108 protein-coding genes, 1 tRNA gene and 1 riboswitch (2 of these 110 cut by a window edge) are annotated in these 109,936 nt (G+C 70.1%); of the genes, 53 read left to right on the top strand and 56 right to left on the bottom strand.

The window, feature by feature from the left end:
* Positions 1-1,097, bottom strand: partial view of a flagellin gene (locus WAE60_RS05110; RefSeq protein WP_029909187.1) — the 5' portion only. Its footprint begins 4 nt before the window's first position; only the first 1,097 of its 1,101 coding nucleotides appear in the window; it begins with the start codon at positions 1,095-1,097; the stop codon falls past the left edge of the window.
* Positions 1,098-1,417: 320 nt separating this feature from the next.
* Between WAE60_RS05110 and WAE60_RS05115 the strand changes: the two genes are divergently transcribed.
* The 5 genes from WAE60_RS05115 to WAE60_RS05135 are packed head-to-tail and all read left to right on the top strand — an operon-like array spanning position 1,418 to position 5,921.
* Entirely contained in the window at positions 1,418-1,702 is a 285-nt protein-coding gene (locus WAE60_RS05115; RefSeq protein ID WP_337685291.1) for a flagellar hook capping FlgD N-terminal domain-containing protein, read from the top strand.
* 9 nt (positions 1,703-1,711) lie between these two features.
* The gene (gene flgE / locus WAE60_RS05120; RefSeq protein WP_029909191.1) at positions 1,712-2,989 is read left to right on the top strand and encodes a flagellar hook protein FlgE; all 1,278 of its coding nucleotides are present in this window, start codon (positions 1,712-1,714) and stop codon (positions 2,987-2,989) included.
* A complete protein-coding gene (locus WAE60_RS05125; RefSeq protein WP_337685292.1) occupies positions 2,989-3,315 on the top strand; it encodes a hypothetical protein in 327 nt (108 codons plus the stop codon). Before flgE ends, WAE60_RS05125 begins: the two co-directional genes overlap by 1 nt.
* Before the next feature lie 5 nt (positions 3,316-3,320).
* Positions 3,321-5,024, top strand: a complete 1,704-nt coding sequence (gene flgK, locus WAE60_RS05130; protein WP_337685293.1) for a flagellar hook-associated protein FlgK — start codon at positions 3,321-3,323, stop codon at positions 5,022-5,024.
* Positions 5,025-5,921 (top strand): flagellin, encoded by an 897-nt coding sequence (locus tag WAE60_RS05135; RefSeq protein ID WP_337685294.1) that lies wholly within the window; start codon positions 5,025-5,027, stop codon positions 5,919-5,921.
* Between the two features lie 51 nt (positions 5,922-5,972).
* On the opposite strand, the gene WAE60_RS05140 is transcribed toward WAE60_RS05135, so the two are convergent.
* The 4 genes from WAE60_RS05140 to WAE60_RS05155 form a co-directional block, all read right to left on the bottom strand.
* Positions 5,973-6,049 (bottom strand) — tRNA-Arg (locus tag WAE60_RS05140).
* 60 nt (positions 6,050-6,109) lie between these two features.
* The gene (locus WAE60_RS05145; RefSeq protein WP_337685295.1) at positions 6,110-7,426 is read right to left on the bottom strand and encodes an NCS2 family permease; all 1,317 of its coding nucleotides are present in this window, start codon (positions 7,424-7,426) and stop codon (positions 6,110-6,112) included.
* A 3-nt stretch (positions 7,427-7,429) separates the two neighbouring features.
* Positions 7,430-8,482 carry a purine nucleoside permease gene (locus WAE60_RS05150; RefSeq protein ID WP_337685296.1) on the bottom strand — a complete coding sequence of 351 codons (1,053 nt, stop codon included), beginning with the start codon at positions 8,480-8,482 and terminating at the stop codon, positions 7,430-7,432.
* A gap of 242 nt (positions 8,483-8,724) precedes the next feature.
* On the bottom strand, positions 8,725-9,687 hold the full coding sequence (locus WAE60_RS05155; protein WP_029909243.1) for an ABC transporter ATP-binding protein: 963 nt from the start codon (positions 9,685-9,687) through the stop codon (positions 8,725-8,727).
* A gap of 154 nt (positions 9,688-9,841) precedes the next feature.
* Between WAE60_RS05155 and WAE60_RS05160 the strand changes: the two genes are divergently transcribed.
* From WAE60_RS05160 to WAE60_RS05170, 3 genes are all read left to right on the top strand, one after another.
* Positions 9,842-10,126, top strand: a complete 285-nt coding sequence (locus tag WAE60_RS05160) for a zinc-finger domain-containing protein (protein WP_337685297.1) — start codon at positions 9,842-9,844, stop codon at positions 10,124-10,126.
* The gene (locus tag WAE60_RS05165; RefSeq protein WP_337685298.1) at positions 10,126-10,557 is read left to right on the top strand and encodes an acyl-CoA thioesterase; all 432 of its coding nucleotides are present in this window, start codon (positions 10,126-10,128) and stop codon (positions 10,555-10,557) included. Before WAE60_RS05160 ends, WAE60_RS05165 begins: the two co-directional genes overlap by 1 nt.
* A gap of 263 nt (positions 10,558-10,820) precedes the next feature.
* Positions 10,821-12,071, top strand: a complete 1,251-nt coding sequence (locus tag WAE60_RS05170; protein WP_337685299.1) for a UbiH/UbiF/VisC/COQ6 family ubiquinone biosynthesis hydroxylase — start codon at positions 10,821-10,823, stop codon at positions 12,069-12,071.
* Between the two features lie 46 nt (positions 12,072-12,117).
* Here WAE60_RS05170 and WAE60_RS05175 read toward each other — a convergent pair whose 3' ends face one another.
* The 4 genes from WAE60_RS05175 to WAE60_RS05190 form a co-directional block, all read right to left on the bottom strand.
* Positions 12,118-13,224 (bottom strand): heparan-alpha-glucosaminide N-acetyltransferase domain-containing protein, encoded by a 1,107-nt coding sequence (locus WAE60_RS05175; RefSeq protein WP_337685300.1) that lies wholly within the window; start codon positions 13,222-13,224, stop codon positions 12,118-12,120.
* Between the two features lie 3 nt (positions 13,225-13,227).
* The gene (locus WAE60_RS05180; RefSeq protein ID WP_029909253.1) at positions 13,228-13,428 is read right to left on the bottom strand and encodes a Trm112 family protein; all 201 of its coding nucleotides are present in this window, start codon (positions 13,426-13,428) and stop codon (positions 13,228-13,230) included.
* A gap of 148 nt (positions 13,429-13,576) precedes the next feature.
* The gene (locus WAE60_RS05185; protein WP_029909255.1) at positions 13,577-14,239 is read right to left on the bottom strand and encodes an LON peptidase substrate-binding domain-containing protein; all 663 of its coding nucleotides are present in this window, start codon (positions 14,237-14,239) and stop codon (positions 13,577-13,579) included.
* A gap of 10 nt (positions 14,240-14,249) precedes the next feature.
* On the bottom strand, positions 14,250-15,164 hold the full coding sequence (locus WAE60_RS05190; protein ID WP_337685301.1) for a co-chaperone YbbN: 915 nt from the start codon (positions 15,162-15,164) through the stop codon (positions 14,250-14,252).
* 170 nt (positions 15,165-15,334) lie between these two features.
* On the opposite strand from WAE60_RS05190, the gene WAE60_RS05195 reads away from it, so the two are divergent.
* On the top strand, positions 15,335-15,727 hold the full coding sequence (locus tag WAE60_RS05195; RefSeq protein WP_029909258.1) for a hypothetical protein: 393 nt from the start codon (positions 15,335-15,337) through the stop codon (positions 15,725-15,727).
* A gap of 3 nt (positions 15,728-15,730) precedes the next feature.
* On the opposite strand, the gene WAE60_RS05200 is transcribed toward WAE60_RS05195, so the two are convergent.
* Positions 15,731-16,237, bottom strand: coding sequence for a prolyl-tRNA synthetase associated domain-containing protein (locus tag WAE60_RS05200; protein WP_029909260.1), 507 nt, complete (start codon positions 16,235-16,237; stop codon positions 15,731-15,733).
* Between the two features lie 70 nt (positions 16,238-16,307).
* On the opposite strand from WAE60_RS05200, the gene WAE60_RS05205 reads away from it, so the two are divergent.
* Together WAE60_RS05205 and WAE60_RS05210 are read left to right on the top strand one after the other, a co-directional pair.
* A complete protein-coding gene (locus tag WAE60_RS05205) occupies positions 16,308-17,051 on the top strand; it encodes a DUF6065 family protein (protein ID WP_029909262.1) in 744 nt (247 codons plus the stop codon).
* Positions 17,051-17,461: a hypothetical protein gene (locus WAE60_RS05210; protein ID WP_337685302.1), complete on the top strand. Its 411-nt coding sequence runs from the start codon at positions 17,051-17,053 to the stop codon at positions 17,459-17,461. Before WAE60_RS05205 ends, WAE60_RS05210 begins: the two co-directional genes overlap by 1 nt.
* Here the strand turns inward: WAE60_RS05210 and WAE60_RS05215 are convergent.
* Together WAE60_RS05215 and WAE60_RS05220 are read right to left on the bottom strand one after the other, a co-directional pair.
* Positions 17,458-18,807, bottom strand: coding sequence for a voltage-gated chloride channel family protein (locus WAE60_RS05215; RefSeq protein WP_337685303.1), 1,350 nt, complete (start codon positions 18,805-18,807; stop codon positions 17,458-17,460). The genes WAE60_RS05210 and WAE60_RS05215 overlap by 4 nt on opposite strands.
* 26 nt (positions 18,808-18,833) lie before the next feature.
* Positions 18,834-18,912, bottom strand: a riboswitch (Fluoride riboswitch).
* Positions 18,913-18,946: 34 nt separating this feature from the next.
* Positions 18,947-21,358, bottom strand: a complete 2,412-nt coding sequence (locus tag WAE60_RS05220; RefSeq protein ID WP_337685304.1) for a membrane-bound PQQ-dependent dehydrogenase, glucose/quinate/shikimate family — start codon at positions 21,356-21,358, stop codon at positions 18,947-18,949.
* Positions 21,359-21,547: 189 nt separating this feature from the next.
* On the opposite strand from WAE60_RS05220, the gene WAE60_RS05225 reads away from it, so the two are divergent.
* The 3 genes from WAE60_RS05225 to WAE60_RS05235 all read left to right on the top strand — a co-directional run bounded on the left by WAE60_RS05225 (position 21,548) and on the right by WAE60_RS05235 (position 23,299).
* Positions 21,548-22,102 carry a hypothetical protein gene (locus tag WAE60_RS05225; protein WP_029909267.1) on the top strand — a complete coding sequence of 185 codons (555 nt, stop codon included), beginning with the start codon at positions 21,548-21,550 and terminating at the stop codon, positions 22,100-22,102.
* 2 nt (positions 22,103-22,104) lie between these two features.
* Complete coding sequence (locus WAE60_RS05230) at positions 22,105-22,407, top strand: transcriptional regulator (RefSeq protein WP_029909268.1); 303 nt, start codon at positions 22,105-22,107, stop codon at positions 22,405-22,407.
* Between the two features lie 202 nt (positions 22,408-22,609).
* A complete protein-coding gene (locus WAE60_RS05235) occupies positions 22,610-23,299 on the top strand; it encodes an alternative oxidase (RefSeq protein ID WP_337685305.1) in 690 nt (229 codons plus the stop codon).
* Positions 23,300-23,510: 211 nt separating this feature from the next.
* On the opposite strand, the gene glmM is transcribed toward WAE60_RS05235, so the two are convergent.
* Entirely contained in the window at positions 23,511-24,857 is a 1,347-nt protein-coding gene (glmM, locus tag WAE60_RS05240) for a phosphoglucosamine mutase (protein WP_029909277.1), read from the bottom strand.
* A 162-nt stretch (positions 24,858-25,019) separates the two neighbouring features.
* On the opposite strand from glmM, the gene glmS reads away from it, so the two are divergent.
* Positions 25,020-26,840 (top strand): glutamine--fructose-6-phosphate transaminase (isomerizing), encoded by a 1,821-nt coding sequence (gene glmS / locus WAE60_RS05245; RefSeq protein WP_337685306.1) that lies wholly within the window; start codon positions 25,020-25,022, stop codon positions 26,838-26,840.
* A gap of 78 nt (positions 26,841-26,918) precedes the next feature.
* The gene (locus WAE60_RS05250) at positions 26,919-27,410 is read left to right on the top strand and encodes a hypothetical protein (RefSeq protein WP_337685307.1); all 492 of its coding nucleotides are present in this window, start codon (positions 26,919-26,921) and stop codon (positions 27,408-27,410) included.
* Between the two features lie 22 nt (positions 27,411-27,432).
* Here the strand turns inward: WAE60_RS05250 and WAE60_RS05255 are convergent, their stop codons facing one another.
* Positions 27,433-28,848 carry an amino acid permease gene (locus WAE60_RS05255; RefSeq protein WP_337685308.1) on the bottom strand — a complete coding sequence of 472 codons (1,416 nt, stop codon included), beginning with the start codon at positions 28,846-28,848 and terminating at the stop codon, positions 27,433-27,435.
* 122 nt (positions 28,849-28,970) lie between these two features.
* On the opposite strand from WAE60_RS05255, the gene WAE60_RS05260 reads away from it, so the two are divergent.
* Complete coding sequence (locus WAE60_RS05260; RefSeq protein ID WP_337685309.1) at positions 28,971-29,432, top strand: SAM-dependent methyltransferase; 462 nt, start codon at positions 28,971-28,973, stop codon at positions 29,430-29,432.
* A 7-nt stretch (positions 29,433-29,439) separates the two neighbouring features.
* Here WAE60_RS05260 and WAE60_RS05265 read toward each other — a convergent pair whose 3' ends face one another.
* The 3 genes from WAE60_RS05265 to WAE60_RS05275 form a co-directional block, all read right to left on the bottom strand.
* Positions 29,440-30,489 carry an alpha/beta hydrolase-fold protein gene (locus WAE60_RS05265; protein ID WP_029909284.1) on the bottom strand — a complete coding sequence of 350 codons (1,050 nt, stop codon included), beginning with the start codon at positions 30,487-30,489 and terminating at the stop codon, positions 29,440-29,442.
* Between the two features lie 85 nt (positions 30,490-30,574).
* Entirely contained in the window at positions 30,575-31,762 is a 1,188-nt protein-coding gene (locus tag WAE60_RS05270) for a cyclopropane-fatty-acyl-phospholipid synthase family protein (RefSeq protein WP_337685310.1), read from the bottom strand.
* A gap of 101 nt (positions 31,763-31,863) precedes the next feature.
* Positions 31,864-32,859, bottom strand: coding sequence for an aldo/keto reductase (locus tag WAE60_RS05275; protein ID WP_337685311.1), 996 nt, complete (start codon positions 32,857-32,859; stop codon positions 31,864-31,866).
* Positions 32,860-32,964: 105 nt separating this feature from the next.
* On the opposite strand from WAE60_RS05275, the gene WAE60_RS05280 reads away from it, so the two are divergent.
* From WAE60_RS05280 to WAE60_RS05300, 5 genes are all read left to right on the top strand, one after another.
* Entirely contained in the window at positions 32,965-33,858 is an 894-nt protein-coding gene (locus WAE60_RS05280; RefSeq protein ID WP_029909290.1) for a LysR family transcriptional regulator, read from the top strand.
* A gap of 157 nt (positions 33,859-34,015) precedes the next feature.
* Entirely contained in the window at positions 34,016-35,044 is a 1,029-nt protein-coding gene (locus tag WAE60_RS05285) for an aspartate-semialdehyde dehydrogenase (protein ID WP_029909292.1), read from the top strand.
* 105 nt (positions 35,045-35,149) lie between these two features.
* Complete coding sequence (rarD, locus tag WAE60_RS05290; protein ID WP_029909294.1) at positions 35,150-36,070, top strand: EamA family transporter RarD; 921 nt, start codon at positions 35,150-35,152, stop codon at positions 36,068-36,070.
* 68 nt (positions 36,071-36,138) lie between these two features.
* The gene (locus WAE60_RS05295; protein ID WP_337685312.1) at positions 36,139-37,443 is read left to right on the top strand and encodes a serine hydrolase domain-containing protein; all 1,305 of its coding nucleotides are present in this window, start codon (positions 36,139-36,141) and stop codon (positions 37,441-37,443) included.
* A gap of 92 nt (positions 37,444-37,535) precedes the next feature.
* Entirely contained in the window at positions 37,536-38,915 is a 1,380-nt protein-coding gene (locus tag WAE60_RS05300) for an MFS transporter (protein WP_337685313.1), read from the top strand.
* Here the strand turns inward: WAE60_RS05300 and WAE60_RS05305 are convergent.
* The 3 genes from WAE60_RS05305 to WAE60_RS05315 form a co-directional block, all read right to left on the bottom strand.
* Positions 38,912-39,724, bottom strand: a complete 813-nt coding sequence (locus WAE60_RS05305; protein WP_337685314.1) for a transporter — start codon at positions 39,722-39,724, stop codon at positions 38,912-38,914. The two genes, WAE60_RS05300 and WAE60_RS05305, sit on opposite strands and share 4 nt — an antisense overlap.
* 10 nt (positions 39,725-39,734) lie before the next feature.
* A complete protein-coding gene (locus WAE60_RS05310) occupies positions 39,735-40,862 on the bottom strand; it encodes a serine hydrolase domain-containing protein (RefSeq protein WP_337685315.1) in 1,128 nt (375 codons plus the stop codon).
* Between the two features lie 203 nt (positions 40,863-41,065).
* Positions 41,066-41,926 carry a bifunctional hydroxymethylpyrimidine kinase/phosphomethylpyrimidine kinase gene (locus WAE60_RS05315; protein ID WP_029909314.1) on the bottom strand — a complete coding sequence of 287 codons (861 nt, stop codon included), beginning with the start codon at positions 41,924-41,926 and terminating at the stop codon, positions 41,066-41,068.
* Between the two features lie 200 nt (positions 41,927-42,126).
* Between WAE60_RS05315 and WAE60_RS05320 the strand changes: the two genes are divergently transcribed.
* The gene (locus tag WAE60_RS05320; RefSeq protein ID WP_337685316.1) at positions 42,127-43,449 is read left to right on the top strand and encodes a site-2 protease family protein; all 1,323 of its coding nucleotides are present in this window, start codon (positions 42,127-42,129) and stop codon (positions 43,447-43,449) included.
* Positions 43,450-43,508: 59 nt separating this feature from the next.
* Here the strand turns inward: WAE60_RS05320 and ahcY are convergent, their stop codons facing one another.
* The 3 genes from ahcY to WAE60_RS05335 all read right to left on the bottom strand — a co-directional run bounded on the left by ahcY (position 43,509) and on the right by WAE60_RS05335 (position 47,611).
* Positions 43,509-44,900, bottom strand: coding sequence for an adenosylhomocysteinase (gene ahcY, locus WAE60_RS05325; protein ID WP_029909318.1), 1,392 nt, complete (start codon positions 44,898-44,900; stop codon positions 43,509-43,511).
* Between the two features lie 114 nt (positions 44,901-45,014).
* Positions 45,015-46,052 carry a DUF1176 domain-containing protein gene (locus WAE60_RS05330; protein ID WP_337685317.1) on the bottom strand — a complete coding sequence of 346 codons (1,038 nt, stop codon included), beginning with the start codon at positions 46,050-46,052 and terminating at the stop codon, positions 45,015-45,017.
* Between the two features lie 26 nt (positions 46,053-46,078).
* Positions 46,079-47,611: a CHAD domain-containing protein gene (locus tag WAE60_RS05335; RefSeq protein ID WP_337685318.1), complete on the bottom strand. Its 1,533-nt coding sequence runs from the start codon at positions 47,609-47,611 to the stop codon at positions 46,079-46,081.
* Between the two features lie 108 nt (positions 47,612-47,719).
* Here WAE60_RS05335 and bioB point away from each other — a divergent pair, with 108 nt between their 5' ends.
* Positions 47,720-48,730 carry a biotin synthase BioB gene (gene bioB / locus WAE60_RS05340; protein ID WP_337685319.1) on the top strand — a complete coding sequence of 337 codons (1,011 nt, stop codon included), beginning with the start codon at positions 47,720-47,722 and terminating at the stop codon, positions 48,728-48,730.
* Between the two features lie 140 nt (positions 48,731-48,870).
* Here bioB and WAE60_RS05345 read toward each other — a convergent pair whose 3' ends face one another.
* From WAE60_RS05345 to WAE60_RS05365, 5 genes are all read right to left on the bottom strand, one after another.
* Positions 48,871-49,149: an HPr family phosphocarrier protein gene (locus WAE60_RS05345; protein ID WP_029909325.1), complete on the bottom strand. Its 279-nt coding sequence runs from the start codon at positions 49,147-49,149 to the stop codon at positions 48,871-48,873.
* On the bottom strand, positions 49,146-49,553 hold the full coding sequence (locus WAE60_RS05350) for a PTS sugar transporter subunit IIA (RefSeq protein ID WP_029909326.1): 408 nt from the start codon (positions 49,551-49,553) through the stop codon (positions 49,146-49,148). Before WAE60_RS05350 ends, WAE60_RS05345 begins: the two co-directional genes overlap by 4 nt.
* 75 nt (positions 49,554-49,628) lie before the next feature.
* Positions 49,629-50,063 carry a serine kinase gene (locus tag WAE60_RS05355; RefSeq protein WP_029909329.1) on the bottom strand — a complete coding sequence of 145 codons (435 nt, stop codon included), beginning with the start codon at positions 50,061-50,063 and terminating at the stop codon, positions 49,629-49,631.
* A complete protein-coding gene (locus tag WAE60_RS05360) occupies positions 50,060-51,724 on the bottom strand; it encodes an ATP-binding protein (protein ID WP_337685320.1) in 1,665 nt (554 codons plus the stop codon). The genes WAE60_RS05355 and WAE60_RS05360 overlap by 4 nt, the downstream gene beginning before the upstream one ends.
* 7 nt (positions 51,725-51,731) lie before the next feature.
* Positions 51,732-52,442 carry a response regulator transcription factor gene (locus WAE60_RS05365; protein ID WP_029909332.1) on the bottom strand — a complete coding sequence of 237 codons (711 nt, stop codon included), beginning with the start codon at positions 52,440-52,442 and terminating at the stop codon, positions 51,732-51,734.
* Between the two features lie 203 nt (positions 52,443-52,645).
* On the opposite strand from WAE60_RS05365, the gene WAE60_RS05370 reads away from it, so the two are divergent.
* A complete protein-coding gene (locus tag WAE60_RS05370) occupies positions 52,646-54,367 on the top strand; it encodes a hypothetical protein (protein WP_337685321.1) in 1,722 nt (573 codons plus the stop codon).
* Between the two features lie 216 nt (positions 54,368-54,583).
* On the opposite strand, the gene pseC is transcribed toward WAE60_RS05370, so the two are convergent.
* Both pseC and pseB read right to left on the bottom strand, forming a co-directional pair.
* Complete coding sequence (gene pseC / locus WAE60_RS05375; RefSeq protein WP_337685322.1) at positions 54,584-55,765, bottom strand: UDP-4-amino-4,6-dideoxy-N-acetyl-beta-L-altrosamine transaminase; 1,182 nt, start codon at positions 55,763-55,765, stop codon at positions 54,584-54,586.
* Positions 55,765-56,799 (bottom strand): UDP-N-acetylglucosamine 4,6-dehydratase (inverting), encoded by a 1,035-nt coding sequence (pseB, locus tag WAE60_RS05380; protein WP_337685323.1) that lies wholly within the window; start codon positions 56,797-56,799, stop codon positions 55,765-55,767. The genes pseC and pseB overlap by 1 nt, the downstream gene beginning before the upstream one ends.
* Before the next feature lie 128 nt (positions 56,800-56,927).
* Here pseB and WAE60_RS05385 point away from each other — a divergent pair, with 128 nt between their 5' ends.
* Positions 56,928-57,335, top strand: a complete 408-nt coding sequence (locus WAE60_RS05385) for a hypothetical protein (RefSeq protein ID WP_029909341.1) — start codon at positions 56,928-56,930, stop codon at positions 57,333-57,335.
* On the opposite strand, the gene WAE60_RS05390 is transcribed toward WAE60_RS05385, so the two are convergent.
* On the bottom strand, positions 57,332-57,829 hold the full coding sequence (locus WAE60_RS05390) for a nucleoside deaminase (RefSeq protein ID WP_337685324.1): 498 nt from the start codon (positions 57,827-57,829) through the stop codon (positions 57,332-57,334). The genes WAE60_RS05385 and WAE60_RS05390 overlap by 4 nt on opposite strands.
* Positions 57,830-57,878: 49 nt before the next feature.
* On the opposite strand from WAE60_RS05390, the gene WAE60_RS05395 reads away from it, so the two are divergent.
* On the top strand, positions 57,879-59,270 hold the full coding sequence (locus WAE60_RS05395) for a pseudouridine synthase (RefSeq protein WP_337685325.1): 1,392 nt from the start codon (positions 57,879-57,881) through the stop codon (positions 59,268-59,270).
* A gap of 30 nt (positions 59,271-59,300) precedes the next feature.
* Here WAE60_RS05395 and WAE60_RS05400 read toward each other — a convergent pair whose 3' ends face one another.
* Positions 59,301-60,239: a type II CAAX endopeptidase family protein gene (locus WAE60_RS05400; RefSeq protein ID WP_029909348.1), complete on the bottom strand. Its 939-nt coding sequence runs from the start codon at positions 60,237-60,239 to the stop codon at positions 59,301-59,303.
* A gap of 141 nt (positions 60,240-60,380) precedes the next feature.
* Here WAE60_RS05400 and WAE60_RS05405 point away from each other — a divergent pair, with 141 nt between their 5' ends.
* Both WAE60_RS05405 and rsmD read left to right on the top strand, forming a co-directional pair.
* Positions 60,381-61,019, top strand: coding sequence for a TMEM175 family protein (locus tag WAE60_RS05405; RefSeq protein WP_029909349.1), 639 nt, complete (start codon positions 60,381-60,383; stop codon positions 61,017-61,019).
* A 3-nt stretch (positions 61,020-61,022) separates the two neighbouring features.
* Positions 61,023-61,586: a 16S rRNA (guanine(966)-N(2))-methyltransferase RsmD gene (rsmD, locus tag WAE60_RS05410; RefSeq protein ID WP_029909350.1), complete on the top strand. Its 564-nt coding sequence runs from the start codon at positions 61,023-61,025 to the stop codon at positions 61,584-61,586.
* A 136-nt stretch (positions 61,587-61,722) separates the two neighbouring features.
* On the opposite strand, the gene WAE60_RS05415 is transcribed toward rsmD, so the two are convergent.
* The 3 genes from WAE60_RS05415 to WAE60_RS05425 form a co-directional block, all read right to left on the bottom strand.
* Positions 61,723-63,717, bottom strand: coding sequence for an AsmA family protein (locus WAE60_RS05415; protein WP_337685326.1), 1,995 nt, complete (start codon positions 63,715-63,717; stop codon positions 61,723-61,725).
* A 176-nt stretch (positions 63,718-63,893) separates the two neighbouring features.
* Complete coding sequence (locus WAE60_RS05420) at positions 63,894-63,998, bottom strand: hypothetical protein (protein WP_231499410.1); 105 nt, start codon at positions 63,996-63,998, stop codon at positions 63,894-63,896.
* 75 nt (positions 63,999-64,073) lie between these two features.
* Complete coding sequence (locus WAE60_RS05425; RefSeq protein ID WP_337685327.1) at positions 64,074-64,436, bottom strand: hypothetical protein; 363 nt, start codon at positions 64,434-64,436, stop codon at positions 64,074-64,076.
* A gap of 153 nt (positions 64,437-64,589) precedes the next feature.
* On the opposite strand from WAE60_RS05425, the gene WAE60_RS05430 reads away from it, so the two are divergent.
* From WAE60_RS05430 to WAE60_RS05440, 3 genes are all read left to right on the top strand, one after another.
* Entirely contained in the window at positions 64,590-65,231 is a 642-nt protein-coding gene (locus WAE60_RS05430) for an HAD-IA family hydrolase (RefSeq protein ID WP_337685328.1), read from the top strand.
* Positions 65,232-65,263: 32 nt separating this feature from the next.
* Positions 65,264-65,551: a 4a-hydroxytetrahydrobiopterin dehydratase gene (locus tag WAE60_RS05435; protein ID WP_029909354.1), complete on the top strand. Its 288-nt coding sequence runs from the start codon at positions 65,264-65,266 to the stop codon at positions 65,549-65,551.
* A gap of 212 nt (positions 65,552-65,763) precedes the next feature.
* Positions 65,764-66,549 (top strand): SDR family oxidoreductase, encoded by a 786-nt coding sequence (locus tag WAE60_RS05440; protein ID WP_337685329.1) that lies wholly within the window; start codon positions 65,764-65,766, stop codon positions 66,547-66,549.
* Between the two features lie 92 nt (positions 66,550-66,641).
* Here WAE60_RS05440 and WAE60_RS05445 read toward each other — a convergent pair whose 3' ends face one another.
* Both WAE60_RS05445 and WAE60_RS05450 read right to left on the bottom strand, forming a co-directional pair.
* Positions 66,642-67,199 carry an ActR/PrrA/RegA family redox response regulator transcription factor gene (locus WAE60_RS05445; protein ID WP_029909359.1) on the bottom strand — a complete coding sequence of 186 codons (558 nt, stop codon included), beginning with the start codon at positions 67,197-67,199 and terminating at the stop codon, positions 66,642-66,644.
* 88 nt (positions 67,200-67,287) lie between these two features.
* Positions 67,288-68,697: an ActS/PrrB/RegB family redox-sensitive histidine kinase gene (locus WAE60_RS05450; protein WP_029909361.1), complete on the bottom strand. Its 1,410-nt coding sequence runs from the start codon at positions 68,695-68,697 to the stop codon at positions 67,288-67,290.
* 55 nt (positions 68,698-68,752) lie between these two features.
* Between WAE60_RS05450 and WAE60_RS05455 the strand changes: the two genes are divergently transcribed.
* The 4 genes from WAE60_RS05455 to WAE60_RS05470 all read left to right on the top strand — a co-directional run bounded on the left by WAE60_RS05455 (position 68,753) and on the right by WAE60_RS05470 (position 71,856).
* Positions 68,753-69,346 carry an SCO family protein gene (locus WAE60_RS05455; RefSeq protein WP_337685330.1) on the top strand — a complete coding sequence of 198 codons (594 nt, stop codon included), beginning with the start codon at positions 68,753-68,755 and terminating at the stop codon, positions 69,344-69,346.
* Positions 69,347-69,436: 90 nt separating this feature from the next.
* Positions 69,437-70,693 (top strand): polyhydroxyalkanoate depolymerase, encoded by a 1,257-nt coding sequence (phaZ, locus tag WAE60_RS05460; RefSeq protein ID WP_029909365.1) that lies wholly within the window; start codon positions 69,437-69,439, stop codon positions 70,691-70,693.
* Between the two features lie 37 nt (positions 70,694-70,730).
* Positions 70,731-71,090 carry a hypothetical protein gene (locus WAE60_RS05465; protein ID WP_337685331.1) on the top strand — a complete coding sequence of 120 codons (360 nt, stop codon included), beginning with the start codon at positions 70,731-70,733 and terminating at the stop codon, positions 71,088-71,090.
* Positions 71,091-71,136: 46 nt separating this feature from the next.
* Positions 71,137-71,856 carry a SprT family zinc-dependent metalloprotease gene (locus WAE60_RS05470; RefSeq protein ID WP_337685332.1) on the top strand — a complete coding sequence of 240 codons (720 nt, stop codon included), beginning with the start codon at positions 71,137-71,139 and terminating at the stop codon, positions 71,854-71,856.
* Between the two features lie 144 nt (positions 71,857-72,000).
* Here WAE60_RS05470 and WAE60_RS05475 read toward each other — a convergent pair whose 3' ends face one another.
* Entirely contained in the window at positions 72,001-73,965 is a 1,965-nt protein-coding gene (locus WAE60_RS05475; RefSeq protein ID WP_337685333.1) for a penicillin-binding protein 1A, read from the bottom strand.
* 322 nt (positions 73,966-74,287) lie between these two features.
* On the opposite strand from WAE60_RS05475, the gene recQ reads away from it, so the two are divergent.
* Positions 74,288-76,126 carry a DNA helicase RecQ gene (gene recQ, locus WAE60_RS05480; RefSeq protein ID WP_337685360.1) on the top strand — a complete coding sequence of 613 codons (1,839 nt, stop codon included), beginning with the start codon at positions 74,288-74,290 and terminating at the stop codon, positions 76,124-76,126.
* Between the two features lie 100 nt (positions 76,127-76,226).
* Positions 76,227-76,535, top strand: coding sequence for a hypothetical protein (locus WAE60_RS05485; protein WP_029909376.1), 309 nt, complete (start codon positions 76,227-76,229; stop codon positions 76,533-76,535).
* A gap of 8 nt (positions 76,536-76,543) precedes the next feature.
* Here the strand turns inward: WAE60_RS05485 and mmcB are convergent, their stop codons facing one another.
* Positions 76,544-76,999, bottom strand: coding sequence for a DNA repair putative endonuclease MmcB (gene mmcB, locus WAE60_RS05490; RefSeq protein ID WP_337685334.1), 456 nt, complete (start codon positions 76,997-76,999; stop codon positions 76,544-76,546).
* 89 nt (positions 77,000-77,088) lie between these two features.
* Between mmcB and WAE60_RS05495 the strand changes: the two genes are divergently transcribed.
* The gene (locus WAE60_RS05495) at positions 77,089-77,295 is read left to right on the top strand and encodes a hypothetical protein (protein ID WP_337685335.1); all 207 of its coding nucleotides are present in this window, start codon (positions 77,089-77,091) and stop codon (positions 77,293-77,295) included.
* Here the strand turns inward: WAE60_RS05495 and WAE60_RS05500 are convergent.
* The 3 genes from WAE60_RS05500 to WAE60_RS05510 all read right to left on the bottom strand — a co-directional run bounded on the left by WAE60_RS05500 (position 77,292) and on the right by WAE60_RS05510 (position 79,617).
* Entirely contained in the window at positions 77,292-77,846 is a 555-nt protein-coding gene (locus tag WAE60_RS05500; RefSeq protein WP_029909386.1) for a lipocalin family protein, read from the bottom strand. The genes WAE60_RS05495 and WAE60_RS05500 overlap by 4 nt on opposite strands.
* Before the next feature lies 1 nt (position 77,847).
* A complete protein-coding gene (locus WAE60_RS05505; RefSeq protein ID WP_337685336.1) occupies positions 77,848-78,381 on the bottom strand; it encodes a lipocalin family protein in 534 nt (177 codons plus the stop codon).
* 102 nt (positions 78,382-78,483) lie between these two features.
* The gene (locus tag WAE60_RS05510) at positions 78,484-79,617 is read right to left on the bottom strand and encodes a ferritin-like domain-containing protein (RefSeq protein WP_337685337.1); all 1,134 of its coding nucleotides are present in this window, start codon (positions 79,615-79,617) and stop codon (positions 78,484-78,486) included.
* A 163-nt stretch (positions 79,618-79,780) separates the two neighbouring features.
* Between WAE60_RS05510 and WAE60_RS05515 the strand changes: the two genes are divergently transcribed.
* A complete protein-coding gene (locus WAE60_RS05515) occupies positions 79,781-80,488 on the top strand; it encodes an NAD-dependent deacylase (protein WP_337685338.1) in 708 nt (235 codons plus the stop codon).
* 9 nt (positions 80,489-80,497) lie between these two features.
* On the opposite strand, the gene WAE60_RS05520 is transcribed toward WAE60_RS05515, so the two are convergent.
* From WAE60_RS05520 to WAE60_RS05530, 3 genes are read right to left on the bottom strand one after another with little or no spacing between them, the layout of a single operon-like run.
* Positions 80,498-80,965 carry a hypothetical protein gene (locus WAE60_RS05520; protein ID WP_337685339.1) on the bottom strand — a complete coding sequence of 156 codons (468 nt, stop codon included), beginning with the start codon at positions 80,963-80,965 and terminating at the stop codon, positions 80,498-80,500.
* A 51-nt stretch (positions 80,966-81,016) separates the two neighbouring features.
* Positions 81,017-81,439 (bottom strand): SWIM zinc finger family protein, encoded by a 423-nt coding sequence (locus tag WAE60_RS05525; protein ID WP_337685340.1) that lies wholly within the window; start codon positions 81,437-81,439, stop codon positions 81,017-81,019.
* Positions 81,436-81,837 (bottom strand): metallopeptidase family protein, encoded by a 402-nt coding sequence (locus WAE60_RS05530; RefSeq protein WP_337685341.1) that lies wholly within the window; start codon positions 81,835-81,837, stop codon positions 81,436-81,438. The genes WAE60_RS05525 and WAE60_RS05530 overlap by 4 nt, the downstream gene beginning before the upstream one ends.
* A 138-nt stretch (positions 81,838-81,975) precedes the next feature.
* Here WAE60_RS05530 and WAE60_RS05535 point away from each other — a divergent pair, with 138 nt between their 5' ends.
* Entirely contained in the window at positions 81,976-84,288 is a 2,313-nt protein-coding gene (locus WAE60_RS05535) for a PAS domain-containing sensor histidine kinase (RefSeq protein WP_029909406.1), read from the top strand.
* Positions 84,289-84,453: 165 nt separating this feature from the next.
* On the opposite strand, the gene WAE60_RS05540 is transcribed toward WAE60_RS05535, so the two are convergent.
* From WAE60_RS05540 to sdhC, 6 genes are all read right to left on the bottom strand, one after another.
* Complete coding sequence (locus WAE60_RS05540) at positions 84,454-84,774, bottom strand: 2Fe-2S iron-sulfur cluster-binding protein (protein WP_029909408.1); 321 nt, start codon at positions 84,772-84,774, stop codon at positions 84,454-84,456.
* 32 nt (positions 84,775-84,806) lie between these two features.
* Positions 84,807-86,027 (bottom strand): FAD-dependent oxidoreductase, encoded by a 1,221-nt coding sequence (locus tag WAE60_RS05545; RefSeq protein WP_337685361.1) that lies wholly within the window; start codon positions 86,025-86,027, stop codon positions 84,807-84,809.
* A 194-nt stretch (positions 86,028-86,221) separates the two neighbouring features.
* Positions 86,222-87,004: a succinate dehydrogenase iron-sulfur subunit gene (locus WAE60_RS05550; protein WP_029909412.1), complete on the bottom strand. Its 783-nt coding sequence runs from the start codon at positions 87,002-87,004 to the stop codon at positions 86,222-86,224.
* An 11-nt stretch (positions 87,005-87,015) separates the two neighbouring features.
* Complete coding sequence (gene sdhA / locus WAE60_RS05555; protein WP_337685342.1) at positions 87,016-88,803, bottom strand: succinate dehydrogenase flavoprotein subunit; 1,788 nt, start codon at positions 88,801-88,803, stop codon at positions 87,016-87,018.
* Positions 88,803-89,207, bottom strand: a complete 405-nt coding sequence (gene sdhD / locus WAE60_RS05560) for a succinate dehydrogenase, hydrophobic membrane anchor protein (RefSeq protein ID WP_029909416.1) — start codon at positions 89,205-89,207, stop codon at positions 88,803-88,805. Before sdhD ends, sdhA begins: the two co-directional genes overlap by 1 nt.
* Before the next feature lie 2 nt (positions 89,208-89,209).
* Positions 89,210-89,617: a succinate dehydrogenase, cytochrome b556 subunit gene (gene sdhC, locus WAE60_RS05565; protein ID WP_029909418.1), complete on the bottom strand. Its 408-nt coding sequence runs from the start codon at positions 89,615-89,617 to the stop codon at positions 89,210-89,212.
* Between the two features lie 244 nt (positions 89,618-89,861).
* On the opposite strand from sdhC, the gene WAE60_RS05570 reads away from it, so the two are divergent.
* Positions 89,862-92,042 (top strand): ATP-binding protein, encoded by a 2,181-nt coding sequence (locus WAE60_RS05570; RefSeq protein WP_337685343.1) that lies wholly within the window; start codon positions 89,862-89,864, stop codon positions 92,040-92,042.
* A gap of 152 nt (positions 92,043-92,194) precedes the next feature.
* On the opposite strand, the gene WAE60_RS05575 is transcribed toward WAE60_RS05570, so the two are convergent.
* The 3 genes from WAE60_RS05575 to WAE60_RS05585 all read right to left on the bottom strand — a co-directional run bounded on the left by WAE60_RS05575 (position 92,195) and on the right by WAE60_RS05585 (position 95,242).
* Positions 92,195-92,779, bottom strand: coding sequence for an NUDIX domain-containing protein (locus WAE60_RS05575; protein ID WP_337685344.1), 585 nt, complete (start codon positions 92,777-92,779; stop codon positions 92,195-92,197).
* A gap of 217 nt (positions 92,780-92,996) precedes the next feature.
* Entirely contained in the window at positions 92,997-94,115 is a 1,119-nt protein-coding gene (gene zapE / locus WAE60_RS05580) for a cell division protein ZapE (protein WP_029909424.1), read from the bottom strand.
* A 215-nt stretch (positions 94,116-94,330) separates the two neighbouring features.
* Complete coding sequence (locus tag WAE60_RS05585) at positions 94,331-95,242, bottom strand: LysR family transcriptional regulator (RefSeq protein WP_029909426.1); 912 nt, start codon at positions 95,240-95,242, stop codon at positions 94,331-94,333.
* A 126-nt stretch (positions 95,243-95,368) separates the two neighbouring features.
* Between WAE60_RS05585 and WAE60_RS05590 the strand changes: the two genes are divergently transcribed.
* Together WAE60_RS05590 and WAE60_RS05595 are read left to right on the top strand one after the other, a co-directional pair.
* On the top strand, positions 95,369-96,112 hold the full coding sequence (locus WAE60_RS05590) for an SDR family oxidoreductase (protein WP_337685345.1): 744 nt from the start codon (positions 95,369-95,371) through the stop codon (positions 96,110-96,112).
* A gap of 90 nt (positions 96,113-96,202) precedes the next feature.
* Entirely contained in the window at positions 96,203-96,391 is a 189-nt protein-coding gene (locus WAE60_RS05595) for a hypothetical protein (protein WP_029909430.1), read from the top strand.
* Here the strand turns inward: WAE60_RS05595 and WAE60_RS05600 are convergent.
* Positions 96,388-96,924, bottom strand: coding sequence for a DUF3916 domain-containing protein (locus tag WAE60_RS05600; RefSeq protein WP_337685346.1), 537 nt, complete (start codon positions 96,922-96,924; stop codon positions 96,388-96,390). The genes WAE60_RS05595 and WAE60_RS05600 overlap by 4 nt on opposite strands.
* Positions 96,924-97,559, bottom strand: coding sequence for a hypothetical protein (locus WAE60_RS05605; RefSeq protein ID WP_337685347.1), 636 nt, complete (start codon positions 97,557-97,559; stop codon positions 96,924-96,926). The genes WAE60_RS05600 and WAE60_RS05605 overlap by 1 nt, the downstream gene beginning before the upstream one ends.
* Positions 97,560-97,663: 104 nt before the next feature.
* Here WAE60_RS05605 and WAE60_RS05610 point away from each other — a divergent pair, with 104 nt between their 5' ends.
* From WAE60_RS05610 to WAE60_RS05650, 9 genes are all read left to right on the top strand, one after another.
* A complete protein-coding gene (locus tag WAE60_RS05610; RefSeq protein WP_337685348.1) occupies positions 97,664-98,518 on the top strand; it encodes a 1-acyl-sn-glycerol-3-phosphate acyltransferase in 855 nt (284 codons plus the stop codon).
* On the top strand, positions 98,515-98,970 hold the full coding sequence (gene tsaE, locus WAE60_RS05615; RefSeq protein WP_337685349.1) for a tRNA (adenosine(37)-N6)-threonylcarbamoyltransferase complex ATPase subunit type 1 TsaE: 456 nt from the start codon (positions 98,515-98,517) through the stop codon (positions 98,968-98,970). Before WAE60_RS05610 ends, tsaE begins: the two co-directional genes overlap by 4 nt.
* On the top strand, positions 98,960-100,051 hold the full coding sequence (amgK, locus tag WAE60_RS05620; protein ID WP_337685350.1) for an N-acetylmuramate/N-acetylglucosamine kinase AmgK: 1,092 nt from the start codon (positions 98,960-98,962) through the stop codon (positions 100,049-100,051). The genes tsaE and amgK overlap by 11 nt, the downstream gene beginning before the upstream one ends.
* Positions 100,048-100,812 (top strand): N-acetylmuramate alpha-1-phosphate uridylyltransferase MurU, encoded by a 765-nt coding sequence (murU, locus tag WAE60_RS05625; RefSeq protein WP_337685351.1) that lies wholly within the window; start codon positions 100,048-100,050, stop codon positions 100,810-100,812. Before amgK ends, murU begins: the two co-directional genes overlap by 4 nt.
* Before the next feature lie 2 nt (positions 100,813-100,814).
* Positions 100,815-103,799, top strand: coding sequence for a double-strand break repair protein AddB (gene addB / locus WAE60_RS05630; RefSeq protein WP_337685352.1), 2,985 nt, complete (start codon positions 100,815-100,817; stop codon positions 103,797-103,799).
* Between the two features lie 142 nt (positions 103,800-103,941).
* On the top strand, positions 103,942-107,394 hold the full coding sequence (gene addA, locus WAE60_RS05635; protein WP_337685362.1) for a double-strand break repair helicase AddA: 3,453 nt from the start codon (positions 103,942-103,944) through the stop codon (positions 107,392-107,394).
* Positions 107,395-107,510: 116 nt separating this feature from the next.
* The gene (gene trxA / locus WAE60_RS05640) at positions 107,511-107,846 is read left to right on the top strand and encodes a thioredoxin (RefSeq protein ID WP_029909446.1); all 336 of its coding nucleotides are present in this window, start codon (positions 107,511-107,513) and stop codon (positions 107,844-107,846) included.
* Positions 107,847-108,019: 173 nt separating this feature from the next.
* Positions 108,020-108,928 carry an alpha/beta hydrolase gene (locus WAE60_RS05645; RefSeq protein WP_337685353.1) on the top strand — a complete coding sequence of 303 codons (909 nt, stop codon included), beginning with the start codon at positions 108,020-108,022 and terminating at the stop codon, positions 108,926-108,928.
* A 29-nt stretch (positions 108,929-108,957) separates the two neighbouring features.
* Positions 108,958-109,936, top strand: the 5' portion of a protein-coding gene (locus WAE60_RS05650; protein ID WP_029909449.1) for a Gfo/Idh/MocA family oxidoreductase. Its footprint extends 119 nt past the window's final position; the window shows 979 of its 1,098 coding nt (coding positions 1-979); its start codon is at positions 108,958-108,960; the stop codon falls past the right edge of the window.

Below are 109,936 nucleotides of genomic sequence, written 5' to 3' on the forward strand. Positions count from 1 at the left end.
TGCAGCAACTTCAGCAGCGACTGGCTCATCTCGTTGGCCTTGCCGAGAGCGGCGATGGCGGCCGAGGTGAGGGTCGAGGCGTTGGTGTAGTTGGTCTGCTCCGAGGCGATATCGACGTCCGAGATCGCCGATTTCGCCGACTGCAGGTTCTCCAGCGAGGTGGAGATCACGTCGCCGCGGTAGTCGAAGCGCGACAGGGTGGCGCCGACATTGGCCCGGGCCTCGGAGACCTGGGTGATGGCGGTGTCGATCGCGTCCATCGCCGTGGCCGCCGAGGCGGCGCTGGTGATCGACGTCGCGTCGATGCCCAGGGACGCCGTGTCGGCGGCCTCGAGCTTGACGCTGATCGTGTCGCTGCTGCTGGTGCCGACCAGGAAGTCGACGCCCGTACCGTTGGTGTAGGCGCTGGTTCCCGTGCCGGCCGTGGCCGTCCAGGTGACCGTGTTGACGGAGTCCGCCAGCAGGTCGTCGGCGGTGGCCTTGGCCGTGCCGGCGGCGTTCAGCAGGAGCGCGCCGGTGTCGTCGACATAGTCGCCCACCTCGACGGTGGTCGCGGTGCCGTCGGCCAGATAGCTGACGGCGCCCAGGCTGGTGTTGCCCGTGGCCACCTTGAAGTAGTCGGTGTCCAGCGTGCCCGCGGAGCCGGCGGTCCCCAGCGTGGTCGTCACCGAGGTCCCGCTGGAAGACAGCAGGGCCACCCCGTTGAAGTTGGTCGTCGACGCGATGTCGTCGATTTCGTCCTTCAGCTGGGTGTATTCGGCGTTGATGTAGCTGAGGTCGTCGGTGCTGGAGCTGCCCGACTGCGCCTGGGCCGTCAGCGACTTCATCCGTTGCAGGATGTCGGCGATGTTGGACAGGGCGCCGTCGGCCGTGTTGAGCACCGAAGTGCCGCTGGTGACGTTGGTGGCGGCTTGGTTCAGCACGGTGATGTCAGCGTTCATGGACGTCGCGATGGCGAGACCCGAGGCGTCGTCCTTGGCGCTCACGATCCGCGAGCCGCTCGACAGCTTGGCCAGGGATTCGCTCTGCGCGGCGCTGTTGGTGTTCAGGTAGCGCAGGGCGGTGTTGGCCGCTGTGTTGGTGGAGATGACAGGCATTTTCTAATCCGGCTCTCTAGCTAGAGGCCGCGCCGGACGACCCGGCGCGGGAAGCCTCCCGCCGTTCTGCGCGGCCAGGCTTCACCGGGTTGAACGAGACCCCCTCGCCGGATGGGGCGGACTATTTTCGCCTGCGCCAGAAGGTGGGGACACACACTCACCCCGAAGCCTCCGCCAGGGTCGCTCAGGCCTTGCCGTGAGTGTGTGTCCCTCTCTTCGACCCGGCCTTTCGAGGCGATCAAAAAAACACCGCCCCATCCGGCGCCCCCGCTCCGTTGAACCCTGCGAACGACGCCGCCCGGCGTCATTGGAGGGTTCCCATGACCGCCATCACCTCGACCACCAGCGCCGCGACCACGGCCGCCACCAGTTCGTCGTCCAGCACGACGGCCCTGGGCACCACCGACTTCCTGAAGCTGCTGATGACTCAGCTGACCAACCAGAACCCGCTCGATCCGCAGGACCCCACCGAGTTCACCAGCCAACTGGCGACCTATTCGGGCCTCGAGCAGCAGATCAACATGAACACGACGCTGTCGACGATGTCCGACAACATGTCGTCGCTGCTGACCCAGGTTCAGCTGCTCGCCTCCGGCCAGAGCTAGGCGCGCGCGATGAGCCTTTCCTCCGCCCTCTCGACCGCGGTGTCGGGCCTGTCGGCCCAGAGCATGGCCCTGGCCGCCATCTCCGAGAACATCGCCAACTCGTCGACCACCGCCTACAAGACCAAGGAAGTCGACTTCCAGTCGCTGGTCACCGGCGCCATGGGCTCGGCCAAGTCGACCAGCTCGGTGGTCGCCAAGGCCAGCCAGGCCCTGAACGTCGGCGGGGTGATCTCCTCGACCGCCACCTCGACCAACGTCGCCATCGACGGCGCGGGCTTCTTCGTGGTCTCGGCCCATCCGGGGGACACCTCGTCGGACCTGGTCTACAGCCGCAACGGCAGCTTCTCGACCGACGCCGACGGCTACCTGGTCAACAGCGAGGGCTATTACCTCCAGGGCCTGCCCACCGACGCCGACGGCAACGTCCTGGCCAGCAACGCCAGCGACCTGTCCAGCCTGCAGGCGATCAACTTCAACTCGATCGGCGGCACGGCCAAGGCCACCGAGAACGTGACGATGTCGGCCAACCTGCCGGCCGACGCCACGACGGGCCAGTCCTTCACCACCAGCATGGAGGTGATCGACTCCCTCGGCGTCAGCCACACGGTCGGCCAGACCTGGACCAAGACCGCCGACAACACCTGGTCGCTGGCCCTGGCCAATCCGACCCTGACCTCGGACGGGACCACCACCTCCGGCGTGATCAGCCCGTCCACGGTGTCGGTGACCTTCAACACCGACGGGAGTCTCGCCTCGACCAACCCCTCGCCGGTGGCGATCAGCATCACCGGCTTTTCGACCGGAGCGGCGACCAGCGGCATCACCCTGAACCTGGGCACGTCCGGCGGCACCGACGGCCTGACCCAGTTCGCCTCGACCTCCTCGACCCTGTCGATCACCCCGACTATCGAGCAGGACGGCGCCAACTACGGCGAGCTGTCGGGCGTGACCATCGACGCCAACGGCCTGGTCACCGCCAATTTCGACAATGGGGTCAGCCTGGCGATCTACCAGATCCCGGTCGCCACCTTCAGCAATCCCAACGGCCTGACCCACGTCTCGGGCACGGTCTATGACGAGAACACCAACGCCGGCCAGGTGCACGTCAACCTGCCGGGCGACGGCAGTTCGGGCACGCTGGTGGCCAGCGCCCTGGAGGGCTCGACCACCGACATCGCCACCGAGTTCAACAAGATGATCATCGCCCAGCAGGCCTATTCGGCCGCCTCGCAGGTGATCACCACCACCAAGGGGATGTTCGACACCCTGATCCAGGCCGTGCGCTGATGGGGACGATCGAACGCCTGAGGCTGCGCGCCGAACGCTCCCGCCGGGTCGGCGGCGAGGCCCCGCTGGTCGCCACGGTCGAGGAGGCCCGGGCCCTGGCGCGCGGCGTGGCCGAGGGCCTGGCCGCCGCCCCCGAGGCCGACCGCCTGCTGCTGCTGGCCAGCCTGCACGAGGTGCAGGCGGCGCTGGGCGCGCGGCTGGCGCGGCTGGACGCCGAGATGGGCGAGGGCCGCGAGCGGATCGGCGCGGTCAACCGCGGCCTGTCGGCCCACACCCGCTACTCCAGTCGTTTGTCGCCTCGCGGCGACGGGCCTCGCAAGGGCTGACCGCCATGTCGCTGTCCTCGATCATCGGCGCGGCGGGCTCGGCCCTGACGGCCTCGCAGTCCCGGATCGCGGTGGCCAACCTCAACGTCGCCAACGCCGACGACGCGACCTACACCCGCAAGACCGTCACCAGCGCGGTCAGCACCACGACCCAGTCCCTGTCGAACGCCACGATCCTGCGGGTCGCCGACGCCTATCTGAGCAAGACGGTGCTGAAGACGGCCGCCGCCGCCGGGGGCGACGCGGTGACCGACAATTACTTGCAGTCCTACGACGCGGCCCTGGGCTCGACCGCCACCGGCGACGACGTCTCCAGCCTGGTCTCGGCCTTCCAGACCGCCCTGACGGCCCTGTCGTCCAGCGTCGACGCCACCAGCAAGGCCCAGCTGGTCTCCGACGCCTCCGACCTGGCCCAGGGGATCAAGAGCCTGTCGGGCGAGGTCCAGGCCCTGCGCACCCAGGCCAACACCCAGATCGAGACTACGGTCGGCACGATCAACCAGACGCTCAAGAGCCTGGCCTCGCTGAACGACCAGATCGCCACCGTCACCGCCCAGGGCGGCGACACCACCAGCCTGGAGGACCAGCGCGACGCGGCCCTGACCACCCTGTCGGGCCTGATGGGCGTCAGCAGCTACGTCACGGCCGACAACCAGCTGCGGGTCTACACCACCGGCGGCGACGCCCTGCTGGGAACCACCGCCGCCACACTCAGCTACACCGCCTCCAGCCAGCTGGGCGCGGGCGCGACCTATCCCGGCTCGATTTCCGGCATCCTGCTGAACGGCAAGGACATCACCGCCAGCCAGACCGCCGGCGAGCTCGGGGCCCTGGTCACGCTGCGCGACCAGAGCCTGCCGGCCCAGCAGGACCAGCTGGACCAGCTGGCCGGGGCCCTGATCGCCCAGGTCAACGCCGTGACCAACACCGGAACCTCGGTCCCCGCCCCCGCCAACCTGACGAGCTCCGGGACGGTCTCGGCGTCCGACGCGCTGTCGGCGACCGGGACCCTGCGGGTGGCGGTGACGGACTCCGCCGGCAAGGTGGTCTCGACCCAGGATCTGGACCTTTCCAGCTACGCCGCCGTCGGCGACCTGGTGACCGCCCTGAACGGCGTCTCGGGCCTGACCGCCGCCATCGGCTCGGACGGCAAGCTGACCATCGCCACCACCGACAGCGCCAACGGCGTGGCCCTGGCCGACGACGGCGCCGCGATCTCGGCGAGGTTCGGCTTCAACGACCTCTTCACCGGCTCGACCGCGTCGGACATCGGCGTGTCGGCCAGGCTGGCCGGCGACGCCAGCGGCCTGCCGACAGCGGCCCTCTCCACCACCGCGACCCTGGCGACCGGCGACCTGGCCCTAGCCTCGGGCGACAGCACGGTGGCCGACGCGCTCTCCAGCCTGCTGACCACCGCCGTGTCGTTCGCCGCCACGGGAAGCCAGGACGCCAAGACGGTGAGCCTGGCGTCCTACGCGTCGGGCTTCGTCTCCCAGGCCGCGACCCTGATCTCGACCGCCTCCACCACCAGCGCCGCCTCGACCGCCGCCAACGACGCGGCCGTCTCGCGGCTGCAGAACCTGACGGCGGTGAACGTCGACGAGGAGTTGGCCAACATCACCCAGTACCAGACCCAGTACGAAGCCAACGCCCAGCTGATCTCGATCGCCAAGGAGCTGTTCGAGACGCTGGTGAACATGGTGAGCTGAATGCTGAACCGCGTCGCCAGCTTCGCCCATACCAGCGCCATGACCGCGGCCAGCCTGAAGGTCCAGGCCAAGCTGGCCGACCAGCAGACCCAGACGGCCTCGGGCCTGAAGTCCCAGACCTATGGCGGGATCGCCCAGAGCACGGCCAGCATCCTGACCCTGGGCAACCAGAGCGCCCGCCTGACCGCCGACAACACCGCCGCGTCGTCCGCCGCCGCCTATGTCCAGGCGGCCTATTCGGCCGTGGGCGAGATCGCCGACCTCGCCACCACCATCAAGACCCAGCTGGCCTCGATGATGAGCAGCTCGACCCTGGACGCCGGCACGGCGGGCCAGTACGCGGCCGACTGGCTGACCGACCTGCAGGCCCTGCTCAACAGCCAGCAGGGCGGGACCTACCTGTTCTCGGGCCAGGCGACCGACGCCGCCCCGGTCGACTTCACCGCCGCCGGCTACGACCCGACGGCGGGGGCGGACGCCACCTATTACGGCGGCTCGGCCACGGGGCGGACCTTCTCCGGCTCGGACGGCCAGACGGTGTCGCTGTCGGTCTCGGCCGGTTCGTCGGCCTTCGAGCATCTGGCCCGGGCCATCGCCACGGTCGCCGCCGACCCGACGGACACCGACGCCATCGCCAGCGCCTACGCCCTGACGGGAACCGCCCTGACCGGCGTGGGCACGCTGCAGGAGACCATCGCCATCCAGGCCTCGTCCCTGCAGACGATCACCGACCGCAACACCGCCAAGATCGACGCCATCGACGCCCTGGTCACCGACCTGAAGGGCGCGGACCTGACGCAGGCGGCGGTGCTGACCACCCAGTACCAGACCCAGCTGGAGGCCCTCTACTCGATGATCAGCACGCTCTCGTCGCTGAGCCTGAGCAAGTACCTCTAGGGCGCCCGCACGCGTGCGCGAGCGGTCAGCCTGTCGATTTCATTGGGGAAATGGCGCACCCGACACGATTCGAACGTGTGACCTTTGCCTTCGGAGGGCAACGCTCTATCCAGCTGAGCTACGGGTGCTTCCGCCTTGCGGAAGCGCGGTCTTAGCCGAAAGGCCGCGCCTGCGCAAACGGGTCTTTGCTAGCCTTTGGCGAGATAGACGAAGCGGACCACGAACAGCGCCGCCAGGATCAGCAGCAGCCAGTCGCCCTTGCCGATCTTGCCGGTCAGCAGGCGCAGCGCCGCGTAGCTGGTGATGCCGAAGGCCAGGCCGTTGGCGATCGAGAAGGTCAGCGGGATGGTGATCAGGGTCAGGAAGGCGGGGATGGCCACGGTCGGGTCGGCCCAGTCGACGTCGACCAGCGACCCCACCATCAGGGCGCCCACCAGGATCAGGGCCGGGGCGGTGGCGGCGGCCGGGATGGCCTGGACCAGGGGCGCGAAGAACAGGGTCAGCAGGAACAGCACGCCCACCACCACCGCCGTCAGGCCGGTGCGGCCGCCGGCGGTCACGCCCGAGGCGCTCTCGATGTAGCTGACCACGGTGGAGGTGCCGGCGACCGCCCCGACCATGGTCGCCGCCGAGTCGGCCAGCAGGATGCGGTTCAGGCGCGGGATCGAGCCGTCGGGGGCCTGGAGGCCCGCCTTCTTGGTCACGGCCACCAGGGTGCCGACATTGTCGAACAGGTCGACGAACAGGAAGACGAAGACGATCTCCAGCATGGCCAGGGCCATGCCGCCCTGCAGGTGGAAGGCGCCGCCGATGTCCATCTTGAAGGCCGTGGCGGTCAGATCGGCCAGGCTGGACGCGCCCGGCGCGATCTTGGCCAGACCCAAGGCCCAGCCGGCGGCGGAGGCCAGCAGGATGCCGATCAGGATCGCGCCCTTGACCCGCCAGGCCTGCAACACCGCGATCAAGACGAGCCCCAGGATCGCCACGGCGGCGGTCGGGGTGGTCAGGTCGCCCAGGGCCACGGTGGTGGCCGGGTGGGGGACGATGATCCCCGCCTCCTTCAGGCCGATGAAGGCGATGAACAGGCCCACCCCGGCGGCGACGGCCGAGAACAGGGGCTTGGGGATGGCGGCCACGATCATCTGGCGCACGCCCACCAGGGTCAGGACCAGGAAGGCCACGCCCGACAGGAAGACGCAGCCCAGGGCCGTCTCCCACGGCACGCCCATGCCCTTGACCACGGTGTAGGTGAAATAGGCGTTCAGCCCCATGCCCGGCGCCAGGGCCAGGGGATAGTTGGCGACCAGACCCATCAGGATCGAGCCGAAGCCGGCGGCCAGGCAGGTGGCGGCGGCCACGGCGGCCACCGGCATGCCGGCCTCGCCCAGGATCGCCGGATTGACCACCACGATATAGGCCATGGTCATGAAGGTGGTGACGCCGGCCAGCACCTCGGTGCGGACGTTGGTTCCCTGGGCCTTGAGGCCGAAGAGGCGTTCGAGCATGGCTTAGCGGCTCCCGGCCGTGGGGATTTCGGACGCGTAGCGGTCCCAATGGGCGGTCAGCTCGCGGACCACCGGCCCGCCGACCGCGAAGGTCGCCAGGAACGAGGCCTTCAGGCTCTCCTCGTGGAACACGTGCGGCAAGCTGGTCTGGCCCAGCGGGGCCCGCGAATAGTTGCTGCCCGTGCGCAGCACCAGGACGCGCCGGCGGTCGATCTTTCCGGACGCGGCGTGGGCGTCGAGCACGTCGAGGATCCCCTGGTCTTCGCAGTCGGTCATGGTGAAGGTTCCGGCCCCGTCGGTCCAGAGCTTGACCCAGTCCTGCGCCCACTGGGTGCGGCGATGGCCGTGCCAGAAGCGCACCGTGCCCAGGGCGTCGCCCTGCAGCACGAACGGCGGCCGCTGGCCCTGGGGCGCGTCCTTGTACGGCGCGCGCACGGCCTGCAGGGCGGCGTTGTCCGGCAGCTTGACGTCCTTGGTCAGGGCGTAGGCCCAGTCGACCAGGCCCCGGTCCAGGGTCCAGACCATGGCGCTGGAGCCCTCGGCCTTGCCCTTCACGTTCGGCTTCTCGGCGTCGTTGGAATAGAGGCCGTAGGGCCAGCCGGCGGGGATGTCGCGGTCGTCCACCTCGTAGATCGGGTCGGCGTCGACCACGTAGCGGGCCCAGGCGGCGCTGCCGACCGAGGCGGCCTGGGGGTCGACCCCGGCGATGCCGGCGACGATCCAGTAGGCTTTGGAAAGGTCGAACTGGTCCGACAGGATCAGGGCCGCCACGCTGTCGCGCGCCCGGCCGCGCATGTCGCTGACGATGGCCAGCACCCCGTCGTCGGAATAGCGGGCCACGTGGCGCACGCCCGGGATGGCGATCTCGTGCTTCAGCGGCCAGCCCTCGACCCAGGGCTGGAACTCGCCCGCGAAGTCGCCGGTGTCGGCCCCGATCTCGAAGGTGGTGACGACCACGACCTTGACCGGGATGCGGTCAGCGGCCTGGGCCTGAGCCAGGCCGAAAGCGAAGACGACGCTCAGCGCCAGGACGATCCGAAACCACAAACCACGCATGAAAGGCCCCGCCAGAAATCCGCGGGCAACCTCCACCGATGCGGCCGGGGATGCAATCGGGGATCGACGGGAGAGGACGGGATGGACCTGTCGGCGCCCAGGCGGCGAACACTTGCCCCCACCTGACCGCTTCGCGGTCTGTCCGCCCCCCATAGGGGGCGGAGCCTTCGCGCCGGAGCGCTCTTCCCCCTCCGGGGGAAGACGACCGCGAAGCGGTCCGTAGGGGGCAAGTGGGTAAGCTGCTACGTGCTCAGCGGATCCTTGGCGTTCGGATCGCCATAGGTCAGCGACACGAACACGTCCTCCAGGTCCGGGTCTTCCGTCGCGATGTCCTTGATCTTCAGGCCCTCGGCGCGGACGGCGGCCAGCACCTGCTCCACGCTGGACTGGCCGGTGCGGTACGAGACGCTGAACGCCCCGGCCCCGCGCAGCTTGGTCTCGAAGCCCGGCAGCAGCGGGGCGGCGGACACCGGCTCCTCCGGGGTGACCACCACGTTGCGGATGTCCATGCGGCCCAGCAGCTTCGGCGTCGGCTCGCAGACCACCACCTCGCCGCGGTTGACGATGGCGATCTGGTCGCACAGCTCCTGGGCCTCTTCCAGGTAGTGGGTGGTGAGCACGATGGTCACGCCCAGCTCGTTCAGGCCCGTCACGTACTGCCACAGCTGGCGGCGCAGCTCGACGTCGACCCCGGCGGTGGGCTCGTCCAGGATCAGCACCGGCGGCTGGTGGACCATGGCCTTGGCCACCATCAGGCGGCGCTTCATGCCGCCCGACAGCTGACGGACATAGGCGTTGGCCTTGTCGCCCAGGCCCAGGGCGTTCAGCAGCTCGTCGGTGCGGCGCTCGTTCTTGGGCACGCCGTAGAAGCCGGCCTGCACCTCCAGCGACTCGCGCGGGGTGAAGAAGACGTCGGCGGCCAGCTCCTGAGGCACCACCCCGATGGCGGCGCGGGCGTCGCGCGGGCGCTCGTCGATGTCGCGACCCCAAATCCGCACCGTGCCGCTGGTCTTGCGGGTCAGGCCGGCCAGGATGTTGATGAAGGTCGACTTGCCCGCCCCGTTCGGACCCAGCAGGCCGAAGATCGAGCCGCGCGGCACCTTCAGGTCGATGCCGTTCAGGGCGCGCTTCTCCGGAGCGGTCTTGCTGGCGGGATAGGTCTTGAACAGGCCTTCGGCTTCGATCGCGTACGCGGGCAGGTCCATGGAACGTCCAGATGCGGCCCGCCGACCCAAGAAGGCGGACGATAGGGAAGGGAACGGGCCCCGTACGAATTGACGACGGCGCGACTGGTCGCATAGGTATGCCTCCATCGCCGCCACGCCAAGGCCGCGTCTGGATTTCAAGGGTTTTCGAAACATGGCGCGCAAGGCCAAGTCCACCGCTCCCACCGCCATGGAGCCGGCTGTCGTCGATATCGGCGCCGGTCCCGCGCCGGAAACCATCATCGTCCGCTCGCATCGCATCGCCTGCGACGGCGTCGGCGGAGCCTTGGGCCATCCGCGCGTCTGGCTGGAGATGGGCGCGGCCGGCTTCGTCGACTGCTCCTATTGCGACCGCCGCTTCGTGGCCTCGACGGCCGCCGGCCACGACGAGGACGAGCAGCTGGCCCCGGGGGTCTACGAAGGCTCCGGCGGCCACTAGTGACGGACTCCATCCCGACGGCCCAGCGCGCCGAATCCCTGGCCAAGGCCTGGGAAGCCGCCGAGTGGCCGCACGAGGCCCCTGTGCTGCGGGCCATCGCCATGCCGTCCGACACCAACCCCGAAGGCGACATCTTCGGCGGCTGGCTGCTGTCGCAGATGGACCTGGCGGCGGCTTCGGTCGCCTTCCACCGCGCGGCGGGCCGCTGCGCCACCATCGCCATCGACGGCATGACCTTCATCAGCCCGGTGTTCGTCGGCGACGAGGTCAGCCTGTTCGCCAAGACCGTCCATGTGGGCCGCACCTCGATCAAGGTGCAGGTCGAGGCCTGGCGCCGCCGCCGCGACGGCGAGCAGGCCCACAAGGTGACCGAGGGCGTCTTCACCTTCGTGGCCATCGACGAGAACCGGAAGCCCCGGCCCCTGCCTTAGGGCGACGAAGTCTTTTCACCCACTGCTTTTCAGCCGTCATTCCGGGCCTTGTGCCCGGAACCCCTTTGTCCGCCGCAGGTGCGGGAGGGGCGGCCGCTGGCGGTCCGCTTGCGCTTCACTTGCGAGCTGTACGAGGGGTTCCGGGCACAAGGCCCGGAATGACGGCCGTTGATATGGAAACGTGATGGACGAATGGAGGGATGGCCCATGTCATCTGGATCAATCGTCTAGACACCGCCTCCCCCCGCGCGCCATATCCGCCCATGCGCGACCACGACGCCGACGTCATCATCGCCGGAGCCGGCATGGCCGGAACCACCCTGGCGCTCGCCCTGGCCTCGGCGGGGGTGAAACCCCTGCTGGTCGATCCCCAGCCGTTCGACGACCAGCTGGCGCCGACCTTCGACGGCCGCTCGTCGGCCATCGCCTATTCCTCGTTCCGCCAGTGGCGGGCGATCGGGGCCGGCGAGGCCCTGGCGCCGCACGCCCAGCGGATCGAGCAGATCCTGGTCACCGACGGCAAGGCCCCGGGCCCGGCCACGGGCGGACCATCGCCGTTCTTCCTGCGCTTCGATTCCAGCGAGATCGCCGACCGCTCCGAGGGCGAGCCCCTGGGCTATCTGATCGAGAACCGCCAAATCCGCGCCGCCCTGTCCAGGACGGTGGTCGACAAGAAGATCACGGTGCTGGCCCCGGCCGCCGCCAAGGGGCTGGAGGTCACGCCGGCCGGCGCGACCGTGACCCTGACGGACGGGCGCGTGCTGTCCGCGCCCCTGGTGGTCAGCGCCGAGGGCCGCAACAGCGCCCTGCGCAAGGCCGCCGGCATTGGCGACATCGGCTGGAGCTACGGCCAGAGCGGGGTGGTGGCCACCGTCCGCATGCAGCATCCGCACCAGGGCGTGGCCCACGAATACTTCCTGCCCAGCGGTCCGTTCGCCATTCTTCCGCTCACGGAGAATCGCGCCAGCCTGGTCTGGACCGAGAGCACCGACCGGGCCGAGGCCCTGCGCAACGCCTCGCCCGAGGCGTTCCACGCCCACCTGATGCGGCGGTTCGGCGAGTTCCTGGGGACGGTCGAGATGGCCGGCCCGACCTTCGTCTATCCGCTGTCGCTGTCGCTGGCCGAGCGGCTGGTCGCCCCGCGCCTGGCGCTGATCGGCGACGCCGCCCACGGCGTGCACCCGATCGCCGGCCAGGGGCTGAACCTGGGCCTGAAGGACGCCGCGTCCCTGGCCGAGGTGGTGGCCGAGGCCCTGCGCAACGGCGAGGACATCGGGGCCGAGGCGACGCTGGAGCGCTACGCCCGCTGGCGGCGGTTCGACAATGTCAGCAACGCCCTGGCCTTCGACGGCTTCGTTCGCCTGTTCTCGAACGACAACCCGCTGCTGCGCCTGGCGCGCGGCGTGGGCATGGCGGCGGTCAACCGCATCGCCCCGGCCCGGCGGTTCTTCATGCACGAGGCCGGCGGCGGGGTGGGCGACCTGCCCAAGCTCTTGCGGGGCGTGGCGCTGTAAAAAGAGAGACCTTCCCTCCCCCTTGTGGGGAGGGAAAGACGACGCGCTAGACCTTCACGATCCAGCCCCTGCGCCGCATGTAGGCCAGCACCATCCAGATCAGGCCGACGAAGATGGCCACCGGGATCAGGGCCGCCGTCCGGTCGCCGACGACCGGCGTCGCCCAGCGGTACGGGATCTTCAGCATGTGGGCGGTCAGCATGATCGAGGCCAGCATGTGCAGGCTGTAGGCGAAGACGGCGTTGATCCCGAAGTCGGTCAGGAAGGTCGTCCCCGGCGGCCGCAGGGCCTTCACGTCGAGGACCTGATGCAGGCCGGCCAGCAGGACCAGGGCGATCCCGGTCGACAGCAGCACGAAGCTGGAGGTCCACAGCTCCTTGGAGATCGGGAACACCACGCCCCAGACGAGGCCGGCGGCGATCGCGGCGACGCCCGCGACCAGCAGGCCCGACGACCCACGCTCCTTGCTCGATTTGGGCGCCAGCAGCCACTCCCCGGCCGCCACGCCCAGCAGGGCCTGGGCGATGGCCGGCAAGGTCGAGAGCAGGCCCTCGGGGTCGTAGCCCAGCGGGCCGGGCACGTAGACGTGGGCGCCCAGCACCCACCGGTCGAACCAGCCGACGAAGTTGGCGCCGGGCTTGAGCAGGTCGGTCGCGCCGTCCGGGAACGGCGCCAGGGTCAGGGGCCAGTAGAGCAGCAGGATCGCGGCGGCCAGGACCAGCCGGGCGCGCGGCCCCACGGTCTTGTAGAGGACCCCGGCGGCCAGGAAGGCCAGGGCCAGGCGCTGCAGCACGCCCATCGGCCGGAACAGCACGCTCTCGGGCGTGGCCATCCAGTAGAGGTTGGACAGGATCAGGCCCAGCAGGAACAGCCGTCCGGAGCGGACCAGCAGACGGCGCAGCGTGGCGCCGTCCAGGCCGTTTCCTCGGCCGGCCAGGGCCAGGGGGATAGACACCCCGGTCATGAACACGAAGGCCGGGAACACCGCGTCGGCGACGGTGAAGCCGCGCCAGGCGGCGTGCTCCAGGGCGGCGAACTGGGCGTAGCCGCTGACATAGTGCAGGTAGGACGCCGAATTGACGACGATCATGCCCACGATCGTCAGCCCACGGAGCACATCCAGGGAAGCCAGACGAGGCGGACGCCCTTCCACCGGCTAGTCGTCCAGGCTGCGGGCTTCCTCGGGCAGCATGATCGGCACGCCGTCGCGGATCGGATAGGCCAGCTTGGCGGCGTTGCTGATCAGCTCGCCCCGGGCGCGGTCGTAGAACAGCGGCGCGCGGGTGACGGGACAGACCAGCACCTCCAGCAGGCGCGGGTCGAGATCGGCGGGCGGCGGAGGCGGTTGGGCGGTCATGGACGTGGTTGTAAGGGGTTTTTGAGCGCCGCACACCCCCTCAGTCGCTCCGCGACAGCTCCCCCAGAGGGGGAGCATCTGGGGGCGATAGATCCTCCCCCTCTGGGGGAGGTGGCCCGAAGGGCCGGAGGGGGTTCTTCGGCCGCGGCTACTGGATCATCGTCGGGTCTTCGTCGTCGCCCGCGGCGTCGATCTCCAGCAGGGCCACCAGGGTCTCGCGGCGCTCGGCCAGGGTCGGGGCCTCCAGCAGGGCCTGCTTCTCGACCGGCTCGAACGGCAGGGCCATGGCCAGGCTGTTGATCAGGGCGTCCGACGGGGCGGCCTCGGCGCTGGACCAGTCGATGGCCAGGCCGCGATGGTCCAGATAGCGGCGCAGGGCCTCCAGCAGGGGCGAGGGGTCGCCGGCGCTCGCCGCCTGGGGCGAGCCTTCGCGCAGGTCGGCCTCGAAGGCCGCGAAGTCGGCGCGCACCTGGCGATAGGGCGAGCGGGCCGGCAGCTCGTCGCCCACCCGGAACCGGCAGACGCCCGTCAGGGTGACCAGATAGCGGCCGTCGCTGGTCTCGGCGAAGCTGGTCACCCGCCCCGCGCAGCCCACCGGGGCCAGGTTGGGCCGCTCGACGTCGCCGCCAGGACGGGTCTGGACCATGCCGATGATCCGCTCGCCCGACATGGCGTCGTCGAACATGTTGAGGTAGCGCGGCTCGAAGATGTTCAGCGGCAGCTGGCCGCCGGGCAACAGCAGGGCGCCGTCCAGCGGGAACACCGGGATCACCAGCGGCAGGTCGTCCGCCCTTCGATAGGATCCCGGCATGGTACGCTCCCTAACTGAAGAGGATGGAGGAGAGGCGCTTGCGGCCGGCCTTGGCCACCTCGGACGCGTAGCCGGCGGCCTCGAACACGGTCAGCAGCTGCTTGCGGGCCGCCTCGTCGTTCCAGGCACGGTCGCGTTCGATGATGGTCAGAAGATGGTCCGAAGCGGCCTGAAGATGGCCGGCGCCGGCCAGGGCCTTGGCCAGCTCGAAGCGGGCCTCGTGGTCGTCGGCGTCGGCGGCCAGGCGCTTTTCGAACGGCGCGGTCTCGGACGGGGCGTCTTCCGCCAGCGCCAGGGCGGCGCGGACGCTTTCCAGGTCCGGGTCCTTGGCGCCGGCCGGGGCGGTGGCCGCGACTTCCGCCGCGCCTTCCAGGTCGCCGCCGGTCAGGTAGCATTTGGCCAGGCCGCCGATGGCCTTGACGTTGGCCGGGTCCATCTGCAGCACCTGGGCGAAGGCCTGGGCCGCGCCGCCGACGTCGCCCAGCTCGACCGACTCCTTGGCCATGGCCAGCAGGGCGTCGACGTCGCTCTCGGCGGGCGGGCCGGCCAGGCGGTCGACGAACGACTTGACCTGGCTCTCGGGCAGGGCGCCCTGGAAGCCGTCCACCGGCTGACCGTTGACGAAGGCGTAGACGGTCGGGATCGACTGCACGCGCAGCTGGCCCGAATAGCCGGGGTTCTTGTCGACGTCGATCTTGACCAGCTTGACCGCCCCGCCGGCGGCGTTGACCGCCTTTTCCAGGGCCGGGGTCAGCTGGCGGCACGGGCCGCACCACGTGGCCCAGAAGTCGACGATCACCGGCTGGGTTTTCGACGCCTCGATCACGTCCGCCATGAAGCTGGCGTCCGTGCCGTCCTTGATGTGCGCGCTCTTTGGCGCGCCGCCGGCCTGGATGGGAGGAGGGGTGTCGCCGATCAAGGCCATAGGTCTCTCGTAACTTGGGTAGGGGAACGCTCGAGCCGCCAAGATGGTCCTTCGCATGGCGCGGTGCAATCGGCGCCACGTGAAACGGCCTTGAGCGCCGCAAGCTTAAGTGGTGAGGTCCCACCGAACCTCGCGGGGCTGAGATGAAACGACGGGCGGCGATCTTGGGAATGGGACTCACCCTGGCCGCCGGAGCGGCGTTCGCCCAGGAGACGACCCCATCGCCGCTGAACCGCCCGAACTTCTGCAAGGCGCTGAATAGGTTCGCCTCGGCGTCGCCTCATGATCGTTCGGCGCTGTTCTTTTGGCCGCTCCCGAGCGACGACACGATCGTCATGCGCGCGGCGATGGGGGCCAAGCCCATGGATGCGGCCGCGCACGGGCTCTACGCCGCCTACAGCCAGGAGACCCACTACATCCCCCTGGCCGAGCTCAAGACCCGCCTGGACCAGTGCTCGAGCGTCAAACTCGGCCGGGTGCGCCTCGAGGTGTCGGAGGCGGCCTGCGACGGCTACGGGTCGGACCAGCCTTGCCTGAGCATCCGCAGGGCCGCGCCGCGCTGAATCCTAGGCGACCACCGCCATCGCCGCGAAATCGACGATCATCGGCTCGATCCCCAAGGCCGCCAGGAACCGGCGGAAGCCGTCCTGCGAAACGGCCGTTGTGGCGTCGTTGGCCATCGGATGGAAGTTGACCGGATCGGCCCGGGCCAAGGCGGCGTCCAGCACGAAGCGCACGCGATGCCCGGTATCGTTGATCAGGCCGAAGGCGGTGACCGAGCCGGGCGTCACGCCCAGGGTCTCGACCATCAGTTCCGGGCTGCCGAACGACAGCCGGGCCGAGCCGATCACCGTGTGCAGGCGCTTGAGGTCGATCGCCGTCTCGCCCAGGGCCGAGATCAGCCACAGCTGGCCCTTGGCGTCCTTGAGGAACAGGTTCTTGGTGTGGCCGCCGGGCAGGGCCGCCTTGATCTCCAACCCCTCCTCGACGCGGAACACCGGCGGGTGGTCGAGCGTGGAATGGGCGACGCCGTGGGCGTCCAGGAAGGCGAACAGGTCTGCGCGGGTCTTCATACGGGACTTCCTAGCCGAGCCCGAGCCCGCTAGACCAGACTCAAGCTAGGCCCAGGAAGAAGAGACCGGCATGGAACTGGAGTGCTACCCCACCGAGGCCCGTCCGCCCGAGATCGTGCCGGGACGGCCCCAGCGGGCCTGGATGGACCATTTCGCCGACCGCCATCCCTATCGCTGCCTGCCCCTGACCATGGCCAACACCACCGGCTGGGAGATCCTGTGCCCGGTCGGCTTCACGGCCACCTGGGACGGCGGGGCGCACCAGAACTGCATCACCTTCCGCGCCGACCACCCGCATCCGGGCTTCGACGACTTCGTGAAGTCGCACTTCTCGCGCGGGACCATCACCTTCCACACCGGCTACCTGTTCCGCACGCCGCCGGGCTGGTCGATCTGGACCATGGGCCCGCCCAACCACGTCAAGGACGGCGTCCAGCCGCTGGCGGGGCTGGTCGAGACCGACTGGCTGCCCTTCCCCTTCACGATGAACTGGATCTTCACCCGCCCGGGCACGATCCGCTTCGAGAAGGGCGAGCCGTTCTGCTTCTTCATGATGATCCAGGACAAGCCGCTGGAGCAGGTGCAGCCGGTGATCCGGTCGATGAACTCCAACCCCGACCTGCGCGGCCAGTACGACGCCTGGGCCGCCAAGCGCGGCGAGTTCAACGCCCGCATCTTCAAGCGCGAGCCCGAGGCGATGAAGGAGGCGTGGCAGCGCTTCTACTTCAAGGGCGAGTTCCCCGAGGAGATCGAGGCCCCGGCCCCGCAGACCCACGTCAACAAGCGCCGGCTGAAGCCGCCGAAGGTCGGGTGATGAAGACGCGCGAGCACCGCACGCCGCTGTCGATCTGGATCATCGTCGCGATCTGGTCGCTCATCGGGCTGGCGCCGATCGCGCGCCTTGTCAGCAGCGGAGCCGTAGCCGTCGTGAGCTTCACCGTGCTCATGCCGGTCGTCTGGCTGGCGTATCACGCCCTGGCCTTGACCCGGTTGAGCCGATGGCCCGTCGTGCTGGTCGCCGGCATGGCCGGGACGTCGATCCTGGGGCGGTACCTGACGCACTATGACTGGCGCGCCCATTATCCGATGCTGGGCGTCTTCATCATCCTGATCCCCTCGGCCCTCTACCTGGGCTGCACCCTGCCCCATTGGCGCAAGATGAACTGGTCGATCTTCGGTCGGCCGTATCGGCCGGCCGCCGAGATCGAGGAAGTCTTCGCCTAGGTCGACCGCCGTTCCCGGACCTCGCGGAGCGGCCGGCCGGCCGGAACCTCCCCGCCCCGCACCTTGGCCACGCCCAGCCGCTGGGCCAGGTAGATGCCCGAATGGCCGCTGCACAGGTAGGCGGTGAAGCAGGCCACGGCGAGATAGGCGGTCTGGCCGCCGCCGAACAGCTCCACCCCCATGATCGTGCAGGCCAGGGGCGTGTTGGCCGCGCCGGCGAACACCGCCACGAAGCCCAGGGCGGCGAACAGGTCGGTCGGCGCGCCCAGCGCCCACGACAGGGCGTTGCCCAGGGCCGCGCCGATGAAGAACAGCGGCGTCACCTCCCCGCCCTTGAAACCCGAGCTCAAGGTCACGACCGTGAAGACGATCTTCAGCAGCCAGCTCCAGTGGTCGATCCGACCCGCCTCGAAGAAGCCGGCGATGGTCGGGTCGGCCGGGTTGTTGGAGAAGACGCCCAGGCCCAGATAGGCGCGCGTGCCCAGGGCGTAGACCAGGGCGATGACCATCAGGCCCCCGACCACCGGCCGCAGCGGGGCATACGGGATCAGGCGCTTGAACAGCGCGCCCAGCCGGTGCTGGGCCTCGGCGAACAGCAGACCCGTCAGGCCGAAGGCGACGCCGGCCGCCGCGACCTTGGCCAGCAGCAGCGGGTCCAGCTCGGCGACGACCGTGTGGACGGCGTTGGGCGCGTGATGGACGCCCCAGGCCCGGCAGGCCCAGTCGCCGACCAGGGCGGCGAACAGGCAAGGGATCAGCGCCTCGTAGCGGACCTGGCCCAGGGTCAGGACTTCCAGCGCGAAGACCGCGCCGGCCACCGGCGTGCCGAACACCGCGCCGAAGCCGGCCGCGATCCCGGCCATCAGCAGGACACGGACGCCGGCCGCATCGAGCCGGAACAGCCGCCCGAAGGCGGCGGCCAGGCTTCCGCCGATCTGGACCGCCGTGCCCTCGCGTCCCGCCGAACCGCCGAACAGGTGGGTGACCACGGTGGCGACCAGGACGAACGGCGCCATGCGCAGCGGCACGCCGCCGCCGGGCTGGTGGATCTGCTCGACGATCAGGTTGTTGCCGCCCTCGGCCAGCCCGCCCTTCCAGCGATAGGCCAGGCCCACCACGAGCCCCGCCAGCGGCAGGCCGAACAGCAGCCAGGGATGGGCCAGGCGCGTCCGGGTCGCCAGGTCCAGGCTCCACAGGAACAGGGCGCACAGCGAACCGACCGCCGCCGCCATCGGCGCGAGGATCGCGGCCCAGGCCAGCACGGCCTTGAGGTGACGCCAGCGCAGGCCGGCGAAGGCCTTCAGGGCGGCGCGGTCGAAACGGGGAGAAGCAGGCAGTTCAGACACGATTCCTCTTTCTCGCGGCGTACCGCGGTCGGGTAGGAATCATCGGCTCCTTCCTGAGGAGCGGTTCGGCATGACGCCCGGCGGAAATCCATCACCGTGGCCGGCTTCTAGGCGACCACGGTGAGGCCTGTCAAATCCGCTATTTCAGCGCATAGGCGATGACCTGGTCGCCGATCGGGGTCTCCATGAAGTGGTGGCCGCCGGTCATGATGACCACGTACTGCTTGCCGCCGACGTCGTAGGTCATGGGCGTGGCCTGGCCGCCGGCCGGCAGCTTGTCCTGCCAGATGGTCTTGCCGGTCTTCAGGTCGATGGCGCGGATCAGGTTGTCGGTGGCGGCGGCCACGAACACCAGCCCGCCGGCCGTGACCACCGCCCCGCCGTTGTTGGGCGTGCCGATGTCCAGCGGCAGGTGCGAGGGGACGCCGAACGGACCGTTGGTGCGCGCCGAGCCGAACGGGCGGTCCCACAGGGTCTTGCCGGTGCGCAGGTCGATGGCGCGGAGGCCGCCGTACGGCGGTTCCTTGCACAGCAGGCCGGTCAGGGGCAGGCGCCAGCCGGCGTTGACGTCGATGGCGTAGGGCGTGCCGACCTGCGGGTCGCCCGCGCCTTCCGCGCCCTTCTTCATCGAGCCGCCGCGGGCGTCGCCGCGCGGGGTCCAGCCCTTGGCGTCGGCCACGGCGCGCGGCACCAGGCGGTTGTAGTTGGGCATGTCGTTGTAGTTGGCGACGATCACGCCGCGGCTGGAGTCGACGGCCACGCCGCCCCAGTCCGACCCGCCGTTGTAGCCGGGATACTCGACATAGCGGCGGTCGGCGACCGGCGGGGTGAAGAAGCCGTCGTACTTGGCCCGCTTGAACTGGATGCGGCAGATCATCTGGTCGATCGGCGACATGCCCCACATCTGCTTCTCGGTCAGGTCGGCCTTGCGCAGGCTGTGGTACAGCGAGAACGGCTGGGTGGCCGAGCGCTGCTCGGGTTCGAGCCCGCCCTGCGGCACGGCGCGTTCCTCCACGCCCGTCAGCGGCCGGCCGGTGCGGCGGTCCAGCACGAAGATGTCGCCGCGCTTGCTGGGCAGCACCACGGCCGGGACCGGACCGCCGGCGGCGGGGAAGTCGACCAGCGTCCCCTGCGAGCCCAGGTCGTAGTCCCAGACGTCGTTGTGCACGGTCTGGAAGCTCCAGCGCGGCTTGCCGGTGGTCACGTCCAGGGCGACCAGCGAGGTCGAGTACTGCTTCTCCAGCGCCGAGCGGCTGGAGCTCCAGTAGTCGGCGGCGCTGACGCCCAGCGGCAGATAGACCAGGCCCAGGGCCTCGTCGCCGGTGGCGGTGGTCCACATGTTGGGCGTGCCCTTGGTGTAGGTCTGGCCCTCGGGCGGCAGGGTCGTGATGTCGGGACGGGTCATGTCCCAGGCCCAGCGCAGGGCGCCGGTGACCGCGTCATAGCCCTGGATCACGCCCGACGGGGCGTCGCGCCGCTGGCCGTCCAGCACCTGGTGGCCGGTGACGACCACGCCGCGCACGATGGTCGGGGCCGAGGTGATCGACAGCATGCCGGCCGCCGAGGGGCCCATGCCGACATTGGTCGAGACCTGGCCGTTGGTCCCGAAGTCGGCGCACGGCACGCCGGTCCGGGCGTCCACCGCGATCAGCCGGGCGTCCAGCGTGCCCTCGATGATCCGGGTGGAGCAGGCCTTGGCCGGATCGGCGCCGGGCACGGCGTAGTACGACACGCCCCGGCAGGCGGCGGTGTAAGGGATGGCCTCGTCCGGCACCTTGGGGTCGTAGCGCCAGCGGGTCTGGCCGGTGGCCGGGTCGATGGCGATCATGATGTTCTTGGGCGTGCAGACATAGAGCATGTTCCCCACCTTCAGCGGGGTGTTCTCGGCGCCGTACTTCCCTTGCGCCGCCGCGCTGGGCATGTCGCCGGTGCGGATCATCCAGACCCGGGCCAGGTTGCGGACGTTGTCCGGGTTCAGCTGGTTCAGGGGCGAATAGCGCTGGCCGGCGTAGGTGCCGCCATAGGCCGGCCAGTCGGCGCCCACCCGCATCAGGGAGGGATCGTTGTCGGTCATGGCCGCGACGGCGGGCAGCGGCCCGTCGACCTTGGCCTTGTTGGCGCCGGCCACCACCACGCCGCCCACGATCAGGAAGACCGCCAGGCCCGCGAAGCCGATCAGCGATTTCCTGCGACCCTCCGGCCCCGGATCGACGGTCGGCAGGACGGCCAGCACCAGGACCAGCAGCACGGTCGGGGCGATCACGCGCGGGACCAGGGCCCAGCCGTTCAGCCCGACCTCCCACAGCGCCCACAGCACCGTGGCGACGAACACGCCGACATAGATCCAGGCCCCCAGGGCGCGCCTCTGGATCAACAGGACGCCCGACACCAGCAGGCCTAGGCCGGCCAGCACGTAGTAGGGAGAACCGCCCAGCACGGCCAGCCAGGCGCCGCCGATCGCCAGGACCAGGCCGATCAGGGCCAGGACGACGCCCAGGACCACGGCGACCCAGGCGCCCGCGCCCTTTCGAGAAGATGCCAGGGACGCCATCGCCATGCTCCGAAACCGAACTGTCGTGTACTGGACCGAACATGTTCAGCGAGGCTTCGGTTCCCCCGTCGCGAGACCGATCGCGGCGCATCGCGAATAGATCATAGAGGACTCTGCTTGACAGAGCATTTGGACATGATAACTCTGCATCACAGAGCGCTCTGGGCGCGAAGTTCAACGGAGGGTGCGATGGGCATTTCCAAATCCGAGGCGGCGTCGGCCCTGACCGACATCGAGACCGCTGCCGGCCGCAGCCGGCTGATGAAGGGCTATCATCACGCGGCCCCGATCCTGATGGTGTGGGGCGTCGTCTGGGCGGCCGGCTACACCGCCATGGGCCTGCTGGCGCCCGAGCGCTGGGGCGTGCTGTGGCTGGTCCTGGACGTGATCGGCGTGGGCTCGACCATGCTGCTGGCCCGGCGCGGCAAGGGGACGGCGGCGCCCGGCCAGGGCTGGAAGATCGCGGCCGGCGTCCTGGTGATCCTGGTCTTCTTCGCCGGCACCTTCGCCCTGTTCCGCCCCGAGTCGACCGACGCCGCCATCGCCTATCCGGGCCTGGTCACCGGCCTGGTCTATGCCGGGATCGGCATCGCCTTCGCCCCCCGCTACCTGTGGATCGGCGCGGCGCTGTTCGCGGCCAGCCTGGTCGGCTTCTTCTTCTTCCAGCCCTGGCTGACCTTCTGGATGGCCGCGGCCGGCGGCGGGTCGCTGTTCGTCTCGGGCCTGTGGATGCGGGGAGCGTGAGCGTGGCCGAGTTGGACGAGCTTATCCACCAGCCCCTGCGGCTGAAGATCATGGCCGCGCTGCACGCCGAGCGCGACGCCGAGCCGGTGGAGTTCTCGCGCCTCAAGGCCGCCACCCAGGCGACCGACGGCAATCTGGGCAGCCACCTGACCACCCTGGAGAAGGCCGGCTATGTCGAGATCACCAAGGACTTCGTCGGCAAGCGGCCCCGCACCCGCGCGGCCCTGACCCAGACCGGCCGCAAGGCTTTCCGCCGTCACGTCGACTACCTGCGCGCCGTGGTCGAGGGCGTGGACGGCGACTAGGGGCCTCTCCTCCCCCCGCGCAGCGAGGCGTGGGGGGTCTTTTTGCGCGCCGCCCCGTGCAATGGGCGCGCCAAACGGCGTTACGTAGCCCCCCTTAGGGGGCGTCCGTTAGGGGGCGGCCCCGAATTTCGCCTGTCCTCGGCCGGGCGTACCAAGGCGTCATGACCGGCCCGAAGCGGACCGGCCCTTTCGGGGAACCATCATGACCAGCCCAGCCATCGACCTGACCGTCCACCACAAGCCCGCCGGCGTTTCGGACCGCGTCGCCTATGGCTTCGTCAAGCTGCTGCGCTTCTGCGCCGACACCTTCTTCGCCAAGCGCTACGGCCACCGGGCCGTGGTCCTGGAAACCGTAGCGGCGGTGCCCGGCATGGTCGGCGCGACGCTGACCCACCTGAAGTGCCTGCGCCGCATGGAAGGCGACAAGGGTTGGATCAAGACCCTGATGGACGAGGCCGAGAACGAGCGGATGCACCTGATGACCTTCATCGAGGTCGCCAAGCCCACCCTGTTCGAACGCTTCGTCGTCGTGGCCGCCCAGTGGGTGTTCTACCTGTTCTTCTTCGGCCTCTACCTGGTCAGCTCCAAGACCGCCCACCGCGTGGTCGGCTATTTCGAGGAAGAGGCTGTGATCAGCTACACCCACTACCTGGCCGAGATCGACGAGGGGCGCAGCGCCAATGTGCCGGCGCCGCAGATCGCGCTGGACTACTGGAACCTGCCCGCCGGCTCCACCCTGCGGGACGTGGTCGAGGTGGTCCGCGCCGACGAGGCCCACCACCGCGACGTCAACCACGGCTTCGCCAACGAACTCCGCGGCCTGCCGCAGGGCGAGATCGCCCCCTGCCCGCCGCACGTGGTGCTGGAGCCGAACTGGAAAGCGGCGGCCTGACGCCAGCCTCCCAGCTCAGGCCCCGCGCGCGCCCCGAGGAGTCCCCCTCGGGGCGTTGCGCTGTCTCCAAATGTTGTCATCCCGGAAAGCGCGCAGCGCTTATCCGGGACCCAGGTGAACCGCAAAGCCTCAGCCCAGCCCCCTGGGTCCCGGACAGCCTCTGCGAGGCTTCCGGGATGACAACGGTTTTGGTGTTGATTGGGCGAGCGCCCTAGACCGCCTTCACCGCCGAGACGATCGACTTGACCACCTTCCTGACCAGGGCCGGGTCGTCGCCCTCGGCCATGATGCGGATCAGGGGCTCGGTGCCGGACGGGCGGACCACGATGCGGCCCGAGCCGTTCAGCTGGCTCTCGCCGTCGGCGATGGCCTCCTTGACGCTCTTGTGCTCCAGCGGCTTGCCGCCGGCGAAGCGGACGTTCTCCAGCAGCTGCGGCACCGGCTCGAACTGGCGGCCCAGGGCGCTCATCGGCTTGCCGCTCTCGATCAGCACCGCCAGCACCTGCAGGGCCGCGATCAGGCCGTCGCCCGTGGTCGAGAAGTCCGACAGGATCACGTGGCCCGACTGCTCGCCGCCGATGTTGAAGCCGCCCTCGCGCATGCGGGCCATCACATAGCGGTCGCCGACGCTGGTGCGCTCCAGCTTCAGCCCGTTGTCGGCCATCAGGCGCTCGAGGCCGAGGTTGGACATGACGGTGGCCACCACCCCGCCGGCCTTCAGCTTGTCGGCCTTGGCCAGGGCCAGGGCGATGATCGCCATGATCTGGTCGCCGTCGACCACCACGCCCTTCTCGTCGCAGATCACCAGCCGGTCGGCGTCGCCGTCCAGGGCGATGCCGATGTCGGCGCGGTACTCGCGCACCAGCCGGGCCATGGTCTCGGGATGGGTCGAACCGCACTCGGCGTTGATGTTCGTGCCGTTGGGGGCGACGCCGACCGGGAACACCTCGGCGCCCAGCTCGTAGAGGGCCTCGGGCGCGACCTTGTAGGCCGCGCCGTGGGCGCAGTCGATGACGATGCGCAGGCCCGCCAGGCTCAGGTGACGCGGGAAGGTCGCCTTGACGATCTCGATGTAGCGGGCCTGGGCGTCGTCGACGCGCTTGACGCGGCCCAGGTCGCGCGGCGAGGCCAGGCCTTCCTGCAGGCCCTCGTCCATCAGGGCCTCGATCTTCAGCTCCTGCTCGTCCGACAGCTTGTAGCCGTCCGGACCGAACAGCTTGATGCCGTTGTCGGCGAAGTCGTTGTGCGAGGCGCTGATCATCACGCCCAGGTCGGCGCGCATCGAGCGGGTCATCATGGCGACGGCCGGGGTGGGCAGCGGGCCGAACAGCCGCACGTCCATGCCGACGCTGGCGAAGCCGGCCACCAGGGCGGGCTCGATCATGTAGCCCGACAGGCGGGTGTCCTTGCCGATCACCACCAGGTGGCGGCGGTCGTCCTGGGATCGGAACAGCTTGCCCGCCGCCAGGCCGACGCGCAGGGCGACCTCGGCGGTCATCGGGTGCTTGTTGGCCTGACCGCGGATGCCGTCGGTCCCGAAATACGCGCGCTTGCTCATGTTCTCGACTTTGTCTTGATCCGGTCTCGATCGGGCCGCGAAACGATCCGAAATGCAGATTTATGAGGGCCGCCGATAAGCGAATGCTAAAGGCGGCGCTCGAAATATCCCGCGACGGTAGCAATAGTCCTCACCGCTGCGTTCTACAAAGGATCATGGCCCATGTGCGGCATCATCGGCATCGTCGGCAAAGCCCCCGTCACGGAACGCCTGGTCGACAGCCTCAAGCGGCTCGAGTACCGCGGCTATGACTCCGCCGGCGTCGCGGCGGTCGTGAAGGGGAAGGTCGAGCGCCGCCGGGCCCAGGGCAAGATCAAGAACCTGGAAGCGGTGCTGGCCGAGCAGCCGCTGGTCGCCCAGAACGGCATCGGCCACGTCCGCTGGGCCACCCACGGCGCGCCCAATGTCAAGAACGCCCACCCCCACACCGCCGGCCGCGTCACCCTGGTGCACAACGGCATCATCGAGAACTTCGCCGAGCTGAAGGCCGAGCTGGCCGCCACCGGCCGCACGTTCGAGAGCGACACCGACACCGAGGTCATCGCCCAGCTGATCGACGCCGAGCTGGCCACGGGCCTGCCCCCGCTGGAGGCCTTCAAGGCCACGCTGGACCGCCTGACCGGCGCCTACGCCCTGGCCGTGCTGATCGAGGGCGCCGACGACCTGATCCTGGGCGCGCGGCGCGGCAGCCCGCTGGTGGTGGGCGAGGGCCAGGGCGAGATGTTCCTGGGCTCGGACGCCCTGGCCGTGGGCCCGTTCACCAACCGGGTGATCTATCTGGAGGAAGGCGACTACGTGGCCATCGACCACGACAGCGCCCGCATCTTCGACGCCTCGGGCGCGCCGGTGACCCGCCCGGTGAAGGTCGTCCCCGCCTCGGCCGTGATGATGGAGAAGGGCAACTATCGGCACTTCATGGAAAAGGAGATCCACGACCAGCCGGAGGGCTGCCAGCGCACGATCTCGGCCTATGTCGACGCCCTGACGGCCCGCGCGGCCATGCCCGGCGACATCGATTTCAAGGCGCTGGAGCGCATCCAGATCGTCGCCTGCGGCACCTCCTACATCGCCGGGGTGATCGGCAAGTACCTGATCGAGCAGCTGGCCGACCTGCCGGTGGACGTCGAGATCGCCTCGGAATTCCGCTACCGCCAGCCGGCCCTGCGGCCCGGCTCGCTGGTCATCGCCATGTCACAGTCGGGCGAGACCGCCGACACCCTGGCCGCCCTGCGCTACTGCAAGGCCAAGGGCATGAAGAGCGCCGTGGTGGTCAACGCCCAGGAATCGACCATGGCCCGCGAGGTCGACGTGGTCTGGCCGATCCACTGCGGCCCCGAGGTCGGCGTGGCCTCGACCAAGGCCTTCACCGCCCAGGTCAGCGTGATGATCGCCCTGGCGGTCGCCGCCGCCAAGGCGCGCGGGACGATCGACGCGGCCGAGGAGCAGCGGATGGTCCGGCTGATGCTGGAGGCCCCGCGCCTGATCGCCGAGGCCATCGGCCTGGAGGACGCCCTCAAGGAGATCGCCGTCGACATCGCCAAGGCCCGCGACGTGCTGTTCCTGGGCCGCGGTCCGATGTCGGCCCTGGCCCTGGAAGGCGCGCTGAAGCTGAAGGAGATCAGCTACATCCACGCCGAGGGCTACGCCGCCGGCGAGCTGAAGCACGGCCCGATCGCACTGGTCGACGACAAGACCCCGATCATCATCCTGGCCCCCTTCGACAGCTATTTCGAGAAGTCGGCCTCGAACATGAGCGAGGTCATGGCGCGCGGCGGCCAGGTGGTGTTCATCACCGACCCCGAGGGCGCCAAGCACGCCCCGGCCGGCGCCCGCGTCGTCGTCACCGCCCCGGCCAGCGACCCGCTGGTCTCGACCCTGGTGATGTCGGCCCCGATCCAGCTGCTGGCCTACCACGTGGCCGTGGTGAAGGGGGCGGATGTGGATCAGCCGCGGAACCTGGCGAAGTCGGTGACGGTGGAGTAGGGTTCTTCCAGTCATCCTGAGGCGGGCCAGGACTGGCTTGCGCTTGATGGTGACGATCTGCCTTTGGGGGATGGCCACATGAGCTTGCGGGCAGGGCGCGTCGTGGGGGCGTGGGTTATCCTGCCCTTGGTTCTGGCGTCGTTCTTGAGTTTCCAACCGGCCTATTCCGGCGATCGTCCCGGCGTGTCTGAGATAACGCTAGCCTTGCGGCGCATAGAGGCTCAGGAGCCCGGTCGGTCCCGGTCCGACAGTCTGGTCCAGTTGGCGATGAGCTTGCACTCGACGGGAAACGCCGGCGTCACCCAGGACGATATCGAGTCGTTGGCCCGCATGATGCGCGACGATGACGATTCCCTGCGGTTTTGGGCCGCCGCCATGCTGGGCAATATCGGCGCTCCCGCGCAGAGCGCCACGCCGGCGCTCAAGGCGGCCCTGGCTGACAGGCCATGCGAGAACAAGACCCTGACCTCGGCTGTCGCCATCCGTCTCGCGCTTGAAAAACTTGGCGAGCAGACGAGCCGGATGGCGTGCCCATCGCCGGGTGATGTACCCGCCGGCGCACGGCCGTGATGACTTTGGATCTCAACCGGTTCTATCCGGCCGCAAGCTTCGACTTGCGCACCGAATAGCCGAAATAGACGACGCACGCCGCCGCCGCCCAGGCCGCGAACAGCAGCCAGGTGTCCAGCGGCAGGCCGACGATCAAGTAGGCGCAGAAGGCGACGCTGGCGACCGGCACGAGCGGATAGAACGGCACGCGATAGCCGCGCGGCAGGTTCGGCTGGGTGCGGCGCAGGATGATCACCCCCAGCGAGACGATGGCGAAGGCGATCAGGGTGCCCATGCTGGTCAGGTTCACCAGGGTGTCCAGCGGCACGAACGCGGCCAGCAGGGCGATGAAGGCCGCGACGATCCAGGTGTTGAGGTCGGGGCTCTGGGTCTTGCGGTTCACCCGCTGGAACACGGATGGCAGCAGGCCGTCGCGGCTCATGGCGTAGAGGATACGGGTCTGGCCGTACATGACCACCAGGGTGATCGAGAAGATCGAGACGATGGCCCCCACGCAGAGGATCAGCGAGGTCCAGGCCTGGCCGGTCAGGTTGCGCAGGATCACCGCCAATCCGGCTTCCTGCCCCGCGAACGCGGTCCAGGGCTGGGCCCCGACGGCGGCCAGGGCCACCAGGATGTAAACGCCGGTGACGATCAGCAGCGACAGGATGATGCCCAGCGGCAGGGTGCGGCGCGGGTCCTTGACCTCGTCGCCGGCGGTCGAGACCGCGTCGATGCCGATATAGGAGAAGAAGATCGACGAGGCCGCCGCCCCGATCCCGGCCACGCCCATCGGGGCGAACGGCGTCAGGTTGCCGGCGTGGAAGCCGCTGAAGGCGATGACCACGAAGAACAGCAGCACCAGCAGCTTCAGCACCACCAGGATCGCGTTGACGGTCACCGACTCCTTCACGCCGCGCAGCAGCAGGACCAGGCAGGCGCCGACCAGGACCACGGCCGGCAGGTTGAACACCCCGCCCGCGCCGGGCGCCTTGGCGATGGCGTCGGGCATGCGCCAGCCGATCAGGTCGGAGAACATCTCGTTCAGGTACTGCCCCCAGCCCACGGCGATGGCCGAGGCCGAGACGGCGTACTCCAGCAGCAGGCACGCCCCGACCAGGAAGGCGGTGAACTCGCCCAGGGTGGCGTAGGCGTAGCTGTAGGACGAGCCCGACACTGGGATGGTCGAGGCCAGCTCGGCGTAGCACAGGGCCGTCAGGGCCGCGGTGATCCCGGCGATCACGAACGAGACGATCACGGCGGGACCGGCGGCCGGCACGGCCGTGGTCAGGGCCACGAAGATGCCGGTGCCGATCGTGGCCCCCACGCCCAGCATGGTCAGCTGGAACAGGCCGATCGAGCGGTCCAGGCTCTCCTCGGGCAGGTGCTCGCCGCCTTCGGCGATGACCCGGCCCACGGGCTTGCGGCGAAGAAGGTCGGCCGCGCGAAACTGGCCCATGGAGTCCCTCGAAGTCTTTGGGGGGTCTGGAAAACGGCGGCAAACTAGCCTCGCCGGGCCCGCGACATCAACTTGCCTTCGCGGGATTCGCCGCCGAAGCTGGGCCGAAGGCGGAGGAAGCCATGTCCATCACCATGACGCCGATCGGCGTGGTCCACGGCGGTCGCGACGTTCCCGAGGACGACGACTGGGGCCAGAGCCGGGCGCGCATCGACCTGGACCCGGCCCGCTTCGACGCCGAGGCCCTGGCCGGGCTGGACGCCTTCAGCCATGTCGAGGTGGTCTATGTGTTCGACCGCGTGACCGACGACCAGATCGTCACCGGCGCCCGCCATCCGCGCGGCAACACCGCCTGGCCCAAGGTCGGCATCTTCGCCCAGCGCGGCAAGAACCGGCCCAATCGCATCGGGGTGACGGTCTGCGACATCGTTTCGGTGGACGGCCTGTCGCTGGAGGTGCGGGGCCTGGACGCCATCGACGGCACGCCGGTCCTGGACCTCAAGCCGGTGATGGCCGGCTTCGCCCCGCGCGGCGAGCACCGCGAGCCCGATTGGGCACGGGAGATCATGAAGGACTACTGGTAGGCCAGCTTCATTCGTACACGAGGTTTTGGGCGAAGAACGGCAGCATGTCGGTATAGACCCGCCCCGTCGGGCCCCAGGTGCGATCGCCCCAGCCGCCCACATACTCCTCGGCCTCGTGCGGCACGCCGAACTCGACCAGGGCCCGCGAGAAAGCCTGGTTGGAAACCACGTGGTCGGGATTGGGGTCGTTGCGGCCCCAGTCGAACTTGAAGCCGCGCAGGGTCTTCAGGTTGTCGGCGTAGCGCGACAGGTTCTGGCCCAGCAGGAAGCTGTTTTGAAGCTTGGCGGTCAGGGCCATGTCGACCGCGATGCGCCCGTCCGGACCCTTGCGCGCCGGCAGGTCGGCATAGAGCGGCGGCTTGTCGGGATTGGGCAGGTGGGCCTGGTAGATCGCCACGAACAGCTGCGAGAAGCCGTCGGCCTTCAGATCGTCCAGCGACTTGGCGTTCTGGATCAGGTCCCAGTTGGGCCGCGAGGACATGGTCTGCAGGCCCAGGCCCGTGCCCACCGGGTGGAGGGCGTAAACCGAACCGAACACGTCGGCGTGGCGCATGCCGAAGGCGATCGCGCCGTAGCCGCCCATGCGGTCGCCGGCCAGGCCGCGCGAGTCCCGGGTCGCCAGGGTCCTGAACTGCTTGTCCGTCCACGGAACAAGGTCACGGACCATGAAGTCGTCCCAGCGGCCGGTCACCGGCGAGCTGGTGTAGATCGAGCTGCCCAGCGAGGTGCTGAAGTCGGCGGCGACCACGATCACCGGCGGGATCGCCCTGGCGGCGATCGCCTTGTCGAGCAGGGCGGCGAAGCCGTCGCGGTCGAAGGCCGCGCGCTCGTCCTCGAACAGGTTGTGCAGGTAGTAGACGACCGGATAGCGCCGGCCCGAGGCGTCGTAGCCGTCGGGCAGATAGACCCGCACCCGCCGCTGCGGACTGACGCCGATCTTGTTGCCGTCGAAGGCCTTGGACGCGACGACGAAGTCGCGCACCTGGCTCTGGGCCAGGGCCGGCGGTGCCGCCAGCAGGGTCATGAAGGCCGCCAGCAGCAGGCCGAGCCGGATCATCGGGACTCTCCGTGTCACACCCAGGGAGAACGCCACTCAACTGAAGGTCATCAGCGCCTCGCAATCAGGCGCATTTGCGGCGCCGCTAGCGCCGCTCGCCCTCGAACATGTAGTCGCGGGTGATCGGCAGGGCGCCGACCTTCTTGGCCACCTGGATCTGGAAGACCATGTGGCCGCCGTAGCGGAAGCCCAGCTCGGCCCCGCACAGGTAGAATTCCCACATCCGCCGGAACCGCTCGTCGAACATGGCGGGGATGTCCGGATCGGCCAGGAAGCGCATCCGCCAGTGCTTGCAGGTCTCGGCATAGTGCAGGCGCAGGATCTCGATGTCGGTGATCCACAGGCCCGCCGCCTCGACGGCTTTGACGATCTCCGACAGGCCCGGGATGTAGCCGCCGGGGAAGATGTACTTGGCCGTGAAGGCGTTGGTCGCGCCGGGACCGGACATGCGGCCGATGGCGTGGATCACCGCGCTGCCGTCGTCGGCCAGCAGGCGTTTCACGGTCTCGAAATAGGTCAGGAAGTTGGGCGCGCCGACGTGCTCCAGCATGCCCACCGAGACGATGCGGTCGAAGGTCTCATTGAGGTCGCGATAGTCGGTCAGGCGGAACTCGACCTGGTCCGACAGCCCCGCCTTCTCGGCCCGCTCCTTGGCCAGGGCCAGCTGCTCGGTCGACAGGGTGACGCCGGTCATCCGGGCCCCGTGGTCGGCCGCCAGGGTCAGGGACATGCCGCCCCAGCCCGAGCCGATGTCCAGCACCTTCATGCCGGGGGTGATGTTCAGCTTGGCGCCGATATGGGCCTTCTTGGCGGCCTGGGCCTCCTCCAGCGTCATGTCGGGCCGCGCGAAATAGGCGCAGCTGTACTGCATGTCGGTGTCGAGGAAGCGCTTATAGAGCTCGTTGCCCACGTCGTAGTGGTGGGCGACGTTGCGGCGCGAGGCGATGCGGTCGTTGACCGACTGCACGGTGCGCTTGATCGCCTTGCGGGCCCGGGTGACCGGCGTGCCGCGCTTGGGCGTGCGCCCGCCGCTCCTGCCGACGATCTCCAAGAGGTCCCACAGGGTCCCCTGCTCGATCTTCAGGTCGCCTTCCATATAGGCCTCGCCCAAGCCCAGGCTGGGATTGGCGACCAGACGGCGCAGGCCGCGGGCGTTGACCCGCATCGTCACGGGCGGGCCCGAGCCGTCGCCGGCCTTGGTGGTCGAACCGTTCGGAAGGTGGATGGTCAGGTCGCCGACCTTGACCATCTTTTTCAGCAGAGCTTCGATCATGGCCGCGAAGCTAAACCCAGCTTCGCGGCCGAGAACAGGCCGAAATTTTCATCCGCCCACCCTTGAAAATCGAGCCCCGAGGACCACGGAGGCGACCCCGGTCAGCGCTCGCTGTCCAGGTGCGCCATCTGGGCTTCGGCGTAGCGCGTGCCCGCCGCGGCGTCGCGGGGCACCGCCCGCTCGATGGCGGCCAGCTCGTCGGCCGACAGGGTCACATCCAGCGCGCCCAGCGACTCGGCGAGACGCGCGCGGGTGCGGGCCCCGACCAGCGGCACGATGTCGTCGCCTTGCGCCGCCACCCAAGCGATGGCGATCTGGGCGACGCTGACGCCCTTGGCCGCCGCGATGGCGCGCAGGGCCTCCACCAGGGCCAGGTTCTTGTCGACATTGTCGCCCTGGAAGCGCGGGGAATAGGCGCGGAAGTCGCCCTGGGCCTTGCCCTGGCCCTTGTCCCAGTGGCCGCTGATCAGGCCGCGCGACAGCACGCCGTAGGCGGTCATGCCGATGCCTAGCTCGCGCAGGACCGGCAGGATCTTGTCCTCCACGCCTCGGGTGATCAGGGCGTACTCGATCTGCAGGTCGACGATGGGGTGGACGGCGTGGGCCTTGCGGATGGTCTCGACGCCCACCTCCGACAGGCCGATGTGACGCACGAAGCCCGCCTGGACCATCTCGGCGATGGCCCCGACCGTGTCCTCGATCGGCACGTTCGGGTCCAGGCGCGCGGGGCGGTAGATGTCGATGTGGTCGACGCCCAGGCGCTGCAGCGTATAGGCCAACGAGGTCTTCACCGCCGCCGGGCGGCCGTCGAAACCGATCCAGCCGGCCCCGGGGTCGCGCTGGGCGCCGAACTTGACGCTGAGGATCGCCTTGTCGCGCTTGCCGCCCTTCAGCGCCTCGCCGATCAGCATCTCGTTGTGGCCCATGCCGTAGAAGTCGCCGGTGTCGATCAGGGTGATCCCGGCCTCCAGGGCGGCGTCCAGGGTGGCCAGGCTCTCGGCGCGGTCGGACGGGCCGTACATGCCCGACATGCCCATGGCCCCCAGGCCCAGGGTCGAGACGACGGGACCGGTCTTGCCGAGTTGACGCGTTTGCATGGGGAAGTCTCCGAAGGGGGCGTGTTCGATGGCGGGGACTATGCGCCGCCGCCTCGCGTGCGATAATCCGTTCATCACCGCACGAGCCGTTCGGAAAATCGTACAATGGCCAAGCCCGACCTCGCCGATCTCGACGCCTTCACCGCCGTGGCCCGGGCCCGCGGCTTCCGGGGCGCGGCCGCCCAGCGCGGGGTCTCGGCCTCGTCGCTGTCGGAGGCCCTGCGGCGGCTGGAGGCGGACCTGGGCGTGCGCCTCCTGAACCGCACCACCCGCAGCGTCACCCCCACCGAGGCGGGCGAGCGGCTGCTGGCCCGGCTGACCCCCGCCCTGGCCGACGTCTCCCTGGCCCTGGACGAGGTCAACGCCTTCCGCGACAGCCCGACCGGCGTGCTGAAGCTGAACGTGCCGGGCGCGGTGTCGCGGATCGTCTTCCCCGACCTGATCCCGCGCTTCCTGGCGGCCCATCCCGGGGTGCGGCTGGAGATCACCGCCGAGGACGCCTTCGTCGACGTGCTGGCGGCCGGCTACGACGCCGGCGTCCGCTACGACGAGCGGCTGGAGAAGGACATGATCGCCGTGCCCCTGGCCGGGCCGCAGCGGTTCGTCGTGGTCGGCTCGCCGGCCTATTTCGCCGCGCGCGGCCGGCCGAGCCATCCGCGCGAGGTGCTCAACCACCCCTGCATCCGCCACCGCTTCCCCAGCGGAGCCAGCTACGCCTGGGAGTTCGAGAAGGACGGCGAGGTCATCCGCGTCCAGCCCGAGGGCCCGCTGGTCACCAACAGCGGCGAGCTGGAACTGGCCGCCTGCGAGGCGGGCGTGGGCCTGCTGGCCACCTTCGAGGGCTTCGTCGCCCACGCCATCGCCGCCGGACGGCTGGAGACCGTGCTCGACGACTGGCTGCCGCCGTTCAGCGGGCCCTATCTCTACTATCCCAGCCGCCGCCACATGCCCGCGCCGCTGCGGGCGTTCGTGGACTTCGTGAAGGCCGAGCGGAAATAGGGCGTGCAGAACCCGTCCACGCCGGGTGAAATCTTCCCCGAACGTGCCGCGCTAAGCGTCGCATTAGAAAGCCTGTCCTTGCTTATGCGCCTTCCCGGGCGTAACGGGTCCGCTCCCGCCGCCGACGGCGGGATCAAGTTTGAAATTGGAGGCTGCGATGGGTTACCGGGTCGCCGTGGTCGGCGCCACGGGCAATGTGGGCCGTGAGATGTTCAACATCCTCGAGGAAGTGAAATTCCCCGTGGACAAGATGCATGCGATCGCGAGCCGCAAATCCATCGGCGTGGAAGTCTCGTTCGGCAGCCAGATCATCCGCTGCGAGGACCTGGAGACCTTCGACTTCTCGACCGTCGACATCGTGCTGATGAGCGCGGGCGGGGCGATCTCGAAGGCCTGGGGCGAGAAGATCGGCGCGGCCGGCGCCATCGTCATCGACAATTCCAGCCACTTCCGGATGGATCCGGACGTGCCGCTGGTGGTGCCGGAAGTGAACCCGGACGCCGTCAACAGCCTGCCCAAGAACATCATCGCCAACCCCAACTGCTCGACCGCGCAGCTGGTGGTGGTGCTGGCTCCCCTGCACGCCGAAGCCAAGATCAAGCGGGTGGTCGTCTCGACCTACCAGTCGGTCTCGGGCGCGGGCAAGGAAGGCATGGACGAGCTGTGGGAGCAGACCAAGGGCGTCTACGTCCTCGGCGCGCCGCCGCCCAAGAAGTTCACCAAGCAGATCGCCTTCAACGTCATCCCCCACATCGACGTCTTCATGGAAGACGGCTTCACCAAGGAAGAGTGGAAGATGATGATGGAGACCAAGAAGATCCTGGATCCGTCGATCAAGCTGACCGCCACCGCCGTGCGCGTGCCGGTCATGGTGGGCCACGCCGAGTCGGTGAACATCGAGTTCGAGACCCCGCTGGACGAGGACGACGTCCGCGAGATCCTGCGCGACGCCGACGGCGTCCAGGTGGTCGATAAGCGCGAGGACGGCGGCTACATGACGCCCAAGGAAGCGGCCGGCGAGTTCCCGGTCTATGTCTCGCGCATCCGCACCGACCCGACGGTCGAGAACGGCATCGCGCTCTGGTGCGTGGCCGACAACCTCCGCAAGGGGGCGGCCCTGAACGCCGTGCAGATCGCCCAGCTGCTGCACGAAAAGGGCCTGATCAAGCAGAAACTCCCGGCCTAAGCCGCCGTCCGCAACAAGCGGGTGGACGATTTCAGGGGCTCCCGGGACATCAGGTCCCGGGAGCCCTTTTCATTTGCGATCTACGATTCGAGGGGACACGAAGCGATGTCGGCGGACCTGACCAAGAGCCCAGCCACGAACCAGGACGAGGCCCGGACGGCGTTGATCGCCGGGGTGGGCTGCTACCTCCTGTGGGGCTTCCTTCCGCTCTATTTCCACCTGCTGTCGAACCTGGGCGTGGGCCCGTGGGAGATGGTAGCGCACCGCACGCTGTGGGCCGCGCCCTGGGCCTTCCTCGCCGTGCTGCTGGCCCGCCAGGGCGGCCAGGTGGCGGCCGTGCTGCGCCAGCCCCGCACCCTGGGGATCCTGGCCCTGAGCACGGCGGCGATCTTCATCAACTGGTCGATCTACGTGTTCGCGGTCACCGCCGGCCACGTGATCGAGGCCAGCCTGGGCTATTACATCAACCCGCTGATGAACATGGCGGCCGGCGCCGTGCTGTTCCGCGAGCGGATCAGCCGCGAGGGGGCGATCGCCATCGGCCTGGCGGTGATCGGGGTGGCGATCCAGACGGCGGCCCTGGGCCACCTGCCGATCATTTCGCTGGGCGTGGCCCTGAGCTTCTGCGTCTACGGCATCCTGCGCAAGCAGGTGAAGGCCGACGCCCAGACCGGCCTGTTCATCGAGTGCGCCTATCTGGCGATCCCGGGTCTGATCTATGTCCTGCACCTGCAGGCGACGGGCGCCGGCCACTTCGCCACGGGCGCGGGCGTCACCACCCTGCTGGCCCTGGCCGGTCCGGCCACCGTCGTGCCCCTGGCCCTGTTCGCCTGGTCGGCCCGCCGCATGCCGCTCAGCGCCATGGGCTTCCTGCAGTTCATCGCCCCGACCCTCCAGTTCCTGATCGGCGTGGCGCTGGGCGAGGCCTTCACCCCGCTGCGGGCCCTGTCGTTCGGCTTCATCTGGGCGGGCGTGGCGGTGTTCGCCTACGGGGCGTGGAAGCGGACGCGAGCGGTGGCGGCCTGAATCGGCGGGCCGGGGATGACGGGGCCGGGAAGTCGGCTAGGCTGACGGGCTCCAGGAGAGTCCGCCGCATGCCCACCCGACGTTCCGTGCTCGCCGCCGGCGGCGGCTTGGTCCTCACCGGCGCCCTGACCGGCGCGGCGCGCGACCCGCTGGACGACCTGCTGGCCGGGGCCGGCGATCCGGGTGCCGCCGTTCCGGGCCTGGCGGGCGCGGCGTTCAGGGACGCGTCCAGGCCCGGCGCGACGACCGTGGCGCGCGGCCTGGCCGACGTCGCGACCGGTCGCTCGATGACGGCGGACTCCCCGGCCCGCATCGCCTCGATCTCCAAGCTGGTCACGGCCCTGGGCTTCATGACCCTGGTCGAGGCCGGCAAGGTCGGGCTCGACGACGACGTCTCCGACATCCTGGGCTGGACCCTGCGCCATCCGCGCTTCCCCAAGGCGGCGATCACCCCGCGCCGGCTGATGTCGCACGCCAGCGGCCTGCGCAACGGCCCCAGCTATCCCGTCGCCTTCGGCCGCCCGCTGAGCGCGGCCCTGGCGCCCGGCGGCGCCCAGTGGGACGACGGGGCCTGGTTCGGACCGGCCGGCGAGGCCCCGGGCGACTGGTTCGCCTATGCCGACGTCAACTTCGCCGTGGTCGCCCAGCTGATCGAGCGGCTGTCGGGCCAGCGCTTCGACCGTTTCATGACCGCGCGGGTGCTGGACCCGCTGGGCGTCCAGGCCGGCTTCAACTGGAGCGGCGTCGCCCAGGCGGTCCGCGACCGGCGCGCGGTGCTCTACCGCAAGGCCCCGTCCGACGACGGTCCCTGGGACGCGGCCGGCCCCTGGGTCGCCCAGCTCGACCAGACCCTGCCGCCCGCCCCCGAGCTCGCCGTCCGTGTGGCGCCCGAGGCGGCCGGACGCGCGCTGGACAGCTACCAGCCCGGCGAGAACGGCTTCGTCTTCGGACCGCAGGGCGGCCTGCGGGCCTCGGTCGTCGACTTGGCGGCGATCGGACGGCTGCTGGCCCGGCGGGGCGCCCCGATCCTTAGGCCCGAGACCTTCGCCGCCATGACCACGCCGACCTGGCGCTTCGATCCGGCCCGCCCGAACGGCGAAGGCTATGGCGGCCTGATCCGCGCCTACGGCCTCGGCGTCCAGACCCTGACCGGGACGACGGGAAGCGACGATCCGTTCGACGGCTGCGAGGGCTGGATCGGCCACGCCGGCGACGCCTACGGCCTGACCTCGGGCCTGTGGGTCCATCCGACGAAGGGTCGGGGGATGGCCTATCTGCTGACCGGCCAGGCCGCGCCGCTGGCGCGCAACAAGGGCCGCTCGAAGCTGACCCGCCAGGAAGAGGCCCTGGCCGGCCGGCTGGCGCGGGCCTGACGACGCCGTCGGACGGGGCATGGCGCCGGGCGCGCGCCTGGGCCATGCTCACGGCCATGGCCGGCCCGCATCATCCCCCCTGTGACGAAGGCGTGATCCGCGCCGCCCGCCCCGAAGCCTCCGCGCCGCGCAAGCGCCTGGCCCTGGCGGCCACGGTGCTGGGCTCGAGCATGGCCTTCATCGACGGCTCGGTGGTCAATGTCGCCCTGCCGGCCATGCGCGCGGCGCTGAAGGCCGACCCCGCCCAGGTGCAGTGGATCGTCAACGCCTACCTCCTGCTGCTGGGCGCCCTGGTGCTGATCGGCGGCTCGGCCGGCGATCGCTACGGTCGGCGGCGGGTGTTCGTGATCGGGGTCGGCCTGTTCGCCGCCGCCTCGCTGGGCTGCGCCCTGGCCCCGGACGCCGGCTGGCTGATCGCCGCCCGCGCCGTCCAGGGGATCGCCGCGGCCCTGCTGGTCCCGGCCAGCCTGGCGATCCTGGGCTCCACCTTCGACGACCAGGAGCGCGGCGGGGCGATCGGGGCCTGGGCCGGATTCGGGGCGGTGACCACCGCGATCGGGCCGGTGCTGGGCGGCTGGCTGGTCGACCATGTCTCGTGGCGCGCCATCTTCCTGATCAACATCCCCCTGGCGGTCGCCACGGTCTGGCTGGCCCTGGCCGCGGTGCGCGAGAGTCGCGACCCCGAGGTCGAGCGCCTTGACTGGCGCGGCGCGGTCCTGGCCGCCGCCGGCCTGGGCGCGGTGACCTGGGGCCTGACCGCCGCCGGCGAGCGGGGCTGGACCAGCCCGGCGGTCTGGGGCGCCCTGGCGGTCGGCGCGGCCCTGCTGGCCGGCTTCGTCGTCAGCCAGGCCCGCGAGGCCCATCCGATGATGCCGCTGGCGCTCTACCGCTCGCGGACCTTCAGCGGCGCCAACCTGCTGACCCTGGCGCTCTATTTCGGCCTGACCGGGGCCCTGTTCTTCCTGCCCTACGAACTGATCGCCCGGCACGGCTACGCGGCCGCCGCCGCGGGGGCGACCCTGCTGCCGTTCTCGCTGGTCATGGGAACCCTGTCGGGGCTGGCGGGCCGACTGGCCGACCGGTTCGGGGCGCGGCCGATGCTGACGGTGGGTCCGATCCTGGCGGGGATCGGCTTCGCCCTGCTGGGCGGACCGTGGATCGGCGCGGGCTTCTGGACCGGCGTGCTGCCCGGCCTGCTGACCGTGGCCCTGGGCATGACCATCGCGGTCGCGCCCCTGACCAACACGGTGATGAGCGCCGTGGCCGCCAGCCATGCCGGCGTCGCCTCGGGGATCAACAACGCCGTGGCCCGGATCGCCGGCCTGCTGGCGGTGGCCATACTGGGCCTGATCTATTTCGCGCCGGGCCCGTCCGGCTATCCGTGGGTGATGGGGATCAGCGCGGCGACGGCGATCCTCGCGGGGATCGTCGGGGCGCTGACCATCGAGGGAAAGCCTAGCCGAAAGGCCTAGAACCGCTTGGCCACGCCCACCGCCAGCTCCAGATCCGGCGTGTCGTGGTTCAGCCCCACATAGGCCGAGGCGTCCAGCTGGACGTCCTTCAGCGCGGGCGGGGTCCACGCGGCCGTCAGGTCGAAGCTGGCCGAGGTGACGTGGCCGGACGGGTCCTCATCGCGATCGGCCCACAGCTCCACGCCCAGGGCCACCGGCCCGAACGACCGCCCGATCCCGACCGCCCCGCCGAAGCCGGCGTGACGGCCCGAGCCGTCGGCGTCGGCGCGGACGTCGACCTCGGGCGACAGGGCCAGCGACCAGTCGGCGTTCAGCGGCAGGGAGACGGGCAGGATCAGACCGCCCAGCCAGGTCCCGTCGCCGATCTGGTCCGATCCGACCGGCGCGGTGACGAAGGGCTGCAGGGCGACCGAGACGCCGTCGCCGCCCGGGTTCTTCAGCGACCAGCGCAAGGCCACCCCCAGGTCGCCGACGCCGTCGGCGGTGGCGCTGGCGCCGCTGGCGCGGTCCTTGTCGTGGATCCGCTCGTAGGCGTTCCAGCTGAGCTGACCCTCGACGCGGTCGGACAGGCCCAGCCGCAGCTCCAGCGTCCCGAAGGAGGTGTCGTCGCTCGACGTCCCGCCGCCTCGGGTCCAGGCGCGGTCGGCCAGGCCCAGCTCGGCCTGGAAGCGGCCGGCGTCCAGCACGCAGGGCGGCGAGCCCTTGCCCGGCCGGTCGGCGCAGAAGTCGCGTCCGGTGTCTTGAGCGTGGGCGGTCGAGGCCAGGAGCCAGACGAGACCGGCGACGCTGACGATTCCGGCCTTGGCCATGTCCGCCTCCCTAGAGCGCCGTGTACGCCGCCTGGATCAAACGCACGGCGCGCGGATCCCCGATCAGCTCCGTGCCCTGCTTGTTCATCACATAGGCCCCGGACACGCCGCGCGAGGGGTCGGCGAAGGCGCACGAGCCGCCCCAACCGCTGTGGCCGAACGCCTCGGCCGTCGGGCCGTAGAAGAAGTTGGGCGTGTTGCGCATGAAGCCCGCGCCCCAGCTGATCACATAGGGCAGGACCAGGTCCTGGCCGACGATCCGCTCGGCGCTGGCCAGGGCGATCACCGCCGGCGACAGCACCGGGACGCCGTCCAGCTCGCCGCCCGAGGCCAGGGCGCCCATCAGCCGGGCCAGGGCCGGGGCGGTGGCGTGGCCGTTGGCCGAGGGGATCTCGGCCCGGCGCCAGTCGGCGGTGCCTCGGCCGCCGGGGGCGGCCCACTTGGTCATGAAGGCGGCCTTCACCGCCTCGTTCATCGCCCCGAACTTGGGCAGGGCGGTGGGGCGCATCAGCTCGGCGCAGCGGGCGTGCTCGCTGTCGGGCAAGCCGATCCAGATATCGAGGTCCAGCGGCCGGGCAAGGTCCTCGCGCAGGGCCGTCCCCATGGTCCGGCCGTCGACGCGGCGGAAGATCTCGCCGGCCGTGAAGCCGAAGGTCACCGGGTGGTAGCCGCTGGCCGAACCGACCGGCCACAGCGGGGCCATGGCGGCCAGCTTGGCGGTCGTGGCCTGCCAGTCGAACCAGATGGCCGGGTCGGTCTCGTCGGGGAAGCCCGACAGGCCGTCCTGGTGCGACATCACCTGGCCGACCGTGACGTCCTGCTTGCCGGCTTGGGCGAACTCCGGCCAGACCGAGGCGACGGTCTGGTCGTAGGACAACCGGCCCTGGTCCACGAGGCGGGCGATCAGCAGGGCGGCGACGGCCTTGGTGGTCGAGAACAGCGGCGTCAGGGTGTCGGGCCCGAAGGCGACCTCGCCCTTGCGGTCGGCGAAGCCGCCCATCAGGTCGACGACGACCTCGCCGTGGATGGCCAGGCTGAAGCGCGCGCCCAGCTCGCCTCCATCCTCGAAGTTCGCCGCGAAGGCGTCGCGGACGGCGGAGAAGCGGTCGGGGCAGAAGCCGGTGATGTCGACGGTCATGGGTGTGCTCTACTCCACCGCCGTTCAGCTTGTCACCCGCCACCACAACACCGTCATCCCGGGCCTTGTGCCCGGGATCCCTGGTTCAGCCCGCACGTGAAGCGCTTTGGCGCGCTGGCGCGCCACACCTCCGCCCTTGCGGCGGACAGAGGGGTCCCGGGCACAAGGCCCGGGATGACGGGCTGAATTTGTGGTCGCTGCCGCTAGGCCAGCCGCTCGATCCGCACGGTGGGCGAGGTCTGCTTGATCCGCGCGGCCATGGCCACGATCGGCAGTTCGGGCGCGTTCCAGATATTGGCCGCCGTCACGGTCTCGGCCACGCCGCCCACGGCGCGGGCTAGGCCGTACGAGATGGTCTGGCCCTCCAGGATCGAGGCGGCGTAGAGGGCGGTCAGCAGGTCGCCGGTGCCGCTGGGCGAGCGCTCGGCCTTGGCGTGGGCGGCCAGCCAGGCCTCCTTGCGGTCGACATAGACCACGCCGATCTCGTTTCCTCTGTGCACGGACGACACCAGGGTCGGCTTGCCCAGCAGCCGGCCGGCGCGCACCGCCGCGTGGGGGTCGCGCGAGTCCGTGCCGGTCAGGCGCTGCAGCTCCCAGGCGTTGCAGGCCACGATGTCGGCGCGCGGGATCAGGTCGCTGGCGATGGCCTCGGCCACCTCGGCGGGGACATAGAGGCCCTTGCCTGCGTCGCCCATGGTGGGATCGACGATCACGGTCGGCTTGCGGGCCGTCGCGCCCTGCGGCGGGTTCTCGCGCGGCGTGGCGCGGACGGCGTCGATGGTCCGGGCGGCGGCGCGCACCTGGGCGGCGCTGGCGAAATAGCCGGTGATGACCATGTCGGTCAGGCCGAACAGGCCGTTGGCCTCGATGCCGTCCAGCATGCCCTCCATCACCTCGATGGGCGCGGGCGCGCCGCCGGGGATGCCCCAGCCGGGATGGCGGCCGAACAGCACGGTCGGCACGACCATCGAGTCGATGCGGAACTGCACGAGGGCGGCGGCCTGGGCCGACGCGCCGACCCGGCTGCCGGCGACATGGCTGGAGATGATCAGAGCGAGCGGCATGACTAGCGGCTTAGCCGAGCATTGGGGACTTGAATAGGGCAAGCTGGGCCATGATCGGCGACTGACCGCATAACATCGGTATGTCTTTGCCCGAGCATCCCAGACCTTGTTCAACCGCCCAACGAAGAGCCCGCCGCGAAGCGGCGCCCGGCGGGCGGCGGCGTTGACTCGCCAAGCCTGACCATGGACAGGCTAAGGCCATGCTTGGTTTCATTTCGGACGGCCCTCTCCGTGCGGGCGCGACGCGCCGCTGCCGCCAATGCGGTTTCCGATCCGCCGTCGCCTCGTCGTTCCGCGTCGAGCGCGGCGGCATGTTCGGCCGTCGGGGTCACGTCTGCTTCGGGTGCAAGCCCTATCAGGCCGGCCCCGATCGCGCCTACTGGCATAGCTGGTTCTTCCAGCTGTTCACCTCGGCCGCGATCGCCTGGTGGTGCAGCCTGGACGGCGGCTTCGCTTTCGGCGTCCTGCTCTGGCTGACCCTGGTCCTCGCCCGCCCGCTGGCCATCCTGGTCCACGAATCCGGACACGTCCTGGCCGCCAAGGCGGTCGGCTTCGACGTGGTCGACGCGCAGGTTGGCCGCGGCCCTGTGGCCTTGGCGCGCCGCGCCTGGGGCGTCCGGTGGTCGATCCATCGCTACGCGGCGCTGGGCGGGATGACCCTGTTCATCCCGCCCGAGGGGGCCAGCCGTTGGCGCAGCGGCGTGAGCTACGTCGGCGGCGCCCTGGCCAACCTGGCGGCGGCGGTCGTGGCGGCGGCGCTCTTTCCGTTCGCGGACGGCGCCGCGGGGGGCCTGGCGGGGGCGGTCGTCGTCGGCTGGCTGTTCCTGAATCTGCTGATGGCGCTCAACGCGCTGTGGCCGAGCAAGGGCGTCGACCACCCCTCGGACGGCGCCCTGATCCTGGCGCTGCTGCGCAAGCCCGCGCCCGACGCCAACGAGCGGTTCCCCCTGCTCCGCCAGACCCAGCGCCTGACCTTGGCCGGCCGCTTTTCAGAGGCCGCCGACGCCTTCGAGGCCCAGCTGAAGGTCTGGCCGAACGATCCGTACGCCCTGGGCATGGTCGTCCACTGCATCTCCCTGGCGAAGGACGATCGCGCGGCGCTCGCCCGCTATCGCGCCCTGGCCGCCGAAGCGCCGGCCGGACCGCCCAGGCCGTTCGACTGGCATGCGTACATGGCCGGCTGGATGGCCGGCAATATCGCCTGGGCGGCGATCAACGCCGGACCCGACGCCGATCTCGACCTCGCCGAACGGCAGCTCCAGGTCGCCCTGTCGCTGCTGCCCGACGTCCCGGCCATCAAGGGGACCCATGGTGCTTGGCTGGCCGCCCGGGGGCAGGCCGACATCGGCGAGGGCCTGCTGGCTCAGGCGCTTCCCGAGCTGGAGACGCCCAGCGACAAGGCCGCCTTCGCCCGGCGGCTGGCCGAGGCCCGGCGGGCGCGCGCGGACGCCGCCGGCGCGGCCGAGGCCGAGCGGCTGGGCGATCACATCCTGAGCCGTGCGCTGGAGCGCCCGGCCGTCTAGCAAAAAAGGCCCGCCGCGTTTCCGCGGCGGGCCCTTCCGGCTTGGCGGTGAGGCCAGGCTTAGTAGCGGTAGTGACCCGGCTTGAACGGACCCTTCACTGGCACGTCGATGTAGTCGGCCTGTTCCTTGCTCAGCACCGACAGCTTGGCGCCCAGCTTCTCCAGGTGGAGGAAGGCGACCTTTTCGTCGAGGTGCTTGGGCAGGGTGTAGACGTCGTTCTTGTAGGCCGACTTGTTGGTCCACAGTTCGATCTGGGCCAGGGTCTGGTTGGTGAACGAGGCCGACATCACGAACGAGGGGTGGCCCGTGGCGTTGCCCAGGTTCACCAGGCGGCCTTCCGACAGCAGGATGATCTTCTTGCCGTCCGGGAATTCCACGTGGTGGACCTGCGGCTTGATCTCGTCCCACTTGAAGTTCTTCAGGCCGGCGACCTGAATTTCCGAGTCGAAGTGGCCGATGTTGCAGACGATGGCGTTGTTCTTCATCCGGCGCATGTGGTCGACGGTGATGACGTCCTTGTTGCCGGTCGCCGTCACGTAGATGTCGGCCTTGTCGGCGACGTCGTCCAGGGTCTGGACCTCGTAGCCTTCCATCGCCGCCTGCAGGGCGCAGATCGGGTCGATTTCGGTGACGATCACGCGGGCGCCGCCCTGGCGCAGCGAAGCGGCCGAGCCCTTGCCCACGTCGCCGTAGCCGCAGACCACCGCGACCTTGCCCGACAGCATGACGTCGGTGCCGCGACGGATGGCGTCGACCAGCGATTCACGGCAGCCGTACAGGTTGTCGAACTTCGACTTGGTGACGCTGTCGTTGACGTTGATGGCCGGGAACGGCAGCTCGCCCTTAGCGGCCATCTGGTACAGGCGGTGCACACCCGTGGTGGTTTCTTCCGACACGCCGCCGATGGCATCGCGGATCGCCGAGTAGAAGCCCGGCTTTTCGGCCAGGTAGCGCTTCATCACGGTGTAGAGCGCTTCTTCTTCCTCGTTCTGCGGGTTGTTCAGGATCGAGGGATCCTTCTCGGCCTTCGGGCCCAGGACGCACAGCAGGGTGGCGTCGCCGCCGTCGTCGAGGATCAGGTTCGGATAGCCGCCGTCATGCCATTCGAAGATCTTGTGGGCGTATTCCCAGTACTCGACCAGGTTCTCGCCCTTGAAGGCGAAGACCGGGACGCCGGCGGCGGCGATGGCGGCCGCGGCGTGGTCCTGGGTCGAGAAGATGTTGCACGAGGCCCAGCGGACCTCGGCGCCCAGCGCCGTCAGGGTCTCGATCAGCACGCCGGTCTGGATGGTCATGTGCAGGCTGCCGGCGATGCGGGCGCCCTTCAGGACCTGGGCCGGGCCGTATTCGGCGCGGGTGGCCATCAGGCCGGGCATTTCGGTCTCGGCGATGGCGAGTTCCTTGCGGCCGAAATCGGCGAGCGAGATGTCCTTGACGATGTAGTCGGCCACGGTCGGCTCCTGCGGTCGGGGGATGGTCTTGGGCGGTCTATACCGCGCCCGGGCCCTTCTCGCAATTAAGGCATAAGGATTTCTTTATATGCCGGGCCGACAGACCGTCCGCCGCTAGCGCACCTCGGCGTGGAACGCGGTCGGCCAGTCGTAGCCGTAGCCCCGGCAGACCGGCATGACCGTCGCCTCGGACAAGGCGAAGACCTCGCCGCTCCAGACCCAGGCGGTGGAGTTGCCGCAGTCGCCGACCCCGCGCCCCTTGCTGTAGGACGACAGGACGCGGGTCTTGGGATCGTAGTCGGCGTTGGTGGCCAGCCCGTCGTCGACGCCCTCCAGCGGCGCCAGGACCGCCTTCCCCGCCTTGTCGACCACCACGAACAACGAGTCGAAATTGTAGGCCCCGCCGCTGCACGGGACCTGCCACAGCACCTGGTCGGCCGACAGGCGATAGGCCTGGGGCTTCTGGCTTTCCCAGTCGGGCCCGACGTCGCATTCGGCCTTGCGCAGCAGGGCCTGGACCGGCGCGGGCGGCTTGGACGGCAAGCCGGTCTGGGCGGCGGCCGGGGCGGCGCGCAGCACCGGAACGGGCGGCGGGGCGGGGACGCCGGAAGCCGGGGTCGCGCCCTTGGCGACTATGGCCGTCACCGTGCCGACCCGCTTCTGCTGGTCGTCGGCGTAGCGTAGGGCCGCGACCATGCCGGCCAGCGACACCTGGCCCACCGTCTTGTCGCCGGCCCGGATCGTCAGCACCGCGCCGTTGCGCGCCGCGCCCAGCAGCGGTCCCACCTGGGCGTCGTCGAGCACGACGGTGAAGCCGCCGGCCTCGCTCAGGGGCTTGGACCGCGCGGTCAGCACCACCTTGCCGTCGACCGCCAGGACGGGCGGCTTGCCGCCGAGGCCGGCCTCGCTGTCGGCCTGATCGATCTCGACCTTGGCCGGAGCGCCGGCGGCGGCGGCGCGGGTCAGGCGCAGGACGGCCGGCAGCTCGCCCTCCTCGGACCCGAAGCCGACGACCGTGCAGGCCCGCAGGTTGTCGCAGACCACCGTCCAGTCCTTGAAGCTCTCGACGCCGTCGGCGCGGGCCGCGACGGGGGCCGCGACGGGAACCAGGGCCAGGGCGGCCAAGGCCAGGGCCGGGATTTCGATCTTCATGCGACGCCTCCGATAAAGAGGAACGATCACCAGAACCGTTTGGCCTCGACGAAGCTGACATAGGCGCCCTGGGCGTCGGCCAGCAGCTCGGCTTCGTGCTCGGCGCCGCCCGCCGTCAGCCGCCCGGCGGCGAAGGCGGCCTCGGGATCGTCGCACGACAGGGCCACCTCGCGGGCCAGGGCCTCGCGCCCGGCCAGGTCGTTCAGCAGGCCCAGGGCGTCCTGCAGATCCTTGGTCGCCTCGACGAAGCCGGCCAGGCGCTTGGGATGGTCGGGGAACAGCCCGCCCAGGTCCTCGACGGCGTAGCGCAGCTTCTTGCCTCGGATGCGCAGGTGGTGGCGGTCCTCGGGGCTGAGGGAGATCAGGTCGCGGCCGTCCTTGCGGATGCGGCGGCGGCGCTTGTCCAGCGCCTTGGCGGCGAAGGCGGCGGCGGGCTTCTCGCGACGCTTCTTCAGCCGGGCGTCGGTGGTCCAGGCGCCGGCCTCCAGCCAGGCGGCGGCGTCGATGGCCAGGGCGCGGAAGCGGGCGCTGTCCACGGCCGAGTCGGCCTTGGCGTAGGCCTCCGTCTGGGCGGCCAGCAGCGCCTTGCCGAACGCCGCCAGGGCCCGGGCCTCGTCCTGGACGGCCTCGCCCGGGTCCTCGCTCGGCTCCTGGGCCGTCTGGCGCTCGACGGCGGGGCGCCAGACGTCGGCGATGAACACGTCCAGGCCGCGCGCCGCGCCCAGGGCGTCGGCCAGCCATTTCAGCTCGGCCTTGACGTGGAGGGCGGCCGGATCGCCGGCCAGGGCCTTGAAGGTGGACAGCAGGGCGCGGAACCGCCGGGCCGCCACGCGCAGCCGATGCACGCGCTCGGGACCGGGACGGGCGCGCAGGGCCTCGGCGGCGGCGCACAGCCGGTCCAGGGCCGCGCGGCCCAGGGCCTGCAGCGCCTCGCCCGTGGTCGCGTCGGGCTTCAGGGACGCCTCGGCGCGCGGGCCTTCCGGCTCGCCCAGGGCGAGGGCGTAGCCGCGCTCGGCCTTGCTGACCAGGGACAGGCGCAGCGGCGCGTGGGCGGCCAGGTCGCGGGCCAGGTCGAACAGCACGCGCGGCGCGCCGGCCTTCAGCTCCAGCTCCAGCTCGCTGACCGCCGCGCGGCGGTCGTCGGCCAGCAGCTCGCCCTGGTCCAGGGCCGCCTCGATGGTCGCCCCGTCGCGCTCGACCAGCCGGGTCACGCGCCGGACGTTGGTGGCGAACACCGGGGCCAGGGCGTCGCCGTTGATGACCTGGGCGGCCGGGGTCTTGGCCAGCAGCTCGCGGTCGGGCTCGGGCCCGGCCACCGCGTTCTCCCACTCGCCCCGGGCGAACACCCCGCCGGACGAGGCCGATTTCAGGGTCTGCTTGCGGCCGTTCTCGCCGTCGCGGATGCGCAGGCCGAAGCCCGCCTTGCGCAGGGCGTGGTCGACGGTGTCGAAATAGGTGGCGTCGAGCTGTCGAACCGCCTCCCGCCCCTCAAGCCGGGCCAGGATCGCGTTCGAAGACTCCGGGGCGATCAGGAACTTCAGCTCGATTTCGTGATCCATGCGACAATTATAACTTGGCCGACGGCGTTTGGCTGCATCGGGCCGTGACGGGGTGCGCACGTTGGACGTGCTTGCCATTCCCTTTGACCGAGTCCAAACCTGCGCGCCATGAGCCAGATCAACGCCGCCCAGCCCCGTTACGATTGGACCCTCGACCAGGTCGAGGCCCTGTTCGACCTGCCGTTCATGGAGCTGGTGTTCCAGGCCGCGACCGTGCACCGGGCCTGGTTCGACCCGTCGGAAGTGCAGCTGTCGCAGCTGCTGTCGGTCAAGACCGGCGGCTGCGCCGAGAACTGCGGCTATTGCAGCCAGTCGGCCCACTTCAAGACCGGCCTGAAGGCCGAGAAGCTGATGGACGCCGACGTCGTGATCGCCAAGGCCCGCGAGGCCCGCGAGGGCGGGGCCCAGCGCTTCTGCATGGGCGCGGCCTGGCGCGAGCTGAAGGACCGCGACCTGCCCAAGCTGGCGGCCATGATCCGCGGGGTGAAGGCCCTGGGCCTGGAGACCTGCGCGACCCTGGGCATGCTGACGCCGGAACAGGCGAAACAGCTGAAGGACGCCGGCCTCGACTACTACAACCACAACCTCGACACCGGCCCGGAATATTACGGCGACGTGGTGTCGACCCGCACCTACCAGGAACGCCTGGACACCCTGGCCTATGTCCGCGACGCGGGCATGAGCACCTGCTGCGGCGGCATCGTCGGCATGGGCGAGACGCGCCGCGACCGGGCCAGCCTGCTGCACCAGCTGGCCACCCTGCCCAGCCATCCCGACAGCCTGCCGATCAACGGCCTGGTGCCGGTCAGCGGCACGCCGCTGGGCGACGCCATCCTGAAGGACGGCGCCAAGGCCATCGATTCGATCGAGTTCGTGCGGACCATCGCCGTGGCCCGGATCGTCTGCCCGAAATCGATGGTCCGCCTGTCGGCCGGCCGCGACGACATGGGCCGCGAGCTGCAGGCCCTCTGCTTCCTGGCCGGCGCCAACTCGATCTTCGTCGGCGGCAAGCTGCTGACCACCCCGCTGCCGAACATGGACGACGACAGCAAGCTGTTCCACGACCTGGACCTGCGCCCGATGGGCGCGAAGGCCCCGGAAGCGGTGGCGGCGGAGTAGATTCAGATTTCCCTCCCCCTTGTGGGGAGGGTGGCCCCGAAGGGGTCGGGTGGGGTCTGATGACTCAGGGGTGGCGGCGAAGCCCCACCCACCAGCTTCGCTGGTCCCCCCTCCCCACGAGGGGGAGGGAAAAGCGACTTCTATCTTTCCTCGTCGAACCGGTTCGAGACCAGTTCCGTCAGCGCGTCGAGCGCCGCTTCGGCCTCGGGGCCCTCGGCGGCGATGTCGATGGTGGAGCCGATGCCGGCGGCCAGCATCATGAGGCCCATGATCGAGCGGGCGTCGACGCTGGTGCCGTCGCGGGCGACCGTCACCTCGGCGTCGAAGCCGGAGGCCAGCTTGACGAACTTGGCCGAAGCGCGGGCGTGGAGCCCCCGCTCGTTGACGATCTCGACCGTGCGCGCCGCCATGCGACTCATTTTTCTCCCGCCAGCACGTAGGAGGCCACGGAGATATATTTCCGTCCAGCCTCCTGGGCGTGGGCGACGCAGGCCTGCAGGTTCTCGCGCTGGCGCACGCTGGCCAGCTTGATCAGCATCGGCAGGTTCAGACCGGCGATGACCTCGGCCTTGGTCTGCTCCATCACCGAGATAGCCAGGTTCGAGGGCGTGCCGCCGAACATGTCGGTGAGCAGAATCACGCCGTCTCCGTCCTGATCGACGGCGGCGCACGCCTTCAGAATGTCCGACCGGCGACGCTCCATGTCGTCTTCCGGGCCGATGCAGATGGCCTTCACCGCGCTCTGCGGTCCGACCACATGCTCCATGGCGGAGACGAACTCCTCCGCCAGCCGCCCGTGCGTGACTATCACGAGCCCGATCATGCCTGATCTCTCAAACGGGATCCCCATAACCCGTGGCGGCAGGGAGGCGCCGCGCGGGCCGTCTTGATACGCTTGTTAGTCGGCGACTCCAAGATGCTCGAACATCCGTCTGATTTTCCCGGGGGCGCCGGGTTCCAGAGGCCACAGGTCCAGAACGCGCGTGGAGACGCCTTCGATGACTTCGAACATGGGGGCCGGCAGCCGTTCTACCGCCTGCGGCCGATCCACGCACCGCACCAGGAGGTCGATTCGGCAGAAGGGCCGGCTGGCCTGGGGCAGCACGCCCAGGCCCCGCGCCTCGATCAGGCCGACCAGCGCCTCCGGCGCGCGGCCGTAGAGCCCGCCGCCCGAAACGAACACCTGGGTGCGGTCATCGGCGACCAGCACGAAGCCCTGATCCAGGGCCCGCAGCGCCAGATCGCTCTTGCCGACGCCCGACGGACCTTCGATCAGCGCGCCGCGCCAGGTTCCCGCCATCCGGCGGGCGATCAGGCCGGCATGGCGGATCATTCGCGCGGGCCGCCGTGATGGTGGGGGCCGTGGGCGCCGGCCTCGGGCAGGTCGACCCGGAACCGGGCCCCGATCACCTTGCCCTCGGCGTCCTTGCGGTTCTCGGCCCGCATGGTCCCGCCGTGCGCCTCGACGATCTGGCGGGCGATCGACAGGCCCAGGCCCGAATTGCCGCCGAACGCCTTGCCCTTCGGCCGCGAGGTGTAGAAGCGCTCGAAGATGGTCTCCAGATTGTCGGGCGGAATCCCCGGGCCGTCGTCGTCGACCGTGACGATCAGCCGGTTGTGCTGGTCGCGCAGGCCGGGATCGCGGCTGAGCGTGACCCGCACCTCGCCGTCGGCGGCGCTGAACGAGCGGGCGTTGTCGATCAGGTTGCGGAACACCTGGCCCATCGGGGTCTCGCGCGCCACGATCCGGGCGTGCTGCGGCGCGCGCTTGGCGTCGAAGGTCACCCGCACGCTGCCCGGCGCCTCGCCCGGACGCAGCTGGGCCTCGTAGAGATGGATCACCTCGGCCAGCAGCAGGTTCAGCTCAAAGGCCCGCGGCGCCTCGCGCGACAGTTCCGCGTCCAGCCGGGAGGCGTTGGAGATGTCGGTGACCAGGCGGTCCAGGCGGGTGACGTCCTGCTGCAGGATGGCCAGCAGCCGGGCCCGGGCGGCCGGGTCGGTCACCAGGTCCAGGGTCTCGATCGCCGAGCGGATCGAGGTCAGCGGATTCTTGATCTCGTGGGCGACGTCGGCGGCGAAGCGCTCGATGGCGTCCATCCGCTCCGACATCGAATCGGTCATCTCCTCCAGGGCCCGCGACAGGTCGCCCAGCTCGTCCTTGCGGTCGGAGATGTCGGGCAGGGAGATGGCCCGGGCCCCGTCCAGCCGCACGCGGTCGGCGGCGCTGGCCATGCGCAGCACCGGCTGGGCGATCAGGCGGTTGAGCAGGAACGACGAGATCAGGGTGGTGGCGATGGCGATCAGGGCGAAGGGCAGCAGGGCCTTGCGCTCGGCGGCGATGATCTGGTCGATGTCGCCGGCTTCCAGGGTCAGCACGCCCAGCACCGCGCGCACGTGCTGGATGGGGATCGAGACCGACACCACCCGCTCGCCCATCTCGTCGATGCGGGTGCCGGCCACGGGCTCGCCCAGCTTGGCCTGGGCGATCTCGGCGGCCAAGGCCTCGCGGGCGGCCTTGGCGACCTCGGGCTTGGTGTCGGTATCCCGGGTCGGCAGGCCGAAGGCCGGCTGGCCGGGCTTGCGGGCCGGCGGCAGGACCTTGGACTCCACCCGGTCGGCGACGACGTAGCTGTCGGCCAGCTGGTTGCCCTGGGCGTCGAACAGCCGCGCCCGCTGCGAGCGGGGGATGAACAGGCTCTGCAGGATGTCGCTGGCCTGGTCGGGGGCCAGGCGCGGCTCGGGGTCTCCGACCGTGGCGGCCAGGTCGATGACGTTGGCGATCAGCTCGCCCTGGGTGGTCAGGCTGTCGATGCGCGTGTTGATCAGGCCGCTGCGCAGCTCGTTGAGCACCAGCGCCCCGCCCAGCAGCACCGCCAGGGCCAGCAGGTTCAGGCCGATGATCAGCCGGCCCAGGCGCGACCCCCTGGGCCAGGCGAATTTCGGCCACGTCACGCGCCGTTTCGGCTTGCCCTCAGGCCCGCTGTCCGAGGCCATCTTGCGATCAGGATTCGCGATATCGGTAGCCGACGCCATACAGGGTTTCGATGGAATCGAACTCCGGATCGACCTGGCGGAACTTCTTGCGCATGCGCTTGATGTGGCTGTCGATGGTGCGGTCGTCGACATAGACCTGATCGTCGTAGGCGGCGTCCATCAGGTTGTCGCGGCTCTTCACGAAGCCCGGGCGCTGGGCCAGCGACTGCAGCAGCAGGAACTCGGTGACCGTCAGGCGCACCGGCTTGCCGTCCCACAGGCTGTCGTGGCGCGCGGAATCGAGCGTCAGCTTGCCGCGCTTCATGATCTTGGAATTGGCCGCGCCCGGGGCGGCGCCGGCGGCGTCCTCCTCGTCCGGACGGGCCCGGCGCAGCACGGCCTTGACCCGCTCCAGCAGCAGGCGCTGGCTGAACGGCTTGTGGATGTAGTCGTCGGCCCCGAGGTTGAAGCCGAGGATCTCGTCGATCTCGTCGTCCTTGGAGGTCAGCATGATCACCGGGATCTCGGTGGTCTGGCGCAGGCGCCGCAGCACTTCCATGCCGTCCATGCGCGGCATCTTGACGTCCAGGATCACCAGGTCGGGGGCCTGGCTCTCGACCGCGTCGAGACCGGACGCGCCGTCGTAGTAGGCCTTCACGACATGGCCATGGCTTTCCAGCGCCAGCGAAACCGAGGCGACGATGTTCTCGTCGTCGTCGATGAGAGTAATATCGGCCATCGAGCCCTATGGGTCCTTTCGCGGATTTCCTGTCGATACTATCGACCGGCGTCGCCCGCTACAACGCGCGGGGCGGCTAAGCTTTCCCGTTCTTTTGCGGCTCCAGCGTGGCGCGAATGCGGCGCGCCCCGACAACCCGCGCGGCGGCAACCTCACCTTAAGGTCTTGTATCCCATAACGGAGTCTCGGGGAGCCCTTTGCCTATGAGCGACCAAGTCCATTACGAGCTGTTCGTGCGCCGCAAGCCCGGCGCGCAATGGACGCTCGACATGGCGACCGAGATCCGGACCCACGCCCTTCAGACCGCCGAGGAGGCTCTGGAGCAGGGCCGTGCGGTGGCCGTGCGCGTCAGCAAGGAAACCCTCGACCCCGAGACGCGCGAATACAAGTCGATCGCCATCTTCACCAAGGGCCAGGTCGACGGCGGCAAGCCCAAGAAGCAGCAGGAGGACCTGGATCCCCTCTGCGTCCAGCCGTCCGACCTCTACACCGCCCACGCCCGCGACCGCATCGGCCGGCTGCTGGAAGGCTGGCTGGACCGCCACAACGCCACGCCGTTCGAGCTGCTGCACCGTCCCGACCTGGTCGAGAAGCTGGAAGCCTCCGGCACCGACCTGCAGCACGCCCTGCAGAAGATCGCCATCCCCGAGGCCGAAGCCCGGGGCATGTCGGTCCACGAACTGATCCGCACCTTCCAGGGCCTGGTCGAGCGCACCGTCGCCAACCTGATGAAGGCGTTCAAGAAGGGCGACCTGCCGGACCTGGACAAGGAAGGCTTCGCCCGCGCCGCCGAGCGCCTGGCCATCGATCCCGACCGCGCCTTCCTGCTGGGCGCCGGCGTCGCCGCCTCGATCGCGCCCGGCAAGAACTGGTCCGAGAAGATCGCCCGCCTGCTGGACCTGGCCGACGCCGCGCCCAGCGAGCCCAAGGCCCGCGCCGGCGCCCTGGCCGCCATCGAGACGCCCCTGGCCGAGATCATCGGCTCCAAGGCCGGCATGGCCGACCTCCTGGGTGGCCAGAAGGAGGGCGGCGAGGCCGACCTCGGGACCACACTGGCCGCCATGACCCGCCTGGCGGGCGGGGCGCAGGTCGAGGCCCTGATCCGCGTCGAGACCGGCGTGCGCAACTGCATGCCCGAGCTGTCGGGCACGGCCCGGCGCCTGTGCGAATGGCTGAGCGGCGAGGAATTCCCCGCCGTGCGCATGTCGATCGCCCAGCGGGTGCTCAAGGAACTGAACGGCGTGCGCCGCCTGAAGCCGGCCGACGCCGAGCAGGAGATCGAATATCTCCGCGCCCTGGCCATGAGCCTGACGGCCGCCGCCGGCCGCATCCTGCCGCCGGAAGACATCACCAGCGCCTTCACCACCCGGTCCAAGACCCTGCTGAACGGCGAGTTCATCGAATCCCTGCTCGGCCGCGACCGCTCGTCGCGCGAGGAGGTGCAGATGCTGATCCGCCTGGCCGAGAACGTCATGGGCGCGGTCAACAAGCGCACGGCGGCCCGCTGGCTGTCGGCCAACGTCCTGGCCCTGCGCTTCGAGCGCGAGCTGCGCCAGGGTCCGGACTCGGCGGCCGCCAAGCTGGCCGCCCTGGCCGCCCTGCAGAAGGCCCTGGTCCGCTCGGGCCTGGTGGTCGAGGACTACGAGCCCCTGTGCGCCCGCCTGGGCGAGGTGGGCGGCATGATCGAGGCCGACGCGCGCCTGGTCGCCATGCTGGTCCGCGCCCCGGCCCCGCTGCCCCAGAAGATGTCGGTGCTGATCAAGCTGGCCATGGGCGAGGCCGGCCCCACGGGTCCCGTCGCCGACCGGGCCAAGACCGAAGTGATGAAGCTCGCCCGGGCCCCGGAAGCCCGTGAGGAGCTGGCCAATTCGCCGGAGACGATGGACCTGCTCAAGGGCATGGTTCAGCAGAAGGCGGCGGCTTAGCAATCTCGCCCTCTCTCTTTGAGAGAGGGAGGGGCCCATGGCGAAGCCATGGGAGGGTGAGAGGTTACACCCTTTCAGAATCAGGTTCCGACGAAGACAGACTAGGGCAGCGGAGGCCTGATCTCCGTACGAACGCGCTCAACGGCCCTGGATTTGCCGGCCGGCGGTGAAACCTCTCACCCTCCCACCGCCTGCGGCGGCGGGCCCCTCCCTCTCTCATAGAGAGAGGGATTTGGCTAAGGCCTCGACCACCCGATCCACGTCCCCGTCCGCCATCGTCGGATAGAGCGGCAGGGTCAGGCAGCGCGCGTACCAGGCGTCGGCGCCGGGCAGGTCCAGGGCGCCGTAGCGGCTCTGGTAGTAGGGCTGGCGGTGCACCGGGATGTAGTGGACCTGGCTGCCGACGCCGCGCGCCTTCAGGGCCTCGACCACCGCCAGCCGGGTCGTGCCCAGGGCTTCGAAATCGATCAGCACGGTCAGCAGGTGCAGGGCCGGGTCGGACCACGCTGGGCTCTCCGCCAGGCGCACGGTCGGAGCCAGGGCGGCCAGCTTGTCGGCGTAGAGCGCGGTCAGGGTCCGACGCCGGGCGACGAAGCGGTCGAGCTTGGCCAGCTGCGAGATCCCCAGGGCGCACAGCACGTCGGGAATGCGGTAGTTGAAGCCCAGCTCGGGCATCTCGTACCACCAGGGCTCGGCGCCGGCCGGCCGTTGCATGCCGTGGCCGCGCAGGCTGCGGGCCCGGGCCGCCAGGGCCGCGTCGTTGGTGGTCAGCATGCCGCCCTCGCCCGTGGCCAGGGTCTTGACCGGATGGAACGAGAAGCTGGCGAAGCTGGAATAGGCGCCGTCGCCGACCGGATGGGCCGCGCCGTCGAAGGTCCCGACCGAGCCCAGGGCGTGGGGCGCGTCCTCGACCAGGGTCGCGCCAGCCGAGGCGGCCAGGTCGCGCAGGGCCGGCAGGTCGCAGACGTCGCCGCGCAGGTGCACCGGAAGCACGGCGCGGACCCGGCGACCTTCGGCGCGCTTCAGGGCCTCGGCCAGGGTGTCGGGCGTCATCAGGCCGCTGTCGGGATCGACGTCGGCGAACACCACCTCGGCCCCCACGTAGCGGGCGCAGTTGGCGGTGGCCAGGAAGGTGACCGACGGCGCGATGCAGACGTCGCCCCCCTTTCCTTCATTGGCGCCGACCCCCAGGGCCATCATCGCCAGGTGCAGGGTCGCTGTGCCGTTCGCGACGGCGATGGCGTGCTCGGCCCCGACCTTGGCCTTGAAGGCCGTCTCGAAGGCCTCGACGGTCGGGCCGGTGGTCAGGAAGTCGGCGCGCAGGGCCGCCGCGACCGCCGCCACGTCATCGTCCTCGATGGTCTGACGGCCGTACGGCAGGAACGGCGGGCTGCTCATCAGGCCTTCTCGGCCAGCATGGCGTTCAGGCCGTCCTCGCTGAGCCAGTCGTCGTTGCTGTCGCTGCTGTAGCTGAAGCCCTCGGCGACGTCCTTGGCCCCCGCCTCGCCCCGGAAGGCCTTGCGCGGATATTCCACGAAGGTCGGCTCGATCACGTAGCGGTCGGCCAGCTCGACGGTGGCGCGGGCGTCGTCGGCGCTGATCATCATCTCGTGCAGCTTCTCGCCGGGGCGGATGCCGATGATCTTCACGCCGGCGGCCGGCGACATGGCCTTGACCAGGTCGGGCATGGTCATGGACGGGATCTTGGGCACGAAGATCTCGCCGCCGCGCATGATCTCCAGCGACGACAGCACGAACTCCACGCCCTCGTTCAGGGTGATCCAGAAGCGGGTCATGCGCGCGTCGGTGACTGGCAGCTCGGTCGCGCCCTGGCTCAGCAGGCGCTTGTAGAGCGGCACCACGCTGCCGCGCGAGCCGACGACGTTGCCGTAGCGGACCACCGCGAAGCGGGTGCCGATATCGCCCGACAGGTTGTTGGCCGCCACGAAGGTCTTGTCCGAGGCCAGCTTGGTCGCGCCGTACAGGTTGATCGGGTTGCAGGCCTTGTCGGTCGACAGGGCGACCACCTGCTTGACGCCGTTGTTGAGGCTGGCCCAGACCACGTTCTCGGCGCCCAGCACGTTGGTGTGGATGCATTCCGAGGGGTTGTATTCGGCGGCCGGCACCTGCTTGAGGGCCGCGGCGTGGATGACGATGTCGACGCCGCGCAGGGCCAGGGTCAGGCGCTCACGGTCGCGCACGTCGCCCAGGAAGAAGCGCATCTTGCCGTAGGTCGCCTCGTCGAACTGCTCGCGCAGCTCCAGCTGCATGTCGCTCTGCTTCAATTCGTCGCGGGAATAGACGATCACCTTCCGCGGGTTCGCCCGCTTGAGCACGGTTTCGATGAAGCGGCGGCCGAACGACCCGGTGCCGCCGGTCACCAGGATGACCTTGCCGTCCAGATCGAGCTTTTTCGGTGAAAAGCGCCCCAATTTCAGTCTCCTACGCCCCCGCCGCGAGCTATACGCGATGACCGCGCTCGGGACGATTCATGGTTAACGACCCTTTGTGCCCCGCCAGACGTAAAGAGGACGTCAACCACGTCGTGTCACAAGGGGCCATGCGCCGCGCCCTCCTCATTCCCGTCCTGTCGCTGCTGGCGACCGCCAGCCTGGCCGCCCCGCCCGCCTTCGCCGGTCACGGCAAGGAGGAGAAGAAGGCGCCGCCGACCTATTTCGCCCTCCAGCCGCTGACGGCCACGACCATCCGCCGCGACGGCCGCCGGGGCGTCATGACCCTTGAGGCCGGGATCGAGGCCAAGGACGCGACCCTGATGGAGCGCGCCCAGCAGTCCGAGCCCCGCCTGCGCGCCGCCTTCGCCCAGGTGCTGATGACCTATACCGCCGGCATGCCGCGCGGCGCGGCGCCGGACCTGAACTATCTGGGCGACAAGATGCAGGACGCCGCCGACAAGGTGCTGGGCCGCAAGGGCAGCAAGGTGCTGCTCGGTTCGGCGATGGTGAACTAGGGCGCCGACTTCTTTCGCCGCGCCTTGAAGAACCCCCGCAGCAGGTCCGCGCTCTCCTGGGCCATCACCCCGCCGGTCACGTCCGGCCGCCAGTGGCAGGTGGGCTGGGCGAAGAATTTCGGGCCGTGGACCACCGCCCCGCCCTTGGGGTCCTCGGCCCCGAACACCACCCGGCCGATGCGGGCGTGGCTGATCGCCCCGGCGCACATGGCGCAAGGCTCCAGCGTCACCACCAGGGTCAGGTCGGTCAGGCGGTAGTTGCCCAGCTTGGCCGCCGCGATCCGCATCGCCGCGATCTCGGCGTGGGCCGTGGGGTCATGGGCGCCGATCGGACCGTTGCCGGCCCGGGCGATCACCTCGCCGGTCGTCGGATCGAGGATCACCGCCCCCACCGGCGTCTCGCCCGCGGCGGCGGCGGCGCGGGCCTCCTGGAGCGCGAGAGCCATGGCCCCCAAATCCCCGGCGTCTTGATCCTGGGGGGGATCGGTGCGCATTAGAAAACCGCCCATCGTGAGATGCGCCCTGCCCTTGAAGGACGACGCCATGACCGAGAAATACCAGCCCCACCTGCATGACAACGCCCTTCTGGGTCAAGACGACCACGAGTTCGGTCTCGACGGCGAAGGCGGCGAGGGCGAGCGCGTCGCCAAGATGCTGGCCCGCTCGGGCGTGGCCTCGCGGCGCGAGGTGGAGCGGCTGATCGAGGCCGGCAAGGTGGCCCTGAACGGGACCGTGCTGAACACCCCCGCCGTCAAGGTCCGCCCCGGCGACATCCTGACCGTCAACGGCAAGATGATCGACGAGCCCGAGCCGACGCGCATCTTCCGCTATCACAAGCCCACCGGCCTGCTGACCTCGCACAACGATCCCAAGAACCGGCCGACGGTGTTCCAGGCCCTGCCGCGCGACCTGCCGCGCGTCATCTCGGTGGGGCGCCTGGACCTCAATTCCGAAGGCCTGCTGCTGCTGACCAACGACGGCGAGCTGTCGCGCGCCCTGGAGATGCCGCAGAACGCCTGGCAGCGCCGCTACCGGGTGCGCGCGTTCGGCGTGACCACCCAGGAGAAGCTGGACCGGCTGAAGGACGGCATCACCATCGAAGGCGTGCGCTACGGCGCCATCGAGGCGCGGCTGGACAAGGCCCAGGACAAGGCCGGCGGCCGGAACCTCTGGATCACCGTCTCGCTCAGCGAAGGCAAGAACCGCGAGGTCCGCAAGGTGCTCGAGGCCATCGGCCTGAAGGTCAACCGCCTGATCCGCCTGTCCTACGGCCCGTTCGCCCTGGGCACGCTGCTGCCGGGCCAGGTCGAGGAGGTCGGCCCCCGGGTGATCCGCGAGCTGCTGGAAGGCATCATCCCGCCCGAGAACATGCCGCAGGGCGACAAGCCCCGGTTCGTCGGCGTGGCCGACCCGCTGAAGGCCCCGGGCCAGGCGGGCGGCGGCGACGTCCAGCGGCGCGGCGTGCCCCGGGTGGGCAAGATGACCCAGGTCTCCATCCTGCAGCCCGAGGAGAAGGCCGAGAACGAGAAGTTCGTCCGCAAGCCGGGCTGGGCCAAGCCGAAGAAGAAGCCCGTGATCGCCCACAAGGCCGGCGCGGCCAAGCCGGGCGCCGGGAAGACGGCTGCGGGAAAGACGGCTCCGGGGAAGCCGGGCGCGCGTCCGGGCAAGAAGTCGATCGAGACCAAGATCGTCGGCCCCCGCGCCCTGTCGCCGCGCGAGGCCGCCGACAAGCGCATCCGCGAGAAGGCCCTGGCCGAAAAGGCCGCCGACAAGCGCGGCGCGGCGCAGGGCAAGGACGCCCGTCCCGCCTCGGCCAAGCCCAAGCCCGGCGCGCTTCGGGCCGAGGGCTACAAACCGCAGGGCGCGGGTCGCGGCGGAAAGCCGGGTGGGGCGCGTCCGGCCGGCAAGCCCGGCGCGCCGCGCGGCAAGCGCTGATCGGTCAGATCGCCGCCCTAGGTGGCCGCCCTAGGTGGCCGCGAAGCGCGTCCAGCGGCGCAGCGGGGCCCACCGCGCGGCGATCTCGGCCAGGGCGACATAGCCGGCCAGCATCAGCGGGGCGATGACCAGGGTCTCGGGCGGGAAGCCGTGCGGCGGGTCGGGCTTCAGCGCCATCGGCTGGACGAACAGCAGGATGACGATGTTGTTGGCCGCATGGGCCCCGATGGCGAACTCGATCCCGCCCAGCCGCAGGGTCATCCAGGCCAGGCCCACCCCCATCGCCAACCGCACCAGGAAGGCGTCGAGATTGGGATCGAAGTGGATGGCCGAGAACAGCAGGCCGCTCAGCACCAGCACGGCGCGGGGGTCGGGGAACCAGGCTCCGACGATCTTGATCAGCCAGCCCCGGAAGACCAGCTCCTCGGCGGCCGCGGCGATCAGCAGCAGGACGACGACCAGGGCCAGATAGGTCAGCCGGACGCCCAGGTCCGGGCCGATCGCCAGGATCGGCGCGCCCGGGGCCTTGGGGTCCAGGGCCGCCGAGGCCAGCAGCAGCGGCCCGATCGTCACCGCGAACAGGCCCAGGCCCAGCAGCAGCAGCCGCCAGCGGAAGCGGGGGGCGGCGGTGAAGTACGTCCGCAGCCGGCGGCGATGCAGCAGGGCCGCCGCGCCCACGAAGGCCAGGGCCATGGCGCCGTTCACGACGGCCAGCAGGCCCAGCACGAAGGCCACCTCGGTCAGGCCGGTCGGCGCCTCGCCGCGCCCGATCATCTCCATCAGGCGCTCGACCGACTCCACGCCCCCGCCGACGATCGCGAAGGCGACGAACACGACGAGGCCCGCGATCACCGCCGCCAGCAGGGCCGCGATCACGCCGATGGGCACGGTCAGCAGGAGCGGAACGACGCGCCGGTCGGCGGGCGTCAGATCGTCCAGGAACGGCGACTGTCGAAGCTCTGCTAGCACCACGGTCCTTGGATCCGGTTGTGGATCATCGCTAGGCGTTCGCCGCCCGCGACGCAAGCGGCGCGACACGCGACTTGCCCCGCCAGCCGGCGCGCGGCACACAACGCAGGCAACATGGGGCGACGACAGGGCGGGGCGAGCATGACCGACATCACCGACAAGGAAGCGCAGCACCTTCATCGCCTGATCCTGTTCTCGGACGCGGTGTTCGCGATCGCCATCACCCTGCTGGCCATCGAGATCCATCCGCCCGAGCACTGGAGCAGCGTCGGCGACCTGCTGAGCCAGATGCGGCACAAGCTGATGGCCTACGCCGTCAGCTTCGCCGTCGTGGGCGTCAACTGGATCGCCCATCGCCGCACCTTCTCGCGCCTGCGCCGGGCCGACGGCGTGCTGGACGTGCTGAACCTCCTGATGCTGGGCCTGCTGGCCCTGCTGCCCCTGGGCACCGAGATGCTGTGGGAGAACGGCACGGCCTCGTCGGTGGTCGTCTATGTGGCGCTGGTGACTGCCATCGGCCTGGCCCACGCCCTGGCCTGGGGTTACGCCGCCATGTTCGCCGGACTGTCCGAACCGATGCCGACCGGCGAGAAGGTCTATGTGCTGCTGCGCGTGGCCCTGCTGCCCGGCCTGATGTGCGGCCTGACCTTCCTCAGCATCATCACCCAGACCTGGTGGGGCTGGCTGGGCATCGCCGTGGTCGTGGCCGGACTGTCGATGACCAACCGCCTGATGGCCCGGAGCGGCGCGCTCCCCGCCGTCCCGGCCGCCGAGGACTGAGTCTTGCGCATCGTCTCGGGCCAGTATCGCGGCAAGGCCATCGTCACCCCGCCGGGGGCCAACACCCGCCCCACCTCCGACCGGGCCCGCCAGGCCGTGTTCAACATCCTCGAGCACGCCGCCTGGGCGCCGGAGCTGCACGGGGCGCGGGTGATCGACGTGTTCGCCGGCTCCGGGGCCCTGGGCCTGGAGGCGATGTCGCGCGGGGCCGCCTTCTGCCTGTTCGTCGAGACCGACGACAACGCGCGCGGCGCGATCCGCGAGAACATGGAAGCCTTCGGCCTGTTCGGCCAGGCCCGGGTGCACCGGCGCGACGCCACCGATCCGGGCCCGCGCCCGGGCAGCGTCGGCGCGCCGTTCGACATCGCCTTCCTCGACCCGCCCTACGCCAAGGGCCTGGGCGAGAAGGCCCTGGCCGCCCTGGCCGCCGGCGACTGGCTGTCCCCCGGCGCCGTCGTGGTGTTCGAGCGCGGCCGCGACGAGCCCGATCCGGCGCCGGAAGGCTTCGAGCGGTTGGACGCCCGGGAGTACGGGGCGGCGAAGGTGTTCTTCTTCCGGCTGGCGTGATCAAAAATCCGCTCATCCCGGCGGATGCCGGGACCCAGATGGAATGACTCCCGAGCTGACGCCATGAGCTCGGCGTTCTTCCAATCCGCCACACCGATATGGGATCTGGGTCCCGGCGTTCGCCGGGATGAGCGGGCTATTTTTTGACCTTCGCCGGGGTGGTCTGGGCCACCTTGACCGGGGCGCCGTCGCTGCGGGCCTCGGCGACCAGGCTGGCGCAGTCGGCGTCCTTGGCCTCGCCGCCGGTGACGAAGGGCAGGATGGCGGCCAGGGGCGAGACAAAGGCGCCCAGCGCCGCGGCGATCCCGCCCTGGGCCACCGCCCCGCCGGTCTCCAGCCCGACCTTGGGCGACATGAACGGTCCCTTGATGGTGATCGGGATGAACAGCCGGACCAGGCGCGGCTTCTTGCTGTCGCCGTCGATCCTCAGGTCCATGCGTTCGTTCTGCAGGTTGATCGTGCCCTTGCCGCGCGCCAGCACCACGCCGGTGTCAGCGACGATCTGGTTGGAGGTCATGACGCCGTCCTTGACGTTGAAGTCGGCCACCGCGCAGCGGACGCTGGTCTCCTTGTCGCTCTTGCTGAGCAGCAGGAGCAGGCCCTTGGAGGCGTTGACGCCCAGGAGCTCGGCGAAGGCCTGGCGGATCTGGCCCTTGGGCGAGACCAGGGTCACCTGGCCATTCGCGGTCGAGGCGGCGCGGTGCACCGAATTGCCGTAGCCGGTCAGCTTGGCCCGGGCCATCACCCCACCCTCGACGGCCGGCTTGCCGTCGTTCTTGATGGTGATGAAGTCTTCCAGCTTGGCGTTGGTCAGGCGCAGGTCCAGATCGGTGCGCGGCACCTTGGGATTGGCGTCCAGCCGCACCTTGCCGGCCAGGTCGCCGCGCGAGAAGGTGAAGGCGATGGGGTCCATGGTCAGCACGCCCTTCTCAAGCGTCAGGTCCAGCCGGACCTTCTGAAGGGGCAGGTTCGGCGCGTTGACCGCCAGGGCCCGGTACTTGACCTTGGCGTCCATGGCCTTGACGCGCTCGACCTGCAGGGTGGCGTCGGGCAGCAGGCGCTGGGTGGCGTCGCGCTGGGCGGCCTCGACCTTCTGGCCGGCCGAGGCGGTCTCGCCCCTGCCGGTGGCCGGCGCCGCGCCGACCAGGCTGCCCAGGTCGTCGAAGTCCAGGCGCCGGGACTGCAGGTCGGCCTCCAGATAGGGCCGCTGGCGGCCCGTCAGCACGAACAGGTCGCCCGAGACGTCGCTGTCGCCGATCCGCCCGTTCAGCTTCTTGAAGTCGAACCGCTGGCCGTTGCGGGTCAGATGACCGCTGATCTTGTAGGGCGGGGTGTTGGGCAGGGTCAGGCCGGTCAGGGCGTAGAGGCGGTTCAGGTCCGTGCCCGAAACGCTCAGCTGGGTCTCGAACAGACCCAGGTTGAACGGCTTGGTGATGTCGCCCTTGGCCAGGACGTGGGTCGAGCCCGCATCGACCCTGGCGTCGAACGGATAGGGCCGGTTGGGCGAGATGTTCAGCAGCGGGCCGCCGGTGACCAGGGCGGTGAACGGAGAACGGTTCAGCTGGCCCTTGCCCTCCAGCACGAACCGGCCGCGTCCGTCGGCGGTGGCGTGTTCGTTGGAATTGACCGTGCCCAGGAAGAAGACGTCGCGCTGCTGGTCTTCGTAGCGCAGCTGGCCGTCATTGATGATGAAGTGCTGGATGGCCGGCAGCTTCAGCGGCGTCTTGGGGGCGTTGGGGTCGCCGAACGTCCAGTTGGCCTTGCCCGAGCCGTCGCGCAGCAGGCGCACGTCCGGCCGGTCCACCGCCAGCAGCGGCAGGATGACGTCGCCCTTGAGCAGGGGCAGCAGCTTGATCTGCACCGCGATGCGGTCGACCTTGGCCATGGGAGTCCCGGCCGGCGAGCCCTTGGGATCGGCCTTGGCCGCCCAGTCTGGCTGGGCGATGCGCACCCCCAGGGCCTCGGCCTTGGGCGAGAACGACCAGGGATGGACGCGCAGGTCGCCGGTGATCACCACCTCGCGGTCCAGCCGCGCCGAGGCGAAGCGGCCCAGCGGTCCCCGGAACCAGTTCCAGTCGAAGATCACCAGGAAGACGACGATCGCGATCGTCAGCAGGATCGCCCCGATCATCCCCCAGCGCGCGCGCGGCGGCAGGCCGCGAAGACGCGCGAGCAGGTTGGGGGGCGGCGGATTGGGGGCGAGCGTCGTCAGGGCGGGAACCTCCGGATACCCGTCCACAACGCGCGGACGGGGTCCTTATGTTCCGAAAACGGTCAGGTCCCGCCCCGGGGCGGCCTCGGCGGCGGCTAGTAGACCAGCCGCAGGCTGCCCACGCCGATGGCGGCCAGCACGAAGGCGACGATCGCCACGATCTCGTAGGCCTTGAAGAGCGGCTTGCTCGGTTGGCGCATGATGAAATTTCCCCCGTCCCGATTTGATGCGTGTGGTCCCCCCTCACGCAATCTCCGGGCCAAAAACATGAGTCTTCACGGCAGCTTGCCCGGCCAGACCAGGAAGCCGCCGGCGTCGCGTCCCGCCACGCGATAGGCAGGATAGGGCGCGACCGGGTCCGACGGCGCCGAGTCCGGAACGATCCGGGTCCAGCCGCCGTAGCGGTCGCCGCGCAACGGCTGGTCCTCCACGTCCAGCGGCCGCTCGTACGCCCAGCGGTCGAAGTCGCTCCAGACGGCCCGGGCCTCGCACTCGACGCGATCGTAGCGATAGGCCCCGCCCGGGCCGGTGACCCGGCGGACGGCGCAGTCCTGCGGCCGATCCGCGGCCGACGCGGCGACGCCCGTTCCGCCTAAGGCGGCGGCGAGACCCAGCAAAAGCAGCGCACGGCGGATCATGGCGAAAACTCCAGAAGGTTAACAAACCAGAGCCCCTGCGTGCTTTCGCGCGCTTTCGCCTTCAACGCGAGCTTGGCCATGAAGATTCTTCGGGCGATTGCCAGACGCGGCCGCCCGCCCTAGCTTTCGATCAAACAAGTGTTTGAGGCGGACATGGCGATCGAGGCGGTGATCTGGGATTTCGGCGGGGTGTTCACGACCTCGCCGTTCGAGGCCTTCCGACGGTTCGAGCAGCAGCGCGGCCTGCCGCAGGACTTCATCCGCCGGGTCAACGCCGCCGATCCCGACGCCAACGCCTGGGCCCTGTTCGAGCGCAACGAGATCGACGCGGCCGCCTTCGACGCCCTGTTCCTGGAGGAGGCCACGCGTCTGGGCCACGCCGTGCGCGGCGCCGAGGTGCTGCCCCTGCTGTCGGGCGACGTGCGGCCGCGCGTGGTGGCGGCGCTGAAGGCCTGCAAGGCGCGGTTCAAGGTGGGCTGCATCACCAACAACGTCGTCACCGGCCACGGCACGGGCATGGCCGGCTCGGCGCAGAAGGCCGAACAGATCGCCGAGATCTTCGCCCAGTTCGACGCGGTGATCGAAAGCTCCAAGGCCGGGGTCCGCAAGCCCGACCCGCGCATCTATGAAATGATGTGCGAGCTGATCCAGGTGGCGCCGGCCGCCTGCGTCTACCTCGACGACCTGGGGGTCAACTGCAAGCCGGCGGCGGCACTGGGCATGACGGCCATCAAGGTCTCGACCGAGGACCAACTGCTGGCGGACCTTGCGGCGGCGACCGGTTTGGCGTTCTGAGGGGGAAACCTTTTCCGCCGCAGGAGCCCGCCATGACCCGCCCCGCCAAGATCGGCGCCGCCGCCGCCCTCTCCCAACTGCAGGGCTGGGCGTCGGTCGCCGACAAGGACGCCATCGGCAAGACCTTCAAGTTCACCGACTTCAACGCCGCCTTCGGCTTCATGACCCGCGTGGCCCTGATGGCCGACAAGCTGGACCACCATCCGGAGTGGTTCAACGTCTACAACCGCGTCGAGGTGGTGCTGACGACGCACGACGCCGACGGGGTCAGCGAGCTGGACGTGACGATGGCGCGGTTCATGGACGAGATCGCGGCCTAACGCCCCCTCCGTCGGGCTGCGCCCGCCACCACCCCCGTTGCACGGGGGAGGAGAGGCTGGTTCGCTTCCTCCTCACCAGCGAAGCGGGAGAGGTGGCGCGCTGCGAATACGCAGCGCGACGGAGGGGGCGTCCAGAGCCGCCGTTTCCCCCTTCCGTCCCCGCCCCATCCAGTTCAAACTAGCGTTTGAATTATAACGGGAGGACGCCGCAGATGGCGCAGAGCACGGGCCGGGTCGCCGGCAAGAAGGCCTTCATCACGGGCGGCGCCCAGGGCCTGGGCGCGGCGGCCGCGCGGCGTCTGGCCGAGGAAGGCGCCAAGGTCAGCCTCGCCGACATCAACTTCGCCGGGGCCCAGGCCGTGGCCGACGAGATCAACGCCGCCCACGGGGCCGGCACGGCCTTCGCCTTCCAGCTGGACGTCACCCAGGAAGACCAGTGGATCGAGGCGCTGGAAAAGGCCGACGCGGCCATGGGCGGGATCTCGGTGCTGCTCAACAACGCCGGCGTCGCGGGCGACAAGCCGCTGGAGCAGATGGAGTTCGACCTCTGGAAGAAGATCATGTCGATCAATGTCGACAGCGTCTTCCTGGGGGCCAAGCACGCCCTGAAGTACATGCGCGCGCACCAGCCGGGCTCGATCATCAACATCAGCTCGATCGCCGGCCTGATCGCCAACCACAATTCGCCGGCCTACAACGCCTCCAAGGCGGGCGTCTGGCTGCTCAGCAAGAACATCGGCCTCTACTGCGCCAAGATGGGGCTGGATATCCGCTCCAACTCGATCCACCCGACCTTCATCGACACCCCGATCCTGGACCCGCTGAGCCAGCGCCTGGGCAAGGAGGAGGCCCACGCCAAGCTGGGCCGCCAGATCCCGCTGGGCCACATCGGCGAGCCGAACGACATCGCCAACGCCGTGCTCTACCTGGCCAGCGACGAGAGCAAGTTCATGACCGGCGCCGAGCTGAAGCTGGACGGCGGGATTTCGGCGATGTGATCATCGGGGACATGCCCTTGCGGCGTGTCCCCATCCGCTAGCGCCGAGCCAAGACTTGGGGACACGCCGCAAGGGCATGTCCCCGGTCCCGCCTACCGCGGCGCCCGCTTCGCCAAAATCCGCTGCAGGGTCCGCCGGTGCATGTTCAGCCTGCGCGCCGTCTCGGAGACGTTGTGGCCGCACATCTCGTAGACCCGCTGGATGTGCTCCCAGCGCACGCGGTCGGCGCTCATCGGGTTTTCCGGCGGGGCCGGGGCGGCGTCCTTGGCGGCCAGCAGGGCGCGGGCCACGTCGTCGGCGTCGGCCGGCTTGGACAGGTAGTCGATCACCCCGGCCTTCACCGCCGCCACGGCGGTGGCGATGTTGCCGTAGCCGGTCAGCATGATGACCTTGGCGTCGGGGCGGACGTCGCGCACGGCCTCGACCACCTTCAGTCCGGTGCCGTCCTCCAGCCGCATGTCGAGCACGGCGTGGGCCGGGGCCTGGGATTTCAGGGCGCTCATCGCCTCGGCCACCGAGGCGCAGAGCGTCACCGCAAATCCGCGCTGTTCGAGGGCTCGGCCCAATCGCGTCCGTAGCGGCGCGTCGTCGTCGAGGAGCAGCAGGGACTTGTCGGGCAAGGCCGCGACCATTTCACCGATATCCGCCATGAAATTCAGCGCCTCCCAACGCCGACACTCAACCGGGCCACGAGCGAGCTATCTTGTTGCCCATTTCCCGAGTGTCGCAAGTGTTTCATCACAGCTCGCTCGCACCGATGATGGCCGGCGCCTCCAGCGCCGACCTCGGCCAGCGCGCGGCGACCACCGCGCCGCCGCGCCGACCGTTCTTGAAATCCACCGTGGCCCCAGTTCGTTCCAGCAGGGTCTTGGCGATGAAGAAGCCCAGGCCCATGCCGATGTGGCCGGTCCTGGACCCCTCCGCCCCCGGACGGGACGTCACATAGGGCTCGCCCAGCTTGGCCAGGATCTCGGGCGAGAAGCCCGGGCCGTCGTCGCGCACCTCGATGACCACGGCGCGGGCGTCGAAGCGGGCCACGACGATCACCTCGGCCCGGGCGAAGTCGACGGCGTTCTCGACGATGGTGGTCAGGGCGTGGAGGATCTCGGCGCGGCGCCAGATGTCGGGCGCGGAATCGCCGGGCGGGCCGTTGACCACCGCCTCCACGCGGATGCCGTGGATCATGTGCGGCTCGATCACCTCGTGCACCAGCTGGACGAGGCTGATGCGCTCGTGCACGGCGTCCTTGGCCTCGGGCATCTCGGTCAGCCGGGCCAGGATCTCGCGACAGCGGGCGGCCTGGCCGATCATCAGCTCGGCGTCCTCGCGGGTCTGCTCGTCGGGCGCGTTGCGGATCATCTCGCGGGCCACCACCGAGATCGTGGCCAGGGGCGTGCCCAGCTCGTGGGCGGCGGCGGCGGCCAGGGCGCCCAGGGCCGACAGGCGCTGCTCGCGGGCCAGCACGGTCTCGGTGACGTTCAGGGCCAGCTCCATGCGCGCCGATTCGGTCGCCGCCTGCCAGGCGTAGGCCCCGGTCACCGCGATGCCGAGGATGCGCGACAGCACGATCGTCATCAGGGTCAGGCCGCCGGGCACGGGCCCAGGTCCCGCCGACGGCCGGTAGGGCAGCGGCAGGTTGAAGAAGGCCAGGATCACGCAGGCCGCCACCGCCAGGACGCCGATGGCCGCGGCGAACCGGGCCGGCAGGGTGGCGGCGGCCAGGGTGACGGGCGCGATCAGCAGCAGGGAGAACGGATTGATGATCCCGCCGGTCAGGTACAGCATCCCCGCCAGCTGCAGGGTGTCGAAGGCGATCTGGGCCGTGGCCTCGACCTCGCGCGCCATCCGCTGGCCGCCGAAGGCCAGGCCGATCAGCACGTTCAGCCAGGCCGACATGGCGATCAGCGAGAAGCACAGGGCGTAGGGGACCTTCAGGTCCAGGACGAGGCCGGCGATCAGCACCGCGGCGGTCTGGCCGACCACCATGATCCAGCGCTGGGCGATCAGGGTGCGGACCCTCAGGCGTCCGCGACGAAGCCCCGGACCCGCCCAGGACCAGTCCTCGTCTTGCGCCGCCTCGACGTCAGGCTTATCGAGCCCCGGTCGAGGCGAACTGTGCGGCGCATTCTTGAGAGACGCGTCTGCCATGTCGCACCTTAAGGCCAGAAATTCTCCCCTGGCGAGAGCGAAAGGTTCAACGCCCATGCCGCGTCATCGGTTGTTCGCGATTCTGGCAGGCCTCGTGGCCGTGCTGGTGGCCGGCGGGCTGATCTACAAGACCGGCGTTCTGGACAAGGCCCCGCCCCCGTCCCTGGTGGGCGGCCCGTTCCAGCTGGTCGACCAGAACGGCCAGCCGGCCACGGAAGCGACGCTGAAGGGCCAGTGGAACGCGGTGTTCTTCGGCTTCACCTACTGCCCGGACGTCTGCCCCGGCACCCTGCAGGCCCTGGCCGCCGCCAGCGACCAGCTGGGCCCCAAGGCCAAGGACCTGAAGATCGTCTTCATCTCGGTCGATCCCGGCCGCGACAATCCCGAGCAGCTGAAGACCTTCCTGTCGGGCCCCACCCTGCCCAAGAACATTCTGGGCCTGACCGGCACGCCCCAGCAGGTGGCGGCCGCCGCCAAGGCCTACCGCGCCTACTACAAGCAGGTCGGCGACGGGCCGGACTACAGCGTCGACCACTCCACGGCCATCTACCTGATGGATCCCAAGGGCCGGTTCAGCAAGGTGATCGCCTACAACCTGCCGCCCGAGGAGATCGCCCGGCAGATCAAGGACGCCATGGAAGGGCGCTGACCGGCGCCCGCGACGCTGTACCGCTACCGGAAGGCGGTACCTTCTTAGGGTTTGGCGTGTTATGTTGCATTGCAACATTCTGGATGCGCCATGCTGTACGCCCTGCACGAGGCCAGTTTCTACGCCTCCACGCCCCTGCGCTTCGCGGCCCTGGCCGCGCGCGACTTCTGGGGCTCGCCCCTGAACCCGGCGGCCGACACCGATCTGGGCCGGCGCATCCACGCGGGCGCGGACCTGTTCTCGAACGTCACCCGCCGCTACGGCAAGCCGGACTGGCGCGTCGACACGGTCAAGATCGGCCAGGTCGACGTGCGCGTGCGCCCGACCGTGGTCTGGGAAAGCCCCTGGGCGCGGCTGATCCAGTTCGACCGTGACATGGCCGACATGCGCCGGGCCGGCAAGTTCGCCCTGGACCCCGCCGTGCTGATCGTCGCCCCCCTGTCGGGCCACTACGCCACCCTGCTGCGCGGCACGGTCGAGGCCTTCCTGCCCGACCACGCGGTGTTCATCGTCGACTGGATCAACGCCCGCGAGGTCTCGGTCCTGCAGGGCCGTTTCGACTTCCACGACTATATCGACCACATCCAGCAGATGCTGCGGCTGCTGGGCCCGCGCCCCAACGTCGTGGCCGTCTGCCAGCCGGGCCCGCCGGTCCTGGCCGCCGCTGCGCTGATGGCCGAGGACAACGACCCCTCGCGCCCGGCCAGCATGACCTTCATGGGCTCGCCCATCGATGCGCGCCTGTCGCCGACCGTGACCAACCAGCTGGCCGAGGAAAAGCCGTTCACCTGGTTCCAGTCGAACATGATCTACACCGTGCCCGCGCCCTATCCGGGCATGGGCCGGCGCGTCTATCCGGGCTTCGTCCAGCTGGCCAGCTTCATGAGCATGAACGCCGAGAAGCACCAGCAGGCGCACCAGCGGTACTTCCAGGACCTGGTGAAGGGCGACGGCGACAGCGCCGACAAGCACCTGGAGTTCTATGACGAGTACCTGTCGGTGCTGGACCTGACCGAGGAATTCTACCTCCAGACCATCGACATCGTCTTCCAGCAGTACCTGCTGCCCAAGGGCGAGCTGGTCCATCGCGGCCGGTTGGTGCGGCCCGAGGCGATCACCGACATCGGCCTGATGACGGTCGAGGGCGAGAACGACGACATTTCCGGCATCGGCCAGACCCAGGCGGCGCACGCCCTGTGCTCGTCCCTGCCCGAGTCGATGAAGGAGGACTACGTCCAGCCGGGCGTGGGCCACTACGGGGTGTTCAACGGCCGCCGGTTCCGCGAGGAGATCTATCCGCGCGTCCGCGACTTCATCCTGAAGAACGATCCGAACTTCCAAAGCTAGGCTTGAGCTTCGCTGACGAAATCTGCGAAACAGGGCCATGTCCGACGCCCCTGTTTCGCTGATCGATCGCCTGGCCGGCCTGGCCTTCAGGACCAAGCTGTTCGCCACGGGCGTGGTCTACATGCTGGCCATGTTCGCACTGTCCGAAGCGACCGGCGACGACCTCGTCCCACGTCTCTGGTTCGCCACGACGCTGCCCGTCGTCTGGGGACTGGCCTTGCTGGCCCAATGGCTGTCGATGCGGCCTCGCCCCGCCTTCGCCGAGGCGGTCGCCGGCGTCGTCGCCTCGGCCCGTCGACGACCTTTCGTCGCGGTGTTCTACGCCGCCGCCGCCGTCGCCATCGAGGCGCAGACGATAGCCTGGGCCCTGGGCCGTTCGTTGATCCCCGACCTGTAGCGCGGGCCCCCTTGCACCTGGACCGTTGCGGCGCGATCTAGAGGACATGAACCTCTTCCGCCCGCAGCGCTACGCCGACGGTGACCAGCTGGACGTGCGCGGCTGCGCGGTGCGGCTGAAGGTCGACGGCCGGGCGCGGCGGATTTCGCTGCGGGTCGACCGGGCCAAGTCCGAGGTGGTGGCCCTGGCCCCCACCCCGCGCCGGCTGTCCGAGGCCGTGGCCTTCGCCCACGAGAAGGCCGACTGGATCGCCGGCCAGTTGGCGGCCCTGCCCAATCGCCAGGTCATCGCGCCGGGCGGGATCCTGCGCCTGCTGGGCAAGCCCTATCGGCTGGAGGTCGGCCCCGGCCGGCCGAAGATGACGGAAGACGCCCTGATCGCCCCGGATGACAGCGCCTGGGGCCTGCGCATCCTGCGCCTGGCCAAGCGCGAGGCCCTGACCCGCCTGACCGAGCGCACGGCGCACCACGCCGCCGCCCTGGGCCGCCCCATGCCCTCGGTGGCCATCGCCGATCCCAAGGCCCGCTGGGGCTCGTGCCGCCCGGCGCGACCGGGTCACCCGGCGGCGATCCGCTACAGCTGGCGGCTGGTCCTGGCCCCGTTCGAGGTCGCCGACTACGTCGTGGCCCACGAATGCGCCCACCTGATCGAGGCCAATCACGGACCAAGGTTCTGGGCGTTGTGCGAGCAGCTGTCCGGAGACCCCGCTCCGCACCGACGCTGGCTGCGGGCCCACGCGGCGGAGCTGCACGCGATCTCGGCGTGAGATCACACCCACTTGCCCCCACCTGACCGCTTCGCGGTCTGTCCGCCCCCGTAGGGGGCGGAGCCTTCGCGGCGTGGCTCTTCCCCCTGTGGGGGAAGACGGTCGCGAAGCGACCCGTAGGGGGCAAGTGCTCGCTGCGCGGTCTCAATAGGGCAGTTGCTCCGGCGCGGGCGTCCCCGGAGCCGGGGTTTCCGCCGCCGGGCCTTCGGGCGCGGCCGAGGGGTCCAGCAGGGCGCCGATCGGGTCGTCGCCGGCCGGGGGCGGGGGCTCGATGACGCCGCCGGGGATCGGGGTGGCCTTCAGGCGCGGCAGGGCCGCGGCCATGAAGTTGCGCCAGATCTCGGCCGGGGCGCCGCCGCCGGTGACCTTCTTCATCGAGGTGTTGTCGTCCTTGCCGGTCCACACCGCCGTGACGAAGCCGCCCGTGTAGCCGACGAACCAGGCGTCGCGGTAATCGCTGGTGGTGCCCGTCTTGCCGGCGATGTCGTAGCCCGCGACCTTGGCCCGCGCGCCGGTGCCGTTGGCCACGACCTGGCGCATCATCTGGTTCATGTACTGCAGCGACGGCGAGCCGATCACCGCCGGGCGCTGGGTCTTGTCGACGCTGTGGTCGTACAGGACCTTGCCGCTGGTGGTGCGGATGCGCTCGATGCCGTAGCCCTTGGCCAGGAAGCCGCCGTTCGAGAACGGGGCGTAGGCCTGGGCCATCTCCATGGGGCTGACCTCGACCGCGCCCAGGGCCATCGACGGGTCCAGCTGGATCTTGCTGGTGATGCCCAGGCGGCGGGCGGTGTTGGCGACGTTGCTGGTGCCCACCTCGCTGGCCAGGCGCGCGGCGACGGTGTTGATCGACTGGGCCAGGGCCGTCTGCAGGGTCATCGGACCCAGGTACTTGTTGGTGTAGTTCTTGGGCTCCCAGTTGCCGATCTTCACCGGCTCGTCGACCACCATGACCGACGGGTTGCGGCCCTGGTCCATGGCGGTCAGGTAGACGAACGGCTTGAAGGCCGACCCGGCCTGGCGGCGGGCGCTGGTGGCGCGGTCGAACTGGGTCTCGCCGTAGTCGGCGCCGCCGACATAGGCGCGGATGCGGCCTTCGCCGTCGATGGCGACCAGGGCCGCCTGCTGCACGCCCTGGGTCTTGTGGCCCTCGACGCCGACCTGGACCGAGCGTTCGGCGGCCACCTGGATCGGCAGGTCCAGGGTGGTCTCGACCACCAGGTCCTCGGTCGGCTCGCCGACCAGCGAGCGCACCTGGGCGTCGACATAGTCGGTGAAGTACTGGGCGCGCTGGTTGGCCAGGGTGGCCGAGACGCGGACGGGTTCGGCGAAGGCCTGATCGCGCTGCTCGGCGGTGATGGCCTTCATCCGCACCATCTCGTCCAGAACGATGGTGGCGCGGCGGGCGGCGCGGTCGCTGGCCGAGACCGGCGAGTAGCGGGCGGGCGCCTTCATCAGGCCGGCCAGCAGGGCGGCCTCGCCGACGGTCAGCTGGCTGGCGGGCTTGTTGAAGTAGCGCTGCGAGGCGGCCTCGATGCCGTAGGCCCCGGCCCCGAAATAGACCCGGTTCATGTAGAGGGCCAGGATCTGCTTCTTGCTGAACTTCAGCTCCAGCCAGACGGCCAGGATCAGCTCCTGGGCCTTGCGGCGATAGTTCTGGGCCGGGCTGAGGAACAGGTTCTTGGCCAGCTGCTGGGTGATGGTCGAGCCGCCGCGCTGGGGTCCGCCCTCGTGGCTGAGGTTCCAGATCAGCGAGCGGGCGATGCCCCAGGGGTTGAAGCCGATGTGGTGGTAGAACTGGCGATCCTCGATCGCCACGAAGGCGGCCGGCACGTATTCGGGCAGGGCGTCCAGGTCGACGGGCGGCGCGTACTGGCTGCCGCGCACGGCCAGCAGGGCGCCGGACCGGTCCAGATAGTTGATCGAGGGCTGGCGCTTGACGTCGTACAGCTTGGAGGTGTCGGGCAGGTCGCTGGCGAACACCGCGAAGAAGGCGACGATGAAGATCAGGCCCCAGACGCCCAGCACCATCGTCCAATAGAGCAACGCCTGCAGCGGCGTGCGCTGAGGTTTCGCCGGCTTGTTCCCGCCGAAGACGCCGTTGGCCATGTCAGTCCTTGATCCCGAAAGGGCGCGAAGTCCCGGGGCCGCGCCGAAATCCGTTTAGCCGAAGCTCACAAAACGCGCGACAAGATTGACGAGGGATGAACGGCCTTCGGTGCGGCCCAGTGGGCGCCTTGCGCGCGGCGCGTGTTCATGGTTCGTTTCAGCCTGTGGTCGCGACCGGGGAGGCTGGCGACCGTCCATGCAGGGGCCGTGCAGCCGATGTCCGCTTTCAAGCCGATTTTGGGGGCCGGATCATGGCGCCGCGCTTGGCCTGGGCTCCGCGCGCTGTCAAAAGACGCCCGTGTACGACCAGCCTGATTCCGTCATCGACCCCTCGCCGCCCTCGCTCGACGCGGCGCGCGAGGTCCTGCGCCGCACGTTCGGCCATTCGGACTTCCGGGGCCTGCAGGCCGGGGTGATCGGCGAACTGCTGGCCGGGCGCAGCGCCCTGGCCGTGCTGCCCACCGGCGGCGGCAAGAGCCTGTGCTACCAGATCCCCGCCCTGGTCCGTCCGGGCCTGGGCCTGGTGGTCTCGCCGCTGATCGCCCTGATGGCCGACCAGGTGGCGGGCCTGCAGCAGGCCGGCGTCGCGGCCGAGCGGCTGGACAGCAACACCCTGCCCGCCGAGCGGGCCGAGATCTGGCGGCGGATCGACGACGGGCGGCTGGACCTGCTGTACCTGTCGCCCGAAGGCCTGATGCAGCCGTCGATGCTGGAGCGGCTGTCGCGCCTGCCCCTGTCGCTGGTCGCCGTCGACGAGGCCCACTGCGTCAGCCAATGGGGCCACGACTTCCGGCCCGAATACCGGATGCTGGGCCGCCTGGCCGAGGTGTTCCCGCACGCCCCGCGCCTGGCCGTCACCGCCACCGCCGACGCGCGGACCCGCGACGACATCCGCGCCGAACTGCGCCTGAAGGGCGCGGCCGAGTTCGTCGACAGCTTCGCCCGCCACGAGCTGGCCCTGAACGCCGAGCGCAAGAAGGGCAAGGGCCACGACCGGGTGATCGAGCTGGTCACCGAGCGGCCCAACCGCGCCGGGGTGGTCTATGCCGGCAGCCGGGACTCGACCGAGAAGCTGGCCGAGAAGCTGATCGCCGAAGGTATCCCCGCCCTGGCCTATCACGCGGGCCTGGACAAGGCCGTGCGCGCCCGGCGGCTGGAGGAGTTCCTGGAGGCCGACGAGGCGGTGATGGTGGCGACCATCGCCTTCGGCATGGGGGTCGACAAGCCCGACGTCCGCTTCGTGATCCACGCCGATCCGCCGGCCGCCATCGAGGCCTATTGGCAGGAGATCGGCCGGGCCGGCCGCGACCGCCAGCCGGCCGAGGGCATCACCCTCTACAGCTCCGCCGACCTGGCCTGGGCCGTGCGCCGCATCGAGGCCCAGAGCGCGCCCGACGAGGTCAAGGCGGTGCAGCTGCGCAAGCTGCGCCAGTTCTACGCCATGCTGGAGGGCGTCACCTGCCGCGCCGCCGCCGTCCGCCGCTATTTCGGCGAGGAGGGGGTCGAGCGCTGCGGGGTCTGCGACATCTGTGTTGCGCCGCCTGTCGGCGTCGATGCGACGCAGGCCGCCCAGAAGGCCCTGTCGGCCGCCCACCGCATGGGCGGACGGTTCGGACGCGGCCGCCTGGTCGACCACCTGCTGGGCAAGACCAAGGACGTGACCCAGGCCGAGGCGACCATGTCGACCTTCGGCATCGGCAAGGAATTCAGCCCCCAGGGCTGGCGCGACCTGATCGACACCCTGGTGTTCGAGGGCCTGCTGCGCGAGGACCCCAACGACGGCCGGCCGCTGATCGGCCTGGGCGACGGCGAGGGCGTGCGCCAGGTCTATCGCGGCGAGCGGCTGGTCTCGCTGCGCCAGCAGCCGATCACCGCCGACGGCCAGGCCCGGTCCGGGGCCGGCAAGACCGCCCGCAAGCGCCAGGCCCTGACCGTGCCGCTGGAGGACCAGGCCCTGTTCGAGGCCCTGCGGAGCTGGCGGCGCGAGGAGGCGGCCCTGCAGCACGTGCCGCCCTATGTGATCTTCCACGACGCCACCCTGGCCGAGATCGCCGCCGCGCGTCCGGCCAACGCCGCGGCCCTGGCCAAGGCCGGCGGCGTGGGCCAGGGCAAGCTCGACCGCTATGGCGAGGCGGTGCTCAAGGTGGTGCGCGACAACTAGAAAAGGACGGCGGCGCCGCAAGCGCGAGAAACGTTTTGCCGCCGGGCGTGTTAAGAGTGTTGACCCCATCTCCTCCATGGATTTCGGCACGGGATTTCGCATGACCGACTTCACGATCAAGACCGCCACACCCGCCAAGACCCGCGCCAAGCGCGCCAAGGCCGCCGTGGACAAGGCCGTCGAGACGGTGACCGAAAAGGCCCACGTCGCCGCCGAGTACGCCGCCGAGAAGGCTGGGGTCGCCCGGTCCTTCGCCGCCGAAAAGGCCGAGGTCGGCAAGGCCTGGAGCATCGAGAAGGCCAAGGCGGCCCACGTGATCGCCGAGGAACGCCCCGTCGCCGTGGCGATCGGCGCGTTCGTGGCTGGCGCGGTGTTCGGCTTCCTGCTGGCCCGCAACTTCGACCGCTAGACCCGGCGTCAGAGCGTTAGCCGCTCGGCGTTGACGCCGGCGGCGCGCAGGGCGGCCAGCCGGGCGAAGGCCAAGGTCAGCGCCTTGCGGCGCGCCGGGGCCAGGGGCGCGACCGGCGCCTCGCGCACGATCGCCCCGCCGAAGCCGTCGGCGACGATCAAGCCCGGCTCCTCGGGCAGGATGCCTTCCGGGAAATCCGGCGACACCGAGAAGTAGAAGGCGTCGCAATAGGGGGCGTATTCGGGCCATTTGCGGTCGACCCGGAAGTCCTCCAACCCCGACTTCACCTCGACGATCAGCACATCCCCCTTCGGCCCCAGGGCCATCAGGTCGGCGCGCCGCCCGTTGGGCAGGGTGACTTCGGCCAGGGGCGCGTAGCCCAGCGACACCAGGAACCGCGCCGCGCCCCGGGTGACGAGGTCGGTGGTCTCGGGCCGCGTTCGGAGATCGACGATGATGTCCATGCCGAAAACATGTTCCAGCTTTGTTCGCCTGACAAGTGTGATGTGACGCCGCTAGCCTGACCGGGAAGCGTCACAGTCAGATCGGTCCCATGAGCCTCACCGCCATCCTCATCAATATGCTGCCCATCTTCCTGCTGATCGGCGTGTGGATCTTCTTCATGAAGAAGATGGGCAAGGCCTCGCCGGCGGTGACCACCCAGCTGGACTGCATGACCGCCCAGCTCGAGGAGACCCGACGGATGAACCAGACGCTGGAGCGGATCGCCGTCGCCCTGGAAGAGCGCCGAGGCGCCTAGCGCGACCCGTGCCGGGTCACCCGCAGCCTGGAGGTGTCGTAGCCCATCGCCCGGGCCCGGTCGGTCAGGGCGCTGAGCTGGGCCGGCGTCGGCGGTTCGCGGGTCAGTAGCCACAGATAGCGGCCCGAGCCCTCGCCGACGATCGACCAGCTGTAGTCGTCGGCGTGGTCCAGCACCCAGTAGTCGCCCAGGAAGAACGGGCCGAAGAACGAGACCTTCAGCTTGGCCGAGGTGGTCGCATCGGCGACCTTGGCCTTGCCCTCGCTGACCTTGGCCGGGCCGGTCGGGCCGCCCTGACGGCAGGTGTTGAGCACCCGGATCAGGCCGTCGGGGCGTTTGGAGTACTCGGCCGTGACGCCGTCGCAGCCCTTTTCGAACCGCATGTCGTAGCGGGCCGCCTCGTACCAGCGCCCGGCGTAGCGTTCGAGATCGACCGCCTTGGCCGGCTGGGGCGGATGCGGATTGCCGCTGGGCGGGGCCATGCAGGCGGCGACGGCGACCGCGGTCAGCAGCAGGGCGGCGACGAGGCCGGAGGCGTGGAGCGTCCGCATCTCAGGCCGGCGGCTGCTGCGGATATTCCAGCTTGGCGTAGCCGAGGCTCTTCACCCGCTCCAGGGCCTGGGCCTTGACCCCGTCGCTCAGCACCGGCCGACGGGCCAGCAGCCAGACATAGTTGCCGCCCGGCGTGGCCATGATCGCCCACGAATGGTCGTCGGCGCAGTCCAGCACCCAGTATTCCTGCTTCTTCAGCCCGCCCAGGAAGCTCATGGTGAAGCGGGTGTTCTGGCTGCCCGCCAGGATCTTGCCGGTGGTGTCGAACGCCTTGGCCGCGCCGCTGGCCGAGCCCCTTCGGCAGACCTGGTGGACGGCGAAGCCGTCGGCGCCCTTGCCGGTGAACTCGGTGGTCGGGGCCTCGCAGTCGCGCTGGCCGGCGTTGGGCGTGCGGGCGATCTCGTACCACTTGCCCGAATAGAAGCTGGTCGGGATGGCCTTGGCCGGCGGCTTGGCGGCCGCCAGCGCGCCCCCGCCCGCGAACAGGCCCGCGGCGAGCAGGCTGACGGCGATCGAGATCGAAAGACTGCGCATGACGCCCACCTTGCCCCACAAGTCGTCCACAACGCAAAACGCCCCGCCGGGGTTCCCTTGCGGGGGTCCCGGCGGGGCGTTTCGTTCAGGCGGGCAGGAGGCCTATTCGGCGGCGATGGTCACCGGCGCGACGCGGTCCTTGAAGTTGATGGCCTGCAGGTGGCGGATGCCTTCCTCGGCGATGTCGTCGCCGACCATGCGGTCGCCCTCGCCCTTCAGCTCCTCGATGTCCACGTACATGGCGTAGAACGCCTTGGTGCGGTCGGTGATGATGCCGGCGTTGAGCAGGGTCTTCACCAGCACCCGGAAGATGTTGGTCTGCTCCTTCATGTTCTCCCGACGCAGGTCGTCGGTCATGATCTTCCCGTACTCCTCGACCACCTTGTCGGGGTCCAGGCCGAACTCGCGATAGAGGTCCAGCTGCTGGTGCGGCGAGACCAGGTTGAACAGCAGGGTCTGGAAGCAGTGGGCCGCCCAGTCCTCGATGATCGCGTGCTCCTCGGGGCTCAGCTTGGGCACCGTGCGGTCGGCCCAGATCTTCCCGAACTTGTGGTGGAAGGCCTCGTCGGTCATCACCAGCTGCAGCAGCTTCTTGCCGACCGGGTCGTTGATATTGTTGAAGAAGGTGGCGAAGGCGCCCATGGCCAGGCCTTCCACCAGCATCTGCATGCCGATGATCTTCTTGTAGACCTCGGGCGCGCCGATGATCTCGACCAGCAGGGTCTTCAGGGCCGGGCCGCATTCGACCGGCTTGCCCCAGCGGGCCTTGATGTACTTGGCGAAGGCCGTGACGTGGCGGGCCTCTTCGCGGGTCTGGTTGGCGGCGTATTCCTGGGCGCCCTGGTCTTTGAGCACGTGGCACAGGCTGGCCGACAGGTTCAGCGCGCCCTGCTCGCCGTGCAGGATCGACGAGAAGCTGCGCAGCACCGACTGGTTGATGAAGCGGATGCGCTGCTTGGGATCGGAAAGGTGGTTGGAGACGTAGTCGGTGGACAGGGCGATCACCAGGTCCTCGGGAACCAGCGCCTGGTTCTCCATGTCGAACGGTTCGTCGAAATCGATATAGGCCTTGTCCAGCGGGTCCCAGAAGTGGTCGTGGGTGGCCGAGATGATCTTGTCGAAGGCGCTGGAGCGGTTGCCGTAGCGGTCGAGTTCGAGCATCGACTCGAAGTCGTCCGGCGCCACCGCGTCGTACATGGCGTCCTTGGTGATGTTCTTGTCCGTCGCGCTGGTCATCCTTGGGGGCTCCTCGCCTAAAAGGGGCTGGACAGGCCCCGTCTAACGCGGGTCTCTGGCCTATCTAAACACTGTCAACTCAAAGACGCGGCGGGGTCAAATTAAAAATGACGACTGCGTCAGGTTCGCAAATGGGCCCGGGGCCCCTGGGGAAAGCACGGCCATGGGGCTCAACGTCTTCGTCCTGACCGGCGCCGGCATCTCGGCCGAGAGCGGCCTGGGCACCTTCCGCGACACCAGCGGCATCTGGACCCAGTACGACCTCAACGAGGTGGCCACGCCCGAGGGCTTCGCCCGCGACCCGGCCAAGGTGCGGGCCTTCTACAACGCCCGGCGGGCCAACCTGGCGAACGCGGCGCCCAATGCGGCGCACACGGCCCTGGCCCGGCTGCAGGCGGGACTGGCCGCCAAGGGCGGGCGTCTGTTCCTGTGCACCCAGAACGTCGACGACCTGCACGAGCAGGGCGGCTGCGTCGACGTGGTCCATATGCACGGCGAGCTGCGGGTGACGCGCTGCCACGCCTGCGGGGCGACCTGGCCCGACCTGGAGCCGCTGAGCGCCGACAGCGGCTGCCTGGCCTGCGGTCGCGTCGGGACCGCCCGCCCGCACGTGGTGTGGTTCGGCGAGGAGCCGCTGTTCCTGGACGCGATCGGCGACGCCCTGGAGGAGTCCGACCTGTTCGTATCGATCGGCACCTCCGGCTCGGTCTATCCGGCCGCCGGCTTCGTGGCCGAGGCGCGGCGGCTGGGCCTTCGGACCTGCGAGCTGAACCTGGAGCCCTCGGACAACGCCCGGGCCTTCGACGAGCGGCGGTATGGACCGGCGACGGAGGTGGTGCCGGCCTGGGTGGAGGAGGTGCTGGGCGGGTAGGACCTCACCCTAGTCGCGTATCCACCCATCGAAGTAATCGGTCTCGGTGAAAAGGTCGGGTTCGCTGGAAACGACCGCCAGCGTGGCGTCGGGAGACACGGGCGCCTTGTCCTCATGACGCAGGCAGATGAACGCCTGGCCATCCCAACCGAAGGTTACCGCTCGGCAGGTCGCTGCCGATCGGACCGTGCCAGCACATACAGCGTTCGGGTCGATCGATCGCCGTATGCGGTCTAGCAAGTCCTCTTCCGACAGGAGGGGGATCAGGTGCGGTTCGGCCAGGTCTTCGTGAAAATGGCCCGCATCGGCGGCCGCTCCGGGATCGCGCCAATCGACGACGAACTGGAAGACGTCTCCTCCACTCCGCAGGCTGTCGAATGTCATCTTGGCGATCAGCGAAATGGACGCCTGCGTCCTTTCGGCCGGAACGTCATCACCATAGAGCTCGAACGCGGGAAAAATCGCATAGGCCTTCATGCCGTCAATCCGTCGGCCATGGTCGAGGTTCGCAACAGCGTCACGACGCTCCTACCCCTCCAGCCCCGCCAGCACCTTCGGATCCCGTTTCGCCAGCTCTACGATCCGTTCGATCAGGGCGTCCTTGCTCTCCAGCGCCAGACCGTCCCTCAGCCGCGCCAGGCGCTCGCGGACATAGCCCCGCCCCGTGCCGTCCAGCAGGTTGGCCGCCACGACCACGGCCGCTTGGTGCTTGCAGGCCCCGAACTTGTCGAAGCCCGGGCAGGTGCAGGCGCCCTCGCCGTCGGGGGCGCGCAGGGCGACGACATAGAGCTCGCCGGTGCTGCCGGTGACGTGGGCGGTGACCACGTCGTCCTCGATGGCGATCAGGTCGACGGCGCCGGCCTCGGCCATGGCCGCGCCGCTCTCGAACCAGCGTTCGTCCATGCGCCCGCGCCAGGCTTCGGCGTCAAAAAGCGTGTCGCCGTGGCTCATGCGTCGTCCTCGATGCGGTGGATGTCGTCGTCCGACAGGCCGAAATGGTGGCCGATCTCGTGGACCAGCACGTGGGCGATCAGTTCGCCCAGGGTGACGTCGCCGCGCTCGCACCATTCGTCCAGGATCGGGCGGCGGTACAGGAACACCATCGACGGCTGCGGCGTGGGGTCGAACAGCGAGCGGCGGGCCAGATCGACGCCCTGGTAAAGGCCGGTCAGCTCGAACGGGTCCTCGATGCCCAGGTCGTCCAGCACCTCGTCGGAGGCGAAGTCGTCGACGCGGAACACCACGTCGCCGGCCTGGCGGCGGAAGTCGGCGGGCAGGTCGTCGAAGGCCCAGCGCGCCAGGGCGGCGAAGTCGTCCAGCGAGGGGGCCATGCGGTCGGTCCAGGTCATGGTCGGTACATAGGCCGGAGGGACCGCGCCGGAAAGCCTCCGCGACAGCCACGCTCATCGCGCTCTGGCCACGCGCGGCCTAATCTGTGAAGCTGATTCGCTAACCATGACCGTAGCCAGGGGCCGACGCCAAGCCTGATGACCTCGTCCGACCTGATCTTGGCCGCGACGGCCGGCGCGGTCTGCCTCGCCCTTTGCGCCACCCTGTGGGCGATGTCGCAGCGGCGGCGCTTCGAGGACCACCTCGCCCGCCTGAAGGCCCGCGCCGTCCGCCTGGAGACCCGGCTGATGGACAGCCAGGGCGCGGCCGAGGCCTTCGAGAGCGCCGTGGTCGTCCTCCACGACGACGGCGTCGACCTGGTGTCCGGCGAGGACGCCCTGGCCGCGTGCGCCGAGATCCTCGACGTCGCCGCCGACGCCCAGGCCGTGGTCCTGGCCCTGACCGAGGCCGATCCGTCCCACGCCCAGAAGCTGAAGGCCCTGTTCGAGCAGGGCCAGTCCTGCGCCTTCGAGGCCCGCGGCCCGCGCGGCGGCGTGGTGGTCGAGGGCCGGGCGGCGGGGACCCGCGCCTGGCTGCGCCTGTGCGCGGCGGCCGCCAGCGAGACCGGCCTGCCGGACGCCGGACGCTTCGCCGCCTTCATGGACGGCCTGGTCGAGCCGGCCTGGATCTCGGGCGCCGACGGCGCGCCGGTCTGGGGCAACGCGGCCTATCTGCGGGTGGTGGGGGTCGAGACGGCCGCCGACGCCTCGCGCGACAACAAGTCGATCGACCGGGCCGCCGACGCCCTGGCGGTCGAGGCCGCCAAGGCCGGCGAGCTGCGCGAATTGGTCCGCTGGGTGCCGCTGGACGGCCGCCGCCGGGCCCTGCGCTTCTCGGCCCAGCCGCTGGACGGCGGCGGAGTCGGGGTGTTCAGCAGCGACGTCACCGAGGTCGAGGACATGCGCGACGCGCTGAAGAAGCACGTCGCCGCCCACGACGAGACCCTGAACCACATCGCCGACGCGGTGGCGATCTTCAGCGCCGGCCGCCGCCTGGCCTTCCACAACACCGCCTTCGCCGAACTGTGGGGCCTGGAGCCGGCCTGGCTGGCCGAGCGCCCGACCCACGGCGAGGTGCTGGACCGCCTGCGCCAGCGCCGCCGCCTGCCCGAGACGGTCGACTACGCCAAGTGGAAGGCGGCGGAACTGGCCCGCTACGAGGACCTGGGCCCCCAGGCCGACGAGATGTGGGACCTGCCCGACGGCCGCACCCTGCGCGTCGTGCGCCAGCCCCACCCGCTGGGCGGCATGCTGGTGCTCTATTCCGACATCACCGGCGAGCTGCGGCTGAAGGCCCAGTACAACGCCCTGATCCAGGTGCAGCAGGCCACGCTGGACAAGCTGAACGACGCCGTGGCGGTGTTCGGCTCGGACGGCCGCCTACGCCTGCACAACGAGGCCTTCGAGACCTTCTGGAACGTCTCGGCCCAGGCCCTGGAGGCGGCGGTCGATTTCGAGGGCGTGGTCGAGCTGTGCGTGCCGCGCCTGCACGACCTGAGCTTCTGGCGCGAGCTGAAGGGCCGGGTGGCCGATCCCGACCCGCAGATGCGCGCCCCCACCTCGGGCGAGACCCGCACCTCGGACAACCGCATCATCGTCTATCAGAGCCGCCCGCTGCCCGACGGCGCCACCCTGATCGCCTTCGCCGACGTCACCGACACCCGCCAGCTGGAAAGCGCCCTGGCCGACCGCTCGGCGGCCCTGACCGAGGCCGAGCGGCTGAAGCGCGATTTCGTCGGCAACGTCTCCTACGAGCTGCGCACGCCGCTGACGACGATCATCGGCTATTCGGAGCTGCTGGAGCGGGCCGACGGCCTGACCGAGCGCGGGCGGGGCCACGTGGCCTCGGTGCGCGCCGCCGCCACCCAGCTGGCCCGCTCGATCGACGACGTGCTGGACATGGCCCAGATCGACGCCGGCGAGATGGCGCTGGAGATCGAGGACATCCGCGTGGCCGGCCTGCTGGCCGACGCCCAGGAGCGTTCGCTGAACGCCGCCCAGATCGGCGGGGTCACCCTGTCGGTCGAATGCGACAAGGACGTCGGCCTGATCCGCGGCGACCACAAGCGCCTGTCGCAGATCCTGGACCACCTGATCGAGAACGCCCTGCGCCAGACCCCGCCGGACGGGGTGGTCACCCTCTCGGCCCGCCGGGCCCTGGGCGAGGTGCGGCTGGACGTGTCGGACACCGGCCGGGGCGTGCCCTTCCACGTCCAGGCCCACATCTTCGATCGGTTCGTGGGCCGGGATCGCGGCGGGCCGGGCCTGGGCCTGGCCCTGGTCAAGGCGCTGGTCGAGCTGCACGGCGGCTGGGTGGCGCTGGAAAGCGAACCCGGCGCGGGCTCGACGTTCACGTGCCACCTGCCGGAGACCCAGCAGCCGGGGGCGGCGCAGCCGGAGTTCGGGTTCTAAGGCAAGGTTTGGGCGGCGAACACTTGCCCCCTACGGACCGCTTCGCGGTCGTCTTCCCCCGAAGGGGGGGAAGAGCGTTCGGCTCCGCCCCCTTCGGGGGCGGATAGACGGCGAAGCCGTCAGGTGGGGGCAAGTGGGTGAGCCACCGCCCCCAAAAAGACAATCCTAGTGCTGGCTTTCCGGCAGCCGCACCACCAGTCCGTCCAGGGCGTCGCTCACCTTGATCTGGCACGACAGGCGGCTGTTCGGCTCGACGTTCTCGGCGAAGTCCAGCATCGACTCTTCCATGGCCGACTTCTCGCCGGTCTTGTCCAGCCAGGCGTCGTCCACATAGACGTGGCAGGTGGCGCAGGCGCAGGCGCCGCCGCAGTCGGCGTCGATGCCCGGCACGTTGTTCTTCACGGCGCCTTCCATGACCGTCAGGCCCGGCTTGACGTCGATGACGTGGTCCGTGCCGTCGTGCTCGATGTAGGTGATCTTGGCCATGGGTCCCCTGAACTGGCTTTTGAACGGTCGTTTTACGCCGCTACTTCTTTCATGGAAATCGTGGTGTCCGCCAGCTTCTCGATGCTGACGGGCGTGCGTTTGGCGATCAGCTGCTTGCCGGCCATGAATTCGGGCGGCGCGTTGACCGCCTCGACGGCCTGGACCAGGTCGCCCTTCAGGTGGAAGACGGCGAACTTGGCGGCCGCCACGTCGCCGCGCACCACCTGGCGGTCGGTGTCGAACGGCAGGCCGGCGATCTGCAGTTTCAGGTCGTACTGGTCGGACCAGAACCACGGGATCTCGTGCGGCGGCATGGCCTTGCCGGCGATGGCGGCGGCGGCCTGCTTGGCCTGCTCCAGGGCGTTGGGCACGCTCTCCAGGCGGAACTGGCGGTCGTAGGTGGGCAGGGGCCGGTGGGTCAGGTCGCCGATCGCGAACACGAACGGGTCGGCCGTGCGGGCCTCGATATCGACCACCACGCCGTTGGCGCACTCCAGGCCCGCGTCGCGGGCCAGCTCCTCGTTCGGGACCGCCCCGACCCCGACCAGGGCCGCGTCGCAGGCGATGACCGCGCCGTCGGCCAGCCGCACGCCGGTGACGTGGCCGTCGACCCCGTCGAAGCCCGCCACATTGGCGTCCAGCACGAAGGTCACGCCGCGTTCGCCGTGATAGTCCTGGAAGAAGTTGGAGAGGGTCTCGCAGGCCACCCGGGCCAGGACGCGGGGCTCGCGCTCGATGATCGTGGCGTGGCCGCCCAAGGCCATGGTCGAAGCCGCCGCCTCCAGGCCCACATAGCCGCCGCCCACCACCGCCAGCCGCTTGCCGGGGCCCAGGGCCGCCTTCAGGGCCTCGGCGTCGGCCGCCGTGCGCAGGGCCAGAACGCCGGCCAGGTCGGCGCCGGGGATCGGCAGGGCCCGGGCCCGGGCGCCGGTGGCCAGGATCAGGTAGTCGTAGGGCAGGGTCTCGCCCGAGGCGAGGCTGACGGTCTTGGCGCCGCGGTTGATCGACACGACCACCCCGCCCAGGCGCAGCGAGACGCCGGCCTCCTCGTACCAGCTGCTGGGCTTGAGCTGCAGGCTGTCGGCGTCAGCCTCGCCCTTCAGCCAGGCCTTGCTGAGCGGCGGGCGCTGATAGGGCAGCAGGGGCTCGTCGCCGATCAGCACGATCGGGCCGACATGGCCGTACTGGCGGAGGAAGGCCGCGGCCGAACCGCCGGCGTGGCCGGCGCCGACGATGACGACGCGGGCGTTCAGATCCCCGGTTCCAGCTTCACTCCCAATGCCGCTCAACGCCAAAGTCCTCCCGTTCGAGCAAAGATGACGGTGGCGTCACCTTTTTGCAAGCCGATCGGCCTTGGGCTCGAAGACCAGTTTTTACCGATCTTCTGCGGCGTTTGAAGCACCCTCGTCCCGAGCCCGTCGAAGAACGAGGTAGGGAGGCGTGGTCCTTAGACCACGCGCTCCACCAGCATCTTCTTGATCTCGGCGATCGCCTTGGCCGGGTTCAGGCCCTTCGGGCAGACCTGGGCGCAGTTCATGATCGTGTGGCAGCGATAGAGCTTGAACGGGTCCTCGAGGTTGTCGAGGCGGTCGCCCGTGGCTTCGTCGCGGCTGTCGATCAGCCAGCGGTAGGCGTGCAGCAGGGTGGCCGGGCCCAGGTACTTGTCGCCGTTCCACCAGTAGCTGGGGCACGAGGTCGAGCAGCAGGCGCAGAGGATGCACTCGTAGAGGCCGTCCAGCTTGGAACGGTCTTCCGGCGACTGCTTCCACTCGGTGCGCGGCTCGGGCGTGACGGTGTGCAGCCAGGGCTCGATCGAGGCGTACTGGGCGTAGAACAGCGTCAGGTCCGGGATCAGGTCCTTGACCACCGGCTGCGACGGCAGCGGGCTGATCTGCACGGCCTTGCCGGGCGTGTCGGCGTGGCCGTGGGTGCAGGCCAGGGTGTTGCGGCCGCCGATGTTCATCGCGCACGAGCCGCAGACGCCTTCACGGCACGAGCGGCGGAAGGCCAGCGTCGGGTCGATGGTGTTCTTGATGTAGAGCAGGGCGTCCAGGACCATCGGGCCGCAGGCGTCGACGTCCACCTCGTAGGTGTCCCAGCGCGGGTTGCGGCCGTCTTCCGGGTCGTACCGGTAGACCTTGAACGAACGCGTGTTCTTGGCGCCGGCCGGGGCGGGCCAGGTCTTGCCGTTCTGGACGGTGGAGTTCTTCGGGAGGGTGAGCTGAACCATCGATCGTACCCTCAGTACACGCGTTGCTTCGGCGGGATGTAGTCGATGTCCTTGGACATCGTGTAGCTGTGCACCGGCCGGAAATCGATCTTCACCCGGCCGGTCGACTGGTCGAGCCAGGCCAGGGTGTGCTTCATCCAGTTGGTGTCGTCGCGCGTGGAGAAGTCCTCGCGGGCGTGGGCGCCGCGGCTTTCGGTGCGGTTCACCGCCCCGGCCACGGTGACGACGGCCTGGCCGATCAGGTTGTCGAACTCCAGGGTCTCCATCAGGTCGGTGTTCCACACCAGGCCCCGGTCGCTGACCTTGATGTCCTTGGCCTTGTCCCAGACCGCGCCCAGGCGCTTGACGCCGCTTTCCAGGCTCTCGCCGGTGCGGAACACCGCGGCGTCCTCCTGCATGGCCTTCTGCATCTCCAGACGCAGGGCCGCCGTCGGCGTGCCGCCGTTGGCGTTGCGGAAGCGGTCGAAGCGGGCCAGGTGGCCGTCGGTCATGCTGTCCTTCAGCTCGGGCTGGGTGGCGCCGGGCGTCAGGATCTCGGCGCAGCGCAGGGCCGCCGCGCGGCCGAACACCACCAGGTCGATCAGGCTGTTAGAGCCCAGGCGGTTGGCGCCGTGCACCGACACGCAGGCCGCCTCGCCCACGGCCATCAGGCCGGGGATAACCTGGTCGGGATTGTCGCCCGACTTGGTCACGACCTCGCCGTGATAGTTCGTGGGGATGCCGCCCATGTTGTAGTGGACGGTCGGCAGGACCGGGATCGGCGCCTTGGTCACGTCGACGCCGGCGAAGACCTTGGCGGTCTCCGAGATGCCGGGCAGGCGCTCGTGCAGGATCTTCGGGTCCAGGTGGTCCAGGTGCAGGAAGATGTGGTCCTTGTTGGGGCCCACGCCGCGGCCTTCGCGGATCTCGATGGTCATGGCCCGGCTGACCATGTCGCGCGGGGCCAGGTCCTTCACCGACGGGGCGTAGCGCTCCATGAAGCGCTCGCCCTCCGAGTTGGTGAGGTAGCCGCCCTCGCCGCGGGCGCCCTCGGTGATCAGGCAGCCGGCGCCGTAGATGCCGGTGGGGTGGAACTGCACGAATTCCATGTCCTGCAGCGGCAGGCCGGCGCGCAGCGCCATGGCGTTGCCGTCGCCCGTGCAGGTGTGGGCCGAGGTGGCCGAGAAGTAGGCGCGACCGTAGCCGCCGGTGGCCAGGATGACCATCTGGGCCTGGAACCGGTGCAGGGTGCCGTCGTCCAGCTTCCAGGCGGTGACGCCCCGGCAGACGCCGTCTTCCATGATCAGGTCGAGGGCGAAGTACTCGATGAAGAACTCGGTGTCGTGGGCCAGGGACTGGCCGTACATCGTGTGCAGCATGGCGTGACCGGTGCGATCGGCCGCCGCGCAGGTGCGCTGGATCGGGCCTTCGCCGAAGTTCTTGGTCATGCCGCCGAAGGCGCGCTGATAGATCTTGCCGTCCACGGTGCGCGAGAACGGCACGCCCCAGTGCTCCAGCTCGTAGACCGCCGCCGGCGCGTTGCGGGTCAGGTACTCGATGGCGTCCTGGTCGCCCAGCCAGTCCGAGCCCTTGACGGTGTCGAACATGTGCCAGCGCCAGTCGTCCTGGCCCATGTTGCCCAGCGAGGCCGAGATCCCGCCCTGGGCGGCGACCGTGTGGCTGCGGGTGGGGAACACCTTGGTGACGCAGGCGGTCTTCAGGCCGGCCTGGGCGCAGCCGAGCGCGGCGCGGAGGCCCGAGCCGCCGGCGCCGACGACGACGACGTCGAAGCGGTGATCAATGAACTTGTAGGCCGACATCAGAGGGCTCCGGTGAAGGCGACCTTGAGGATCGCCACGACCCCAAGAGCGCCGCCGAGGACGCAAACGAAAAGATTGGCGAGGACCAGCACGGTCTTGGTCGTGAAGTCCGGGACGTAGTCCTCGATCACCACCTGCACCGCGCCCTTCAGGTGGACCAGGGCGACGACGATCAGCAGGCTGAGCAGGACGGTGTTGTGCGGGATGGCCACCCATTCGGCGGCGCCGTCGAAGCCGAGGCCGGCCAGGCGCAGGGCGGCGAACACGCCCCACAGGGCCAGCGGGATCAGGGCGATGCCCGAGACGCGCTCGGTGACGAAATGGCCGACGCCGTGGTGCGAGGCGCCCAGGCCGCGGGCCCGGGACATCGGCGTGCGGAAGCGGGCGGAAGACGACTTGGCCATGATCAGAGCGCTCCGGTTTGGGCGGCGATCACCCAGACGACGATCGCGCCGACCACCGCGAAGGCGATGGCGGCCGCGCCGGTCATGTCCGCCGTCTTCGGCGTGAAGCCCTTGCCGGCGTCCCAGAAGGTCTGACGCACGGTGTAGGCGATGTTGTAGAGCACGGCGACGGTCAGGCCGAACAGCACCAGCTTGCCCAGCGGCGAGCCGAGGCAGCCGGTGTAGCAGGCGTAGGCCTGCGGACCCGAGGCCAGGGCCAGGGCCCAGCCGGCCAGCAGCAGCACGCCGACATAGAGGGCGAAGACGGTGGCGCGATGCAGGATCGAGCAGGCCATGGTGATGTGCCAGCGCCAGACTTGCAGGTGCGGCGACAGGGGGCGCTCGGGCAGACCCCCGCTGGTCTCGGTCATGGTTGTGTCCAACCCTTTAGCTTTGTGCGTTGCGGGATGCTTTTAAGCGCGACGCCCCGGGTGTCAACGCGGGCGCCCTTGTTGAGAAACGTTCTCATGACCGAGAGGATGGGCGCGGCGGAATACAGGCGCCGCAGCGCGCGGGGGCGCCCGCAGCGGGTCGATCGCCGTTCGCCGAGCGCGTTCAACCTTTCGTTCAAACCTAGACAGTAAACGGGCCGTTGACCAAGTTGGGGTGCGTTCAATGGCCGCAGGGATTTCAACGGACGCGCCGGCGCCGGCCGGCTGGCGACGGACGCTCGGCGCGCTGTTCGACGTGCTGCGCGTCGCGGGCGGCGACACCGGCGGCATGGGCGCGCGGCTGGTGTTCTCGGCCGTCGTCTTCTGCGCCACCCTGCCCTATTCCAGCGACCACGCGCCGTACTTCTGGATGGCGGCCATGGCCGTCCTGGCCGTCGCCGAGGCGCGGACCACTGCAACGGGACGGGGCGGCGCCGCCGACCTCTTCGCCTGGATGCAGAGCGCCGGCTACGGCCTGGCCGGCTTCTATCTGACCTTCTTCCAGGTCGGCGCGGCCCAGACCTTCGGCGTGACCCTGTACGGCGTGGTCATGTTCGAGATCCTGGTGCGCGACTACGCCCGGCCCAAGCGCCTGCTGACCAACCTGACGCCGATGCTGGTCTCGATGGTCGTGGTCCAGCTGGGGGCCAGCGCCCGGCTGATCCAGCGCGACCAGCCCTGGCGGATCGCCACGGTGCTGGCCACCACCTATCTGGTGTTCCGCGTCTTCCGCTCGCTGCAGATCGACCTGACCCGGGCCCGTCGCGAGCTGGCCGAGGCGCGGGGGCGGGCCGAGGCCGACGCCCGCACCATCCGCGAGGCCCACCGCATCGCTCTGATGGCCGAGGACATGGCCGGGGTCGGCCACTGGCGCATCGACGTGGCCAGCGGCGTGACCACCTGGTCCGAGGGCGTGTTCCGCATCTATGGCCGGGAAACGTCGGCGGGCGTGCCCGACCGCGAGGTGCAGCTGACCCATTTCCCCGCCGACGACCGCCCCCGCTGGCGGGCCGAGCTGGAGAAGGCGGCCGAAACGGGCGAGCCGTTCGAGTTCGAGACCCGCCTGACCCGGGCCGACGGCACGGTGCGCGACATCGTCAGCCACGTGGCGGTCGAGCTGGACGCCGAAGGCCAGGTCGCCACGCTGTTCGGCGCCCTGATGGACGTGACCGAGTCCCGCGCCCGCGAAACCGCCCTGCTGGACGCCAAGCTGCGCGCCGAGGCCGCCGCCGAGGCCAAGGCCGAGTTCCTGGCCAATATGAGCCACGAGATCCGCACGCCGCTCACGGCGATCAACGGCTTTTCCAGCCTGCTGGCCGACATCGACGACCTGTCGCCCGACGCCGGCCTCTATGTCCGGCGGGTCAGGACGGCGGGCATGACCCTGCTGACGGTGGTCAACGACATCCTGGAGTTCTCCAAGCTGGAGTCCGGCCACGTGGCCCTGTCGCCCCAGGCCTTCGCCGTGGCGCCGTTCCTGGACGACGTCATGGCCCTGTTCGCCGAGCAGGCCCGCGCCAAGGACCTGGCCCTGTCGCTGGATCTCGACCCGGGCGTGCCCGCGGCCCTGGCCACCGACGCCAACCGCCTGCGCCAGGTGATCGTCAACCTGGTCAGCAACGCCATCAAGTTCACCGAGGCCGGCGAGGTGCGGGTGGGCGTGCGCCATGCCGACGGCGTCTTGCACGTGTCGGTGCGCGACACCGGCTGCGGCGTGCCCGAGGACAAGCGCGACGGCCTGTTCCAGCGCTTCTTCCAGGCCGACGGCTCGATCAGCCGCCGCTACGGCGGCACGGGCCTGGGCCTTTCGATCTGCAAGGGCCTGGTCGAGCTGATGGGCGGCTCGATCGCCATGGAGCCCGCCCCGGGCGGCGGCTCGATCTTCGCCTTCGACGTCCGCGCCGACGAGGCCGCGGCCGCCCCGACGGGCGCCAACATCGAACGCGCCGGACCCGTCGCCGTTGCCCAGGTCCTGGTCGTCGACGACGTAGCGGTGAACCGCGAACTGGTGCGCGCCATGCTGCAGGCCGTCGGCCACGAGGTCTCGGAGGCCGCCAGCGCGTCCGAGGCCCTGCGCCTGACCGCCTGCGAGCGGTTCGACCTGATCCTGATGGACCTGCAGATGCCGCAGGTCGACGGCTTCACCGCCGCCCGCGCCGTCCGCGCCCAGGACAGCGCCAACCGCGACACCCCGATCATCGCGCTGAGCGCCGACGTCCTGCCCGAACACGTGGCGGCCAGCGCCGAGGCCGGCATGAACGGCCACATCGGCAAGCCGATCTCGCCGGCCGAGCTCCTGGGCGCCGTCGAGCGCTGGACGGGGGTGCGGGTGGGGGGCGAAGACGTCGAACGGGAACAGGCGTAAGGCGGACGTCGCCTTTCCCTCCCCTTTATGGGGAGGGGGGACCAGCGAAGCTGGTGGGTGGGCTTCGCCGCCGCCCTTGAGTCATCAAGCCCCACCCGACCCCTTCGGGGCCACCCTTCCCACAAGGGGGAGGGAAAGCTGGAGAGGCGCCCCTACTCCCGAAACACCGTCAGCGCCGCGTGCTGCAGCAGCATGATGGTCTTGGCGTCGCGGATGCGGCCGTCGGCGACCATGGCCAGGGCCTCGTCGATCGCCAGTTCCAGGACCTCGATGTCCTCGCCCTCGTCGGGATGGCCGCCGCCGTCGCCGATCCGCATCGAGGCGTCGTACGGCGCGACGAAGAAGTGCAGGATTTCGGTCACGGAACCGGGGCTCATGAAGGCCTCGAAGACCTTGGTCACTTCGCCCAGCCGGTAGCCCAGCTCCTCCTCGACCTCGGCGCGGATGCGCACCTCGGGCTCGGCGTCGTCCAGCAGGCCGGCGGCGGCCTCGATCAGCAGGTCGTCGTAGCCGTTGACGAAGGCCGGATAGCGGAACTGCCGGACCAGCAGCACCGTGCGCCGGTCCAGGTCGTAGGGCAGCAGCACCGCCCCGTTGCCGCGGTCGTAGACCTCGCGAGCCTGCGTCTGCCAGGTCCCGTCGCGGCGCTTCCAGTCGAAGGTGGCGGCCTTCAGGACGTACCAGTTGTCGGAGAGCAGCCGGGTCTCGTGGACGCGGACACGGTCCTTCACGCTCATGGGTTCCTCGTCCTCATCACTCTGCCGATCCCAGGCCCATTCTTTTCAACCGTCATCCCGGGCCTTGTGCCCGGGACCCCTCTATCCGCCGCAGGTGCAGCGGTGTGGCGCGCCGGCGCGCCAATCTATCTCACGCGTCAGCTGACCCAGGGGTCCCGGGCACAAGGCCCGGGATGACGGTGATGGGGAAGGCTCCGCGCTCGAATATCGATCAATCCTAGTCCCGCACCCGCGCCACATAATCCGCCGAGCGCATCTCCTGCAGGCGCGACACCGTCCGCTCGAACTCGAACGAGCCGTCGCCGGCCGGATACAGGGCCTCGGGCTCGCCGTGGGCCAGGGCCACCAGCTTGGCGTCGGCCTCGTAGAGGGCGTCGACCAGGGTGTTGAACCGCTTGGCCGCGTCGCGCCGGTCCGGGGTCAGCAGCGGCACGTCCTCGAGGAACAGGGTGTGGAAGCGCTCGGCGATCGCCAGATAGTCCTGCGGCCCCAGGGCCTGCTGGCAAAGACTGGCGAACGAGGCGCGCAACAGGCCGCCGGCGGCGCGCGGGAAGTGCATCTTGCGGCCCAGGACCTCGATCTTGGCGCCGGTCTCCTCAGCGCCGTCCAGCATGTCGGCCCACAGGCGGTCGAACTCGGCGAGGTTGGCCTTGTCGTCCGGGGCCAGCCAGGTGCGGGCGGCGCGCAGGCGGTCCAGCCGGAAATCCACCGGGCCGCGCACGGCCACGATCTCCAGCTTCTCCTTCAGCATCTCGATGAACGGGACGAAGAGCTGGCGGTTGAGGCCGTCCTTGTAGAGGTCGTCCGGCGGCCGGTTGGAGGTGGCCACCAGGGTGACCCCCTGGGCGAACAGGGCCTCGAACAGCCGGCCCAGGATCATGGCGTCGGCGATGTCGGTGACCTGCAGCTCGTCGAAGCACAGCAGGCGGGCGTCGGCGGCGATCAGGTCGGCGGTCGGGGCGATCGGGTCGTCGCCCTTGTGCTGGCCGAAGCGGGCCTTGCGCTCGGCCGCGTCGCCCTTGCGCCAGGCGTTGATGTGCTCGTGCACCTCGGCCATGAACGCGTGGAAGTGGGCGCGGCGCTTCTTGGCGACCGGGGCGCTGTCGAAGAACAGGTCCATCAGCATAGACTTGCCGCGCCCGACCGGTCCCCACAGATAGACGCCCTTCTGGCCCTTGGGCTTGCGGCCGAACAGCGAGAAGCCGGGCTCGCCGGCGTTGTCGAGGTCGGCCTCCAGCCGCGACAGGGCGTCGACCGCGGCGGCCTGCGCGACGTCGGGCTTGATCTCGCCCTGGGCCAGGCGCTCTCGGTAGGCGGTGCGGACGGACGTAGGCATCGCCACGGGGGTTAGCGCGCCGAGGACGGCGGGGGAAGAGCCAACAGCCCACCGAGCCCCATCGCACCTTCTTCCCGTTGTCATCCCGGAAAGCGCGCAGCGCTTGTCCGGGACCCAGGGGCGGCTGCTCCGACTTGGCCCGGCCACCTGGGTCCAGAACAGCCCCTGCGGGGCTTCCGGGATGACAACCTGTTTTGAGGCGCTCGCGCCAATCCCTAGGCCCGCCCCGCCGTCCGCATCCGGCCGCGCATGAACTCCACGAACGCCCGCAGCGCGGCCGAGGCGCCCAGGCGGCTGGGATAGTAGAGGTGCCATGACGTCGGACCGGCCAGATAGGCGTCCAGCACCCGCTCCAGCCGGCCGTTCAGCACATGCCCCATGGCCAGGGGCTCGGGCTGGTAGGTCAGGCCCAGGCCGTCCAGCGCGCCCTTCATCAGCAGGTCGAAGTCGTTGACGCTGAGCGGGCTCTCGACCGCCACCTGGAACTCGCGGCCGTCCTCCTCGAACTCCCAGCGGTAGTTGTTCATCCGGGTGGTCTGCAGGACGTTCAGGCAGGGATAGCCCTTCAGGTCGCGCGGGTGCTCGGGCCGGCCCCAGCGCTGCAGCAGGGCCGGGGCGCCGACCACGCAGAACCGGAACGGGTGCGACACCCGCACCGCCACCATGTCCGGCGCGATCATCTCGCCCATCCGCACGCCGACGTCGAAGCCCTCCTCGATCAGGCTGACCTGGGCGTCGTCGACCACGATCTCCAGCTTCACGTCGGGATAGGCGCGGACGAAGTCGGTGATGACCGGGGCCAGCACCATGCGCAGCGCCAGGCGCGAGGTGGTCAGGCGCACCGTGCCCGCCGGACCCTCGCCCAGCGATCGCGCCGAGGCCGTGGCCGCCACCATCGCCTCGACCGCCGGCTGGGCGCCGTGCAGGAAGCGCCGCCCAGCCTCGGTCAGTCCCACCTCGCGGGTGGTGCGGGCGAACAGCGACACGCCCAGCCGGGCCTCCAGCTGCTTGACCGCGTGGCTGACCGCCGCCGGCGTCACGCCCAGGTCGGCGGCGGCGACGGTGAAGCTGCGCCGCCTGGCCACGGTGGTGAAGGCGACGACGCCGTCCAGCAGGTCGCGCTGCATTATCAAGCCCTGTTTGAAACGACGTTCAAACTATCAAGGATTATCGCGGACGGGTCGAGCCCTCATCTTCCCCGTCACGAGGCGAGGACGCTCCAAAGCCCTCCCCGACAGCCAAGGAGATTTCCCATGTCCGCCAACATTTCCGGCAAGGTCGTCGTCGTCACCGGGGCCAGCAGCGGCCTGGGCGAAGCCACCGCCCGCCACCTCGCCGCCCAGGGCGCCCGCCTGGTGCTGGCCGCCCGCCGCGTCGACCGCCTGGAGGCCCTGGTCGCCGAGATCACCGCCGCCGGCGGCCAGGCGATCGCCGTCCGGACCGACGTCACCGTCAAGGCCGACGCCGACGCCATGATCGCCGCCGCCGTCCAGGCCTTCGGCCGGGTCGACGTGCTGGTCAACAACGCCGGCTACATGGCCATCGCCCCGATGTCGGCGCGCCTGACCGACGAGTGGGACAAGATGATCGACATCAACATCAAGGGCCTGCTGTACGGCGTCGCCGCCGCCCTGCCGGTGTTCGAGGCCCAAGGCTCGGGCCAGTTCATCAACATCAGCTCGATCGCCGGCCGCAAGGTCTTCAGCCCGGGCGGCACGGTCTACAGCGGCACCAAGTTCGCCGTGCACGCCATCTCGGAAGGCCTGCGGCACGAGGTGGGCTCCAAGGTCCGCGTGACGGTGATCTCGCCCGGCGGGGCCAACACCGAACTCAAGCACGGCAGCTCGGATGCGGACTCGCTGAAGGCCCTGGACGCCTTCTACGAGATCGCCATCGGCCCCGACGCCATCGCCCGCGCCGTCGCCTATGCGGTGGAACAGCCGGCCGACGTCGACGTCAGCGAGATCGCCGTCCGCCCGACCGCCCAGGATTTCTAACAACCCTCCCGCGGTCGATGCGCGCCCCCGGTCATGAAACGTGACCGGGGGCGAGGTCGTTTGGTCCCTGAAACGTCAGAGGAGACCGTCATGGCCCAGCCCGAAGACCGCACCCCGTCCACCGTCGCCCCCGAAGGCGAGACCCGGGCGATCTACGAGGACGACGACAACCTGGAGCTCGACGCGGGCGCCCCGCCGCGCGACGGCGACCTCGACCACGTCCACGGCTCCAAGACCCGCCGGGCCCGCAAGGACGAGATCAGCCGCCGGCCGGTCTAGACCTCGCCGATCATCCAGACCTCGCCGCGCACCACATGCGGCGGGCCGAAATCGAAATCGCGCAGCTCGGTGGCGAATCCCCGCTCCCCGAAGCCCGGCGGGAGCCGAAGGTCCCAACGTCGAGCGAGGCTGGCCTCGACCGGCGTCCAGGTCTGCTCCTCGTCATCGCGCGGCGCGAAGGCGCGGAAATAGGCCTCGTCGAAGAAGACGCACACCTCGCTGCCGAACATGTCGGGCAGGTTGATGATCGCCGCCACCCGCGCGCCGGCCAAGCCGGGCGGCCGCCGGTCGACCAGGGTCCTGGCCGCGTCGATCAGCACCTGGGCCGCGCGGCTCTGGAGCGCCGGCCGCGCCGTCGGCCCCGAGACCAGCGCGTAGGGCAGGGCCAGCTTCCAGTGGAAGTAGCCGCGGCCCTCGTATGGCTTCCAATCGAAGCCCTCGCCCAGGCCGGCGGCCCAGGACCGGAGGCGCCGCATGCGGCGCACGACGTCGTAGCGCGGCCTTTCCGACAGGACGGTGTCGAGGACCCGCACTAGGCGCCCAGGTCCTTCCGCACGAACCGGTAGGTCTCGCGCCGCTCGCAGGCGCAGGCCTTCATCGTCCCGTCCTTGGTCCACCAGACCAGCAGCGGATAGGCGAAGCTGACGCCGTTCTCCTTGAGCAGCGGCCGCAGGTCCTCGACGGTCTTGCGGCCGGCCTCGATCACGGCGGTGCGGGCCACGTCGCCGTCGGCGGGGGCGATGCCGGCGGCCGTCCAGGCCTCGACCGGGGTGGCGTCCCATTTCTCCGACAGCGCCCAGCTGCGGTTGACCCACATCTCGGCCACGGTGGCCCGCTCGGCCGGCGTGGATTTCGGCACGCCGTTGCGGTCGGCGCGGGCGATCTCGATCAGCCGCGTGTCGACCCCGGCCTTGTGCAGGCCCGGATACTCCTCGGACTTGAAGCGCACGCAGTCGGGGCAGGTGCGGAAGCTGACCATGTACAGCTTCTGGCCCTTCAGCCCCGGCGACACCCAGCCGGCGGTCTCCAGGATCTTGGCGATCTCCGCCTGGTTCCGGGTGATCGTCTTGGGCCGCCAGCGCAGGTCGTAGTTCCAATAGGCCCAGACCCCCGCCCCGACGGCGGCGATGACGACGGCGGCGACGAGCCAGCGACCGAAACGCTTCATGCGAGAACTCCCCTCTTGCGACCCCAACGTCCGACGTCGCGGGCGGTCCGTCAAATTTCCAGCCTCGCCTTGGAACCGCGCCCGGCCTTCTCTAGACTCGACGGATGACCATGCAGCAGGCCCAGGACACGGCCCGCCCCCACATCATCGACACCCTGATCGCCGAGCGGGCGCCGAAGCTGTGCGGCTCGCCGGCCTGGCCGCTGGCGCGCGGGCCGGTGCACGCCCTGCTCAGCTACGGCAAGGCGCGCGCCCTGGCCGAGGCCGTCGCCCCGATGAGCGGCCGCGAGGCGCTGGACTATGTCTCCGGCCTGCTGGCCCTGGCCGTCGATGTCCGGGGCTTGGAGAACCTGCCGGCCAAGGGCGCGGCCCTGCTCATCTGCAACCATCCGACCGGCATCGCCGACGGGGTGGCGGTCTACGACGCCCTCAAGGCCCGCCGGCCCGACATCACCTTCTACGCCAACGCCGACGCCCTGCGGGTGTGTCCGCGCCTGGACGAGACGCTGATCCCGATCGAATGGGTCGAGGCCAAGCGCACCCTGGCCGACACCCGCCGCGTGCTGGAGCGCACCCGCGCGGCGCTGAAGGCCGAGCAGGCCCTGATGATCTTCCCCGCCGGACGCCTGGCCACGCGCGTCGAGGGCCGGCTGACGGACAAGCCCTGGCAGGCCTCGGCCGTGTCGATGGCCCGCTGGAGCGGGGCGCCGATCGTGCCCATGCATCTGACCGGCCCCTGGTCGACCCTGTTCCACCTGTTCGACGGCCGCTTCCAGGAGCTGCGCGACATCACCCTGTTCCACGAGATGCTCAACAAGCGCGGGCGGCGGTTCTCGCTGATCGTCGGCCGGCCGATCCCGGCCAAGGCCCTGGACCCCGACGCGGCCATGGCCACCGGCGCCCTCAAGCACTTCGTCGAGCGCGTGCTGCCCACCAACCCCGACGCGGTGTTCGGATGATCGAGATCGACCTCCCTGATGAAGCCGCCACCCAGGCCCTGGGTCGGAAACTCGCCCTTGTGCTGCGGCCCGGCGACGCCCTGTGCTTGAGCGGCCCTCTTGGCGCCGGCAAATCGACGCTGGCCCGCGCCCTTGTCCGCGCCCTGACCTCGCCCGACGAGGAGGCGCCCAGCCCCACCTTCACCCTGGTGCAGTTCTACGACGGCCCCGACTTCCCGGTCGCCCATTTCGACCTCTACCGCCTGACCGATCCGGACGAGGCCTACGAGATCGGGCTGGAGGAGGCGCTGGAGGACGGCGCGGCCCTGATCGAATGGCCCCAGCGCCTGCAAGGCCGCCTGCCGGCCGACCGACTCGCTATAGACATCAGCCCCGCGGGCGAGGATGGACAGGCGCGCCGCGCCACCCTGATCCCGCATGGAACCTTCGAAGGACGCAACCTTGAGCTCTGACCGCGAAACCCTCAAGGCGGCCTTCCTGGCCAAGGCCGGTTTCGGCGACGCCCGCCGCGAGCTGCTCGGCGGCGACGCCTCGACCCGCGTCTACGAGCGCCTCCACCGAGGCGACGAGCGGTTTATCTTCATGGACCAGCCGCCGGCCCTGGAGAGCGTGGTCTGTCCGCCCGGCGCCGGCGAGGCCGAGCGGATCGCCCTGGGCTACAACGCCGCCGCCCGCCTGGCCGCCGGCTCGGTCGCCGCCTTCGTGGCCACGGCCGCCTATCTGCGCGCGCGCGGCCTGTCGGCCCCGGCCGTCCTGGCCCACGACGTCGAGGCCGGCCTGGCGGTGCTGGAGGACCTGGGCGACGGCCTCTACGCCACCCTGATCGCCGAGGGCCAGGACGAGGTCCCGCTGTACGAGGCCGCCGTCGACGTCCAGGTGGCCCTGCACGCCGAGACCCCGCCCGACGTGCTGACCGCGGAAGGCGGCGTGTCGTGGCCCCTGCTGACCTACGACACCCTGGCCCTGAAGATCGCCACCGACACCTTCCTGGAATGGTGGCCGAAGTTCGCGGGCATGCCCGCCTTCGGCCCCGAGGCCGTGGCCGAATGGGACGCCCTGTGGGCCCCGGTCTGGGTGCGCGGCGAGGCCGGCGCCAGCGTCTTCACCCACCGCGACTATCACGCCCAGAACCTGCTGTGGCTGCTCGGCCGCGAAGGCGTGGCCCGCGTCGGCCTGCTGGACTTCCAGGACGCCCTGCGCGCCCACCCCGCCTGGGACCTGACCCACCTGCTGCAGGACGCCCGCCGCGACGTCTCGCCGGCGCTGGAACAGGCCATGCTCGACCGCTATCTGGCCGCCCGGCCGGACGTGGACCGCGCCGCCTTCATCGCCGACTACCGCGCCCTGGCCGCCTCCAACGCCGCGCGCATCCTGGGCCGGGTGTTCGCCCGCCAGGCCCTGCTGGGACGCGCGCACTACGAGTCCTACATGCCGCGCACCTGGCGCTATCTGGAGCGCAACCTGCAGGACCCGGCCCTGGCCGGGCTGAAGGCCTGGTTCGACAAGTATGTGCCGCCGGAGGTCCGTCGATGAACGCCGCCCCCCAAGCCCCGAAGATCGCCATGGTCCTGGCCGCCGGCCTGGGCACCCGCATGCGCCCCCTGACCGACGACCGGCCCAAAGCCCTGGTCGAGGTGGGCGGCAAGGCGCTGATCGACCACATGCTGGACCGCCTGGCCGCCGCCGGGGTCGAGACCGCCGTGGTCAATGTCCACTATTTCGCCGACCGGCTGGAGCAGCACCTGGTCCGCCGCGCCGAGACCCATCCGCTGCCGCACATCGTCATCTCCGACGAACGGCCCCAGGCCCTGGAGACCGGCGGCGGCGTCAAGCACGCCCTGCCGCTGCTGGGCGACGCCCCGATCTGGGTGGCCAACATCGACTCCGTCTGGATCGAGGACGCCTCGGCCATCGAGGCCGTGGCCCGCGCCTGGGACCCGGCCAGGATGGACGTCTGCCTGATGCTGGCCTCGACCACGGAATCCCTGGGCTTCCACGACACCGGCGACGTGTTCCTGGGCGAAGAGGATTCCCAGGGGGGGGTCGTGCGCTTCAAGGACCCCGGCGAGACCGCGCCCCTGGTCTATGTGGGCGTCCACATCTGCAAGCCCCAGGTCGTGGCCGACGGCCCCGAGGGACCGTTCTCGCTGCTGCCGATCTGGAAGGCCCTGGCCAAGGACCACCGCGTGCACGGCGTGGCGCCGCAGGGCGTCTGGATGCACGTCGGCGACCCCGGGGCCCGGGACGTGGCCGAGGCCCGGCTGGCCAAACACAGCGAAGTGGGTCGCAGCTGACCATGGCCGGCCCCTTCGACACCCCGGGGCCGCGCTGGTTCTCGATCCCCGCCCACCGGCCCTTCGTCGAGGACCTGGCGCGCGGGCTGCTGGACGCCCTGGCGCCGCTGGGGCCCGAAGCCCTGCCCGCGGCCACCGTCCTGACCCCCACCCGCCGGGGCGCCCGCGCCCTGGCCGACGCCTTCCTGGCGGTCGGCGGAAGCAAGGCCCTGCTGCTGCCGCAGATTCGCCCCCTCGGCGACCTGGACGAGGGCGAGCCGCCGTTCGAGCCGGGCGAGCTGGCCCTGGACCTGCCGCCCGCCGTCTCGTCGCGCCGCCGTCGGTTCGAGCTGGCCCGGCTGGTCGCCGACCACGCCCACCTGCTGTCGTTCCAGCCCCAGGCCGGCCAGGCCCTGGAGATGGCCAAGGCGCTCTCCGAATTCCTCGACAGCTGCCAGATCGAGGAGGTGGTCACCGACGACGGCCGCCTGGACGGTCTGGCCGAGGGGGACCTGGCCCAGCACTGGCAGGTCTCGGCGCGGTTCCTGAAGGCGGTGCTGACCGCCTGGCCCAAACGCCTGGACGAGATGGGGCTGATCGACGTCAGCGACCGGCGGGTGCGGCTGCTCAACGCGCTCTCCGATCAATGGGAGCTGAACCCGCCCCAGGGCGTGCTGGTCGCCGCCGGCTCGACCGGCACGGCCCCGGCCACCGCCCGCCTGCTGCGGGTGATCGCCAACCTCCCCCAGGGCGCGGTCGTGCTGCCGGGCCTGGACGACGGCCTGGCCGACGACGCCTGGGACCAGATCGCCGGCGTCCAGGGCGAGCAGCATCCGCAGGGGGCGATGAAGCGCCTGCTGGACGGGGCCGGGGCCACCCGCGCCGACGTCCGCCCCTGGTGGCCCGAGGCCGACAGCCGGGGCCGCTGGCGCCGCCGCCTGATCAACGAGGCCCTGCGCCCGGCCCAGGCCACCGCCGACTGGCTGGCCCAGATCGACCGGCTGCGCGCCGAGGCCCCGGGCCTGGACCCGATCAAGGAGGGCCTGAAGGGCCTGTCCCTGGTCAACGCCCGCACCGAGGAGGAGGCGGCCGTCGCCTGCGCGCTTCTCTTGCGCGAGGCCCTGGAGACGCCCGGCCAGACCGCCGCTATGGTCACCCCCGACCAGGAACTGGCCCGGCGGGTCAACGCCCGGCTGGTGCGCTGGGGCGTGATCCCTGACAGCTCGGCCGGCGCGCCCCTGGCCGCCAGCGCCGCCGCAATCCTGGCCCAGCATGTGGCGGGCCTGGCGGTCGATCCGCTCGATCCGGTCCGCCTGCTGGCCGTGGCCAAGCATCCGCTGCTGCGCGGCGACCTGGACGTCGCCCGCGACCTGGAGCGATACGGCCTGCGCGGCCCCGCCCCCCGAGACGCCGCCCAGCTGCGGGAGCGGCTGGCGAAATATCCGGACGCCAAGGCCCTGGTCGAACGCGTCCTGGCCGCCGCCCATCGCGTGGCCCTGCCCTATGTCGCCGATCCGAAGGCCGGTGCGCCGGCCGAGGCCGCCCGCGCCCTGGTCGAGGCGCTGGAGGCCCTGGCCGATCCCACCGACCTGTGGGCCGGCTCGGCGGGCGAGAGCCTGGCGGGCCTGTTGTCGTCGCTGATCACCGACGGGGTCGCCCTGCCGCCGGCCTCGGCCCAGGGCTTCGCCGACCTGTTCGACCGCATGGTCAACGAGGAGACCCTGCGCACCGGCGGCGCCACCCATCCGCGCCTGCGGATCTTCGGGGCCATCGAGGCGCGGATGGTGCGGGCCGACCGGTTGATCCTGGCGGGCCTGGAGGAGGGGATCTGGCCGCGCGGCGCGCCGATCGACCCGTTCCTGTCGCGGCCGATGCGGGCCAAGCTGAACCTGCCGCCGCCCGAGCGCCGCATCGGCCTGACCGCCCACGACTTCGCCCAGGCCGCCTGCGCGCCCGACGTGATCCTGGTCCACAGCGAGCGGCGCGGCGGCGCGCCGGCCGTCGAGAGCCGCTGGCTGTGGCGGCTGAAGACCCTGGCGCGCGGCGCCGGCCTGACCCTGACCGAGCGCCCCGACGTGCTGGCCTGGGCCCGCGACCTGGACGCCCCCGGCCCCTACGAGCCGATCAAGCGCCCCGCCCCGACCCCGCCGGTCGCCGACCGCCCGCGCAAGATGGCCGTCACCCGGGTCGAGGCCCTGACCCGCGACCCCTACGCCGTCTGGGCCCGCGACATCCTCAAGCTCTATCCGCTGGACCGTCCCGACGAGCCGGTCGAAGCCCGGGCGCGCGGCACGGCGATCCACGCCGCGTTCGAGAAATTCGCGGAGGACCATCCAGGGCCCGTCCCCGCGAACGCCGCCGAGATCTTCGCAGGCCTCTATCTGGGCGAGCTGGAAAAGGCCGGCATGCCGGCCGCCGCCCTGGCCCGCGAACGCGCCCTGGCCCGCGAGGCGGCGCTATGGGTGGCCGAGCTGGAGACCCGCCGCCGCGCGGGCGCCGAGCGGATCGTGGTCGAGGCGGCCGGCGAGCTGACCTTCGACATCGGCGGGCGGCCGTTCACCGTCACCGCCAAGGCCGACCGCATCGAGCCCACGGCCGACGGCCTGGCCCACATCCTCGACTACAAGACCGGCGCCGCGCCGTCGAAGAAGCAGGTCGAGACCGGCTTCTCGCCCCAACTGACCCTGACCGCCGCGATCCTGCGCGAGGGCGGCTTTCCGGACATCGGCCCGCGCGAACCCGGCGACCTGACCTATCTGCGGGTCACCGGCCGCAAGCCGGCGGGCGTCGAGGAGGTGCGGGCGACGGCCGGGGTCGAGGCCCAGGAGGCGGCGATCAAGGCCCTGAACGGCCTGCGCGAGCTGATCGAGCGCTACGACAACCCGAAGCAGCCGTACCTGTCGCGCGTGGCGCCGCAGTTCGTGCACGACCACACGGGCGACTACGGCCACCTGGCGCGGGTGTTCGAATGGTCGACCAGCGGCGATGACGGGGAGGGCGGGGAGTGATCGGTTCGCCCAACCAGATCCTCCCCCCCTGGGGGAGGTGGCCCAGAGGGCCGGAGGGGGTTCATCCCCGCCGGCTCAGCAAGACCCCCTCCGTCGGCTTTGCCGACACCTCCCCCAGAGGGGGAGGATCTTGATGTCCTCGATGATCGACCCCCAGCGCATCGCCGCCGACCCGGCCATCTCGGCCTTCGTCACGGCCAACGCCGGTTCGGGCAAGACCAAGACCCTGATCGACCGGGTCGCGCGCCTGCTGCTGGCCGGCGCCGAGCCCGAGGCGATCCTGTGCGTGACCTACACCAAGGCCGCCGCCGCCGAGATGCAGCGCCGGCTGTTCGAGCGCCTGGGCGAATGGTGCGTCACCCCCGACGTCAAGCTGCGCGAGCAGCTTGGGGCCCTGGAGGGCCGCGATCCCTTGAGCTTCGACCACATCGCCCTGTCCAAGGCCCGGGGCCTGTTCGCCAAGGCGCTGGAGACGCCGGGCGGGCTGAAGATCCAGACCATCCACGCCTTCTGCGAGAAGCTGCTGCGGCGCTTCCCGCTGGAGGCCGGGGTCTCGCCGGGCTTCCAGGTGATGGACGACAGCGCCTCGGCGGCCATCGCCCAGGGCGCCCTGCGGCAGGTGGCGACCTGGGTCACCGACCACGACGATGCGTTCGCGGAGGCCTATGCCCGCTTCTCGGTGGCCCTGGATTTCGCCAGCTTCGAGGCGATGTTCGCCGCCTTCGAGGCCCAGCGCGGGGCGATCGGCGAGTATCTGGGCGTGGACCACGGGCCCTTGGGTTTCGCTGGAGACGTCTGGAAGGCCTGTGGCTTCCAGGCCCCATCCAGCACTGGTCGCATTGCTGACAAGGCTATGGCAGAATTAGATTCGGACCTCTGGGATGCCTGCGCCAGCCTTTTGGATTCGAGCGGCAAAATCCGCGACACCGAACACGCCGAGCGGCTGAGACGAACGCTGGCGACCGGTGCGTTCGAGGATGCTTTGGCGGCCGTCTTCACCGACAAGGGCGAACCTCGAAAGCACTATGCCACGACAACGACCTTCAAGCCGCGCGAAGACCTGCGCACGCGCCTGCTCGGCGAACAGGAGCGCCTGGAGGAAGCCCGCGAATGGCTGAACGCCGCGCGCGTCGCGGAAGACAGCATCAACGCTCTGCTACTAGCTGGCCTTTACATCGACGAACACCGCAAGGAGAAGGCGGCTCGTGGTGCCCTCGACTTCGCCGACTTGATCGAGAAGACCAAGGAACTCCTGACAAAAAAGGTCGATGCGGCCTGGGTGCTCTACAAGCTGGACGGCGGGATAGAGCATATCCTTCTGGACGAAGCTCAAGACACTGCCCCCGAGCAGTGGGCGATCCTACAAGCCCTAACATCGGATTTTTTCGCGGGAGCCGGAGCGGTTCGCTGGCGAACCCAGCACCAAGAAACTCAGAGCACTCGTACTCTGTTCGTGGTGGGCGACCCAAAGCAATCCATCTACTCGTTCCAGGGGGCCGATCCGGCGCAGTTTCTGGTCGAAACCCAGGACTACGTCGCCAAAATTGAGGCTGTGAACCTTCCGAACTTTGCCATCACCCTGAAGCGATCCTATCGCTCGACCCGGGAAGTTTTGAGCTTTGTGGACGCCGTAATGAGCGCTCCAGGGCTTCGAGAAGCAGTCGCGGGCCCAACGGCGGATGTCATCCAACACGAGGGCTTCCTATCTCACTCTGGCTGCGTAGACCTTTGGCCGCTTGAGCGCGAACTGCCCGGTGAAGAGCGCGAGGCTTGGGACGCCCCTCTCGATGCTCAGGGCGAGCAAAGCGCCAATCGTCGGCTGGCCGAGAAAATCACCTCTGAGATCAAGGCCTTAATCGCTCGAGGCGACACGGTGCTCGACAAGGAGACAGGAAAGCCCCGTCGAGCTCACCACGGCGACATCTTGGTGCTGGTGCGTCGCCGAAAAGCGCTATTCGAGGAGATATTGCGCGCGCTCAAGCGCGGTGAAGTGCCGGTGGCCGGGGCCGACCGCCTCAGCCTGTCGGCCCACATCGTGTTCGACGACCTCCTGGCCCTGGGCCGGTTCTGCCTGTTCCCCGACGACGACCTGACCCTGGCGGCCCTGCTCAAGAGCCCGTTCTGCGGCCTGTCGGACGACGACCTCTACGCCCTGGCCAAGGGCCGGCCCTCGACGCTGTGGCGGGCGGTCAACGACCGCGCGGCCGAACGGCCGAACTGGTCCGCCGCCCGCGACCTGCTGCGCTGGGCCCTGGCCGAGAGCCGCCGCAAGCAGCCGTTCGAGTTCTACGCCCTGCTGCTGGGCCGGGTGGACGACAGCGTCCGCTCCAACCGCGCCAAGGTGCTGACCCGCCTGGGCGAGGAGGCCGCCGAGGCGCTGGACGAGTTCCTGGCCCAGGTCCTGGCCGCCGAGCAGCGCGGGGTGCGCGACCTGGAGGCCCTGGTCGCCGACTTCGCCAGCCTGGACATCGTGGTCAAACGCGAGATGGAGGGCGCGCGCCACGAGGTGCGGGTGATGACCGCCCATGGCTCCAAGGGCCTGGAGGCGCCGATCGTCTTCCTGCCCGAGACCACGATGAAGGGCGGGGCGCGCGGCTCGCCGCTGATGCGCACGGCCGACGGCAGTTTCCTGTGGTGCGCCAGCAAGGCCAACGACTGCGCCGCGTCGGCCGAGGCCCGCGAGCTGCGCGAGAAGAAGGACGCCGAGGAGGCCCTGCGCCTCTACTACGTGGCCCTGACCCGGGCGCGGGACCGCCTGGTGCTGTGCGGCCGGATCGACGCCCGCACCAAGGACGAGAACGTCGGCGGCTGGTACGCGGCGGCCCGCGCGGCCTTCGCCCACGAGGACATCGCGCCGGGCGTGCGGGAGATCGGCGAAGACGGTCGCCTGCGCTTTGGGCCTGACCCGATGCGCGCCGAGGCCCTGGCCCCGCGCCTGGCGTCCGCGCAGGTCCCCACGCCCGCCTGGACCCTGGCCCCGGCCGCGCCCGAGACGCCCGCCGCCCGCTACGCCGCCCCCTCGACCCTGGAGGACGAGGCCCGGGGCAGCGCGCCCTCGCCCCTGGCCCAGGTGTCGGGCCTGGGCCGCTACCGTCGCGGCGAGATCGTCCACCGGCTGCTGCAGCTGCTGCCGGACCTCGAGCCCGCCGCCCGCCGCGCCGCCGCCGCGCGGCTGCTGGCGGCCGAGCGCGACCTGACCGACGACCAGCGCCAGGAGATGGCGTCCGCGGCCTTCGGCGTGCTGGAAGACGACCGCTTCGCCGCCGTGTTCGGCCCCGGCTCGCGGGCCGAGGTCTCGGTGGCCGGCGGCGCGGCGACCCTGCCGGCCGAGCTGCGGATCGCCGGCCGCGTGGACCGGCTGGTGGTGACGCCCGAGCGCGTCCTGGTCGTCGATTACAAGACCAACCGCCCCTCGCCCGACCGCATCGAGAACGCCGATCCGGCCTATCTGGCCCAGATGGCGGTCTATGCCGCCGTGCTGGCCGAGGTGTTCCCCGACCGCCCGATCGAGGCCGCGATCGTGTGGACCGACGGTCCCAAACTCATGGCGGTTCCAGAAAAGGTGATGGCCGCCGCCCTGGCCCGGTTGTTCTAGATCATTGCCGAGGGGGGCCAGGGCCCCTAAATCTTGGCGCAAGACGGGGAGCGAATCCCCAGCCCGAGCAGTTTTCTAACGCGCCCCGATCGTCCGGGCGCAGATGGAGCCAAACGATGAGCACCGTGACGGTGACCGATGCGTCCTTCGAAAAGGACGTCCTGCAGGCTGACAAGCCGGTCCTGGTCGACTTCTGGGCCGAATGGTGCGGCCCGTGCAAGCAGATCGCCCCGGCCCTGGAGCAGATCTCCGAGGAACTGGCCGATGCCGTGACCGTGGCCAAGGTCAATATCGAGGACAGCCCCACCACCCCGTCGCGCTACGGCGTGCGCGGCATCCCGACCATGATGCTGTTCCGCGGCGGCCAGATGGCCTCGATGAAGGTCGGCGCCATGCCCAAGGCCAAGATCCTGGAGTGGCTGAACGAAGCCGGCGTGCACCAGCCCGCCTAGGCTTTCGCCGCCTCCACAGTCCGATTGTAAGCCGCCCGTCTCGTTCGCGAGGCGGGCGGTTTGCGTTCGGGGACCCGCGTCGGCCTAAGACCATGGTCGCAGTAGGAACGGCCGCGAAAATGTGAAGGCTGGACCGCGAAGGCGAGCCGCGCGCGCCGTTCGGGAGGCTCCCCATGTTCGTCCAAGCCGTCGTCCTCGCAGCGCTCCTGGCCGGAGCGACGCCCGCGGCGCCGGCCCCGGCCCCGTCTGCGGTCGCCGGCGCGCCGGCGACGGTCACGCTCTGGCCGCGCGGCGCGCCCGGCGTGGGGCAGAGGTCAAGCGAGCCCGAGATCGTCGAGAACACCTATGTGCGCAACGTCCACAGCCCGTCCCTGACGGTGTTCCCCGCCGACCCGCGCCACGCCAACGGCGCGGCGGTCATCGTCGTGCCGGGCGGCGGCCATCGCATGCTGGTCTTCGTCAACGAGGGCTCCGGACCGGCCAAGGCGCTGAACCGCTACGGCGTCACCGCCTTCGTCCTGAAGTACCGGCTGGCCCGCGAGGCGGGGTCGACCTATGCGATCGACCGCGACGCCGCCGCCGACCTGCGCCGGGCGGTCCGCTGGGTGCGGGCCAACGCCGCCCGCTACGGGGTGGACCCCCGCCGCATCGGGGTGATGGGCTTCTCGGCCGGCGGCGAGCTGGTCTCGCTGGTCGCCGACAACCCCGCCCCGCAGGAGCCGCCCTCGGGCGACCCGCTCGACGCGGTCAGCGCCCGTCCCGACTTCCAGGTGCTGGTCTATCCCGGCCCGCTGGGCGTCCCCGCCCAGGCCGCCGCCGGCGCCCCGCCGGCCTTCATCGCCGCCGGCTCGCTGGACGCGTGCTGCGCCGAACCGGCCCTGACCCTCTACGACCAGCTCCGCAAGGCCGGGGTGTCGGCCGAGCTGCACATGTTCGCCGACATGGACCACGGCTTCAACATCGCCGCCCACTCCGAGAGCCTGTCGATCCTGCACTGGCCCGACCGCCTGGCCGACTGGCTGGGCGACGGCGGCTGGCTGCACGAACGGCCCTTGACCGACCCCAAGCCCTTCAAACCCTAATGCCGCCGCCAATCACCGGGACCACGACCATGGACATCGGACGCCGCGACCTCCTTCTCGCCGCCGCCTCTCTCGCCGTCGCCTCGGCCGGGGGACGGGCCCGCGCCGCAGGCGACCGCAAGGTCGGCTACGCCATCGTCGGCCTGGGCTATTACGGCCTCAACGTGATCCTGCCGCAGTTCGTCAATTGCGAGCACAGCCGGGTCACGGCCCTGGTCAGCGGCGACCCGGCCAAGGCCCGCGCGACCGCGGCGAAATACGGCGTGCCGGAGCGCTCGATCTATTCCTACGAGACCTTCGACAAGATCCGCGACAATCCCGACGTCGACGTCGTCTACGTGATCCTGCCCAATTCCATGCACGCGGAGTACACGATCCGCGCCGCCAAGGCGGGCAAGCACGTGATGTGCGAGAAGCCGATGGCGACCTCGGTCGCCGAGTGCGAGGCGATGATCGCCGCCTGCAAGGCGGCGGGGCGCAAGCTGATGATCGGCTACCGCTGCCACTTCGAGGCCACCAACCTGGAGGCCATGCGCCTGGCCCGCGCGGGCGCCGCCGGCAAGACCCGCTATGTGCGCTCCGAGCACGGCTTCGTGCAGGGCGACCCGTCCAAGTGGCGGCTGAAGAAGGCCCTGGCGGGGGGCGGATCGCTGATGGACATGGGGGTCTACAGCCTGCAGGCCGCCCGCTACATGACCGGCGAGGAGCCGATCGCCGTCACCGCCCGCGAGTCCACCGATCGCGCCGATCCCCGGTTCACCGAGGTGGAGGACATGATCGAGTGGCTGCTGAAGTTCCCCTCCGGGGCGATCGCCAGCTGCCTGTCGACCTACAGCGCCAACCAGAACCACGTGCTGCTGATGGGCGACAAGGGGCGGATCGAGCTGGAGCCCGCCACCCGCTACGACGGCAATCGCCTCTGGACCGGCAAGGACGGCCGCTCGCAGGAGATCGCGCCGCCGCCCGGACCGGCCAAGACCCAGTTCGCCGGCCAGCTTGACCACATGG

The sequence above is a fragment of the Caulobacter sp. CCG-8 genome (assembly GCF_037402475.1).
Classification (GTDB): Bacteria; Pseudomonadota; Alphaproteobacteria; order Caulobacterales; family Caulobacteraceae; genus Caulobacter.

Bases quoted from the DNA above. Each gene is read 5' to 3' on its own strand.
- WAE60_RS05115 (WP_337685291.1), top strand. From the start codon at position 1,418: ATGACCGCCATCACCTCGACCACCAGCGCCGCGACCACGGCCGCCACC.
- flgE (WP_029909191.1), top strand. From the start codon at position 1,712: ATGAGCCTTTCCTCCGCCCTCTCGACCGCGGTGTCGGGCCTGTCGGCC.
- WAE60_RS05125 (WP_337685292.1), top strand. From the start codon at position 2,989: ATGGGGACGATCGAACGCCTGAGGCTGCGCGCCGAACGCTCCCGCCGG.
- flgK (WP_337685293.1), top strand. From the start codon at position 3,321: ATGTCGCTGTCCTCGATCATCGGCGCGGCGGGCTCGGCCCTGACGGCC.
- WAE60_RS05135 (WP_337685294.1), top strand. From the start codon at position 5,025: ATGCTGAACCGCGTCGCCAGCTTCGCCCATACCAGCGCCATGACCGCG.
- WAE60_RS05145 (WP_337685295.1), bottom strand. From the start codon at position 7,426: ATGCTCGAACGCCTCTTCGGCCTCAAGGCCCAGGGAACCAACGTCCGC.
- WAE60_RS05150 (WP_337685296.1), bottom strand. From the start codon at position 8,482: ATGCGTGGTTTGTGGTTTCGGATCGTCCTGGCGCTGAGCGTCGTCTTC.
- WAE60_RS05155 (WP_029909243.1), bottom strand. From the start codon at position 9,687: ATGGACCTGCCCGCGTACGCGATCGAAGCCGAAGGCCTGTTCAAGACC.
- WAE60_RS05160 (WP_337685297.1), top strand. From the start codon at position 9,842: ATGGCGCGCAAGGCCAAGTCCACCGCTCCCACCGCCATGGAGCCGGCT.
- WAE60_RS05170 (WP_337685299.1), top strand. From the start codon at position 10,821: ATGCGCGACCACGACGCCGACGTCATCATCGCCGGAGCCGGCATGGCC.
- WAE60_RS05180 (WP_029909253.1), bottom strand. From the start codon at position 13,428: ATGACCGCCCAACCGCCTCCGCCGCCCGCCGATCTCGACCCGCGCCTG.
- WAE60_RS05185 (WP_029909255.1), bottom strand. From the start codon at position 14,239: ATGCCGGGATCCTATCGAAGGGCGGACGACCTGCCGCTGGTGATCCCG.
- WAE60_RS05190 (WP_337685301.1), bottom strand. From the start codon at position 15,164: ATGGCCTTGATCGGCGACACCCCTCCTCCCATCCAGGCCGGCGGCGCG.
- WAE60_RS05195 (WP_029909258.1), top strand. From the start codon at position 15,335: ATGGGACTCACCCTGGCCGCCGGAGCGGCGTTCGCCCAGGAGACGACC.
- WAE60_RS05200 (WP_029909260.1), bottom strand. From the start codon at position 16,237: ATGAAGACCCGCGCAGACCTGTTCGCCTTCCTGGACGCCCACGGCGTC.
- WAE60_RS05205 (WP_029909262.1), top strand. From the start codon at position 16,308: ATGGAACTGGAGTGCTACCCCACCGAGGCCCGTCCGCCCGAGATCGTG.
- WAE60_RS05210 (WP_337685302.1), top strand. From the start codon at position 17,051: ATGAAGACGCGCGAGCACCGCACGCCGCTGTCGATCTGGATCATCGTC.
- WAE60_RS05220 (WP_337685304.1), bottom strand. From the start codon at position 21,358: ATGGCGTCCCTGGCATCTTCTCGAAAGGGCGCGGGCGCCTGGGTCGCC.
- WAE60_RS05225 (WP_029909267.1), top strand. From the start codon at position 21,548: ATGGGCATTTCCAAATCCGAGGCGGCGTCGGCCCTGACCGACATCGAG.
- WAE60_RS05235 (WP_337685305.1), top strand. From the start codon at position 22,610: ATGACCAGCCCAGCCATCGACCTGACCGTCCACCACAAGCCCGCCGGC.
- glmM (WP_029909277.1), bottom strand. From the start codon at position 24,857: ATGAGCAAGCGCGCGTATTTCGGGACCGACGGCATCCGCGGTCAGGCC.
- glmS (WP_337685306.1), top strand. From the start codon at position 25,020: ATGTGCGGCATCATCGGCATCGTCGGCAAAGCCCCCGTCACGGAACGC.
- WAE60_RS05250 (WP_337685307.1), top strand. From the start codon at position 26,919: ATGAGCTTGCGGGCAGGGCGCGTCGTGGGGGCGTGGGTTATCCTGCCC.
- WAE60_RS05255 (WP_337685308.1), bottom strand. From the start codon at position 28,848: ATGGGCCAGTTTCGCGCGGCCGACCTTCTTCGCCGCAAGCCCGTGGGC.
- WAE60_RS05260 (WP_337685309.1), top strand. From the start codon at position 28,971: ATGTCCATCACCATGACGCCGATCGGCGTGGTCCACGGCGGTCGCGAC.
- WAE60_RS05265 (WP_029909284.1), bottom strand. From the start codon at position 30,489: ATGATCCGGCTCGGCCTGCTGCTGGCGGCCTTCATGACCCTGCTGGCG.
- WAE60_RS05270 (WP_337685310.1), bottom strand. From the start codon at position 31,762: ATGATCGAAGCTCTGCTGAAAAAGATGGTCAAGGTCGGCGACCTGACC.
- WAE60_RS05275 (WP_337685311.1), bottom strand. From the start codon at position 32,859: ATGCAAACGCGTCAACTCGGCAAGACCGGTCCCGTCGTCTCGACCCTG.
- WAE60_RS05280 (WP_029909290.1), top strand. From the start codon at position 32,965: ATGGCCAAGCCCGACCTCGCCGATCTCGACGCCTTCACCGCCGTGGCC.
- WAE60_RS05285 (WP_029909292.1), top strand. From the start codon at position 34,016: ATGGGTTACCGGGTCGCCGTGGTCGGCGCCACGGGCAATGTGGGCCGT.
- rarD (WP_029909294.1), top strand. From the start codon at position 35,150: ATGTCGGCGGACCTGACCAAGAGCCCAGCCACGAACCAGGACGAGGCC.
- WAE60_RS05295 (WP_337685312.1), top strand. From the start codon at position 36,139: ATGCCCACCCGACGTTCCGTGCTCGCCGCCGGCGGCGGCTTGGTCCTC.
- WAE60_RS05305 (WP_337685314.1), bottom strand. From the start codon at position 39,724: ATGGCCAAGGCCGGAATCGTCAGCGTCGCCGGTCTCGTCTGGCTCCTG.
- WAE60_RS05310 (WP_337685315.1), bottom strand. From the start codon at position 40,862: ATGACCGTCGACATCACCGGCTTCTGCCCCGACCGCTTCTCCGCCGTC.
- WAE60_RS05315 (WP_029909314.1), bottom strand. From the start codon at position 41,926: ATGCCGCTCGCTCTGATCATCTCCAGCCATGTCGCCGGCAGCCGGGTC.
- WAE60_RS05320 (WP_337685316.1), top strand. From the start codon at position 42,127: ATGCTTGGTTTCATTTCGGACGGCCCTCTCCGTGCGGGCGCGACGCGC.
- WAE60_RS05330 (WP_337685317.1), bottom strand. From the start codon at position 46,052: ATGAAGATCGAAATCCCGGCCCTGGCCTTGGCCGCCCTGGCCCTGGTT.
- WAE60_RS05335 (WP_337685318.1), bottom strand. From the start codon at position 47,611: ATGGATCACGAAATCGAGCTGAAGTTCCTGATCGCCCCGGAGTCTTCG.
- bioB (WP_337685319.1), top strand. From the start codon at position 47,720: ATGAGCCAGATCAACGCCGCCCAGCCCCGTTACGATTGGACCCTCGAC.
- WAE60_RS05345 (WP_029909325.1), bottom strand. From the start codon at position 49,149: ATGAGTCGCATGGCGGCGCGCACGGTCGAGATCGTCAACGAGCGGGGG.
- WAE60_RS05350 (WP_029909326.1), bottom strand. From the start codon at position 49,553: ATGATCGGGCTCGTGATAGTCACGCACGGGCGGCTGGCGGAGGAGTTC.
- WAE60_RS05355 (WP_029909329.1), bottom strand. From the start codon at position 50,063: ATGATCCGCCATGCCGGCCTGATCGCCCGCCGGATGGCGGGAACCTGG.
- WAE60_RS05360 (WP_337685320.1), bottom strand. From the start codon at position 51,724: ATGGCCTCGGACAGCGGGCCTGAGGGCAAGCCGAAACGGCGCGTGACG.
- WAE60_RS05365 (WP_029909332.1), bottom strand. From the start codon at position 52,442: ATGGCCGATATTACTCTCATCGACGACGACGAGAACATCGTCGCCTCG.
- WAE60_RS05370 (WP_337685321.1), top strand. From the start codon at position 52,646: ATGAGCGACCAAGTCCATTACGAGCTGTTCGTGCGCCGCAAGCCCGGC.
- pseC (WP_337685322.1), bottom strand. From the start codon at position 55,765: ATGAGCAGCCCGCCGTTCCTGCCGTACGGCCGTCAGACCATCGAGGAC.
- WAE60_RS05385 (WP_029909341.1), top strand. From the start codon at position 56,928: ATGCGCCGCGCCCTCCTCATTCCCGTCCTGTCGCTGCTGGCGACCGCC.
- WAE60_RS05390 (WP_337685324.1), bottom strand. From the start codon at position 57,829: ATGCGCACCGATCCCCCCCAGGATCAAGACGCCGGGGATTTGGGGGCC.
- WAE60_RS05395 (WP_337685325.1), top strand. From the start codon at position 57,879: ATGACCGAGAAATACCAGCCCCACCTGCATGACAACGCCCTTCTGGGT.
- WAE60_RS05405 (WP_029909349.1), top strand. From the start codon at position 60,381: ATGACCGACATCACCGACAAGGAAGCGCAGCACCTTCATCGCCTGATC.
- WAE60_RS05415 (WP_337685326.1), bottom strand. From the start codon at position 63,717: ATGATCGGGGCGATCCTGCTGACGATCGCGATCGTCGTCTTCCTGGTG.
- WAE60_RS05420 (WP_231499410.1), bottom strand. From the start codon at position 63,998: ATGCGCCAACCGAGCAAGCCGCTCTTCAAGGCCTACGAGATCGTGGCG.
- WAE60_RS05425 (WP_337685327.1), bottom strand. From the start codon at position 64,436: ATGATCCGCCGTGCGCTGCTTTTGCTGGGTCTCGCCGCCGCCTTAGGC.
- WAE60_RS05430 (WP_337685328.1), top strand. From the start codon at position 64,590: ATGGCGATCGAGGCGGTGATCTGGGATTTCGGCGGGGTGTTCACGACC.
- WAE60_RS05435 (WP_029909354.1), top strand. From the start codon at position 65,264: ATGACCCGCCCCGCCAAGATCGGCGCCGCCGCCGCCCTCTCCCAACTG.
- WAE60_RS05440 (WP_337685329.1), top strand. From the start codon at position 65,764: ATGGCGCAGAGCACGGGCCGGGTCGCCGGCAAGAAGGCCTTCATCACG.
- WAE60_RS05445 (WP_029909359.1), bottom strand. From the start codon at position 67,199: ATGGCGGATATCGGTGAAATGGTCGCGGCCTTGCCCGACAAGTCCCTG.
- WAE60_RS05450 (WP_029909361.1), bottom strand. From the start codon at position 68,697: ATGGCAGACGCGTCTCTCAAGAATGCGCCGCACAGTTCGCCTCGACCG.
- WAE60_RS05455 (WP_337685330.1), top strand. From the start codon at position 68,753: ATGCCGCGTCATCGGTTGTTCGCGATTCTGGCAGGCCTCGTGGCCGTG.
- phaZ (WP_029909365.1), top strand. From the start codon at position 69,437: ATGCTGTACGCCCTGCACGAGGCCAGTTTCTACGCCTCCACGCCCCTG.
- WAE60_RS05465 (WP_337685331.1), top strand. From the start codon at position 70,731: ATGTCCGACGCCCCTGTTTCGCTGATCGATCGCCTGGCCGGCCTGGCC.
- WAE60_RS05470 (WP_337685332.1), top strand. From the start codon at position 71,137: ATGAACCTCTTCCGCCCGCAGCGCTACGCCGACGGTGACCAGCTGGAC.
- WAE60_RS05475 (WP_337685333.1), bottom strand. From the start codon at position 73,965: ATGGCCAACGGCGTCTTCGGCGGGAACAAGCCGGCGAAACCTCAGCGC.
- WAE60_RS05485 (WP_029909376.1), top strand. From the start codon at position 76,227: ATGACCGACTTCACGATCAAGACCGCCACACCCGCCAAGACCCGCGCC.
- mmcB (WP_337685334.1), bottom strand. From the start codon at position 76,999: ATGGACATCATCGTCGATCTCCGAACGCGGCCCGAGACCACCGACCTC.
- WAE60_RS05495 (WP_337685335.1), top strand. From the start codon at position 77,089: ATGAGCCTCACCGCCATCCTCATCAATATGCTGCCCATCTTCCTGCTG.
- WAE60_RS05500 (WP_029909386.1), bottom strand. From the start codon at position 77,846: ATGCGGACGCTCCACGCCTCCGGCCTCGTCGCCGCCCTGCTGCTGACC.
- WAE60_RS05505 (WP_337685336.1), bottom strand. From the start codon at position 78,381: ATGCGCAGTCTTTCGATCTCGATCGCCGTCAGCCTGCTCGCCGCGGGC.
- WAE60_RS05510 (WP_337685337.1), bottom strand. From the start codon at position 79,617: ATGACCAGCGCGACGGACAAGAACATCACCAAGGACGCCATGTACGAC.
- WAE60_RS05515 (WP_337685338.1), top strand. From the start codon at position 79,781: ATGGGGCTCAACGTCTTCGTCCTGACCGGCGCCGGCATCTCGGCCGAG.
- WAE60_RS05520 (WP_337685339.1), bottom strand. From the start codon at position 80,965: ATGAAGGCCTATGCGATTTTTCCCGCGTTCGAGCTCTATGGTGATGAC.
- WAE60_RS05525 (WP_337685340.1), bottom strand. From the start codon at position 81,439: ATGAGCCACGGCGACACGCTTTTTGACGCCGAAGCCTGGCGCGGGCGC.
- WAE60_RS05530 (WP_337685341.1), bottom strand. From the start codon at position 81,837: ATGACCTGGACCGACCGCATGGCCCCCTCGCTGGACGACTTCGCCGCC.
- WAE60_RS05535 (WP_029909406.1), top strand. From the start codon at position 81,976: ATGACCTCGTCCGACCTGATCTTGGCCGCGACGGCCGGCGCGGTCTGC.
- WAE60_RS05540 (WP_029909408.1), bottom strand. From the start codon at position 84,774: ATGGCCAAGATCACCTACATCGAGCACGACGGCACGGACCACGTCATC.
- WAE60_RS05550 (WP_029909412.1), bottom strand. From the start codon at position 87,004: ATGGTTCAGCTCACCCTCCCGAAGAACTCCACCGTCCAGAACGGCAAG.
- sdhA (WP_337685342.1), bottom strand. From the start codon at position 88,803: ATGTCGGCCTACAAGTTCATTGATCACCGCTTCGACGTCGTCGTCGTC.
- sdhD (WP_029909416.1), bottom strand. From the start codon at position 89,207: ATGGCCAAGTCGTCTTCCGCCCGCTTCCGCACGCCGATGTCCCGGGCC.
- sdhC (WP_029909418.1), bottom strand. From the start codon at position 89,617: ATGACCGAGACCAGCGGGGGTCTGCCCGAGCGCCCCCTGTCGCCGCAC.
- WAE60_RS05570 (WP_337685343.1), top strand. From the start codon at position 89,862: ATGGCCGCAGGGATTTCAACGGACGCGCCGGCGCCGGCCGGCTGGCGA.
- WAE60_RS05575 (WP_337685344.1), bottom strand. From the start codon at position 92,779: ATGAGCGTGAAGGACCGTGTCCGCGTCCACGAGACCCGGCTGCTCTCC.
- zapE (WP_029909424.1), bottom strand. From the start codon at position 94,115: ATGCCTACGTCCGTCCGCACCGCCTACCGAGAGCGCCTGGCCCAGGGC.
- WAE60_RS05585 (WP_029909426.1), bottom strand. From the start codon at position 95,242: ATGCAGCGCGACCTGCTGGACGGCGTCGTCGCCTTCACCACCGTGGCC.
- WAE60_RS05590 (WP_337685345.1), top strand. From the start codon at position 95,369: ATGTCCGCCAACATTTCCGGCAAGGTCGTCGTCGTCACCGGGGCCAGC.
- WAE60_RS05595 (WP_029909430.1), top strand. From the start codon at position 96,203: ATGGCCCAGCCCGAAGACCGCACCCCGTCCACCGTCGCCCCCGAAGGC.
- WAE60_RS05605 (WP_337685347.1), bottom strand. From the start codon at position 97,559: ATGAAGCGTTTCGGTCGCTGGCTCGTCGCCGCCGTCGTCATCGCCGCC.
- WAE60_RS05610 (WP_337685348.1), top strand. From the start codon at position 97,664: ATGACCATGCAGCAGGCCCAGGACACGGCCCGCCCCCACATCATCGAC.
- tsaE (WP_337685349.1), top strand. From the start codon at position 98,515: ATGATCGAGATCGACCTCCCTGATGAAGCCGCCACCCAGGCCCTGGGT.
- murU (WP_337685351.1), top strand. From the start codon at position 100,048: ATGAACGCCGCCCCCCAAGCCCCGAAGATCGCCATGGTCCTGGCCGCC.
- addB (WP_337685352.1), top strand. From the start codon at position 100,815: ATGGCCGGCCCCTTCGACACCCCGGGGCCGCGCTGGTTCTCGATCCCC.
- addA (WP_337685362.1), top strand. From the start codon at position 103,942: ATGATCGACCCCCAGCGCATCGCCGCCGACCCGGCCATCTCGGCCTTC.
- trxA (WP_029909446.1), top strand. From the start codon at position 107,511: ATGAGCACCGTGACGGTGACCGATGCGTCCTTCGAAAAGGACGTCCTG.
- WAE60_RS05645 (WP_337685353.1), top strand. From the start codon at position 108,020: ATGTTCGTCCAAGCCGTCGTCCTCGCAGCGCTCCTGGCCGGAGCGACG.